The sequence below is a fragment of the Sphingomonas tagetis genome, from assembly GCF_024211275.1.
In the GTDB taxonomy this organism is placed as follows: Bacteria; Pseudomonadota; Alphaproteobacteria; order Sphingomonadales; family Sphingomonadaceae; genus Sphingomonas; species Sphingomonas tagetis.
In genome coordinates this window covers 1-115,343 of the sequence record NZ_JAMLDX010000007.1, presented here as the reverse complement: position 1 = coordinate 115,343, position 115,343 = coordinate 1, and the positions used below count along the sequence as shown (strand labels likewise).

The following is a 115,343-nucleotide window of genomic DNA, read 5'->3' as shown; positions in this document are numbered from 1 at the left end:
GTAGGCGCCCATGCCGCCGGTATTGGGGCCGGTGTCGCCGTCGCCGACGCGCTTGTGATCCTGCGCCGAGCCGAAATTCATGATCGACACGCCGTCGGTGAGGACGAACAGGCTGGCTTCCTCGCCGTCGAGAAACTCCTCGATCACCGCTTCGCCGCCGGGCTTTTCGAAGATCGCGGCGATCGCGGCCTGCGCCTCGTCCTCGGTCATCGCGACGGTGACGCCCTTGCCGGCGGCGAGGCCGTCGGCCTTGATCACCACCGGGCGGCCGAAATCGCGGGCGAGCGCGAGGCGGGCGGTTTCGAGGTCGCTGACGCGGACATAGCCGGCGGTCGGGATGTTTTCGCGCGCGCACAGATCCTTGGTGAAGCCCTTCGACCCTTCGAGCTGGGCGGCGGCCTGCGACGGGCCGAACACGGGCAGGCCGGCGGCGCGCAAGGCATCGCTGAGGCCGTCGACCAGCGGCGCTTCGGGGCCGATGACGACGAAGCCAATCGAGTGGCGTGTGCAAAACTCGATCACGGCAGCATGATCGGTCAGCGTCACGTCGTGGCATGTCGCGTACCGGGCGATTCCGGGGTTGCCGGGAATCGCGTACAGGCTATCGAGCCGGGGCGATTGCGCGAGCTTCCACGCGAGCGCATGTTCGCGGCCACCAGACCCCAACAGCAGGACGTTCATGCCAGACCCCTTCGACGACGATATGCCGCGGCTCGTAGCCGAGGCGCGGGAGGGGGACAACGCCGAGCCGCTCAGCGTCGGCGAATTATCGCTGAAGCTGAAGCGGATGGTCGAGGGCGAGTTCGGCCATGTGCGGCTGCGCGGCGAGATTTCGGGGTATAAGCGCGCGGCGTCGGGGCACGCCTATCTGTGCCTGAAGGATGCCGACGCGGTAATCGACGCGGTGATGTGGCGCGGCGCGGCGGCGCTGGTGCCGTTCGCGCCGCAGGACGGGATCGAGGTGGTCGCGACCGGCAAGCTCACCACCTATCCGGGCCGCTCCAAATACCAGATCGTGATCGAGCGGATGGAGCTGGCGGGTGAAGGCGCGCTGATGGCGCTGTTCGAAAAGCTGAAGGCGCAGCTGGCCGGGGAGGGGCTGTTCGCGTCCGAACGCAAGCAGCCGCTGCCGTTCGCGCCGCGCACGATCGGCGTGGTGACCTCGCCGACCGGGGCGGTGATCCGCGATATCCTGCACCGGCTGGCGGATCGTTTCCCGAGCCATGTGCTGGTGTGGCCGGTCAAGGTGCAGGGGCAGGGCGCGGCGGAGGAGGTCGCGGCGGCGGTGCGCGGGTTCGATGCCATGCCGGCGGAAGGCCCGGTGCGGCGGCCCGATCTGGTGATCGTCGCGCGCGGCGGCGGCTCGATCGAGGATTTGTGGGCGTTCAACGAGGAAGTGGTGGTGCGCGCGGTCGCGGCCTGCTCGATCCCGATCATCTCGGCGGTGGGGCACGAAACCGACACAAGCCTGTGTGACTTCGCCGCGGATGTGCGCGCGCCGACGCCGACCGCGGCGGCAGAGATGGCGGTGCCGGTGCGCGCCGATCTTGCCCATCATGTCGCGACGCTGGCACTGCGCACCGAACGCTACGCGCGGCGCTATCATGAGCGCGGCGGCGAGCAGCTGGCGGCGCTGGTGCGCGTGCTGCCCAAGCGCGACGCGTTGCTCGGGCCGCAGCGCCAGCGCGCGGACGATGTGGGGGCGCGGCTCGACCGTGCGCTGGAGCGGCGGGTCACGAGTGCGCGTGGCGTGCTGGATCGGGCGGCTGGTGCCCTGCGCCCGGCAGTGCTGGAGCAACGGCTGGCGCGGGCGAGCGACCGGTTGAAGGGGTTCGAGCGGCTGCTGGAATCGGTGCATCCCGAAAAGCCGCTGGCGCGCGGCTATGCCTGGGTCGAGGGGCGGGTGAACGGCAAGGTGATCGCTTCGGCCGAGGCGGCGCGGGCGGCGGGCGCGCTCAAGCTCCATTTCGGGGATGGCGAGGTCGATGCGCGGGTTGAGCGCGGCGGCGGCAAATCCTATGCTGGCGACAAGCCCGAACAGCCTGGCCTGTTCTGATCCCTTTATGAAGCGAGCGTTGCCATGCTGATGTCCTCCACCGCGCGTCCGGCCAAGCTGCACTATATGGCCAATGGCTTTCGCGTGCTGGTGTCGGGCGACCATGTCGTGTGCGCGGTGAGCGGCGAGAAGATCGCGCTCGACGCGCTGCGCTATTGGAGCGTGGCCCGGCAGGAGCCCTATGCGAGCGCCGAGCTGGCGACGAAGGCGGCGCTGACGCCGTGAGGAAACTCGGGGGGGCGAGCGTCGTGGCTGGTGCGCTGCTCGCGATCGGGGCGGGCGGCATCACGCAGCAGCCGCGTGTCGCCGCGTCTTCGCGCAGCGATTTCGCCTTTGACGGGCCGATGATTCAGGGCGCTGCCGTGCTCGGCACCGCGCCCGCGCTGACCAGCCGGATCAATTTCTCCGGCCAAAATGTGCCGGTCGCCGCGGACGGCCGCTTCCTGATCGCGTTCGACCGCGATGCTGGCCCGTCCGCCACGATCGTCGCGACGCGGGTCGATGGCAGCGAAGTGCGTAAGACGCTGACGGTGCAGAAGCGCGCTTGGCGGATCGAACGGCTCGACACGCTGCCGCGCATCGCCCAGCCGAGCGCCGAGTTCGAACGCCGCCGCCCGATCGAAATGGCGCAGATCAACGCCGCGCGCGCTGTCAATGCGGCCTCCAATGGCTGGCGCCAGCGTTTCATGTGGCCGGTGACCGGGCGCATCTCGGGGCTGTTCGGGTCGCAGCGAATCTACAACGGCGAGCCGGGCTCCTATCACGGCGGCGTCGACGTTGCGCGGCCATCGGGCACGCCGATCCTCGCGCCCGCCGACGGCGTCGTGATCCTCGCCGCCGCCTCGCCCTTCACGCTCGAGGGGCGGTTGCTGATGGTTGATCACGGTATGGGGCTGCACAGCGCGTTCCTGCACCTGTCGCGGATCGACGTGAAGGTCGGCGACGTGGTGCGGCGCGGCAAGACGATCGGCGCGATCGGCATGACCGGCCGCGCGACCGGCCCGCATCTCCATTGGGGCATGCGCTGGCGCGACGCCAAGATCGACCCGCTGCTGGTTGCGGGAACGATGCCGGCGACGGCGGACTGAAGATCAGTCGGCCCGATTGACGGGCACCCAGCGGCCGCCCTTGAAAGCGGCCATGAAGCTGCTCATCGCCTTGTCGCTACGCTGGCAATTGGGCGACGCCGAAGGGTTCGACGCGAGCTACCTGCGGGCGTTGCGGGCGATGCCGCACTTAGCCGAAACATGGGTCGCGTGGGAGCGCGCGATCGTTAAGGTCTAGACTTATTCGCGCGCTGACGCGGTAATCGACCGTGCGAGTGCAGCGATCGGGTCGAATCCGTGCTCCCGCTGCTGCCGGCATTGTGTCGTCGGAGCTGGTGCGGCTCGCTGAGGCCGACCTGCTGTTCGCGCGGCTCGGCACGCACGGCGGCGTCGAATTTGCGGAGCAACAGGCGCGCACCTGTTGCGCGCCGGACGCGTGGACGAAGCGGTGCGGCTGATCGAGCCATGGCTGGATACGCCCAGTTGCGCGCGCTATGGCCCTATGTCTCGCTTGCCTGGCGCGTGACCGGCGACCCGCGCTTCGACTGGCTCGCGGGCGATGCCGGGCTGGTCGGTGTGTTCGATCTCGATATCGCCGCACTGATCGACCCGCTGGCGGCATTTATGCGCAGCCGGCATCGCGCTCAGGCGGCGCCTGCGGGCCAGTCGGTCAGGGGCGGCACGCAGACCGCTGGGCCGCTGTTCACGCTCGAAGCGGCCGAAATCCGGCAGTTGCGCGCGGTCGTGCTGGCCGCGGTCGAGCGGCATGTCGCAGCGATGGGCGGATGCGATCCGCGTCATCCGACCCGGCAGCATATCGGCAGGCCGCTTCGCTTCGCCGGATCCTGGTCGGTGCGACTGACCGGCGCCGGCCATCACAGCAATCATATTCATCCGCAGGGCTGGATCAGCTCCGCCTTGTACGTCGCGGTGCCGTCACAGGCCGAGATGGGACCGGCGCCGAACGGCTGGCTGCAACTGGGTCAGCCGCCCCCCGATCTCGCGGGCGGACTGGAGCCATGTCGCCGGATCGAGCCCAAACCGGGGCGGCTGGTGCTGTTCCCATCCTGCATGTGGCACGGGACTCAGCCGATCGACGGCGGCGAGCGGCTGACCGTGGCGTTCGACGTCGCTGCCGTCGGGCCTTAGCGGTCGAACAGGTCGAAGCTGATCTCGCTGCGGATGCCGAGCACGATGGCGTCGGCGACGGTCGGATCGGCGGATGGGCGGCGGACATAGTGGAGGTTCGGCTGCACCGCGAGCCACGGGGTGAGCTGGGTGCGGTAGGTCGCCTCGACCGCGACTTCGGCGGGTGCGGCGCCGGTGAGCGCGCGGTACGGCTCGGCGGTGAAGGCGGCGGCAATGGCGATGCCGAACTCGTCCTCGCCGCGGCCCGGAATCCAGCCGGTGAATTTGAGGCCGGCGCTGGCGAAGAAGTCGAAACTGTTGAAGCGGCCGCTCGCGGTGCCGAAGCGCGCGAAACCGTCGATCTTGCCGTCGGGCTGGTGCGCGAGCGGCAGTTCGGCGCGGATGTAGGTGCCTGAATTGCCGCGGGCTGTGCCGCTGCCGTCGGTCAGGTCGAACGCGGCGGTGTAGCGCCAGTGGCCGAGCAGCAGCTTGCCGCCGCCGAGCGGGGCCTGCACCTCGCCGACGAGCAGCGCGCCTTCGTTTTTGCCGATGCGGATCAGCGTGCGGGCGGGGCGGGTGGGATCGTTCGGGACGCCATCGAGGATCGCGGCGCGGACGGCCCAGCCTTCGGCCGGCTCGACCTGCAACCGTGCGGCAAGCGAGGTCGAAGGGAAGATCGACGGGCCGTTCCGGCCGCTCTGCGCGAAATCGGTGCCGATGCCGTGCGGGCTGCTGACGAACAAAGCCGAGGCGTCGAGCGCGTCGAATTCGGAATTGAGGTCATAGAGGCCGACGCGCAGCGACGCCTTCTCGCCGAACTTCTGGTCGAGCCACGCTTCGTACAGCCGCACCGCCTGAACGCCGGTCTCGATATTGCTGACCGCCTGCGCGTCGCCGGCGAGATCGCTGATCGAATTGCCGTTATTGTAGAGGCCGTAGACGCCGAGGCTGGCGCCAGTCCAGCCGGTCAGCGCCTCGAGATCGGCGCCGAGCACGACGTCGAAATTGTCGAGATAGCGCGTGCCGCGTTCGAGCCCGCCCGCGACGTTGCTCATCACCTCGCTGGTGTAAGTGAGTTCGAGCGAGATCGGGCCGGCATCCTCGCCTTGCTCCTCGCCGGCATGGGTGTGGCTGTGCGGGCGGCCCTGCTCGGCGGGCTGCGGCGGGGCGCCTTCGAGCGAGGCGGTGGCGAGCGCGAGCGAGGAGAAGAACATCAGAAGTTCACCAGAAAGTTGAGCCGGATGCGATCGAGCCAGTCATTCGGCTGGTTGGTGCCCGTATAGAGCGCATCGAGCGGCTTGTAATGGTAGAGGACGAGGTCGAGCACCACGTCCTTGACCGGCACATAGGCGAGGCCGAAGCCGTGCAGCTGGTAGTTGGTGGCGATGTTGGTGTTGTCATGGCTGAACGCGGCGAACACTGCATCGACGCCGACTTCGGAATAATTATAGGCGATGCGCCAGTCGCCCTTCTGCGCGGTGCGCCCGGCGGCGAGTTCGAGGTTGAAGCCGCTGTCGGCGGAGACCGCCGCGCCGAGATTCTTGACATAATCGGCGGTGAAGGTGACCGGCCAGCGCGGGCTTGCGCCGCTCCACGCCAACGCGGCGATGCCGTTGAGCAGGTGGAAGTCGGAGCGATAGCGCCCGCCCACGATCAGGTTGCTGCGGAAGTCGCCGCTGTCCGCGCCGCCGACCGAGTCGAGCCGGTAGTGATAATAGCCGCCGGCCAGCGTGGCTTTGAGCGCAGGCGAGAGCGGCACCGCGGCGACGATCTGGCCGCCGAGCATGTCGCTGTCGCGCGCGGCCTGCGCCTCGTCGATCACGAAATAGATCGCGCGCGCGTCGAGCTTCGCGCCGCCGCCGAGATCGGCGGCGTAGACCGCGCCAAGGCCTTGCGGCACGACATCGCCGTCCCAGACCATGTCGGTGCGCTGGAAGATGTTGGGGAACTTGCCGGCATAGGCGGTCAGGCCGCCATGCGTGTAGCGCAGCCAGGCCTGATCGAGCGAGACGTTCAGGTCATCGAGAAAACTGCCCAGCGTAACGTCGGTCGAGTTGGGATCGTCGGGGTCGCCGGTGGCGAGCTGCGCGCCGACGGTGAGGCCCGGCGCGATGGTGTAGGCGGCGCGGATGCGCGCGCGCAGCACCGAGCGGCCGCGGTCGCGCGCATCGGCGGCGGAGACGTTGAGCTCCTGCCGCACGCGCAGGTCGCCACCGACGTCGAGACCGGGGATGCGGAACGGGCCGGTCGCGGCTGGAACGGCCGCGACGACCGCCACCGACGGCGCGGCGAGTGCGGCAGCGACAGCCATGGGCGGCGGCGCGACCGGCGCTGCGGCGCGTTCGGCACGGACTTGCTTCAACAGCGCGGCCTGCTCGGCGACCAGCGATTCGAGCTGCTGGATACGCTGCTGCTGCTCGGTCAGTCGGCGTTCGAGCGTGTCGAGCCGCGGATCCTGCGCCAGCGCGGGGCTGGCGGCGCTGAGCGCGGCGGCGGCGAGCAGGACGAAACGCATGGACTGACCTTTCAGGCAGTGGGACGCGCGCGCGGCTTGCGGCGCTTGAGCCACAATATGGTGCCGGCGACGATCATCGTGATCAGCCACAGCCCGATAAAGACCGACAGGATGCGGCCGACCAGACCGCCGGCCTCGCCGGTGTGGATCGGAAACAGCGCGCTCATGAACGCGCGCGACGGCTCGGCCTGCATGATCGGATATGTACCACGGACCTTGCCGCTATTGGCATCGACCAGCACGATGCTGCCGCCATAGCCGCGGCGGATCTCGTCGGGCGCGAGGACGCGGATCGTGTAGGTCGCGTCCTCGGCCTTGGGCCAGGTGACGGCGGTGAGCGTGCTGCCCGGAATCGCGGCGAGCGCGGCGGCGGAGACGGTGGCGAAACCGACCGGATCGCCGGCCGGTGGATTGGCGGGGAGCGAGACCGGCGTGGCGCCGATCAGGTTGCCGACGCCCTTTTCGAACTTCATCAGCGTACCGCTCAGCACGATGATCAGCGCGGGGATCGCGACCCACAGGCCGAGCGCGCGGTGCCAGGTGTAGAGCTTCGCCGCCGACGGCCCGCGCGTGGCGGGGCGGAGCGCCTGTTTCCACGTCCCGCGCTTCGGCCAGGCGGTGACGATGCCGAGGATCAGATTGGTGCACAAAAGGATGCCGCTGATCGCGACGAGCCAGCTGCCCCAGCTGCCCAGCAGATCATGGTGAAAGCCGACCATCCAGCCGATGAAAGTGGTGTCGCCGTCCTTGCTGACCTTGAGTTCGGTGCCGTCGCCCGCGATGCGCACGCTGCGGCCGTCACCGGCGGCGTCCTCGAGTGCGATATTGTAGCGCTCGCTGCCGCTCGCGGTGGTCCACACGGACTTGACCGCCATGCCGCTGCCCTCCGGCGCGAGCGCGTCGATGCGGCGCTCGATCGCGGCGAGGTCGGTCGGCTTGCGCGCGCCAGCGACGCTGGCGTCGGTGATTTCCCAGTGGAACACGATCAGCACGCCGCTGATTGCCTGGAGCAGCCAGAAGATGGCCGCGCCGAGGCTGAGCCAGCGATGGATGGTGAGGATCTGGCGGCGCAGCGGCCGCGGCGAGGGGGCTGAAGACACGCTCATCCTGCCGGTGTGCCCGCCCGGCAAGGACCGCAAAACATCCAGCTTGGCGCGGGATTGGGGGACCAATGGCGAAGGCAGCGGTTTCACTTCCAAATTGTACTATAGCGATGTATAAAACACAATTATCATGTTGAGGGTTCCAGCGCTACCGCGGCGACGGGTGCCGCGCCAAGCCGGCGGGTAAGCTTTGGCGCGAACCCGACGAAAAACGGCCCGGTCGTCGTCGACCGGGCCGTCAGGTATCGTGCGGCAGAGCCGCGGATGATCAGAAGTCGATCGTGGCCGAAGCCTTGAACGTGCGCGGCAGGCCCTGGACGAGATAGCCGCCCATCGAAGACGCCCAGAAGCGCTTGTTGGCGACATTGTCGACATTGAAGCGAAGCGTGATCGGTGCATCTGCCACGGCGAACACGTAGCGCGCGCCGAGGTCGAAGCGGGTCCACTCTGGCAGAATGATGCTGTTCGTGACGTTGAACGCCTGCTTGCCGGTCTGCATCACCCGGCCGGTGAGCGTCAGGCCGCCATACACATCCCATTCGACATTGGCGTTGGCCGTGTATTCGGGCACGCCGAGCGCATTGCGGCCGTCGTTCGCGCCGCCAGCCGTGCGCTGCTGCGTGGCATCGGTGATGGAGACGCCGGCGATGATGCGCAGGCCCTTGACGGGTTCACCGTCGACGCTGACCTCGATACCCTTGTTGCGCTGCAAGCCATCGAGCGTGAATACGTTGTTGACGGTCAGCGTCTGTGGCCGATCGGTCTGGAACGCCGCGATGGACGCGTTGAACCGACCGAGCGCGAGCTTGCCGCCGACCTCATATTGCACGGCCTGATAGGGCGGGAACACCTGCCCGGCGTTGAGCGCGGGGGCCAAGGCAACCGGCCCCTGAAGCAGCGCCGCGATACGATTGGCGTAGAGCGAAATCTTTTCACTCGGCCGGATCACGATGCCGACGACCGGCGAGGTCGTGCCCTTGCTGTACTCGCTGGTCTGGGCGCCCGAGTTCCGATCATATTGCCGCAGATGGATGTTCTGATATCGCAGACCGAGGGTCACCTGCACGACATCGTCGGCGAAGCCCAGCGTGTCGGACACGAAGATGCTGTCGAGGCGGGTGCGGCTGACGAGGCTCGGATCGGCGAGGTTGCCGGCCCGGAAGGCGTTAAACACCGGCAGAGCGATCTGCCGTGGATTGTAAAGGTTGTTCAAATTGGTGCCGCCGACGGTATCGGCGTCGAAGCGGCCGAACTCGAAGGAGTTCCGGTTGATGTAGCGGCTGTGCGAATAGCCGAGGTTGAGCTGGTGGGTGATGCCCGCGCCTTCGCCCTTCAGCCGCAGACCGGCCTGTGCTGCTTCGTTGTTGTCGTTGCGCGGGATATTGGAACCGGTCACGAACGCGTCGCCCGTGATCGAATTGCGCACCTGGAAGCCCTGATAGATACCGCGCTCCGCGGTGTCGCGAGCACCGGCCGAGGCATAGAACAACAGATTTTCGGTCACGTCATATTCGAACTTGAAGATGCCGAAAATGTCGCGGATCGTCTGATTGTACCAGTTCTGCCCGTAGTTGAGATCGGCGCGGGGCGGGGTCGGCAGAGTGGTTGCGGTGCCGGTAAGCTGGACCATCGGCCGCATGTGCTGCGCCTTGACGCTCTGATAGGCGAGGTCGAGGCTGACGCGCAGATTGTCGGTGCGGATATCGAAGCTGCCGCCGACCACCGCCGATTTGCGGAATTCGTCATCGACCGAAATGTCGCCCGAACGGTACGCGCCGTTGATGCGCGCGCCGAATGTGCCGTCGCCGAAACGGCGGCCGAAGTCGAACGCGCCGCCGAGATGCTGGTCCGACAGATAGTTGACGGTGAGGCGGTTGGTGTCCTTGTCCTTCGCGCGCTTCGGCGAGAGGTTGACGGTGCCGCCCAGCGCCGAGCCGCCCGGCGCTGCGCCGAACAGGAAGGCGCTCGCGCCGTTGAGGATCTGGACCTGATCGTAGAGCTCGGGCGAGACGAGCTGGCGCGGCGTGACGCCGAACAGGCCGTCGATCGCGATGTCTTCGCCAAACAGATTGAAGCCGCGGACGACGAACTGTTCGGACATGTTGCCGAAGCCGAGCGTGGTGCGCACCGAAGGATCGTTCTCGAGCACCGCGCCGAGCGTCAGCGGCTGCTGGTTGAGGATCAGCGCCTCATTGTAGCTCTTGACCGCGAACGGCGTGTCCATCGCGTCCTTGTCGCCCAGCGCACCGAGCGAGCCATTGCGGCTGACCTGGGTCTGGTTGTCGCGCTGCGCGGTGACGATGATGCTGTTCTCGTCCTCGGCGGTGTCCTGCGCGAAAGCGGGCGCGGTCGAGACAAGTGCCGCGGCGAGCGCGGTCAGGGCGGTTCCCCGGATGACGGTACGATAGGCTACCATGTTCAATCCCCCGAAATGGTGTTCGTGTTTCCTCCCGACACGGTCCGACCTTTTGGTTCAGACCTGTTATCGCATCCTGACACTGATCGTCGAAATTGGGCCGCGAAACATCCAGTTTGCAGGTTGGCAAGGGACCAATTGGGTATAAACGGGGCCAGGACGGGTAAGCAGCCGGGGCCAATCCCCGGCATGTCGTGCGGGGCGGGTAGCGCTATCCGTAATCGATGTAAATGCGTATCATTCGCAACTAACTGGTAGCGCCATGTAGTTGTGCCGCCCGCGGCGTGGCGCCGCGGGCGGAGGGGCGTCTTATTTGAGCTTGGCGCGAGGCGGGTTGCTCGCGCGCCAGGCATCGAGGCGCGCAAGCCACTTGCCGGCCGAGACCGGGCCGACCGTCTTCGAGTCGGTATGCTCGGCGACGAGCTCGCGGATGTTGACGAAATAGGCCGGGCCGTTCGGCAGGCCGAGTTCCTTGTGCTTCGCCGCCATCTTGGCTTCCTGCTCGGGCGTCGGCTTGTAACCGGTCACCGGCTTGAACAGGATCACGTCGAAATCGGCGCCATTCTCGTGGAAGAACAGCTGGATGGGCGGCAGGCCCGCGGCGGCGGCAACCTGATCGGCCTGATCGATGCGGCGGATGAATTCCTCCTGCTTGCCCGGGGCGAGCTTGAAGATCTCGAACCAGGCTTCAGGCCATTCCTCGGCGGCGGGCGCAGGCGTCGCCGGCTTGGTCTGCGCGGCGGCCGGGACGATCGCCGCGAGCGATGCGGCGAGTGTGAGTGCGATGAGTTTCATGACGTTCCTCCTTGGATAGGATGACGCTCGGCCCGTTGGGTGGAACACAAAACATCCAACTGACCCGGGGTAGAGGGGACCAGGAAGGACCCCCTTGCGCCGGTTACTTGAACTTGGCGCGGGGCGGGTTGGCGGCGCGCCAGCCATCGAGACGCCTGATCCACTGGCCGGCCGAGACCGGGCCGATCGTCCTGGAGTCGGTGTGCGAGGCGATGAACTCGCGGATATCGACGAAATAGGCCGGGCCGCTCGGGATGCCGAGCTCCTTGCGCTTGGCCGCCATCTTCGCCTCCTGCTCCGGCGTCGGCGCCGCAGCGACCGGCTTGAACAGGATCACGTCGAACTCGGCGCCATTCTCGTGAAAGAAGATCTGCACCGGCGGCAGGCCCGCGGCGGCGCGCACCTGATCGGTCTGGTCGAGGCGGCGGATGAAGTCTTCCTGCTTGCCGGGGGCGAGCTTGAAGATCTCGAACCACGCTTCGGGCCATGCCTCGGCGGCGGCCGCAGGCGCGGCGGGGCTGGTCTGCGCGCTGGCAGGAACGATGGCGGCGAACGACGCGGCGAGCGTGAGTGCGATGAGCTTCATGTTGGGCTTCTCCCTGAGACCCAATCAGCATCGGCGCATCGAGTGGATCGCAAAACATCCAACCCTGGCCCGATCGATGGGACCAGTGGCCCTAGCCCGCCGCTTCGCGCAGCGCGGCGACCGCGGTCCGCGCCTCATGTGCGTTGAGGCTGGCGAAGCCGATGCGCAGCCCCTGCTGCGCGCCCTCGCGCGTCATGAACGAGCGCGACGAGGCGAAGCGTAGCCCCATCGCCGCCGCCCGCGCCTCCATCGCGTCGAGATCGGTGTGGAAGCGCAGCCAGAAGGCGAGGCCGCCATCGGGCAGCTTGTAATCGACCAGGTCGCCGAGCGTGCGGTCGATCTCCGCGGCGAAGGTCTCGCGGCGCTTGGCATAGACCTGTCGTACCTTGCGCGCGTGGCGGCGCAGCTCGCCATTCTCGATCAGCTCGGTCGCCGCGTCCTCGGTCAGCGTGTTGCCCATGCCGTCGGTCAGCGAGACCATGTGCGCCAGCGCGTCGATTACCGGCGGCGGCGCGGCGACATAGCCGATGCGCAACGCCGGCAGCAGCAGCTTCGAGAGCGAGCCGACATAGATGACGTGCCCCGGTCCGTACCCGGCCATCGGCAGCAGCGGCTGCGATTCGAAATGGAATTCGTGGTCGTAATCGTCCTCGATGATCGCGAAGCCGAACTGGCGCGAGAGCTCGAGCAGGCGCAGGCGGCGTTCGGGGCGCAGCGCGACGGTGGTCGGGAACTGGTGGTGCGGCGTCACGAACACCGCGCGCACGGCGTTGCGGCGGCAGGCATGCTCGACCGCGTCGATATCGATGCCGTCCTCATCGAGTCCGACCGGCAGGATCTTGGCGCCGAGCGCCTTGAACGCCGCGACCGCGGGTTCGTAGGTCAATTCCTCGACGATCACCGAATCGCCCGGCTGGACCAGCGCGTGCGCCGCGAGGAAGATGCCGTTCTGGCTGCCGCGCGTGATGCAGATATTTTCCATGCTCACCGGCAGGCCGCGCTGGCTCTTGAGCATCGTCGCGACGCTTTCGCGCAAGCCCGGCGAGCCGCGCGGGTCGCGATACTGGAAGCCATTCTCGCGCGAGGCGCGGTGCGCGGCGGAGCGATAGGCGCGGGCGAGCAGGTCGGCGGGGAACAGCCGGCCGTCGGGCGCGCCCTCGTCGAGCTTGAGGCCGGGGCCGGAGGGCAGCGCCAGCGCGCGTTCGGGTGGCGTGGCGAAGCGATAGTCGATGGGCACGTTGCTCATCGTCACTTCGGCCTCGCTATGCTGCTTGCCGACCTGATCGGGCAGCGAGGTCGAGACCATCGTGCCGCGCGTGCCCGCGGAGGCGAGCCAGCCCTGTGCGATCAGGTCCTCATAGGCGAGCACCACCGTCTTGCGGTTGACGCCCAATATGTGCGCCAGCTCGCGGCTGCTGGGGAGATAGGTGCCGGACGCGAGCCGGCCGCGTTCGATGTCGCGGATCAGCGCCTGGATGATCTGCATATAGATCGGCACGTCACGCGATGGATCGATGCGATCGCCGAGACTGACCTGCCAGGGCCGAAGCATTGGACCACTCCTCTAACTGCATATTGGTGGAGGAAGGGGCCAAGCCTAACGCCCGCGATCCACGCGCGCAATGGGGCGCTGGACCATCGGCCTTTTTCGTCTTGGTGCTTGATGCCAGTCCAAGCCTCGGGGACAAGGAGGCTCAATGATGAGTGTTGGGGCGAATGAGCGGAGCTGAAGGGGCAGCAGCGTTGGCGAACGGAGCAGGCGCGAAACAGGTGCCGTTGTTCGAGCGGTTCGCGCCGGCCGACGTGCGCGCGCTGATCGAGGCGTATCCGCTGGCGTGGGTGTGCGGCGGATCGGACGACGCGATCGAGGCGAGCCTGTTGCCGCTGATCGGCGTGTATGACGAGGCGGATGAGCTGGTCGAACTGATCGGGCATCTCGCCAGGTCCAACCCGCTCTATGCCAGGCTGTCGGGCGATCCGCGCGCCTCGATCCTGTTCAAGGGGCCTGACGCCTATGTCAGCCCGGAACATGCCGGGCGGCGCGACTGGGGTCCGACCTGGAACTATGCGCAGGTCCGCATCGGCGCCGAGATCCGGTTCGACGAGGCGTTGACCGACCATTCGCTGCAAGTGCTGACCGACGCGGTCGAATCCGGCCGTGCGGCGCCATGGACGGCGAGCGAGCTGGGCGAGCGCTATACGGGGATGAAGAGCCGCATCATCGGCTTCCGCGCGCGCGTCACCAGCCTGTCGGCGAAGTTCAAACTGGGGCAGGATGAGACCCCGGAGACGTTGCACGCGATCCTCGGGGCCTTGCCCGACGATGCGATGACGGCGTGGATGCGGCGGTTCAATCCCGGAAGATAACCGGGGCCGCCATGTTTTGGGGGTGAGTATGGCGAAGAACATGGCTTTGGGATCGGGGCTGGCGGCGATCACGCTGCTGGCCGCGCCGGTCCCCGGAACCGCGCAGCAGGCGGCAGCGCCGGCGCGGGCGGACCCGTTTCCCAGCAACTATCGAACGCCGCGGCCCGACGACATGCTGCTGCGCAACGCCACGATCCTCGACGGCGCCGGCGGGCGGATCGAAGGCGGCGACGTGCTGGTGCGCGGCGGCAAGATCGTCGCGACCGGCAAGGCGCTGGCCAATCCGGGCGTGCGCGAGGTCGATGCCAAGGGGCGCTGGATCACCCCAGGGGTGATCGACGTGCACACGCATAACGGCACGTTCGTCGTGCCGCTGACCGATATCGACCGCGAGTCGAGCGACGTCGCCGAGACGAGCAGCCCCAACGGCGCCGACACCTGGATCGAGACCGCGGTCAATCCGCAGGACATGGGCTTCGACCGCGGGCTGATGAACGGCGTGACGACGATGCAGATCCTGCCGGGATCGACCCCGATCTTCGCCGGCCGCTCGGTCGTGGTGAAGCCGGTGCGCGGCGCGACGGTATGGGACATGAAGGTCACCGGCGGCGCGCAGGGCTTCAAGATGGCGTGCGGCGAGAACCCCAAGAGCTGGGGCGGCGACAAGGACAATGACGGGCCGAACAGCCGCCAGGGCGTGATCGCCTATATGCGCCAGGCGTTCCTCGACGCGCAGGCCTATGGCCGCGACCGCGCGGCGGGCAAGGCCGGTCGCGACCTCAAGAAGGAAGCGCTGCTCGGCATCATGGCGGGCGACATCCGCGTCAACCTGCACTGCTATCGCGCCAACGACATCGCGTCGGTGCTGGCGGTGGCGAAGGAGTTCGGGTTCAAGATCGGCGCGATCCATCATGCGACCGAGGCGTACAAGATCCCCGGCCTGCTGCGCGCGTCGGGCACCTGCGCGGCGGTATGGGCCGACTGGTGGGGCTTCAAGATGGAAGCGCAGGACGCGGTGCGCGCCGGTGCGCCGATGCTCGAGCGCGCGGGGGTGTGCGTGATGATGCATTCGGACTCGGCGGCCGACGGCCAGCGGCTCAACATCACCGCGGCGAAGGCGGCAGCGGCAGGACGGCGCATCGGCATCGAGACGCCGCCCGAGGTGATGATCAAATGGACCACCAGCAACCCGGCGAAACTGCTCGGGCTCGAGAGCCGAGTCGGCACGCTCAAGCCCGGCTATCAGGCGGATCTGGTGCTGTGGTCGGGCAATCCGTTCAGCATCTACACCAAGGCCGATCTGGTGCTGATCGACGGCGCGGTGGCATGGGACCGGTCGAAGCCGCCGGGCGCGCCGGTGTCGGACTTCGAACTCGGGCGGAAGGGAGCGCAGTGATGAAGACGCTCGCAATGCTGCTGGCGCTTGCCGCCGCTTCGCCGGCCGCGGCGCAGACGCTCGCCGTCACCCATGCCGAGGCGTGGACGATGGAGACGGGCGATCCGGTGAAGGACGCCACCATCCTCATCGAGAATGGCAAGATCGTGTCGGTCACGCCGGGCGGCGGCGTGCCGCAGGGCGCGACCGTGATCGACGCGCGCGGCAAGCCGGTGACGCCGGGCCTGATGAACGCAGCGACTCAGGTCGGGCTGGTCGAGGTCAATTCAGCCAGCGCCACGCGTGACGTGGGTTCGGCCGACGACCGCAATCCGGGCTTCGACCCGGCGCGTGCGCTCAACGGCAATTCGACGCTGGTCGACCTGATCCGCGCCGACGGCATCACCCGCGCGCTGGTGTATCCAGCGCAGTCGCGGCATCCGGTGTTCGCGGGCGAGCCGGTGATCGCGCGCTATCGCGATGGTGTCGATATCCTCGAATCGCGCGAAGCCGCGGTTTTTGCCGTGATCGGCGGCGGCGCGTGGGACCGGCTCGGCTCGCGCGCGCAGCAATGGACCGTGCTGCGCAAGGCGCTGACCGACGCGAAGATCGCGGTGGCCGCGCGCGACGCCGGCGAGAAGGACAAGAAGGACCGGCTCGGCCCGCCGTCGGGGCGCGGCCGCCGGGCAGGCGAGGACCTGATCCGCGGCGTGCTCGCGGGCGAAATGCCGCTGGCGATCCAGACCAACCGCGAATCCGATATCCTGCAGGCGACCCAGCTGGCGGCCGACTTCAGCATCCGTGTGGTGATCGTCGAGGGCGCCGAGGCGTGGCGCGTGGCCGACAGGCTGGCGGCGGCGAAGATCCCGGTGGTGCTCGACCCGTCGGTCAATCTGCCCGGCAGCTTCGACGAGCTTGGCGCGCGGCAGGACAATGCCGCGATCCTGACGCGCGCGGGCGTGCCGGTCGCGTTCGGCCTGGCCGGCGGCAAGATCCACCAGACCTACAATGCCGGCATGGCGCTGCGCGAGGGCGCCGGGCTCGCGGTCGCCAACGGGCTGCCGTACATCGAGGCCCTGCGTGCGGTGACGGTCAATCCGCAGACGATCTGGGGCAAGGCCGGCGGCGGCACATTGGCCGCTGGCGCCGACGCCGATCTGGTGGTGTGGGATGGCGATCCGCTTGAGCCTTCGACCAGTGCCGTTAGCGTGATCATCGAGGGGCGGCAGGCGTCGACACGATCGCGTCAGGACGTGCTCGCGGAACGCTATAGGGATGCTCGCTGATGAACGTGTTGCTGGTCGGGTGCGGACGGATGGGCGGCGCGATGGCGCGCGGCTGGAATGGTGCGCACCGCGTGCTGGTGTTCGATCCGATGGCGGCGGAACTGCCTGACGGCGCCGAGCGGGTGGACTCGCTCGACGCGGTGGAGGTTGAGGGCGAACTCGCCGTGGTGCTGGCGGTGAAGCCGCAGGTGTTTCCCTCGATCGGCGAGACCCTGCGCCCGCTGGCCGCGCAGGGTGCGCTGTTCGTGTCGATCATGGCCGGGATCACGCTGACCGGACTGGGCGATGCGCTGGGCAGCGGCCGGGTGGTGCGGACCATGCCCAACACGCCCGCCGCGATCGGCCAGGGGATCACCGCCGCGGTCGCCGGACGCGACGTGCGGATGGGCGATCTCGCCACGGTCAATGGTCTGCTCGAACCGACCGGACAGGTGGTGTGGATCGATGACGAGGCGCAGATCGACGCGGTGACGGCGGTGTCGGGCAGCGGCCCGGCCTATTTCTTCCGCTTCACCGAGGCGCTGGCCAAGGCGGGCGCGCAGGCAGGGCTGCCGCCCGCGCTTTCGATGCAGCTGGCGCGCGCGACCTTCACCGGCGCGGCGGCGCTGGCGGGCGCGGACCCGGCGGAGCTGGCCGAGCTGCGGCGGCAGGTGACCAGCCCCGGCGGCACGACCGCGGCAGGTATAGCAGAAATGGACTTGAACCATGCCATCGATGTCATTGTGCAGGCGGTGGTCGATGCTGCAGCAGCACGTTCACGCGAACTGGCCGGATAGGACAAAAACTATCGCAATCAGGCCGGCGCAGGAGAGGAAGCGATGAGCAATATTCCCGGCATGATCGGTGTTCCAGCCGATGGCGACGCGCCGCTCGATACCCACGCCTCGAAACCGGTGCATCTGGATCGCAAGACGCGCGCCAAGGCGGCGGTGGCGGGGTCGGTCGGCAATCTGATCGAATGGTATGACTTCTACGCCTATGCCTATACCGCGCTCTATTTCGCCTCGGCCTTCTTCCCGGCGGGCGACCGCACCGCGCAGCTGATCAACGTCGCGGCGATCTATGCCGCGGGCTTCCTGATCCGGCCGCTCGGCGGCTGGTTCTTCGGCCGCTATGCCGACCGCCACGGGCGGCGCGCGGCGATGATCGCGTCGGTGATCCTGATGGGCGCTGGCTCGCTGCTCGTCGGCATCCTGCCGACCTACGCGACGATCGGCGCGGCGGCGCCGGCGCTGCTGCTGGTCGCGAGATTGATGCAGGGCTTTTCGACCGGCGGGCAATATGGCGCGGCGGCGACGTACCTCAGCGAGATCGCCGAGCCGGGCAAGCGCGGCTTCTATGCCTCGTTCCAGTTCGTGACGCTGATCGGGGGGCAGCTGTTCGCGTTGCTCACCGTGTTCACGCTGCAGGCGCTGATGACCGAGGCGGAGATCCGCGAATGGGGCTGGCGCATTCCGTTCGTGCTCGGCGCGGTGTTGGCGGGCGGTTTCCTGCTGTTCCGTGACCTGATGCACGAGACCGCCGAGCCGGCGGGCAAGGGCGAGGATGCGGGGTCGTTGAAGGCGCTGTTCAAGCATCCGCGCGCGATGTTCGTGGTGATGGCGCTGAGCGCGGCGGGGGCGGTGACGCTCTACACCTTCACGACCTATATGCAGAAATATCTCGTCAACACCGCCGGCATGACCGTGACCGACGCGAGCCGGACGATGCTGGTCGTCACCTTCCTGTTCCTGATCCTGCAGCCGATCCTGGGACGGCTGTCGGACAAGATCGGGCGGCGGACGAACCTGCTGATCTTCAGCGGCGGGATGACGCTGTTCGCGGTGCCCTTGCTCGGCGCGATCGGGCGGGCGGACACGATGTTGAGCGCTGGCATGCTGGTGTTCGCCTCGCTCGCGATCATGAGCTTCTACACCTCGGTCTCCGGGCTGTTCAAAGCCGAGCTGTTCCCGGCGAGCGTGCGCGCGCTCGGCGTTGGTCTCGGGCACGCGATCGCGTCGGCGATCTTCGGCGGAACCGCGGAATGGGCGGCGCTGACGCTCAAGCAGGCGGGGCATGAGGGCGCCTTCGCCTGGTATGTTTCGGCGGTCTGCGCGGTCGCCTTCATCGTCGCGTTCCGCATGCGCGAACCGCGCGCGCACGGGCATTTGAATTGAGTAAGGAGTAGCTGGCATGAAGGCAGTATTGGCGGCGTTGAGCGTTGCGCTGGTGGGTGGCGCAGTGGCGCAGGAGGCGCCCGAGCCGCCCTATGTGATGACGCGCAGCGTGACGCTGCCGAGCACCGACACCGACTGGGACTATGTCAAGTTCCAGCCCGGCAGTCCGCGGCTGTTCATGGCGCGGCTCAAGGACGGGCTGACCGTGTTCGACGTCGATCGCGGGCGGGCGGTGGCAACGGTCGCCAATTCGGCCGGGGCAAATGGCCCGATCCTGCTGCCGCAATATAATCGCGGCTATACCGCGATGAATGACGGTTCGCTGCTGAGCTTCGACTTGCGCACGTTGAAGGTGATCGCGCGGACGAAGCTGGCGAGCGATGGCGGGCTGAACAGCGGGTCGCTCGATCCGGCGACCGGGCGGCTGCACGTCATCACCGGCTCGCGTCCGGCGGAATCGACCTGGTTCACGATCGATGCCGCGAGTGGGCGCTTGCTCGCGACCACGCGCTTCCCGTTCCGCAAGATGGACGACCCGGCCGTGGACGGGAAGGGAAACATCTATGCCCCGCTGCGCATGGACGGCATGGTCCTCAAGCTCGATTCGAGCACGCTGAAGGAACAGGCGCGCTGGGATGTCGGCTGCAACGTGTCGAAGATGAAGTGGCTGCCCGAAGGCCGGCTGCTCGGTGCCTGCACCGGCGACAAGCCGTCCGCCTTCCTGCTCGATCCGGCGACCGGCAAGGTCACCTCGCGCGTGACAATCGGCAAGGGGCTCGACGCGCTGGTGATCGACGACCAGCGCGGGCGGATCGTCGCCAGCGCCTATGAAGGCAATATGACGGTGATCGAGCGCGTCGGCGCCGACAAGCTGCGCGTCGCGGCGACGGTGCGCACGCAATTCGGCGCGCGAATGATGGACCTCGATCACCGCACCGGACGGCTCTACCTCGTCAATGCGGACTCGACCGAGTTCCCGCTGACCGACGGCAAGAGCGTGTCGCGCTATCATGCGAACAGCTTCCGTGTGGAAACCTGGCAGCCGAATTGAGGAACGCGACGTGATGATGATCCGAGCAGCGGTCGCGATTTCACTGACGGCGCTGGCCGCCCCCGCGCTGGCGCAGGGCGGGCTGCCGCTCAAGCCGGCGCGGACGCTCGACTATGAAGTGTCGAGCGGGACGTGGATGTCGCTCGCGGTCTCGCCCGACGGCAGGACGATCCTGTTCGACATGCTCGGCGAACTCTATGCGCTGCCGGCGGAGGGCGGGCGGGCGCGCCCGATCGCGCAGGGGCTGGCGTTCGACGTGCAGCCGGTCTTCTCGCCCGACGGCAAGTGGATCGCGTTCGTCAGCGACCGTTCGGGCGTCGACGACGTGTGGATCGCGCGGGCGGACGGCAAGGGCGCGCGCAAGATCAGCACCGGCGATGAGGGCACTGTGCGGACCTCGCCCGAATGGAGCGCGGACGGCAAGTCGGTCTATGTCAGCCGCCACCGCATCGCGCTCGGCCATAACGAATTGTGGCGGCACGACATTGCGGGCGGGCCGGCCGAACTGATCGTCGGCATCCGCAAGGACGCGAGCGTGCCGCGCGCGAACTGGCAGAGCACGCTCGGCGTCTCGCCCTCGCGTGACGGCAAATATCTCTATTATGCACGCCGCGTCGGCGACATGTCGTTCGACGAGCCGGTCGGCTGGACGATCGTGCGGCGCGACATCGGCACGGGTGCCGAAGAGACGATCGTCAGCAATTCGGGCGGGCGCGAGGCGGGGGTGGAGACGTTTTTCCGCCCCGCGATCTCGCCCGATGGCAAGCTGCTCGCTTATGCCACGCGGCAGATGAACCGGACGCGGCTGCGCGTGCGCGACCTGACGACAGGCGAGGATCGCGACCTGGGCGCGGCGCCGCTCGACCTGATGAATGGCGCGAGCTGGATGGACCTGATCCCGCGCTATGCCTTCACGCCGGACGGCACGGCGATCCTGATCGCGGTCGACGGCAAGGTCGAGCGGCGGCCGGTCGATGGCTCCGCGGTCACGCGCATCCCGTTCACCGCGCGATTGCAGCTGGCGGTGGGGCCGAGCACGCGGATCAGGTTCCGCGAGGAAACCGGCGTGGTGCGCGCCAAGCTGCCGCAAGGAACCACGCCGTCGCCCGACGGCAAGCAAGTCGCCTATGCCGCGCTGGGCAGTGTCTATGTCCAGCCGGTCGATGGCGGCCCGTCGCTGCGGCTGCCGGTCGCGGGCGATCCGCCGTCGCTGCCCAACTGGAGCCCGGACGGGACGCAGATCGTCTATGTGACGTGGAGCGAGGGCGCGGGCGGGGCGGTGTGGCGCATCGCGGCGGACGGCCAGTCGGCGCCGGTGAAATTGAGCGACGTTGCCGCCTTCTACACCCATCCCGCCTTCACGCCCGATGGCGCAACGGTGCTGGCGGTGCGCTCGCCCGCGGCGGCGCGGCAGCAGACGAGCTTCGAGTTCGGCACGGTGCGCCCCGCCGAATTGGTGGCGATCCCGGCGGCGGGGGGTGCGCCGCGCGTGGTGACGCGCGGGCGGTTGGGGCAGAAGCCGCATTTCGTGAACGGGCAGCCGGGCACCGCCTATCTGCTCACCGGCGACGGGCTGAGCGCGGTCGATCTCGCCAGCGGCGCGACGCGGCTCGTCGCGGCGGTGAAGGGCGCGCCCTATTATTTCACCGAAACGCTCGCCAATGCCGACGACCTGCGCATCAGCCCGGACGGCAAATGGATCGCGGCGCAGACCAGCGAGCAGCTGTTCGTGCTGCCCACACCCGCCGATCCCAAGGCCGTGGTCAACCTCGACGCGCCCGACAAGCCGGGCCGCAAGGTCACCGATATGGGCGCCGATTTCTTCAACTGGCGGGCGGATGGCAGTCTGATCTGGTCGGTCGGCAATTTCCTCCAGACCATCCCGAACGCGACCGCACCGGTGCCCAAATCGCATGTCGAGCTGGTCGCCGAGCTGCCGCGCGTGCGCCCCACGGGCAGCATCCTCCTGCGCGGCGCCCGCGCGCTGACCATGGCGGGCGGGGACAAGGTGATCGAGGATGCCGACATCCTCATCACCGGCGACCGTATCGCCGGGATCGGCGCGCGCGGCTCGCTCAAGGTGCCGGCCGGCACGCCCGAGCGCGAACTCAATGGCAAGACCGTCACGCCGGGCTTCATCGACGATCACGACCATATCGGCGGGGTTCGCCGCAACGTGATCGGTTACGAGGAATGGGGGCTGCGCGCGCGGCTGGCGTTCGGGGTGACGACCTCGTTCGACCCCTCGACGCTCGGGATCGATCAGGTCGCCTATCAGGACCTGATCGACGCGGGCCTCGTGGTCGGACCGCGGCTGCGCTCGACCGGGCCCGCGCTGTTCTCGAAGGAGCGCTTCACCTCGCTCGATCAGGTGCGTGGCGTTCTGCGGCGCTATCGCGACGCCTGGGGGCTGCGCAACATCAAGCAATATCGCGGCGAGAGCCGGACGGTGCGGCAATGGATCGCGATCGCCGCAAAGGAGCTCGGCCTTCTGCCGACGACCGAGGGCAGCCATAACGCCAAGCTGATGCTGACGCAGACGATCGACGGCTATGCCGGCAACGAGCATGCGTTGCCGATCGCGCCGTTTCAGGAGGATGTGATCGGCCTCTATCAGCGGATGCGGACGAGCTACGTCTCGACGTTGCTGGTCAACACGAGCGGGCCGGCGGCGGAAAATTACTTCATCGCCAAATATGACCCCGCGCTCGATGCCAAGGTCAAGCGCTTCTGGTCGCCCTCGGCGATCGCGCACAAGCTGGCGCATGTCGAATGGGGCTCGCTCGACGCCTCGCGCATGCCCGCGCTGGCTGCCGATGCGGCGAGGCTGGCGGCAAACGGCGCGCTGGTCGGGATGGGATCGCATGGCGACCATCCGGGCATCGGCTATCACAGCGAGATGGAGGCGCATGCCACGGGCGGCATGACGCCGCTGGCGATCCTGCACGCCGCGACTGCGGGCGCCGCGGAGACGATCGGGCGACTGGACGACATGGGCACGCTCGAGGTCGGCAAATATGCCGATCTTGTCGTGTTCGACGCCGATCCGGTGGCGGATATCCGCAACAGCAAGTCGGTGAAGCTGGTGATGCGTGGCGGGCAGCTGTTCGACGCGGATACGCTGGACGAATTGTGGCCGGTGCAACGCAAGCTGCCCGCGCCGTGGTTCGCGCAGGACAAGCCCGCGCAGTGGCTGCCGGCGAAGTAGCCACCGAAATTCGGATGGTTCTGTGGCTGGCTAGGTTCGCACCACGCCGCTCGCCACCAGCGTATCGATCTCCGCATCGCTCAACCCGCCCTCGCGCAGCACCGCGCGGCTATCCGCGCCAAGCGCGCGCGGGGCGGTGTCGGGCGCGGGCGTGACGGTGTCGAACAGCACCGGCTGCGGCAGGTTGCGGACCATGCCCGCAGGATAGCCCTGCGGCACGTCGAAGAAGCCGATCTCGGCAAGGTGAGGATCGGTGAGCAGATCATCGACGCCATTGACCTGCGAGCAGGGCACGTCGCGCGCCTCCAGCACCTCGATCCACGCCGCGGTGGTCCGCGCCGGAAGCGACTCTGCGACCAGTGCATAGAGTTCGTCGATATGCGCCTGACGCTGCGGCGGGTCGCTGAACCAGGGCTGCTCGGTCACGTCGTCGCGCCCGACCTCGTTGAGGAAGGCGCGCCACTGGCGGTCGGTATAGGGCAGCACCGCGATCCAGCCGTCCGCAGTCTGGAACGGGCGGCGGTTGGGCGAGAGTATGCGCGGATAGCCGGTCTTGCCGTCCGCCGCGAAAGTCGCGCCGGACAGATGCTCGTTGAGCAGGAACGCGGCGAGTGCCTCGAACATCGGCACCTCGACCTTGATCGCGCCCTCACGCCCTTGTCCGCGTGAAACCAGCGCGGCGAGGATGCCATAGACCGCGTGCAGCGCCGCGACCTTGTCGGCGAGGATCGTCGGGACGAAGCGCGGATCGTCGCCATTGGCGGTAGCGAGGCCGGCGACGCCGCTCGCCGCCTGGATGATGTCGTCGAACGCCGGACGGTCGCGATACGGCCCGCGCTGGCCAAAGCCGATCGCGGCGCAATGGATAATGCGCGGGTTGATCGCCGCGACCGCTTCGAAGCCGAGCCCGAGCCGTTCGGCGGCGTCGATCCGCATGTTGTGGAAGAGTACGTCGGCGGTCTCGATCAGCCTGCCCAGCGCACTACGCCCTTCGGGCCTTTTCAAGTCGATCGCGAGCATGCGCTTGTTGCGGTTGTTGTTGACGAACAGCGCCCCGCCACCCTCTCCGCGGGGAAAGGCATCGCGGGCGATATCGCCTTCCAAAGCCTCGACCTTGATCACCTCCGCGCCAAGATCCGCGAGGATCTGGCCGGCATAGGGACCGAGCACCACCGCGCCCACTTCGATCACCCGGATTCCCTGCAGCAACGGCGTCATCGCGCGACTCTCTCCCTCGCTCCTCTTGACTTCTTATTTCCATACAGAGACAAATAAGTCCACAACCAGAAATAACTCATGGAGTCGGGATGCTGTCCGATATTGCCTTCGACAAGCTTTTCATCGGCGGCGAGTGGGTCGATCCGATCGACGGCGGCGTGCGCGACAGTATCGATCCGGCGACCGGCCAGCACTGGACTCAGGTCGCCTATGGCGGCGCAAAGGACATCGACCGCGCGGTAGCGGCGGCGCGGACCGCTTTCGAGGGGCCGTGGCGCAAGATGCCGCCCTGGGAGCGCGCCGCGCTGATGCGCAAATTTGCCGATCTCTATGCGACGCAGGTCGATGCGCTCGCCCGGATCGAGAGCCAGGACAATGGGCGGGCGATCCGCGAATCGCGCGGCGATATCGGGCTGCATGCCAATTACTACCACTGGTTCGCCTCGCTTGCCGACAAATTGGGCGGGCGGACGATCCCGATGGACGACAGCGTCCATGCCTTCACCACGCGGCATCCGGTCGGCGTGGTCGGCGCGATCACGCCGTGGAACGTGCCGATGATGGCGGCGGCGTGGAAGCTCGGCCCGGCGCTCGCGGCGGGCTGCACCGTCGTGCTCAAGCCCGCCGAATCGACCCCGGCCTCGTCGCTGGCGCTGGCGAAATTGTTCGAAGAAGCAGGATTCCCCGCAGGGGTGGTCAATATCGTGCCGGGCGACGGCGCGGTCGCGGGCGCGCGGCTGGTGGCGCATCCCGACGTCGCCAAGATCAGCTTCACCGGCGAGGGATCGACCGCCAAGACGATCCTCAAGACCGGTGCAGACACGCTGACTCGCTGTACCTTCGAGCTGGGCGGCAAGGCACCGCACATCATCTTTGCCGATGCCGATCTGGAGAATGCGCTCAACGCCGCGACGGGCTCGGCCTGGGCGCTGTGCGGGCAGAGCTGTGCGCTCGGCAGCCGTGTGCTGGTCGAGCGGCCGATCTATGACAAGGTGGTCGAGGCGTTTCGCGAGCGCGCGGGCCGCGTGCGCGTCGGCATGCCGCTCGATCCCGCGACACATATGGGCCCGCAGGCGCACGCCCAGCAGCTCGACAAGACGCTATCCTATGTCGCGATCGGGCAGAATGAGGGCGCCGAACTGGTCGCCGGGGGCAAGCGCATCGACCGCGACGGGCTGTCCGGCGGCTATTTCGTCGAGCCGACCGTGTTCGCCAGCGTCAATTCGGGCATGCGGATCGCGCAGGAGGAAATCTTCGGCCCGGTCGCGGCGCTGATCCCGTTCGAGGGCGAGGAGGAGGCGATCGCGATCGCCAACTCGACGCCCTATGGCTTGGCCTCCGGGCTGTGGACCGGCGATACCGGCCGTGCGCACCGCGTCGCGGCGCGGATCGAGGCCGGCATGGTGTGGGTCAACACCTATCGCTACATCCGCTGGTCCACGCCCTATGGCGGCGTGAAGCAGAGCGGCTGGGGCCGCGAGAACGGCATCGAAGGGCTCGAGCCGTTCCTCGAGACCAAGACCACGATCATTTCCACCACGGGGAAATTCCCCGATCCGTTTGTTTGATCCAGCTTCGCTGGATGTGCGGTGCCGGTCCTCTCCCCCACCCGGCCACCCATCAAAAATACCCTGAAGTGGGAGGCCGGGTGGGCGAGAGGGCCGGCACCGCAACCGGTTCAGCTTGCTGAACCAAACAAAGGAACAAGACATGCGTTTGAACGGCAAGCTCGCCATCGTCACCGCCGCCGCATCGGGCATGGGCCGCGCGGGGGTCGAGCGTTTCGTGCGCGAGGGCGCGCGCGTCGCGGCGATCGACATCAGTGCCGAGGCGCTGGAAGGCGTGGTCGCGCAGTTCGGGGCGGACAAGGTCACCGGCATCCGCGCCGACCTGCTCGACCCTGATCAGGCCACCGGCAGCATCGATCAGGCGGTCGAATGGCTCGGCGGGGCGGACATCCTCTGGGCGCATGCCGGGATGCCGGGGCCGGCCTCGGTCGAAAATCTCGACCTCGATGCCTATCGCAAGGCGATCGACCTCAACATCACCTCTGCCGCTTTGGGCGCCGGCCGCGTTGTACGGCACATGCGCGAGCGCGGCGGCGGATCGATCATCTTCACCTCGTCGGTATCGGGGCTGGTCGGATCGATGATGAGCCCGATCTATTCCGCCGCGAAATGGGGTGTGGTCGGCCTGACCAAGAGCCTCGCGCTGGCGCTGGCCGGCGACAAGATCCGCGTCAACGTGGTGTGCCCAGGCCTTGCCGACACGCCGATGAAGGTCGGCTTCACCGGGCGCAGCGGCGATCCGGCGGAAGCGGCGGCAAACGAGGCGAAGCTGATCGCCAATGTGCCGATGGGCCGGCTCGTACAGGCGGGCGAGATCGCCGACGCGGCGCTGTGGCTGGCGTCGGACGAAGCAAGCTTCGTCACCGGCGTCGCGCTGCCGGTCGATGGCGGCTTCACGGCGCGTTGACAGTGTGCGCCGGCGGCGGGACATCAGCTTATGAACACCGTTCGCCAAGCCGCCAATGCGCTCGAGATTCTGGAATATTTCGCGCGCCGGCTGCGGCCGGCCACGCCGGCGGAAATGGCCGACGATCTGGGCTGGCCGCGGTCGAGCACGTTCAAGCTGATCGGCACGCTGGCGTCGATGGGCTATCTCTACGAGCCGCGTGCGCGGGGCGGCTATTATCCGAGCCCGCGCTGGCTGACGCTGGCCGAGGCGGTGACCCGCGCCGAGCCGTTGCCCGAGCGGTTCCACCGGCTGGCGCGCGACCTGATGGAAGCGACCGGCGAGACCGTGTCGATCGCGGCGCCGGCCGGGATTTTCGCGACCTTCCTGGAGGTCGTCGAGTCACGCCAGCCGGTGCGCTATTTCGCCAAGGTCGGCGACCGGGTGCCGATCCATGCAACCTCGGCGGGGCGCGCGCTGCTGGCGCAGATGCCGCTGGAGGAGCGCGAGCGGCTGTACCGCAAGATCGATTTCGTGCGCTATGCCGCGACCACCCCGGCGAGCCCGCAGGAAGTCGAGGCGCGGCTGGCCGAGGCCGCCGAAATGGGCTGGCACCAGAGCAATACCGAATACACGCCGGACCTGGCGGGCGTGGCGATGCCGCTACCCGGCGGGGAGCGGCGGCTGTCGGTGGTGGTGGTTGGCCCGGTGTCGCGCTGTCTGGCGCGGCGCCCCGAAATGGCGGCGATCGTCACCGAGCATTTGAAGCAGCTGAAGTAAAGCAGACACGGCGCCAGCAGATGCGCCGGGCGGGAGAGGCACAATGAGCATGGACCCACGAGCGGCGATGGCCGCGGCGCCGATGCACTGGCGGCAGATCGTCGTGGTGGCGATGTGCATCGCGCTCAACGCATTGGACGGCTTCGACGTGCTGGCGATCAGCTTCGCCGCGCCGGGCATTGCGGCCGAGTGGGGCGTCGACAAGGCGACGCTCGGTATCGTGCTGTCGATGGAGTTGCTCGGCATGGCGGCGGGATCGGTGCTGATCGGCAACGTCGCCGATCGTGTGGGCCGGCGGCCTGTGATCCTCGGCTGCCTGGCGCTGATGGCCGCGGGGATGTTCGCCGCGATCATGGCGAGCGGCGTGACGACATTGTCGGCGATCCGCTTCCTGACCGGCATCGGCATCGGCGGGATGATCTCGACCACCAGCGCGATGGTGGCGGAATATTCGAACGACAAGAGGCGCGGGCTGAACGTCGCGCTCAACATCGCGGGCTATTCGACCGGCGCGATCCTGGGCGGGCTGGTCGCCTCGGCGCTGCTCGCCTCGACCGGCGACTGGCGCTCGGTGTTCATGCTCGGCGGCGTGGCGAGCGCGGCGATGATCCCGCTGGCGGTGCTGTTCCTGCCGGAGTCGATCGAATCGTTGCTCGCGCGACGGCCTGCGGGGGCGCTGGAGGCGGTCAACCGCACGCTGACGAAGCTGGGCCGCGATGCGATCGATGCGCTGCCGCCGCTGCCGGCGGTCGTGGTGAAGCCGTCGATCGCCTCGCTCTTCTCGCGCAACTATGCCGCGATCACGATCTTGCTGACGGTGGCGTATTTCGCGCAGATCCTGTTCTTCTATTACATCCAGAAATGGGTGCCCAAGATCGTCGTCGATCTCGGCTTCGACGCGGCGCAGGCCGGGCGCGTGCTGGTATGGGCCAATGTCGGCAATTTGTCGGGCGCGGTGCTGATCGGGTTGCTGAGCCAGCGTTTCGCGGTGCGGCCCCTGGTGTGCGCATCGATGCTGATCGGCGTGGCCGCGATCGGGCTGTTCGGCCTTGCCGGCGCGGACCTGTTCCGGCTGTCGCTGACTGTCGCCATCGCCGCCTTCTTCATCAACGCGGGCGTGGTCGGGCTGTATCCGGTGCTGGCGCAGACCTATCCGGCGGCGCTGCGCGCGAGCGGCACGGGGTTCGTGATCGGCGTCGGGCGCGGCGGATCGGCGGTCGGGCCGATCGTCGCGGGCGCGCTGTTCGCGAGCGGGGCGAGCCTGCTCGCGGTGTCGCTGACGATGGGGATTGGCGGGCTGATCGCGGCGGCGATGGTGTTGCTCCTACCTTGGGCGCAGCGGCGGGCAAGCGAAGCGTAAGGAGCGTCAAGTGAAGTGTGTGATCACCCTGGCGGCCTTGCTCGCCGCCTCGACCGCGCTCGCCCAGCGTGCCGACCCGCCGAGCGAGGCGACGATCGCGGCGAACCAGCGGGCCGCCGAAACCGCGCCGTTCGCCGACACGCGCGACTTCGACTTCGCCTCGCGCGGCTACATGGGCACCCGTACGGACCCGGTGATCCGCACTGCCGACGGGCGGGTGGCGATGGACCTCAACGCTTATGATTTTCTCAAGGGCGAGGCACCGGCGACGGTCAATCCCAGCCTGTGGCGCCAGTCGCAGCTAACCGCGAGGCATGGGCTGTTCAAGGTCATGGACAGCGTGTGGCAGGTGCGCGGGTTCGACACCGCCAATATCACCTTCATTCGCGGCGCCAAGGGCTGGGTCGTCATCGACGCGCTGACCAACAGCGAGACCGCGCAGGCTGCTTACGAGCTGGTCAGCGAGAAGCTCGGGAAGCGGCCGATCGCCGCGCTGATCTACACCCATTCGCATGGCGATCATTTCGGCGGGGGCGAGGGGCTCAAGCCGTTCCTCGCCAATGGCGCGCCGGTGCTGGCGCCGGTGGGGTTCTTCAAGGCTGCGATCAGCGAGAGCGTGATCGCCGGGCCGGCGATGGCGCGGCGCGCGGGTTATCAGTTCGGCATGCCGGTGGCGAAGGGGCCGCAAGGCACGGTCGGCGTGGCGATCGGGTCCGACATCGGCCGCGGAACGCGCGGGATGCTGCGGCCGACCGCGGAGATCGCGAAGGACGGCAAGGTGATGCTGCTCGACGGGGTGAAGACCGTCTTTCACCTGACGCCGGGCACCGAAGCGCCAGCCGAGATGAACATGTATTTCCCGGATCTGGGCGTGCTCGACCTCGCCGAGAACGCCAATCCTACTCAGCACAATGTCCTGACCCCGCGCGGTGCGCTGGTGCGCGACGCCAAGGCCTGGGCCGAGGGGCTGAGCGACGCGGCATACCGCTTCAAGGGCGCCAGGGTGCTGATCACGTCGCATGGCTGGCCGCGTTTCGGGCAGGCGGAGGTCGCCGATTTCCTGGCGAAGCATCGTGACATCTACGCCTATCTGCACGACCAGAGCATCCGGATGATGAACCAGGGGCTGACCGGCGACGAGATCGCGGCGAAGATCAGGCTGCCCGCGTCACTCGAGAAGGAGTGGTACAACCGGCCCTATTATGGCTCGCTCAGCTTCAACGCACGCGCGGTCTATCAATATTATATGGGCTGGTACGACGCCAATCCGGTGCGGCTGAAGGTGCTGCCGCCCGAGGAAGGCGGCAAGCGCTATGTCGAGGCGATGGGCGGCCCGCGCCGGGTGATGGAGCTGGCCCAGCAGGCTTACGACAAGGGCGATTATGGCTGGGCGGCGGAGCTGCTCAACCGGCTGGTGTTCGCGGGCGGCGTGTCGTCGGCGCGCGAACTGCTGGCGCGCTGCTATGAGCAACTGGCGTGGCAGAGCGAGAATGCGCTGGCGCGGAATATCTATCTGACCGGCGCGCTCGAGCTCAAGCGCGGGCCATCGGTGCCGTCGCGGCCCGGCGACGGCGGCTTCTTGCCGATCCTCCCGGCGCGCGACGTGTTCGACATGCTGGCGACGCGGATCGATCCGCAAAAGGCAGGCGAGGGGCGGCTGACGATCCGCTTCGTCTTCACCGACAAGGTCGAAGCGGTGACGGTGCGCGTAGCAAATGGCGTGCTGACGCATCGTGCGAACGAAGCTGGCGATACCGCCGATGCGACGGTGACCGGCGCGCGCGGCGACATCCTCGCGGCGGTGATGAGCGGGGCGCCGCTCAAGGCGCGGATCGCCGGGGATCAGGGCGCGCTGCTGCGGCTGGCGGGATGGCTCGACCAGCCCGATCCGCGCTTTGCGATCGTCACGCCCTGACCTTTTTGTAGGCGAAGGGCATCACGCTGGGGCGCGCGGGCCAACCGGGCCGATGGCCCGTTGACGATGATCGGCCCTCCGATACGCTGATCGTGCCAAGGACAGCGAAGGAGTCTCGTGATGATCCGCAGCGCCGATCTGCCGCTGGATATGGCCCCGGTGGTCGCGTTCGAGGACCGCTATGGCGCCGGCTTCGTCGATCCATGGCACGCGCATGACCGTGCGCAGCTGTCGTTCGCGCTGTCGGGGGTGCTGACGGTCAATACCGACGACGCCAGCTTCGTGCTGCCGCCCAACCGCGCGGTGTGGATTCCGCCGCAGATGAACCACCAGACGATCTGCCGCAGCGAAGTCGTGTTTCAGGTCATCTATATCGACCCGCGCTTCGACGCCGAGGGCAAGGCGTGCCGCGTGTTCGAGGTGTCGCCGCTGCTACGCGCGCTGATCGGCGAGGTCGCGACGTTCGACTGCCATTACGAGATGGAGGGGCGCGAGGCGTCGATCGTGCGACTGCTGCTCGACGAGGTCGATCGCATGCCGTCCGTGCCGGTACATGCCGAGCTGCCCAGCGACCGCCGCCTCCGCCGGGTGTGCGAGGCGATCCTGGCCGACCCCGGCGACACGCGCGACATCGATTATTGGGCCAAGCATGCCGGCATGGCGCGGCGTACCTTCACCCGCTCGTTCCGCGAGGAGACCGGGATGGGCCTAGCGACCTGGCGGCGGCAGGTCCGAGTGATGGAGGCCGCGTCGCGCATCGCCGCGGGCGAGTCGATCACCACCGTCGCCTATGACGTCGGCTATGACAGCCCGAGCGCGTTCACCGCGATGTTCCACCGCACCTTCGGCGCCACCCCCAGCGCCTATTGCCGGCGATAGGCGCCTTTACGCGCTAGGCCCGTTCTAGACGGGGTTGTGCCTTCGCCCGAAAGTTACCCGGGTCGGGCGGTGCTACGCCGCCCTGCAGAAACCAAGAAGACGAAAACGCAGCACAGGCATGCGGGGGTGAGCCGCGTGTCGCGGACGTGCGCGTCCACCATAATGGGAGGGTAAGAAAATGAGAAACCTCGCACGCGGCGCCGCCGCGGCATCGGTCCTGGCGCTGGCATCGGCGATCGCCGCACCGGCACGGGCGCAGGACGGGCAGGGGCAGGCCGCACAGGACGAAGAGATCGTCGTCTATGGCCTGCCGATCGCCGAGGATACGCCGCAATCGGCGACCGGCCTCGCGCTGACGCTGCGCGAGACGCCGCAGTCGATCACCGTCATCGACAGCCAGCGCATCACCGAATTCGCGATGGCCAACACCGCGCAGGTGCTCGAACAGGTCGTCGGCCTCAACGTCGACCGCGGCGAGAGCGACCGCACCGTGTTCAACGCGCGCGGCTTCGACGTCACCAACGTGCAGGTCGACGGCATCGGCATCCCGCTTCTCGGCGGCATCCAATATGGCGAGACCGACAGCTATCTGTTCGAGCGCATCGAGGTCATTCGCGGCGCCAACGGCCTGACCACCGGCGTCGGCAATCCATCGGCGACGATCAACTATATCCGCAAGCGCCCGGGCAAGGAGCGCAAGCTGATGCTCGGCGCCTATGCCGGCTCCTATGATTATTGGCGAGTCGAAGCGGACGGCAATGTGCCGTTGATCGAGGATGGCGGGATCGCGCTGCGGCTGATCGGCGCGCACGAGCAGCGCAAGAGCCATTTGTTCAACTATGACCTCAAGCGCAATCTGTTCGCCGCGACGCTCGCCGCGGAGATTTCGCCGCAGCTGACCGCGACGGTCGGTTACACCTATCAGCACCACAAGACGCATGGCTCGGGCTGGGGTTCGGTTACGCATTTCTACGACGATGGCGGGCGGATCGACTATGACCGCTCGATCAACTACGCGCCCGACTGGACCTATTGGCCGGTGATGGACGAGCAGGCCTATGCCGAGCTCGCTTACTCGCCCTCGGCCAAATGGACGATCAAGGGCGTCCTCACCTACAAGCGGTTCATCGAGGATCCAACGCTCCTCTATATCTATGGCAACCCCAATCGCGTCACAGGGCTGGGGCTGGCGGGACAGGCGTCGGACTTCAAGTCCGACACCAAGCGCTATCTCGCGGACCTCTATGCCACCGGCCGCTTCGACCTGTTCGGGCGCGAGCATCAGTTGACCGTCGGCGTCTCCTGGACTCAGTCGGACTGGCTGCAGTGGCAGGCGAATGCGCTCAACAACCCGCAGATCATCCCCAATTTCCGCAACCTCGACAATGTCCACGTCCCGCAGCCGGTGTTCGGCCCGACGATCCTGCAGCTCGACCAGCGCGAGACGCAGAAGCGCGCCTATGTCGCGACCCAGCTCAATTTCGCGGACTGGCTGAAGGCGGTGGTCGGCACGAGCTATGCCGATTTCGAGACGACCGGCACCAATTACGGCAGCCGCGCCGACCGCGCCAACAAGGAGCTCAATCCCTATGTCGGCGTGCTGATCGATCCGCTGCCGAATGTGACGGTCTATGGCAGCTACACCTCGATCTTCAATCCGCAGATCGAGGTCGATTTCGACCGCGTCCGCCTGCCCGCGATCAAGGGCACCAACCTCGAGGCGGGCATCAAGAGCGAGCTGTTCGGCAAGCGGCTTTATGCGGCGGCGGCGATCTTCCGCACGCGGCAGGCCAACCTCGCGCAATTCGCCGGAACGCGCATCGTCGGCGCCGATCTGTACAACTACTATGTGCCGGTCGACACCCAGTCGGAGGGCTTCGAGATCGAGCTGGCGGGCAAGGTCACCGACCGGTGGCAGATCAGCGGCGGCTATACCGGGCTCGAGATCAAGGACGATCAGGGCAACCGCATCCGCAACTATCAGCCGCGCAAGACGCTCAAGCTGTCGACCACTTATCGCGTGCCCGAGTTCAACAATCTGGCGCTCGGCGGGCAGGTACGCTGGCAGAACGACACCTATGAGACGCTGCTGTTCCAGACCGGCCCGGGCGGCGCGCCAATCGTGTTCCGGCAAGAGGGCTTTGCGGTGTTCGATCTGATGGCCGGCATCGACATCGACGACACCTTCCGTGTGACTGCGAACCTGCGCAACATCACCGACGAGAAGTATCTCTTCTCGATGGTCTATGCCGCCTACGGCCAGGGCCTGTACGCGCCCGGCCGCAACTTCACGGTTTCGCTCAACGCCAAATTCTAGACCTGCACCCTCGCAGCACCCCCCTCAGGGCGGGCGCCGTTCGCGGCGTCCGCCCGCTTCTTGTCGTGCGGCCCGCGCGCGACGGGCTTGTGCCCCGGACAGCAGGATGAAGCCGCTCGCCCATGTTAGCCATGGCGCAAACCAAAGCGGCGAGGGGCCGAAGCGTTGAACGACGGACTACAACTCGAGCCGGGCATCCGCCGGTTCCTCGACGAGATGCGTGCCGAATGGCGTAACCACCCCCCGTTCGAGACGCTCAGCTTCCCCGAGCAGCGTCAGGTCGCCGAACAGGTGCGCGCGCGCTGGACCAGCGGCGGCCCGGTGATGGCGCGCACCACCGACCGCGTGCTCGATCCCGGCGCGGGCGAATTGCCGCTGCGCATCTATCTGCCCGAAGGCGTCGCGGAGCCGGCACCCGCTCTCGTCTATCTTCACGGCGGGGGATTCACCTTGTTCTCGATCGAGACGCATGACCGGCTGATGCGCGAATATGCCGCGCAGGGCGGGTTCGCGGTGATCGGGGTCGATTACCCGCTCGCGCCCGAGGCCAAATATCCGGTCGCGCTCGACCGGATCGAGGCGCTGATGCTGTGGCTCCACGCGAACGGCCGCGAGTTGGGCATCGATCCCGATCGCTTGGCGATGGGCGGGGATTCGGCCGGCGCCAACCTGTCCTTCGCGACCACCCTGCGGCTGCGCGAGCGCGGGCTGCATGGCATCGTGCGCGCGATCCTGTCCAACTATGGCGGCTTTTCCGCGCGGCTGTCGGACGAAGCCGAAGCGAAGTTCGGTGGGCCGGGGTCGATCATGGACCGCGCCGAGGCCGAGCAATATTATGCCAATTATCTCAACGATGCGGGCGAAGCCGATGACCCGTTCGCCTGCCCGATCAACGCCGACCTGACCGGCTTTCCGCCGGTGTTCCTGTGCATCCCCGAATGCGACATCGTCACCGAACAGTCGGTGGCGATGGACGCGCGGCTGCGCGCGGCGGGGGTGGAGACGGCGAGCAAACTTTATCGCGGCGCGATCCACAGCTTCCTCGAGGCGATGTCGGTATCGGCGCTCGCGCGTGAGGCGATCGCCGACGGCGCGGACTTCGTGGCGAGCAAGCTGGAGGCAAGATGATCGCGAGAAGCGCCGCCGTCGCGCTGCTGCTGACCGCGGGGATCGCCTCGGCACAGCCCGCGCCGCGCAAGGTTCCGGCGCACGACGTGCCCGTGCCGACGACGGTCAGTCCCGAGATGCAGAAGCAGATGTCGGATGGGGCCGACTTTGCCTTTCCCGCGGAGATGCCGACGACCAATGCCGGCTGGAACGCGATGAGCGATCCCGATCCGGTGAAGACCGCGGCGGCGACCGATGCGCTGCTCGCCAGGCTCGGCCTCACGTTGCGCGAGGAACGTATCGCCGGCGTGCGCTGCTTCGTGATCGCGCCCCGGATGAAGGCCGACCGCAAGCGGCTGCTCGTCCATATCCATGGCGGCGGCTACACCATGTTTCCGGGCAAGAGCGGGCTGCGCGAGGCGATTTACGTGGTCGCGGCGAGCGGCATAACCGCGATCTCGATCGACTATCGCATGTCGCCCGATCATCCCTTTCCCGCGCCGACCGACGACGCCTGGGCGGTGTGGCGCGCGGTGACGGCAGCCAGTCGCGGCAAGCGGATCGGGCTGTTCGGCACCTCGACCGGCGGCGCGATGGTGCTGGCGACGGTCCAGCGCGCGGTTCGTGAAAAAGCGCGTGTGCCCGATGCGATCGTCGCGGGGACGCCCTGGTCCGATCTCAGCGAAACCGGCGACAGCTATTTCACCGCGCGGCACCTCGATCCGTGGAATTATCGCGCGATCCTCGGCGCGATGGCGCGGCAATATGCCAATGGCATGGACATGAAGGACCCGCTGCTGTCGCCGGTCTATGGCTCGTTCGCGGGCTTTCCGCCGACATTGCTGCTGAGCGGGACGCGCGACATCTTCCTGTCGAACACGGTGCGAGTCGATCGCAAGTTGCGCGACGCCGGGCGGCCGAGCCAGCTGATCGTCTATGAGGGCCAGAGCCATGCGCAGTATCTCGCCGGGCCGGACCTTCCTGAAGGCCGCGAATGGATGCGCGAAATGGCGGAGTTCTGGAAGCGGACGCTGCGCTAGGTCGCGCGGATGCGGGCATTCCTGACGCCGTGGAGCAGATAGATCGCCGCGCCGCTGCCGATATAGATGATCAGGATCAGCGCCGGAATCCACTCGCCCGCCACCGCCTTGCCGACGATGTCGATCAGCACCGGCCCGGCCATCAACGCGCACGACAGCAGTGCCAGCACCGGTACCGTGCCGATCCACATGCCGCGCACCCGGATGCCGCCAAAGGGCACGCGGAACGGGCGTTCGAGCTCGGGATGCGTGGTGCGCAGCCACATCACCGCGATCGCGACCACGGTGAACACGCCGATCGTGCCGAGGCTGACCAGATCGGCGAGCAGGGTGATCGGCAGCAGCGCCGCCGCCACCGCCGACCCGCCGGCGACCAGCATCGTCGCCGCGGCGGGCGTGCGGAAGCGCGCATGGAGCTGGGCGAACGGCGCAGGCAGCAGGCCATCGCTCGAAATGGCGTGGCAGATGCGCGACTGGGCATAGGTGTTCATCAGCAGCACCGAGGCGAGTCCGCTGAGCGCGCCGACCTTGATGATCACCGCGAGCACCGGCATCCCCACTGCGCCGACCGCGACAGCGATCGGATCGGGCACGTCGAGCGCGCGGAACGGCACCAGTCCGGTCATCACCAGCGCCACCGCGCCGTAAAGCACCGTCGAAATGACCAGCGCGCCGAGGATGCCGAGCGGCACGTCGCGCTGCGGGCGCCGGGCTTCGGAGGCGGCGGTCGCGACGGCTTCGAAGCCGAGATAGGCGAAGAACAGGATCGACGCGGCGCGGAAGATGCCCTCGCTGCCGAAGCGGAAGCCGCCCTCGTTTGCCGGAATGAACGGCGTCCAGTTGGCGGCGTCGACATGGCCGGCGCCGACCGCGACGAAGCCGATCAGCACGCCCGCCTTGATCACCACCAGCAGCGCGTTGACCGCGGCCGACTGGGTGATGCCGCGGATCAGCACCGCGGTCACCGCGGCCAGCGCCGCCGCCGCGACGAGATTGATCCCGCCATCGGCGACGAAATGCACGCCGCCCGGCCCGGCCTCGGCGCGGATGAACGAGGTCGACAGCGCTGCCGGAACCTCGACCCCGAAATCGCCGAGCAGGCTGGTCAGATAGCCCGAAAAGCCGACCGCCAGCGCTGATCCGGCAAGCCCGAACTCGAACAGCAGCATCCAGCCCAGGCCCCAGGCGAACACCTCGCCCAGCACGGTATAGGCATAGGCATAGGACGCGCCCGAGGCGGGCAGCACCGAGGCGAGCTCGGCATAGCACAGGCAGATGAAGCCGCAGGCGACCGCCGCGATCGCGAACGACAAGATCACCGCCGGTCCGGCATAATTCGCCGCCGCCGCGCCGGTCATCACATACACGCCCGCACCGATGATGCAGCCGATCCCGATCATGATCAGCTGTACCGGCCCGAGCGCGCGCTTCATGCCGCCCACTTCCAGCTCGCCGCGCACCGCGTCGATCGGCTTGCGCATCAGCCAGGGGCGGGGCGTTGGGGGCATGATGGCAGGTTACGCGACTGTGGTGGCACGACCGCTTTGCCCGGGTGCGAAGCTGTCGCGTTCGGGCCGTTGCGGGAGCGTTACAAGCTGCTGAGCAGCAAGCTCGTCTCGCTGTTGAGCACACCCTCGATCTGGCGGATCTCGCGCAGCACGCGGTCGAAATCGGCGATCGTCGTGGTCAGGATTTCGGCGACCAGATCCCAGCCGCCATTGGTGGTGTGCAGCGCGACGATTTCGGGGAAGCCGCGCAGCCGCTTGGTCACCGCGGTGGTCGAGCGGCCCTCGATCTCGATCATCATGATCGCGCGTAAGGCGTCGGCGCTGGTGCGCGCGCGGATCGTGAAGCCGAGCACCGCGCCGCTTTCGAGCAGCCGGTCGAGCCGCGCCTGCGCGGTGGTGCGCGACACCTTGAGGATGTCGGCGAGCCGCGTGATCGGCATCCGCGCATCCTCGCGCAGTGCGCCGATCAGCCGGCGGTCGAGATCGTCGAGTTCCTGCATCGGCGCTATCATAACCAGCAAAGTGATCAATTCATATGCGCAACCTGTCCGATCGGGCTGGAGAAATTGTGCAGCTTGGGCCTGTCGCCTGCGAACTGCCCAACGCTAGCTTCGAGGAAATCGAGGGAGGCGCAGAATGGTTCAGTTCGTCGGAGTTTCGGAGATTCGCCGCATCGTCGAGCGCGTCGGGATCGAGCAGGTGTTGACTCGCATGACCGATTATCTCGAGGCCGATTTCCGCCGCTGGGAGCGGTTCGAGCGTGCGCCGCGGCTCGCCAGCCACAGCAAGGGCGGCGTGATCGAGCTGATGCCGACGCAGGACGACGATCTCTACACGGTCAAGTTCGTGAACGGGCATCCCTATAATTTCGAGCAGGGGCTGCAGACCGTCGTCGCGCTCGGCATCATGGCCGATGTCGCGACCGGCTATCCGGTGTTTTTATCTGAAATGACCATCCTGACCGCGCTGCGCACCGCGGCGATGTCGGCGCTAGCGGCGAAGCATCTTGCCCGGCCCGAGGCGCGGACGATGGCGATCATCGGGCTCGGCGCGCAGTCGGAATTCCAGGCGGTGGCGTTCCGCGCCGTGCTGGGGATCGATACGCTGCGGGTGTACGATGTCGACCCAGCCGCGACCGCCAAGTTCCTGCGCAACATGAGCGGGCGCGGTTGCCAGGTGATCGCGTGCGACGAACCGGGCAGTGCGGTGATGGGCGCGGACATCGTCACCACGGTGACCGCGGACAAGGCGCAGAACACGATCCTCTCCGACAATATGGTCGGCGCGGGCGTGCATCTCAACGCGGTGGGCGGCGACTGCCCCGGCAAGACCGAGTTGCAGAAGGACATATTGAGCCGCGCATCGGTGTTCGTCGAGCTGACCGAGCAGACGCGGATCGAGGGCGAGATCCAGCAGATGCCCGCCGACTTCCCGGTCACCGAACTGTGGCAGGTGATCAGCGGCGAGGCGCCGGGCCGCACGCGCCGCGACGAAATCACCTTGTTCGATTCCGTCGGCTTCGCGGTCGAGGATTTCGCGGCGCTGCGGCTGTTGCGCGATTTGAGCCTCGAGACTGGCTTCTACGAGACGCTCGACCTGATCACCTCGCCGAGCGATCCGCGGGATCTGTTCGGGATGATCGCGTCACCGGTGATGCCGGCGGCGCGGGCGGCTTAAGGCTCCACCCACATCCGCCACAGGTCGCTGACGTTGCGCGTCAGCGTGTCGAAGGCGGCGGTCTTGCCGCTCTCGGCGAACATCGTCGCGCGCAGATTCTCGAGCTCGAAAATGATGCGGCGCTTGTCATGCTCGCGCACCAGGCTCTGCAGCCAGCCGACCGCGACGTCGCGTCGGCCCGCGGTCACCGTCGTGACCTGATGCAGCGAATTGGCGGGATAGAGGATCACCGCCCCGGCAGGCAGCTTGAACGCCCGCGTGCCGGCCGGCTCGTCGATCTCGAGCTCGCCGCCCGCGTAGCTGTCGGGATCGGACAGGAAGAGCGTGAAGGCGAGGTCGATCCGCGTCTGCGGCGCCTCGCCCATCAGCGCATTGTCGACATGGCTGCCATAGCCCATGCCGATGCCATAGCGGCTGAACAGGATCGGCCGCATCGTCTTGGGCATCGCCGCCATCGCGAAGATGCGGTTGGCGGCCAGCGCCTCGCCGGCCAATGCCTGCATCGCGGCATAGTCCTTCGAGGCGCTGGAAACCTGCTTGTTCTGCTTCACCCCGGCAGCCGCCCAACCGGCGGTCTCGCGGCCGTCGATGAAGCTTTGCCGGTCCATCATGCCGGTCAGCGTTTCGAGCTGACCGGCATTCAGGATGTCGGGGATGCAGATGAACAAATGACGTCCTTTCGGCGACTGCGCCGACCCTACATGTCCGGCGCGGCGCCCTTCTTCAAGGCATGCGCCTTGCCCGAGACCGAGCCATCCGGCTTCACCATCGCCACGCTGTCCATCACGAAGAACACATTATAGCAGCCGGTGACCTGGGTCTTGCCCGCCCAGCCGATATCGACGCACAGCTTGTTGTCCTCGGCCTTCCACGTGCCGGTGACCGGCTCGTTGACCTGCGCCTGGCAGACGCCGGCATAGAGCAGCAGGCCGTCGCCCGGGATTTCCTTCTTGGGACACTTGCTGATGTCGATCTTGTCGTAGCGGATGTTGTAGCCGCCGACCTTGCCGTCCGCGCTATACTGATGCGTGTAGTGATAAGGGATCACCAGCGAATTGCCGGTGACGGCCTTCTGGATCTGCACGGTGGTGAGTGCGGGCACCGAGAGGGTCGGCCAGACCTTCTGCACGCCGGTGCCGTTCTCGCCGCCTTCGCCGGCCAGCATCAGCGACAGCGCCTTGTCGAAGCCGGCCGGGTAAACATATTCGGTCGGATCGGCGACCGTCGGGGCGGGGCCGTCGGCCATTGCCGGCGTAGCGGCGAGCGTTGTGGCGGCGGCTGCGGCGCCAGCCGCCGACCATAGCTTCATCGTAAACTTCTGCATGATTTTGCCCTCCTGAACGCCGCGCGCTGCGGCCAGCCCGATCGCGGGCGGAGAGCAAGACGTGGCGTCGCGATCATCTGCGTTTCAGGACATAAGTCGAGATGCCCGGGCCGTTGCTACCCATTCGCGATTGCAAACTACCCGTTCGCAACGCTTGTATGGCCGGGGCCGTCCTAACAAGGTCCGGCAAGCAGCAGATGAGGGCGGATGATGGGCACGATGTCGAGGTTGCGGATCGGCGTGGCGGCGCTCGGAATGGCTGCCGCACTGCCCGCTGCGGCGCAGAGCGCCGCGCCCGCTGCGCCCGGCTATACCATGCCAGCGACCGCGATGTGGGACCTGCCGGCGACGCGCGGCGAGATCTATCGCATCCTGGTGTCCTTCCCGGCGGGCGAGCCGCCCGCGGACGGATGGCCGGTGCTGTATGTGCTCGACGGCAACGCGGCGTTCGCCGGCTTCGCCGAGGCGCGGCGGGTGCAGGAGGGGACCGATATCGGCAAATCGATCGTCGTCGGCGTCGGCTATCCCACCGACAAGGCCTATGACAAGCGCCGCCTCTATGACCTGACCGGCGGCCCGACCAGCTCGCCGCCCTATGCCAGGCTCAACGCGGAGCGGAATGGCGGGTGGGACAAGTTCCTCGACTTCCTCACCGGCACGCTGCGCGACGAGATCGGCAAGCGCTACAGGATCAACCGAGACCGTCAGGCGCTGTTCGGTCATTCCCTCGGCGGACTGTTCGTGATGCACACGCTGTTCACGCGGCCGGGTGCGTTCCATGCGCTGATCGCGGCGAGCCCGTCGCCCTTCTGGCACGAGAAAGAGATGCAGAAGGAGGAGCGCGACTTCACCGCGAAGCTGGTCAGCGGCAAGATTCCCAAGGTCAGCCGCATGCTGATCGTGGCAGGGGACCGCGAGGAGGCGATCGTCGAGCGCTGGGATGGCGAGGACTTCGCCAAGCGGATCGAGCCGCTGTCGGCCTATGGCTTGCGCAGCCGATCGCAAATCTATGTCGGGGAAGGACACATGACCGTGCCCTCGCGCGCGATCACCGACACGCTGCGCTTCGCCTTTACCTGGCCATGAGGAATGCGGCGATGATCGGACGATGGGCCTGTGCAGCGGCGATCCTGCTCACCGCACCCGCAGCCGCGCAGGAGGCGCCGGCAGGGGCCACCCCGGCGGACAAGCGCCCCGGCTATACCATGCCGCAGACCGAGATGTGGGACATGACCTCGGACCGCGGCGAGGTCTATCGCATCTTCCTGTCCTATCCCTCGGTCGGCGAGGTGCCCAAGGACGGTTATCCGGTCCTTTATGTGCTCGACGGCAATGCGATGTTCGCGGGCTTTGCCGAGGCGCGGCGGATTCAGGAATATTCGGATGTCGGCAAGGCGATCGTCGTCGGTGTCGGCTATCCGACCGACAAGGCCTATGACACGCGGCGGCTCAAGGACTTCACGGTCAGGCTCGACAAGCCGGCGGGTGAGGGCCAGCGGCGGCTGGTGGCGCTCGGCACCGGCGAGCGCGACAAGTTCCTCGCATTTCTCACCGGCAAGCTGCGCGCCGAGATCGCCAGCCGCTACAAGGTCAATCCCGCGCGCCAGTCGCTGTTCGGCCATTCGCTGGGCGGGCTGTTCGCGCTGCATGCGCTCTATTCCCGGCCCGAAGCGTTCCACGCGATCGTCACGGCGAGTCCGTCCTTGTGGTGGAACGAGCAGGCGATGCTCGTCCAGGAGCGCGACTTCACCGCGCGGCTGGCAGCGGGCAAGATCGCCAGGGTGCCGCGGCTGCTGATCGTCGCCGGCGACCGTGAGGAGAGCATCGCCAACACCTGGGACAGCGAGGCGCTGGCCAAGCGGCTGGCGCCGCTGTCGGCCCATGGCGTGCGGACGCGGTCGGAAATCTATGTCGGCGAGGGGCATATGACCGTGCCTGCGCGCGCCATGACCGACACGCTGCGCTTCGTCGCGACCTGGCCGTGAGTTGAAACTCGATCCTCCCGTGCGGGGAGGATATTTACCGCGCCAGCTTGCTCCAATCCCCGTAAACCGCCTTGCCCTTGAACAGCGTCACCAGCACCTTCGCCTTGGCGATCTCGTGCGCGGGCAGCTTGAACAGGTCCTTGTCGATCACGACGAGGTCGGCATTCTTGCCGGTGACGATCGATCCGGTGAACTTGTCCATCCCGTTCACATGAGCGACGTTGAGCGTATAGGCTTCGATCGCCGTCGCGAGGCTGACGCCCTCATTGGCGAGCAGCGGCTTCGCATCGAGCTTGCCGGGCGTCGCGCGCCGGATCGCGACCTCCAGCCCATAAAGCGGATCGGCGGTATCGACCGGCCAGTCGGCGCCGTAGGCGAGCTTGCCGCCCGCGCGGACGATGCTGCCGGCGGGATAGATGTATTGCATCCGCTTCTTGCCGATCGCCTGCTCGGTCAGCTCCATATAGGGGTACCAGGACGACCATTGCGCCTGGAACTGGGCATAGGTGTTGAGCTTGCCGAAGCGCGCATGGTCGGCCGGATCGACGACATTGAGGTGCGTGACCATGTGCGCGGTCGGCTTGGCGCCATTGGCCTCGCGCGCCGCCTCGACCGCATCGAGCGAGATGCGCACGCCGCCGTCGCCGATGGCGTGGAGGAAGGCGTGCATGCCCCTGGCGTCGATCGCGGTGACCGCCTTTTTCATCATCTCGGGATCGATCTGCGGCGCGCCGCGCGACGTGTCGCCCTCGTACGGCGCCAGCATATAGGCGGTCTTTTGCGGGATCACGCCGTCGACATAGAATTTGACGGTGTGGGTGGGAATGCCGAGCGCATTGCCGCGCGCCGCCGCTTTCAGCAGGCCGGGCAACTGGTCCATGCCCCGCTCGTTCTTCCACTTGAGCGAGACCGAGACGTAGCTGCTGAGTTGCCCCGCCGCTTTCACCGCGCGATAGGCATCGACCATCCGGCTGCCACCCCGATCGTCGAAATCCACGCCGGCATCGTTCCACGCGACAATCCCGAGGCTGTTGAACAGCTGGGCCGTGTATCGCACCGCTGCCTGAATCTCCCCATCGGTCGGCGGCGGGATGAGCTGCTGAACCAGTCCCTGTGCCGACTCCTGCAGGCCGCCGATGGGCTCGCCGGTCTTGGGGTCACGGTCGATCGTGCCGTTGACCGGATCCTTCGTATCCCTGGTGATCCCGGCCAGCTCCAGCGCTTTCGAGTTCACCCAGATCGTGTGACCGCCAACCGAATCGAAGATCAGCGGGCGTGTGGTGGAAACGGAGTCTAGGATTTCCTTGCGCGGTACACCGTTGGGCGGGAACAGCGCGTCCTCCCATCCCGCGCCATAGATTGCGCCGGTGCCGGGCTTGTCCGCGACGCATTTGGCGATGATCCGCTGATAATCTTCGAGCGATTTGCCCTTGTGGAGCGAGCATCGCGTAAAGGAGAGCGCGCCGAACAGCGGATGCGCATGCGCGTCGCCGAACGCGGGAAGGACCAGCCGCCCGCGCAGATCGACGATGCGGGTCTTGGCACCCTTGAGTTTCGCGGTCGCCGCCGGGCTGCCGACCGCGACGATCTTGCCGTTCCGGATCGCCACCGATTGCGCCCAGGGCTGGCCCTTGTTCACGGTGTAGATGCGGCCATTGGTGAGGATCGTGTCGGCGGCGGCTTTGGGCTGCGCGGTCGCCGCGGCGGATGCGAGCAGGAGGACGAGAGTGGCGTAACGGGCAATGAACATGGTCCCTGGGGCGCGCGGCATGACGACTCCTGGTTCAAACAGAAAAAGCCGGGACCGCTCGCGCGGTCCCGGCCGAGGGGTGAGCTTTAGAAACGGTAGGTCAAGGTGCCGTTGACCGTGCGCGGCTCGCCGTTCGCGCACGAGCCGAAATACGAGCAGCTCGGATAATAGAGGTCGTCCATCAGGTTGACCGCGTTGAACTGAAGCGACCACTTCTTGTAGTCGAACGCCACCATCGCATCGACCAGCGTATAGCTCGGCGTGTGGACGATGAAGCCGTTGGTCGGATGCCGTGAGGTCATCTTGCCCTGATGGCGCACACCGGCGCCGACCCGCAGCGTCAGATCGTTGCCGAGTTCGACCGACTTGGTGCCGTAGATGCTGGCCAGCGTCTTCGGCACGGCGTCCTGCTGGTAGTTCTGATCCGAGACCCGCGTATCGGCATGTGACCAGGCGAGGGTGAGCGAGAAGTCCTTGGTCCGGTGGTTCGCCTGGAACTCGACGCCCTTCGATCGGACGCTGCCCGTCTGGATGCGGTTCAACGGATTCGCCGGATCGACCCGGAGCGAGTTCGCTTCCTCGACATCATAATAGGACACGCGCAGCAGGGTGGAGCGCAGCGGCTGCCACTTGATGCCGAACTCCTTCTGGTTGCCGATCAGCGGCACATAGGTGTTGCCGAACTGGTTGAGGCCCGAAATCGGCAGGAACGATTCGGAATAGCTGGCGAACGGCGCCAGCGTCGGCGTGATGTTGACGGTCAGGCCCGCGCGTTTCGACGTGTTGTTGGTCTTTTCGACGGGTCGGCCGACATCCTGCTTGCTGTAGCTGTCGCGACGGATGCCGAGCACGAGCGAGGCGATCTCACCGAAATCGATCTGATCCTGCGCATAATAGCCGGTCTGCTTCAGGATCTGCGTGACCGGGGCGGCGAACACCGGCCCCGGCGACAGACCATAGACCGGGTTGAAGATGTCGATCGTCGACTGGTTCGACGCGAACGCCTGCGACGACAGCTGTTTGAAGTGCGAATAGTCGACGCCGAGCAACACCTTGTGGCTGAGCGGCCCGGTGTCGAAATTGATCCCGAGATTGTTGTCGCTGTTGAAAACTTTGTAGCTGATATTGATCGCGAACAGGTTGCGGTTGACCCGCGATGTCGAGCCGGCGACGAACGGGTTCAGCGGGTTCCCGGTCGATGACGGGTTCAGATACACTTCCGCCTGATGCGTGTCTGCCACCGTGTAGCGGGTCGAGCTGCGGAAGGTGAGCAGGTCGGAAAATTCGTGGCTGATCAGCAACGTCGCTGCGGCATATTCCTTGTTGCCCTTGTTGATTCCCGGCTCGCCGAAGAAACGCGAGTCGGGAATCCGGTTGTTCGACTGCGCGTAAAGCGACGTGATCAGCGGATTGATGTTGTAGTTCGGCGCGTTGTTGTCGCGCTGATAGATGCCGATCGCCGTGATGTCGGTGCGGTCGCTCGGCCGCCAGGTGATTGCGCCCTGCCCGACCACGCGGTCGTTGGGCGTGTAGTCCATGCGCGAATCCGAATTGCGCACCACGCCGACGAGGCGCACAGCGACATTGTCGCTGATCGGGCCGGTGATGTCGTAAGTCCCCTCGATGCGATTGTGCGTGCCATAGCTGAAGCTCGCGCTGCCGCCGAACTCGAACTGCGGGCGCTTGGTCTGCATGTTGGTCAGGCCGCTCGCGCTGCCCGCGCCGTAGAGCACCGATGCCGGACCGACCAGCACTTCGACCTTTTCGAGCGTCGCGATCTCGGGACGCGGCATGTAGACGAAGCCGTAGTTGCGCTTGAGGCCGTCGACGAACAGCACCGACTGGAAGCCGCGGATGTTGTTGAAGTCGCCGCGCGAGTCATCCGAGGCGTTGTAGACGCCAGCAGTGTATTTCAGCGCTTCGCGGATGTTCTGCGCGCCGCGGTCCTGCATTTCCTCGAGCGTCACGATCTCGATCGCCTGCGGAATGCGCAGGATCGGCGTGTCGGTCTTGGTGGCGGTCGTGGCGCGGCTGCCGGTGACGATGATGTTGTCGTCATCCTCGCCCGCGCTGCCTTGGCCGTCCTGCGCCGCGGCGATGCCCGGCAGGGCGGCGATGCAGCAAGCCGACAGGAGCGCGAGGCGCTTCATCCGGCGGTTGGTCTCGGTCTGCTTCCTCATGTCTGAACCCCTTCCCCAAAGTTGATCCGGCCAATCGCCCGTCTTTCTGACGCGGGTCGATCCTCCCATATGCATTCAAGCCCAGTCCGTGCCGGGAGCCATGCGGTTTTCAGGGTAAGCGGGGTGGCAAAAGGGTAAATGGGCAGGGCCAGCAAGGTGTGCGGACGGGCCAGGCCGCGTTACCCGATCCCGGCGCCGGAGCGCGGCGCCGGGATTCGGGCGGGCGGTTAGAAGCGGAAGCCCAACGTCGCCTGAACCGTGCGCGGTTCCCCGTTCGCGCACGAGCCGTACCATGAGCAGCCCGGATAATAGGTCTTGTCGAGCATGTTGACCGCGTTCAGCTGAAGCGACCAGTTCCTGTATTCGAACGCGGCGAGGGCATCGACCAGCGTATAGCTCGGCGTGTTGACCAGGAAGCCGCTGAACGGCTCGAAGGACCGCGTCGGGCCGACATAGCGCGCGCCGGCGCCGATCCGTAGCCGCAGGGCGTTGCCCAGCTCGAACGCCTTGCTGCCGAACAGGCTCGCGAGATATTGGGGCGTGGCGTCGCGCTGATAATTCTGACCCGAAATCCGCACCGAAGAATAGGAGAACGAGGCTGTCAGCGACAGGTCGTCCTTCACATTGTGGTTGGCCTGGAACTCGATTCCGCGCGCCCGCACCGAGCCCGTCTGGATCGAATCGAGCGGATTGTTCGGATCGGGCTGAAGCGCGTTGGCCTCTTCCAGGTCGTACAAGGAAACGCGCAGCATGGTGGAGCGGAGCGGCTGCCACTTGATGCCGATTTCCTTCTGCTCGCCCGACAGCGGTTTGTAGGTGCTGCCGAACTGGTTGAGGCCGGAGATCGGCAGGAAGGATTCGGAATAGCTGACATAGGGCGCCAGCGTCGGGGTGACGTTGACGGTCAGGCCAGCGCGCTTCGTGGTGCGGCTCGTTTCCTCGAGCGACTGGCCAGCATCCTGTTTGGTATAACGGTCGCGCCGGATGCCGAGGACGAGCGAAGCGAACTCGCCGAAATCGACCTGATCCTGCAGGTAGAAGCCGGTCTGCTTGAGCACCTGGATATTGGGGAAGTTGTAGATCGGTGCCGGCGCGGTGCCATAGACCGGATTGTAGATATCGATCGAATCGGCGAACGCGACGAATGCCTGATTTGAATCCTGCTTGAAGTAGGAATAGTCGATGCCGGCGAGCAGCTGGTGGCGGATGCCGCCGGTGTTGAATTTGAACGCCAGGCTGTTGTCGGTGTTGAACGTGTTGTAGCTGATATTGATCGCGAACAGGTTGCGCGGCACCCGCGTGGTGCTGCCAGTGATGAACGGATTCAGTGGGCTGGATCCGTAATAGGTCGCGAGATAATATTCGGCCTGTTCGGTGTTCGCCCAAGTGTAGCGGGTGTTGCTGCGCAGGCTCAGCCAGTCGTTGAACTCGTGCGTCGCGAGCAGGCTGGCCGCGGTATATTCCTTGTCGCCCTTGTTGATGTTGGGCTCGCCGAAGAAGCGCGAGCCGGGAATGAACTTGCCGGGCGTCGCGAAGAGCGAGTTGCCCAGGGGCACGATGTTGTAGTTGGGCGGATTGCGGTCGAACTGATAGATGCCGATCGCGGTGATGTCGGTCCGGTCGGTCGGCTTCCAGGTGACCGCGCCCTGCGCGAGCTGGCGGTCGTTGGGCGTGTAATCCATGCGCGAATCGGAATCGCGCAGCACGCCGACGAATCGCACCGCCAGATCCTCGCCCAGCGGGCCGGTGACGTCGAGCACCGCTTCCTTGCGGTCGAACGTGCCGTAGCTGATGCTCGCGCTGCCGCCGAACTCGAATTGCGGGCGCTTGCTCTGCATGTTGGTGAGGCCGCCCGAGCTGCCCGCGCCGTACAGCACGGACGCCGGACCGACGAGCACTTCGACCCGCTCGAGCGTGTTGATGTCGGGGCGGGGCAGGTAAACGAAGCCATAGTTGCGCTTCAGCCCATCGACGTACAGCACCGACTCGAAGCCACGGATGGCGTTGAAGTCGCCGCGCGAGTCATCGCCCCCGGTCAAGCCGGACACGCCCGCCGTATAGAGCAACGCTTCCCGAATGGTCTGGCCGCCGCGCTCCTGAATCTCCTCGGTTGTGATGACCTCGATCGCTTGTGGCGTGCGCAGGATCGGGGTGTCGGTCTTGGTCGCGGTGATGGCGCTGGTGCCGGTGACGACGATGGTGTCGTCCGCTGGCGCGTCCTGCGCTGCCGCAATGCCAGGCATCGCGCCAAGGCTGCACGCCGATAGCAGCAGGATCCGCAATGCCCGCGTCGATCCGGTCCGATTGGTCATTTTTTCGTCCTTCCCCGTTTTGCCCCGCCGCTCCGGAAACACCGGTCGGACGGGTGGTTGTCGCGGCAACCTGACGCGGGAACGGGGGCATTTCGAAGAGGCTGTTGCGGGTAAGCGGCCAAGGATGCGGGTAACGAGGTCGCACGATGCTTGACGCCCGTGATGCAGGGCCTGGCGGTGTTGCGTTCAGGCCGCGGGCGGCGCGGCGCCGTCGCCGATCAGCCCGCGCTCGCGCAACACACGCACCGCGTCGCGGCGCTTGTGCACGCCAATCTTCTTGAACACCGACTTCAGCCGGTATTTGACGGTATCGGGCGACATGCCGATCAGCCGGGCGATTTCCTTATTCGAATAGCCGAAGCTCAAATGCTGAAGGATTTCGGATTCGGCCTCGCTGAGCAGGCCCGGCGCGGGTCCGGTCGCGGGGCGGGCCGACAGCGAGCGGGCGAGTCCCTTGAGGAACTGCGCGCGGAAGCGGTCGAGCTGCACGCCGTTGTTGAGCGTATCCTGCAGCGACGGCTCGGCGAAGCGGCGCGCATCGACGAACGGCCGCACGATCCCCTGGAACATCGCCATGCCGACCGCGTCGTCGAAACAGGCGCGCGCTTCGGCCAGGCTGTCGGTCGCCCGCAACGCATAAGCGAGCAGGATGTTGAGATCGATCAGCAGCCGACCGGCGCCGTGCTGGGCGGCCCACCGGCGCAGCCCGCGCAATTCGCCCAGCGCAGCATCATGCTCGCCGGTGAGCAGGGCGAGCTTCACGCGGCACAATGCGGCGGCAGTAATGACGGGGTGATGCAGCGGGGTCCCGTCGGCTTCGGTCTCGGTCAGGGACGCCAGACCGATTTCCTGCGCATGTGCCAGCGCCGCGTCGGGCGCCGGATCATGGTCGATGTGCAGGTCGAGCTCGCACAGCGTTGCGAGCAATTCGAGCTGGCGCAGCCGCCGCCGCCCGGCGAGCCGCCGCGCGCGCGCCGTCATCGCCAGCGCCTCGTCCATCGCGCCCTCCGCGGCGAGCGCGCGCGCCGCGGTGAGATAGCCCGCGGCATAGACGTCGACCCAGCCGTCCGATTGCTCCATATGCGGCACCGCCCAGTCGAGCAGCTCGACCGCGGCTGGCACCTGGTCCTGCTCGTAGAGCAATTCCGCCTCGAACGCTGCGCAATTGGCGGCGAGGTCGGACCGGTCGCCGAAATTGCTCTCGATATCGGCGCGCGCGCTGGCGAGGATTGCGGCGGCATCCTTGAATCGCCCCTGTGCGCGGCGGATGCGCGCTTCGAGGAAGCGCGTGAACAGCTCGCTGTAGAGCGAATCCATCGCCTGATAATGCTCGCGCGCGGCCAGCGTCGGCTCCAGCGCGCGTTCGAGCCACCCGCCCTCGAAATATTTGGCGGCGAGCGTCTCGCTGACATTGGCGAGGACGAGATGGTCGTTCGACGGCAAGGTGCGTAACAGCGCCTCGCGCGCGAGCATGTCGTCGAGCGTCACCGGCTCATTCTCGTAATCGGCGAGCACGTCGCCGACGACGCGCACCTCGGTCCATTCGTCGGCCGACAGATCGGCCTCCGCAAGTGCGGTGACGAAGCGGTCGTAATCGGCACGGGCGTTACCCATCTCGCCGCACTTGATCTCGAGATAGACCCGGGCGAGCGCCAGCCGCGGGCTGGCCGCGACCACCGTTTCGGGCAGCTTGGCGAGCCCGCGCTCGACCATCGCCTGATGTCCGTGCGGGATCAGCCGCCACCCGCCGGCGACCTCCAGGATCGTGGCGAGGAGATCGTCGTCATCGGCCTGGATCGCGTGGCTCACTGCATCGGCGGTCTCGTTGCGCTCGGCAAACCACATCGCGGCGCGATGGTGGAGCGCGCGGAACTGCGCGCTGTCGCGCCGCGCCATGCGGTCGCGCAGATGCTCGGCGAATAGCTGGTGGTAGCGATAGGCTTGGCGTTCGGTGCTGAGCGGGGTCAGGAACACGCCCTGTTCCTCGAGCTTTTCCAGAACCAGCCAGCCGTCCTGCCGGTCGCACAGCAGGTTGACCAGCTCGCCGGTCAGCCGGTCGAGCAGCGCGGTCCGCATGACGACTTCCTGCGTCTCCGGCGGCATCGTCATCAGCACCTGCTCGGACAGATAGCGCGCCAGCTCGGAGCTCGGGCCTCGGAACTGCTCGACCAGCTGGCGGTGATCGGCCCCGCGCTTCAGCGACAGCGAGGCTAGCTGGAGCGCGATCGGCCAGCCTTCGGTCCGCACCACGATGCTGCGGACATCCTCGCCGCCCAGTTGTTCGTCGCGCTTGTCACCCAGTGCGCGCGCGAGCAGCGCCTCCGCCTCGACCGAGGAGAATTTGAGATCGTCGGTGGTGAATTCGAGCAATTGCTCGGCTGCCGCGAGGATCGACTGGCCGAGCCAAGGATAGTCGCGCGACGACACGATGAAATGGCAATTGCCCGGCGCGAGCTGGATCAGCGCGCGCACGAACTCGTCGACCTCGGGACTTTCGGCGCGGTGGAAATCGTCGAGGATCAGCACCACCGGCCCGCGCTCGCGCGCCAGCCGGCTGACGATCGCCGAAACCGCGGCGCGCGGCGGCAGGTTGGCGGCGAGGCGGTCGCCATCGTCGCCTGGTGCCTCGCGCGCGTCGCCGCCATCGAGCGCCAACGCGATATACCCGGTCAGGCGGCGCAGGTCGCTGTCGTCGCGCTCCAGCGTCAGCCAGGCGATGCGCACGCCGCTATCGTCATAGCGCCGCCGCCATTGCGAGAGCAGGCTGGTCTTCCCGTAGCCGGCTGGTGCGTGGATCAGCGTCAGCCGCCGTTCGAGCGCGGCGTCGAGCCGTCCGAGCAGCAAGTCGCGCCGGATCTGGTTACCCATCCACATGGGCGGCGCGACCTTGGTATGGATCAGTTCGTCCATCTCGACCAAATCTCGTCCCCGATACCGGGTGCCGCCATTCGCGTGCGCTCACCTCATGTCCTGAGTGCAGCCTATGTTACGAAAACATGGCGCTCAAGCCGTTACCCGGAAACCCCCTCCCGTTACCCGTTCGCCGGGCTCCGGCACCCGTTTTTCGCGTTGCGGACAAGGTCTTGCCCGCCCACCCTTTGGGCATGAATTGCGACAGGGCGGGGAGTTTTCGGTTGGTACGGATAGGGGTTGATGTCGGTGGAACCAACACCGACGCCGTACTGATGGACGGGGCCGCGATCGTCGCCTGGACGAAGCAGCCGACGACCGCCGATGTCAGTTCGGGCGTCGCCGCGGCGATCCGCGCGGTGCTGTCGCAGGGCGCGCTCGCGCCGGCCGCGGTGCAGGCGGTGATGATCGGCACCACCCACTTCACCAACGCGCTGGTCGAGCGGACCAGGCTCGATCAGGTCGGCGTGCTGCGGCTGGCGAGCCCCTCGGGCGAAGCGCTGCCGCCGCTGACCGGCTGGCCCGACGAGCTCAAACACTGCATTGGCGATCACGCCTTCCTGCTGCCCGGCGGCTACGAGGTCGACGGGCGCGAGATCGCGCCGTTCGACGCCGGCAAGGTGCGCGCAGCGGTGAAGGAACTGCGCACCCGCGGCATCCGGTCGATCGCGATCAGCAGCGCGTTCGCGCCGATCAACGCGTCGATGGAGGAGCAGGCGGGGGCGATCGTCCGCGCCGACTATCCTGACGCCGTCATCACCGTCTCCAACGCGATCGGGCGGATCGGCTTCATCGAGCGCGAGAATGCCGCGATCCTCAACGCCGCGCTGACCAGCCTTGCGGCGAACGTCGTCGCTTCGTTCGAACAGGCGCTGGCGCAGATCGGCATCGCCGCGCCGCTCTATATCTCGCAGAATGACGGCACGCTGATCTCGGCGGCGCAGGCGGCGGCGTTCCCGGTGCTGACGATGGGTTCCGGGCCGACCAATTCGATGCGTGGCGCGGCCTTCCTCACCGGGGTGACCGACGCGATCGTGATGGATGTCGGCGGCACCACCACCGATATCGGCGTGCTCGCCAACGGTTTCCCGCGCGAATCCTCGATCGCGGTCGATATCGGCGGGGTCCGCACCAATTTCCGCATGCCCGATATCCTCGCGATCGGGCTTGGCGGCGGGACGCGCGTGCATCTCGATCCTTCGCTCTATGCCGCGGGCGAGCTTGCGGCAGAGGCGCTCGAAGTCGGGCCGGATTCGGTCGGCTATCGCATCGCGCAGGATGCGCTGCTGTTCGGCGGGTCGACGCTGACGTCGAGCGACGTGGCGGTCGCGGCGGGGCGCGCGGCGTTCGGCGACCGCGCCGGACTGCCCGAATTCAGCCCGGCGGTGCTCGGCACGGTGTGGAACCGCTTCCAGGCGATCCTCGAAGAAGGCGTCGACCGCATGAAGACGACGCGCGGCGACGCCACCATCCTGGCCGTCGGCGGCGGCAGTTTCCTGATCGCCGACACGCTCAAGGGCGCGGCGCAGGTGATCCGCCCGCCGCATGCCGCGGTCGCCAATGCGGTGGGCGCGGCGATCGCGCAGGTCGGCGCGCAGGCCGAGCAGATCGTCGCCTATGACCAGGTGCCGCGCGCCACCGCGATCGAGAAGATGCGCGAGGAAGTGACCGCGCGCGCGGTCGCGGCCGGCGGCGATCCGGCCAGCGTTCAAATCGTGGAAGTGGATGAAGTGTTCCTGAGTTACCTCCCGGGCCGCGCGGCGCAGTTGCGCGTGCGTGCCGTCGCCGATCTTGCCGGACTGACCGTCCAGGCGCCGCGCGAAGCGCCGAAGAAGACGCTGGTCCGGCATGCGCATTGACCGGACGGCGCTCGCCGATCTTGCCACCGGCGCGGCCTTTCTCGGCTCGGGCGGGGGCGGGGACCCCTATTACAGCCAGCTGCTCGGCGAGGCCGAGCTGGCGCGGGTCGATTCGTTCGAGGTCGTCCCGCTCGACAGCCTCGCCGACGACGCGCTGGTCGTGCCGTGCGGCTGGATCGGCGCGCCGACCGTGTCGGTCGAGAAATTGCCGAGCGGGCGCGAGGCGCTCGCCGGGTTGAGGCGGCTCGAGCAGGAGATCGGACGGCCGATCGACGCGGTGCTGCCGATCGAGATCGGCGGCGGCAACGGCCTCGCGCCTTTGGTCAGCGCGGCGCGGCTCGGCGTGCCGGTGGTCGATGCCGACGGCATGGGCCGCGCCTTCCCCGAATCGCAGATGGCGATCTTCAACATTCACGGCCTGTCGGCCTGCCCGTCGGTGCTGACCGCGGCATGCGGGTCGCTCAACGTGATCGAGACCGACGACAATCTGACTCACGAGCGCGTCGCGCGCGGGCTGTCGGTGGCGCTCGGCGGAATCGCCCACATGGTCGAATATCCGCTGAGCGGGCGTCAGGCGAAGGATCATGCGATCGGCGGCAGCGTGTCGGCGGCGATCGCGGCGGGTGCGGCGATCCGGCTGGCGCGGGCGAGCGGCGACGATCCGTTCGAGGCGCTCTATGCGGCGCTGCGCGCCTCGGGACTTTACCCCTTTGCCGGCGAGATTTTCGACGGCAAGATCGTCGATCTCGAGCGCGAGACTCGCGGCGGGTTCTCCGTCGGGCGCGTGGTGATCGAGAGCTTCGGGGGCGGCGACCGCATGGATCTCGAATTCCAGAACGAGAATCTGATTGCCCGCCGCAATGGCGAGGTGGTGGCGATGGTGCCCGACCTGATCACCGTGATGGATCGCGAGACCGCGGATTCGATCACCACCGAGCGGTTGAAATACGGCCAGCGCGTCAAGATCGTCGGCGCCGCCGCCCCGGCGATGCTGCGCGAGGCGCAGGCGCTCAAATTCGTCGGCCCCGCCGCTTTCGGCTTCGGCGACGCCTATCGCCCGATCGAGGAACTCAACGGCTGGACGCAAGCGTGAGCGGCGGACAGCCCGGCGGCGAATATGCCAATGGCCCGCTGCCCGAAAGTCTGACCGTCGCCGGCTGGCGCGTCGCGCTGATCGTCGCGAGCTTCAACATCGCGCTACCCGGGTTCCTCAACGGCGCACAGATCGGCCTCGCGCTCGGCTTCTGGAGCGCGGTGATCGTCGGCCTGCTCGCCGGCGGTATCCTCAGCGCCGGTGCGATCTTCACCGCCTGGGTCAGCGTGCGCACGCGGCTTACCACTTATCTGCTGATCCAGCGCTCGTTCGGGCTGCGCGGCGCGGCACTGGTCAACATCGTCGTCGCCATCGTGCATTATTGCTGGTTCGGGGTGAACGTGTCGTTCTTCGGCGGGGCGATCGTCGCGTTGGTGGGGCAGGGCTATGCCATCCCCGGCGATTTCACCGCCTTCGTGATCGTCGGCAGCCTGCTGATGATCGTCTCGACCATCTATGGCTTCAGGGCGCTCGACCGGCTGGCGCTGATCGCGGTGCCGCTGCTCGCCGCGATCCTTGCCGCCGTAGCGATCTTCGCACTGCACCGCTACGGCTTTGTCGCCGCGCCCTCGGCCAACCCGCCCGAGCCGATGAGCTTCGGCATCGCGCTCTCGGCGCTGATCGGCGGCAACATGCTGACGGTGGCGGCGATGCCCGATTTGTCGCGCTACATCCGCAGCGTGAAGGGTGCGACGGCGAGCATGATCCTGTCCTTCCCGATCGCGACGCCGCTGCTGCTGGTCGCCGCCGCCTTGCCCGCGCTGGCGACGGGCGAGACCGACATCATGAAGCTGGTGACGATGTTCGGCTTCGGGCTGCCGGTGCTGCTGATCCTGATCCTGTCGATCTGGACGATCAATGCCGCCAATCTCTACTCCGCCAGCCTGTCGATGCGGGCGACCTTCCCGAAAGTGCGCGAATGGATCTTCATCTGCGCGGGCGGCGCGGTCGGCGGCGCGTTCGCGGTGGCGGGGATCATCGACGCGTTCATCCCGTTCCTGATCTTCCTCGGCATCCTGATCCCGCCGATCGCAGCAATCTATGTGATCGACACCTTCATCACCTTCCGCGGCGTCGATGCGGCGCATTCGCTCGCGACGCTGCCGGCGGTGCGCTGGCCGGCGATCGTGGTGTGGCTCGGCTCGATCGCCGGTGCGCTCGGGCTGGAGCGGGCGGGGCTGACCTTCACCACCGTGCCGATGCTCGACGCGACGATCTTTGCCACCGCCGCCTATCTCGCGGTGATCAAGTTCGCGCCGGCCACAGTTGATAGTGACTCGCAACAAGAAGCGGTTTAACGCGATCCGATGTACCGTCGGGATGTGATCGATGAGCATGGATAGCGCCCCGGCCGGCACCTGGCGGCGGCGCGGCGATCAGGCGCTGCGGCTGATCACCGCGATGCCGCTCGGCTATGCCGTGGCGACGCTCTGGGCGATGGCGCTCTCGCGCATCCTGCCGATGCGGCCCGACGAGGCGACCGGCGGCGGCATGCTGGTGGCGTTCGTGCTGTGCGCGGTGATCGCGATGTGGGCCTATGCCGCGGCGAGCGGGTGGCGCGCGTTCCGGCTGGTGCTGATCGCCGGACTGATTGCGGCCGCGATCGCCTGGATCGCGGTGGCGACCGGGGGGCGGGCATGAGCGAAGCCAAGGCCCAGAGCCTGCGCCAGTCGCAATCGACGCTGCACACCTGGTCGGGGCTGCTGCTCGGCTGGCTGTTGTTCGCGGTGTTCGTGACCGGCACGATCGCCTTCTACCGCGAGGGACTCAACCGCTGGATGCGGCCCGAGACCGCGCCGATCGCCGATCCGATGCGCGTGGTCGCCGGGGCACAGCGTTACCTGCAGGACAAGGCGCCCGATGCCAAAAGCTGGTCCTTTTACGTGCCCGACCGTGACGCGCCGGGCTCGGTCGTCAACTATCGGCCGCAGCCCAAGGCGGGCGAAAGCGGGGGCGGACGGCGGCGCAATCAGACGCTGATCGGTGCCGAGGGCAAGCCCGTGGCGGCGCGCGAGACGCGCGGCGGCGAGTTCTTCTACCGCTTCCATTTCGACCTCTATTACATGCCGGTGATCTGGGCGCGCTGGCTGGTCGGCATCGCCGCGATGTTCATGCTGGTCGCGATCCTGACCGGCGTGGTGACGCACAAGAAGATCTTCCGCGATTTCTTCACGCTGCGGCGGGGCAAGGGGCAGCGTTCGTGGCTCGACGGACATAATGCGACCGCGGTGCTTGGGCTGCCGTTCCACCTGATGATCACCTATACCGGCCTAGTCACGCTGATGGTGACCCTGCTGCCCTGGGCGGCGAGCGCGGCGTTCGACAAGCATTCGGACTTCTACGACGCGCTCTATCCCGAGGCACCGGCGGTCGAGCGCGCCAACAAGCCCGCACCCTTGGTCGATCTGACGGCGCTTGTCCGCGATGCCGAGCAACGGCTGGGCGGCGCGGCGGGCCATGTCGAGGTCACCGACCCCAACGACGCCGCCTCGCGCGTCACCATCCACCTCGCGATGCGCTCGCAACTGTCCTCGCGCACGCCCAAGCTCACTTATGATGGCACCAATGGCAAACTGCTGTGGCGCTCGCCGCCGCAGGGCGGGGCGTCGGTGACCGCGGGCGCGATGATCGGCGTGCATGCCGGGCGCTTCGGCGACCATTGGGTGCGCCTGCTCTATTTCCTGTGCGGCGTCGCCGGATCGGTGATGGTCGGCAGCGGCCTCGTGATGTGGACGGTCAAGCGGCGCGAGAAATTGCCCGATCCGGACAAACCGCATTTCGGCTTCAGGCTGGTCGAGCGGCTCAACGTCGCCGCGGTCGGCGGGCTGCCGCTCGGCATCGCGGCGATGTTCTGGGCCAACCGCCTGCTGCCCGTCGGGATGGCGGGTCGCGCGGAGTGGGAGATCCATTGCCTGTTCCTGGCATGGGGCGCTTCGGCGATCCTCGCCACCCTAGCGCCGCCGCGCGCCAACTGGGTGGCGCTGACGAGCCTCAGCGGCGTGCTGCTGGCGGCACTGCCCTTCTACAACCTCGTGGCGACCGGCAACGGCTTCTTCGCCGCTCTGGCGCGGGGTGACGGGCTGATCGCGGGCGTCGATGCGGCGCTGCTGGTGTTCGGCATCGCCTTCCTCGCCATCGCGCGGCGCGTGGCGCGGCACAAGCCAGCCGGCCGCCGCGTGCGCCGGCGCGACCGCGCGATTCCCGCGGCGGCGATGGCGCCGGCGGAATGATCGCGCTCGAGCTCCTCCTTGCGACGCTGGCGTTCGCACTGTTCGGCTTCGCCACGCACGAGCATCACCGCAAGCGGCTGGGCAGGCCGCTCGAACCGGCGCGGGCGCGGCGCCTGCGGGTCGCGGCATGGGTAGCGCTCGCCGCCGCCTTCCCACCCGCCATTGTCTCGCACGGATGGGTTTTTGGCCCGATCGAATGGGCGGGCAGCGTCATGTTGGGCGCAGGGATCATATTCCTGGCGCTCAATTTCCTGCCGGACCGTAAAGCTCAGTAACGAGGAGAGTTGTCGTCATGAAAAAGCTGATCATCGCCGCGCTTGCGCTGACCGCCGCTGGCGCCGCGCAGGCGCATGAAGTGTGGATCGAGCGCGGCGCCAACGGCAAGGCGCAGATCTGGCTGGGCGAGCCCGAGCGCCCGCTGCATGTCGGCGGCGATCCCGCCTTCCCCAACCTCAAGGCGCCAAAGCTGGTCCCGGCCTCGACCGCGGCGCAGACGCGCGGTGCGGGCTTCATCGAAGTCGATGTCCCGGCCGGCGACGTGCGCGCATGGGACGACAATGTGTTCAAGCCGTGGACCGAAGACGGCAAGACCGCCGGCGCGGCCTATTACGCCCGCTCGGGCCGCAGCGAGACCAAGGCGCTGCTGCCGTTCGAAATCGTGCCCGTGACGGCGAATGGCAATCGCTTCACGCTGACCCGCGACGGCAAGCCGGTCGCCGGCACCGAAGTGACGGTGGTGTCGCCGCAGCGCTGGATGCTGGTGCAGAAGACCGACGCCAGCGGCCAGTTCGACGTGCCGGTGCGCGAGGCGGGCCGCTACATCCTCAAGGCCGAGGCGAAGGACGAAGGCGACTTCACCACGGGCGGCGGCAAGGTCGCGATCCTGAGCCGCGTGACGACGACCTCGTTCGTGCACAAGTGATCCGGAATAGCCCCTCCCCCTTCAGGGGAGGGGCTGGAAGTTACGTCAGGCCAAAGCTTCGAACCTGAAATTGCTGAACCGCGCCTCGCCTTCGCCCGCCGAGTAAAGCCCGGGGCGAAGCATCAGGAAGCCGCCGCGGACATTGTGGTGGTAGCCCGACACTTCCATCCCGCGGTCGAACCTGACCCATGTTTTCCCGCCGTCGCTCGACGTGTCGTAGGTGACGATGTGGCGGTTGTTCATCACACGCATCCGCAGCTTGCGCCCATGCGGGTTGGCCGGGCGTCCGCGCTCGATGCCGTATTGATGCGTGACGAAACGCTTCTCGTCGAAGCCGAGCCCGCAATAGAGCTTCTCGTCATAAAACAGGATCAGCCCGGCGACGCCGCCCGGCGCGATCTCGATATCGCATTCGAAACGGTATGCCGGGTCGCCCGCGATCAGCAGCAGCGGGGAAGAGCTCGATGGCGCCACCCCGCGCGCCTTGAGCACCAGCGATCCCTTCTCGATCCGCGCGCGCGTCCGCTCGTCGGGAGCGGGCTTGAAGAAATTCCACTTGGTGCCGAGCGCGAGCGCCGTGAAATCGTCCGACAGCTTCATGCCGTGCGGCCCGACCTTCTCGCCGTCCTTGGGCTTGGCGATCGGCTGCGACAGGTCGCCGCCCTTCATCCGGAACCAGCCGTCCGCGGTCCATTCGACCGGATCGAGCAGCGCCTGCCGCCCCAGCGTCCAGAACCCGTTCTCGAAGCCGTGATAGACTGCCCACCAGCCGCCATCCGGCCCCTCGACCAGCGTCGCATGCCCGCGCGACCACCATTTCTCGTCGGCCGAGCGCGTGCGCACCAGCGGGTTGGCCGGGCAATTCTCCCACGGCCCATGAATCGACTTCGACCGCGCGGCGATGACCATATGCCCGGTCGGTGGCCCCGCGGTGCCGCCGACCGCGGTGATCATGTAGAACCAGCCATTGTGCCGCGTGATCTTCGGCCCCTCCGGCGCGAAGCCCTCGACGATCCAGTCGCTCGGATAGCGCCACGGGTCATAGACATGCTCGGGCTCGCCGATGCGGCTCAGACCGTCGTCGGACAGCCGCACGCGGTCTCCGCCCGACAGGAACAGCCAGCGGCTGCCATCCTCGCCCACGGCATGGCCGGGATCGATATGGTTGGGCAGCTTCAAGTCGATCGGATCGGACCACGGCCCCTCGATCTTGTCCGCCCAGATCACCCAACTGGTGTTCGGGCCCTTGGTCGGAATGTAGAGATAATAGCGGCCCTTGTGCTTGCACAGTTCGGGCGCCCACACCGACCCGATATTCTTCGTCAGCGCCGCGCCGACCGGGCGCCAGTTGATCAGGTCGCGCGAGTGCCAGATGACCAGCCCGGGATAGGACTCGAAGGTCGAGAAGGTCATGTAATAGTCCTTCCCGTCCTTCAGGATCGTCGGATCGGGATGGTCGCCCGCCATCAGCGGGTTGAGGAAGCGCCCGTCGCCGAGATCGGCAATGCGCTGATTGTCGAAGCCGCGCTTCCAGTCAGGAGCCGGCTTGGCGCGCGTCTGCGCCGCGAGCGGCAGCGCCGCCGTGCCACCGCTGGCAATCGCTGCGCCCATCAATCCGCGCCGGGACAACTGCATTCGCAACTCCTTTAGAGGAACAGGCCCTTGGCCCAGTTCAGATAGAGGTCCGGCCATGCCGCCACGGGTTTCCCGATCGTGAAGCGCAGCCCGAAGCCGTGGCCGCCCTCGTTGAACAGGTGAGTCTCGACCGGGACGCCCTTCGCCTTCAACGCCGCGCGCAGCAGCAGTGCGTTCTCGACCGGTACGGTCTTGTCGTCCTCGGCATGCGCCAGGAACACTGGCGGCGCATCGGCGGGGACGTTGAGGTGCGGCGAATGCGCGTCCTCCAGCGATCGCGGCGCGTCCTTGCCGATCAGCAGCTCGCGCGAGCCGGCATGGGCGTGCGGCGCGGACATGCTGATCACCGGGTAGATCGGCGCCGCGGCGATCGGGCGCGCGGAGAGCCGGTCGGCGGCGTCGATGCCCCTATAGGTCGGCGTCGCGAAGCGGGTGAGCAGATCGGCACAGAGATGTCCGCCCGCCGAGAAGCCCATCGTCGCGACCCGCGCGGGATCGATACCGTAATCCTTCGCGCGATGCCGGATCAGCCGCATCGCGCGCTGCGCATCGGACAGCGCGACATTCGGCCCTGCCGCCCAGCCGTCGCCGGGCAGGCGATAGAACAGTACGAACACGGTGATGCCGCGCGCCGCCAGCAACCGGCCGAGTTCATAGCCTTCCTTGTCGACCACCACCCAGCGATAGCCGCCGCCCGGCGTGATCATCACCGCCGCGCCATTGGGCCTGGCCGGACGAAACACCACGAGGCGCGGGCGGGTGATGCCCAGCACCGCGCGGTCGTTGAGCTTCGCCGGATCGGTGCTGCGCTCGTTGACGGTTTCGGTCGGCGGCGTGCGCGGCATGCCCGGCGCGCCGCCGGGCCACAGGTCGATCGACTCGACCGGACCAGGAAGCGCCGCCGGCCCGGATTTGAGGGCTGGCGGGGCAGTTTGGCCGCGGGTCGCGACAGGGAGGAGGAGACTGCTCCCCGCGGCTGTCAGAAAGGCGCGGCGGCCAAGGCCCGCAGGCCCGCCCGCCGCGTTCATGTCATCGCTCACATCTTCACTCGGGCACCGAACAGGATCGTGCGGCCGAAATGGTTGTTCTCGTAAGCGCGCTGCGCGGCGGCATCGACATAGCGCGTGCGATAGGTGTCGAGCAGGTTGGACCCCTCCACCGACAGCTCGATCCAGTCGGTCAGCTTGTAGCGCACCGAGGCATCGACGTTGGTATAGCTCTGATAGCCTTCGAACACGTTGTTGTTGCCGCTGCCATTGTCGTTGAACGGTCCGCGATAGGCCCATGACGCACGCGCGCTGAACTTGCCGTCGTCATAATAAATCGTGGCGTTGTATGCCCGCTTCGACAGGTTGAGCAGCGTCGAGGTGTAGTTGGCCGGAACGCCCACGAGCGAGCAGGCCGACGTCGGCGTGGCGCGCGTGCAGGCGTTCACCGCGGGGCCGGTCAGGCGGTAGGTCGCGGTCGAATCGACGAAGGTCGCATTGGCCTGCATGCCGAAATTGCTGAGCAGCCCCGGCAGGAAGCTGAACGGCATCTGCAGCGAGATTTCCGCGCCCTTCAGGTTGGCGCCCGCGCCGTTGACGAAGCCGGTGATCGTCCAGATCGGCTGGCCCAGCAGCGCCGGATTGACGCTCGCCGGATCCGACGGGTTGAGCACCGATGGCGGAAGCCCGGTTTCGAGGAAGGTGCCGGTGCGCGTCGCGCTGATCGCGAAGCTTTCGATATCCTTCTTGAACAGCGCGATCGAAAGTACCGATTCGGGGCGGAAATACCATTCCACCGCGACGTCGTACGCGGTCGCGCGCGTCGGATTGAGCTGCGGATTGCCGAAGCTGATCGTCTGCGCGAAGCCCGAGGCCGAGCCGCCCGGGGTGAGCTGGCCGAGGCCCGGCCGCGTCATCACCTTGGCCACCGCGCCGCGGATGATGATGTCGCGCGAGGGATAGAGCGCGAGGTTGGCGGCGGGCAGCCAGTCGTCATAGCTGCGCTCGACCGTGATCTGCTGGCCGTTGTTGATGCCATAGGAGGACTGGTCGGTGCGGACGTAGCGAATGCCCGCGTTGAGCGCATAATCGAGGCCGAGCAGGCTGCCCTTGGCGTCGAACTGAAGATAGGCGCCCTTGGTGGTTTCCTGCACGCCGCGCATGTTGCCGGTGTCTGCCACCAGCGGGCGGTTGTAGAGCCGCGTGAACTCGAGCGCGGCGGGGAAGGCGGGGATGACCCATTGCGTGGTCGTGCCGGCGGGCTGGCCGGCATTGGGCAACGTGACCAACTCGGACAGTGCCGCGGTGCCGCGGAAGCCATAGACCGCGGTCGGCCCGAACACGCTCGACGCGGTGCAGGTGATCGTGCCGAGCACCACGTCGGCGCCCGCTGCCGGGCAGACGGTGGTGTTGCGGCTGGCGGCGGTGAGGTCGAAATTATAGCGGCGCCACACCGCGCCGGCCTTGAGCGTGAACCCCTCGGCCACGTCCCATTCGGTGCGCAGCTGCGCGGTCTTGAACCGGTTGGTGTTGTTCGACGGCGCGTCGCGCAGCTCGGCGAGCTGGAAGTTGGTCGGATCGGTGACGCTGGTGCCATAGGTCAGCACCGGATGGTCCATGTCGCTATAGTCGTATTTATAGCCCTGCGCGTCGCGGTCGTCGTACATCAGCGTGGTTTCGACCGGCACGTCGGCGTTCGACTTCGACATGCCGCCCAGCACCGTGAAGCGGAAGGTGTCGCCGATTTCCTGGTCCCAGGTGCCGCCGAACTGGTAGAATTCGGTCTGCGACTTGCGCAGATAATGCTCGGTCCGGACATAGACGTCGTTGAGCGTCGCCGAGACCATGTTGCCGTTCGCGTCATAGACCGGACCGACCACGTCGATCGGCCGTTCGAGCGTGCGCAGCAGCACTTCGAGCCACTTCTCCTCGCGGTTCTCGCGGAAGCGCGAATAAAGGCCGTCAATCGAGATCTTGGTCGAATCGGTCGGCGCGAACTGGATCGAGCCGGTCAGCCCGATCCGCTCGCGGTCGTGCCGGACGATGCCGTAGCGCGGGATGCGCGGGTGGAAGGCGAGCGCGGCGCGGTCGCATATCGTGCTCGGGCGATAGAAGCCGCCCGAATTGGCGACCGCGGTGCCACCGGTCGCGGCGTTGACCGAATAATAGCAGGGGTTGCCGTCGACCGAGTCGAAATAGGCCTGCGCCCAGCGCACGGTGTTGTTCCCGACCTCGAGCGTATCGGTCTTCGAATAGGCGGCGGAGGCGGCGACGCCGAACGTGCCGGCCTCGTTGCGCCAGCCGATCAGCCCGGCGACGCGCGGCCCGACATTCTGCGACAGGTCGTTATACGACCCTTGCGCCGACAGCACGGCGGTCAGCCCGGCCTTGCCCGACAGCGGGTTGCCGGTGTTGAGATCGACGACCGCGCCGAGGGATCCCTCGTCGAGGCTCGCTTCCGCCGTCTTGTGCACGACCAGGCTCGAGAACAGCTCGGACGCGAACACGTTGAAGTCGAACGCGCGCTCGCGGTTGTTCGACGCGCCGTCCGAGGTTGTGGCGATCGTCTCGAGCCCGTTGACGCGGACGCGGGTGAATTGCGCGCCGAGCCCGCGCACGGTGATCGCACGGCCTTCGCCGCCGTCGCGCTGGATCGCGATGCCGGGGATGCGCTGGAGCGATTCGGCGAGATTCTGGTCGGGGAATTTGGCGATGTCCTCGGCGACGATGGCATCGACGGCGGCGACCGACTGCTTCTTCACGCTGAGCGCGGCATCGAGCGAGGCGCGGAAGCCGGAGACGACGATCTCCTCGCCTTCTTCGGCCGGCGCTTCTGCGGGCGCGTCCTGCGCCTGCGCGGTGGCGGCCCAGCTCGTGGCGATGACTGCAAGCGATGCTGCGCCAAGGAACCGGGCGGCGCGGTTGCGAAGAATGACCCGCATGTAACTTCCCCTCTGTACGGCGTCCTATGACACCGGTGGCTATATCGTGCCCATCGCCAGCCGGAGACGGGCAAAATCAGGTCGAGGAGGGATGCCGAAGCCGCGATTCGCGGCCCGAACAGTGCATTCCTCCCCTTTGCGCCGCGTCTTCGCGGTCCAACCCCGGTCATTTTGCGCTTGAGAAACCGGTGTCATAAGCACATTGTTCGCTTCGGCCGCGCATGTCAAGAAGGCGATCGAGCGCGCAACTGCGGGAGAGGATGAGGATGCAACCGTTACTGCTGCTGCTCGGCATGTTGCTGCTCGGCGGGGCTGCGCCGCCCGCGCCGGCGGTGCTGCTGTTCAGCCACACCACCGGTTTCCGCCATGCCTCGATCGAGCCCGCAGTGGCCGCGATCGGTGCGGCGGCGAAGGCGCGCGGCTATGCCGTGACCGCCAGCGCGGACCCGGCGCTGTTCGACGATGCCGCCCGGCTCAAGGGCTTCAAGGCGATCATACTGGTCAGCACCACCACCCGGCGCGACGATCCGGCCAGCGAGTGGCTGACCGGCCCCCGGCGCGACTCGCTGCAGGCGTTCGTGCGTGGCGGCGGCGGGGTGGTCGGCATCCATGGCGCCGCCGATTCGCATTATGGCTGGGACTGGTATGGCCGCATGATCGGCGCGCGCTTCGCCCGGCATCCCAAGGGTACGCCGGCGGGCATGCTGACTCGCGCCGACCTCGATCACCCCGCGATCCGTGCCTTGCCCGCCACCTTTCAGCACAGCGACGAATGGTATTGGTTCGACGATCTCGATCCGCGGCTGCGGCCGCTGCTGCTGCTCGATCCGCAATCGGTCGGCGAGAAAGGGGTGAATCCCCGCCCGCTCGCCTGGGCGCACGGCTTCGAGGGCGGTCGGGTCTTCTACACCGCGCTCGGCCACACCGCCGAAGCCTGGGCCGATCCGCGCGTGATCGGCCATGTCATGGGCGGCATCGACTGGGCAACCGGCCGCGGCGCGCGGGCGATGGCGGTGATCGACGAGGCCGCCAAACAGCGCGACGAACCGACCCCGCACGGCAAGATCGGCATGAGCACCGCCTGGCGCATCACCGACGGCGTGCCGGGCCGGATGATGGAGTATCGCAAGCGCGCGCTGCATCCCGGCTCGGCGATCGGCGTGCATCCGATCGACCATGACGAAGTCTATGCCGTCGTCTCGGGCGAGGGCGAGGTGGTCTCGGACGGGGTCACGGCCAAGCTCAAGCCCGGCATGACCGCCTATCTCTACACCGGCGCGCAGGTCGGCATTCGCCAGACCGGCAGCGCGCCGCTGGTCCTCATCATCAGCTATCCGCTCGAAAAGGTCCCCCAGCCATGATCTCTCGCCGCCATTTCCTCGTCGGGACCGCCGCGCTCACGCTCCCCGCACCGGTCTTCGCGCAGACCGCACCGCGCGCGCAGATCCTCGAGACGATGAAGCGCGCGACTCGCTTCATGGTCGAGAAGATCGCCTATCGCGGCGGCTATCTCTGGTCGTACCTGCCCGACCGTTCGCGCGTCTGGGGCGAGATCGAAGCGTACAAGTCGATGATCTGGGTGCAGCCGCCGGGCACGGCGACGATGGGGCATCTCTATCTCGACGCGTACCACGCGACCGGCGACGACTATTATTATCAGGCCGCCGCCAAGGCCGCCGAAGGGCTGATCGCAGGCCAGCTCCCCACGGGCGGCTGGGGCTATTTCGTCGATTTCGCCGGCCCCGCCTCGACCCGGCGCTGGTACGAGACGATCGGCAAGAACGCCTGGCGGATGGAGGAATTCCAGCACAATTGGGGCAACGCCACCTTCGATGATCAGGGCACCGGCGAGGCGATCCGGCTGCTGATCCGCATCTATGCCGAAAAGCGCGAGAAGCGCTTCAAGGCGGGATTGGACAAGGCGATCGAGTTCCTCTTCGCGAGCCAGCTGCCCAATGGCGGCTGGCCGCAGCGCTGGCCGCGGGTGAAGAATGGCGGGCTGCACGGGCGACCCGACTATACCGGCCTCATCACCTTCAACGACGGGGTGATCCACGACAATATCGACGTGCTGCTCACCTATCATCAGGCGATCGGCGACCAGCGCATCCTGCCCGCGATCGAACGCGCGATGGACATCTACCTCAGGACTCAGCAGCCCGCACCGCAAGCCGGCTGGGGGCTGCAGCACACGATGGACTTGAAACCGGCCGGCGCGCGCACTTACGAGCCCGCCGCTCTCGTCACGCACACCACCGCGTCGAACATCGAACAGCTGCTCAACTTCTACCGGCTGACCGGCAACGCCAAATATCTCGCGCCGGTCCCGGCCGCGCTCGACTGGCTGGAAAGCGTGCGGCTGCCCGCGAGCCTGCAGGTCGGCGGGCGGCAATTCCCGACCTTTGTCGAGATCGGCACCAACAAGCCGCTGTTCGTCCACCGCCGCGGCTCGAACGTCGTCAACGGCGCCTATTATGCCGACTACGATCCCGCCAACACGATCGGCCATTACAACGCCCGCCGCTCGATCGACACGGCAAAACTTCGGCGCGACTATGAGGCGCTCAAGGCGATGCTGGGCGGGGTGGCGTCGAAGGACTCGCCGCTGCTCAAAGGGCGCCAGCCGCTGCCGAAATATGTCCTCGCGGCGGTCGAGGCGGGATCGGACAAGAATGTCGTCGCCGGCAAGGATGCGCACGCGCTGGTCGCGACGCTCAACGCCGAGGGCTGGTGGCCGACCCGGCTCAACGCGACCAGCCATCCCTATGCCGGGCCGGGGCCGAAGACGGTCGCGCCGGGCGATTTCCGCTCGACCGATGTCGGCGACCGCACCGACACGTCGCCGTTCGAGGTCAAGGACGGGCCGGTCGGCATCTCGACAGGCACATTCATCGATCATATGATCACACTAATGAACGCGCTGCGGCGCGCTTTTTAATCACGGCAGGAGGTGGCATGCCCGGGCGGGTCGTTTGCGTATCGATGCTGGCACTGTTGGCCAGCGTTCTTCCAGCCCAGGCTGCCGCTTCTGATCCATGGTATGTCCGCGAGGACTTCAAGCCAGTCCGCCGCATCGCGATCCAGATTGCCAACGATCTCGACCAGCACCGCCGCGCGACGCCGGTGACGATTACGCCAGCGCAGATTCCCGAGCTGGCCGGGATGCACGAACTGACCGTGACCCTGGTCGATCCCAAGGGCACGCCGCGCCCGGTGCCGACCAAGGAACAGCTCGCGGTGATGGGACCGCACGGCATCCGGCAGGAGGCCAATGGCCGCCAGCTCGACCTGCAGATGGACGATCTCGACAAGGACGGGGTGTGGGACGAGCTGTTCTTCCAGACCGATCTCAAGCCGCGTGAGACCCGGACGCTTTATCTCTATCTCGGCTTCCATCAGCGCGGCTGGAACCCGCATGGTGCGGCGGCGGTAATTGGCAGCTATGCGCGGCACATGGTGCCCTTCTGGGAATCGGGCAATGTCGGGTGGAAATTGTGGTTTCCCGACAGCGCCGACGTCTATGGCAAGCGCAAGAACATCCTCGTCGCGCCGCAGATCCTGACGCAGAACATGGACGGCTATGCCGTGTCCTATGTCGATCCGGCCTATGGCTCGGACATCATGTCGGTCGACGACAGTTTCGGCGGCGGCGGGATCGGGCTGTTCGAGACGCCGGGCAGCGATCATGTGTCGCGGCCGCGTTTTTCCCCGAATGCCGATGCCGTCGAACGCTGGAACACCAACCAGCTCAGGGACACGCGCTATGCGTTCGAGGTGATCGTCAACGGCCCGCTGCGCTCGATGGTGCGGATCAAGACGATGAACTGGAACAGCGGCAAGGGCCGCTATGCGCTCGAGCAGATCTATACCGCCTATGCCGGGCACAATTACGCGACCGCCAAGGTGAAGTTCGACCAGTGGCAGCCGCGCGGGAAAGGCGTCGAATTTGCCGCCGGTATCCGCAAGAAGGAAGGCGAGACGCTGGGGCTGCGGCAGGGCGGCGTGGTGGTGACCACCGCGCCCGAGGCGATCCGCAATCCCGACGACACCGATTCGACTCAGAACGCATTGCGCGTCGCCTATGCCGGCGCGGCTTTGGTGGTGAAGGACAGCTATCGCGCGCGCCATGTGTCGGTCGCGCAGCAGCAGGGGAATGAGCTGTTCCGTTTTCCGGCGCGTGCCGATGGACGGTACGAATATCTGATCGCCGCCGGGTGGAGCGAGGGCGAAGTGCTCAAGACCGCCGCCGGGTTCCGCGATTATGTGGTGGGCGTGGCGAAGGAATATAACTCGCCGGCGCGGCTGGCGGGCTATGCGGTGGAGGCGCGCGACTAGCGCGCCTCAAGTCCCCGGCTGAATATAGGGCACTCGTGCAAACAGCTCGCGCTGCCACTTCCGCGGATCGTTCACCACCCGGCTGCGCGCATCGAACATCATCGTCTGGCGCAGCGGCAGCGTGTGCCTCGGCCAAGCCGGCAAGCCTGCGCCATTCGGATCGCCCTTCGCCGCCAGATTGACGAACGCGCGCATCATCGTTGCCGATGCCGCCTGCGCCGCCGGGCCGGTGCCGGACACCGTGCCCTCCGCCCCGATCGTGCCGAACACCAGCGGGATATCATGCGTGTGCGCCGCGCCGCGCGCTGGCTCGACCGGCGAGGCGAAGTCGAGCTGATAGACCCAGGCGGGCACAGCCGCCTTCGCTCGCTCCTCCGCCTCGATCACCTGCCCGCGCCAACTGCGTCCTGCGGTGGTCGCGGCGTAGAACACTTCCTCGGGCGTCCACGCCGGATAGTGCCGGCGATATTCGGCGACGACCCATTCGGGATGCGCGTCGATGCGCAGGCGCGGGGCGATGCGCTCGGCAAGGTTCGACCAGTCGAGCGTGCGCACGACCTCGGATTTGGGATCGTCGAACGCGCGGGTTTCGTCGCGCGTGTTGCCAAGGATCAGCGGGATCGCATTGCCGAGCGGATTGGCGTCGGGCCAGAAGGGGTGGCGGGTCAGCCACTTCATGTCGAGCACCGGCCCCATATAGACTCCGCCGCCCAGAATCGGGTCTTCGGCCTTCAGCCCGTCGATCAGCTTTTCGACCGGCATGTCGACGAGGTCGCCGGGTTTCGCCTTGAGCCGGTCGAGCAGCGCCTGCGCTCGGCGGGTGGCATTGATCGGTCCGCTCGCGGTGACCTGCTGGCCGCTCATCGTGGCCGCGCGGTGGAACAGGCCCTTCGCCGCCGGCATCCCCATCAGCGTCGCGATTTTGGCGCCTCCGCCGGACTGGCCGAACAGCATCACGCGCCTGGGATCGCCGCCGAACCCCGCGATATTGTCGCGGATCCATTGGAGCGCGAGGATCAGGTCGAGCTGGCCATTATTGCCGCTGTCGGGAAAGCGCGGGTCGAGCCGGGCGAGGTAGAGATAGCCGAGCGCATTCAACCGGTGGTTGACCGTGACGACCACCACCTCGCCTTTCTCCGCCAGCGTTGCCCCGAACACCTGCGGCTCGATCACCGTGCCGTTCGAATAGGCGCCGCCATGGAAATAGACCATCACCGGACGGCGTGCGGCGGGGTTGGCGTCCGGCGTCCAGACGTTGAGGAACAGGCAATCCTCGCGCTGGTCGGCGATGCGGCTCGATTGCGGGCAGCTCGGGCCGAGCCGCGTGGCGGGCAAGGTGTCTCGCACGGGTGCAGGTGCAGCGGCCGGACGGAATCGAGCGCGTGTTGTGTCGTTGCCGTAGCGGATGCCGAGAAACGCCGCGACCGCGCCGTCGCGCTTGCCCTGCCAGCGGCCGGTCTTGCCAGTGGCCAGTGGATCGACTTGAGCGAACGCTTGGCCGGGAAGGGCGGTCAACGCCGCACCGGCCCCCAGCAGCGTCCGCCGGGCGATCACCTGCGCACGTCCAGTCCGCCTTCGAGGAAGGCGTCGATATCGGCCTGGCGGAACAGGCTCGCGTCGCCGGGCAGCGAGTGTTTGAGGCAGGTCAGCGCGAGGCCCGAGGCGACGGTTGCTTCAAGGTCCTGCCCCGACAGCACGCCGTGCAGGGTGCCGGCGGCAAAGGCGTCGCCGCCGCCGATGCGGTCGATGATCCCGGCGACCACGACTTCCTCGGTCTGGTAACCGCGCTCGCGCGTGTCGACGCGCGCGGCAATGCGGTGGCGGTCGGCGTCGTCGACATGGCGCGCGGTCGAGGCGATGCGCTTCAGGTTCGGGAAGGCGGCGAACGCGGCTTCGGCAGCCTCGCGGCGGCGGTCGGCGCCGTCGCCCGAGAAGGACTTGCCGAGCAGCAGCGAGACGTCGCGGTGGTTGCCGAACATCGTGTCGACGAGGCCTACGAGTTCAGTGAGTATGGCGCGCGGATCGCTGTCCCACGCTTCCCACAGCCGCGCGCGGTAATTGCCGTCGAAGCTGACCGCGACGCCCATCTCCTTCGCGGCGCGGGCGGCGCGCAGCGCGGCTTCGGCAGTCGCCGGGCCGAGCGCAGGCGTGATCCCCGACAAATGCAGCATCGCCGCGCCGTCGAGCAATGTCCGCCAGTCGAACGCGTCGGCAGGCGCTTCGGCAAAGGCCGAGGCGGCACGGTCGTAGACGATGTCCGACGCGCGCAGCCCGGCGCCCTGCGTCAGGAAATACAGCCCCATCCGCCCGTCGCGATACTGCACGCCCGAGGCATCGCAGCCCTGCGACCGCACGAACTGCACCGCCGCGCGGCCAAGCGCATTGTCGGGCACCGCGCTGACCATCGCCACGGCGTGCCCCAGATTGGCAAGCCCGATCCCGACATTGGCCTCCGCGCCCCCGACCACCACATCGAGCCGCGGCGTCTGCAACAGCAGCTCCCGCCCCGGCGCGGTCAGGCGGAGCAGCAATTCCCCGAAACAGACGATGCGGCCGGCCATCTTCTTCTCCCTGTCTCCGGCGTCAGCGCGCGAGCCAGCCGCCATCTACCGCGAGGATATGGCCTTGGACATAGTCCGAGGCGCGTGAGGCGAGGAACACCGCAGCGCCGCCAAGGTCCGACGGCTCGCCCCAGCGCCCCGCCGGGATACGCTCGAGGATCTGGCGGTTGCGGCTCTCGTCGGCCTGCAAGGCTTCGGTGTTGTTGGTGGCGATATAGCCCGGCGCGATCGCGTTGACCGTGATGCCCTTCGATGCCCACTCATTCGCCAGCAGCTTGGTAAGCCCGCCGACGCCCGATTTGGACGCGGTATAACTCGGCACGCGGATGCCGCCCTGAAAGGTCAGCATCGAGGCGATGTTGATGATCTTGCCGCCGCCATTGGGGATCATGTGCTTCGCCGCCGCCTGGCACAGGAAGAACACCGACTTCAAATTGGTGTCGATCACCGCGTCCCAGTCTTCCTCGGTGAAGTCGACCGCGTCATTGCGCCGGATGATCCCGGCATTGTTGACGAGGATGTGCAGCCCGCCGAGCTTTTCCACAGTCTCGTCCACAATTCTTTGCACAGGCTCGATCGTCGACAGATCGGCGCTGACGATCTCCGCCCGGCGGCCGAGCGCGCGCACCTTCTCGACCGTCTCGGTCGCGGCCGAGCGGCCGACCGCGGCGATGTCCGCGCCCGCCTCCGCCAGCGCCAGCGCGATGCCCTGGCCGATGCCGGTATTGGCGCCGGTGACGATCGCGACCTTGTCCGTCAGATCGAACATCGCGCTCACGCCAGCTGGCAGATGTCGAGGACGTTCATGTCGGTATAGTCCTGGTTCTCGCCCGCCATCGCCCAGATGAAGGCATAGGCCTTGGTCCCCGCGCCCATGTGGATCGACCAGGGCGGCGAGATCACCGCCTCTTCGTTCTGCATCACGATGTGGCGGGTCGCCTCGCCCTCGCCCATGAAATGCATCACGCGGTCGCTGTCGAGATTGTCGAGCTCGAAGTAGAAATAGATTTCGCTGCGGCGCTCATGGATATGCGGCGGCATGGTGTTCCAGACCGAGCCCGGCTTGAGCACGGTCAGCCCCATCACCAGCTGCGCGCTGTCGCACACGCCGGGAATGACCAGCTGGAAGATCGTGCGCTCGTTCGATTCAGCAAGTGAGCCGCGCTCGAGCGCATTGGCGTCGGCGATACCGAGCTTGCGCGTGGTGAAGCCCTTATGCGCCGGGCACGACGCGATGTAGAAGCGCGCGCCGGCGCCGGCGAACTCAACGTCGCTCGCGCCCATCGTGACGTAGAGGCAGTCCTTGTTGCCCAGCGTGAACGCCTCGCCATCGACGGTCACGGTGCCGTCGACGCTGCCGACATTGACCACCGCCATCTCGCGGCGCTCCAAAAACGGATGCCCCTTGGCCGAAGCCGGCTCCTCCTGCGCGGGCAGCCTGACCGGCGCGCCGCCAACCGCGACCCCGCCGATCACGAAGCGGTCGGCGTGGGTATAGTTCAACACCACCTCACCCTCGCGGAACAGTCCCTGGATCAGATAGCGGTCGCGCAGTTCCTCGTTGGAAACGCACTCCATCATGTCGGGATGCGTGGCGTAATAAGTGCGGTCGAACATGGGGCCTCGATCCTCTCGTCGATTTAAGCGTTGTGTCCCGGTAACCGGTGTCAGATCACTTTTCAACCGAGCTTGCGCGCTTTGGACTCATTCAGCTGGCGCCGCGACCGAGGCGCGGCGGACCAGCGTCGAGACGAACAGCGACTCACCGGCATCGTCGGCATCCTCCTCGTCGATCAGCTTCAATGCCGCCGCGCGCGCCATCGTCGCAATCGGCCAGCGCACCGTGGTCAGCGGCGGCCAGATCTGCGAGGCGATCGAGGTGTCGTCGAAGCCGACGATCGACAGGTCGCGCGGAATGTCGAGCCCGCGCTGCCGCGCCGTGTGCAGCACGCCGGCCGCCATCGTGTCGTTGGATGAGAACACCGCGGTCGGCCGCGGCGACAGGTCGAGCAGGCGTTCGGCCGCGCGCATCCCCGATTCGAACGTATAGTCGCCCTGCGCGGTCAGCGTGCGCTGCACCGGGATGCCGGCATCGTGCAGCGCCGCCTCATAGCCCTGCTGCCGCTCGAACGCCGAGCGGAAGCCGTGCGGCCCGAGCACCAGCCCGATGCGGCGATGCCCCGCCTCGATCAGATGCGTCACCGCGCCGCGCACCGCCTCGCGGTCGTTCGACGCGACCATATGTTCGGCATCGTCGAACGCCGCCGAGCCCATGCGGACGTAGCGCGCGCCATATTCGGCGCACAGTGCAGCGAGCGAATCATTCTCCGAGATCGGCGGCAGCAGCATCACCCCGAACGGGCGCTGGCGCTCGACGAAGCGGCGGATGTCGTCGAGCATCGTCGGCGAGCCGCGGTCGACCGGATGCACGATCAGCTCGAACTCGGTGTCACGCAGCACCTCGAGCAGGCCTTGCTGGACGTTGAGCACGGTGTGCGGATTGGGGTTGTCGTGGATCAGCCCGATCAGGAAATTGCGCCGCAGCGCCAGCGCGCGCGCCTGCGGATTGGGGACATAGCCGATCTCGGCGATGACCTTCTCGACCCGCTCGCGCGTCTCTTCGTTGAGCAAGGGCGAGTGGTTGATGACGCGGCTCACCGTCTTCTTTGACACGCCCGCCAGCCGCGCCACGTCGTTGATCGTCGCCTGTCCGCTCTTCTTCATCGGCACCTGCATAGCGCGGCCCCCGTATCTCGCCAATGTCCCGTCACGCATCGAGACGGCTTGTCACTGACACCGGTTTCCTTTACGCCTCGCGATCCAGAACACAAGCGAGGGGTGGATGAACAGACAGGACGCGATCGCCGAAGCCTTCGTCGCCGCGCGCCGCAGCGCGAGCGGCTTGCCCGACTATCCGGGCACGCTGCCGGACTCGCTCGCCGACGCCTATGCCATTCAGGATCGCGCACTGGCGCTGACCGGCGGCGAGGTCGCGGGATGGAAGCTGGGCAAGATCAATCCGCCGCTCGACGGGAAGCTCGGGGTCAACCGGCTCGCCGGGCCGATCTTTGCCGACAGCGTGCATGACGGGATAGGCAAATCGCCCGCCATGCCGGTGTTCGCCGACGGCTTCGCCGCGGCCGAAGCGGAATTTCTGCTGCGCATCGGCCGGGCGCCTGATCCCGCCAAGTCCAGCTATACGATGGACGAGGCCGCCGGGCTGATCGACGCCGTGCATGTCGGCATCGAGATTGCCAGTTCGCCCTTTCCCGGGATCAACGTGCTCGGCCCGCTCGTCACCATTTCCGACTTCGGCAACAATCACGGGCTGGTGATCGGCGAGGCAATCACCGGCTGGCGCGACCTCGACTTTCTTGACTGGCCGGTCGCGCTGTTGATCGACGGCGTGCAGGCCGGCGGCGCGATCGCACGCGACATGCTGGATGGTCCGATCGGCGCTGCCCGCTTCCTGTTTGAGACGATGGCCGCGCGCGGCATCGCACTGCGTGCCGGGCAATGGATTTCCTCGGGGGCGGTAACCGGTGTACACGAAGTGCCCGTGGGCGCGTCGGTGACCGCGACGTTCAACGGCATGCAGGTGAGCTGCTCGATCGAAGCAGCCCAGCCGAAATAGGCTGGCCTCGGTAAAGGAGAGAGTGAATGGACGCGAGCCAGGCTGAGGGCATCCGCACGGCGGCCGCCGCCAAGGCAGGACGCTATCGCTGGGGGATCGTGGCGCTGCTGTTCGCGGCGACGGTGATCAACTATATCGATCGCCAGATGATCGGCGTGCTCAAGCCGACGCTGATGGCGGACCTCGACTGGTCCGAGCGCGACTTTGCGGGCGTGATCATCTGGTTCCAGGTTGCCTATGCGATCGGCTATATCGGCTTCGGCAAGTTCGTCGACATGGTCGGCGCGCGGCTCGGCTATGCCGTTGCCTTCGTCATCTGGCAGCTCGCGCATATCGCGCATGGCGGCGCCTATTCGATGACTCAGTTCGCGATGGCGCGCTTTGGCCTCGGCATCGGCGAATCCGGCAACTTCCCGGCGGGCATCAAGGCGGTGACCGAGTGGTTCCCGGCCAAGGAGCGCGCCTTCGCGATCGGCGTGTTCAATGCCGGCGCGAATATCGGCGCGGTGATCACGCCTTTGGTGGTGCCGCTGATGGTGGTCGCCTGGGGCTGGCGCATGGCGTTCGTGATCACCGGCGTGGTCAGCTTCGTGTGGCTGATCGCGTGGTGGACGATGTACAAGAGCCCGCGCCAGCACCCCAAGGTGACGCAGGGCGAGCTTGCGTGGATCGAGCAGGACCCGGCCGATCCGGTTCAGCCGATCGGCTATGCCACGGTGCTGAGCCGCAAGGAGACCTGGGCCTATGCGCTCGGCAAGTTCTTCATCGACCCGATCTGGTGGTTCTTCCTGTTCTGGCTGCCGGGCTATCTGTTCAAGCAGTACGACCTCAACCTGCTGACCTTCGGCATTCCGCTGGCGGCGATCTATCTGATCTCGGATGCCGGCAGCATCTTTGGCGGGTGGATGTCGTCGCGGCTGATGAAGGCGGGCAAGTCCGCCAATTATGCGCGCAAGCTGACGATGTTCGTGTGCGCCTGCTTCGTGCTGCCAGTGGTGTTCGCCGAATCGATCACCAGCGTGTGGCTGGCGGTGCTGGTGATCGGCATCGCGACCGCGGGGCACCAGGCCTTCTCGGCCAATCTCTACGCGCTGCCGTCGGACCTGTTTCCGCGCGGCGCGGTGGGGTCGGTGGTCGGCATCGGCGGCACGGTCGGCGCGGTCGGCGGCATCCTGATGGCCTTTTACGCCGGCGAGATTCTCGACCGGCTGGGGGTCTATTGGCCACTGTTCTGGGTCGCGGGCAGCGCCTATTTCATCGCGCTGCTGGTGGTTCATCTGCTCTCGCCGCGACTCGAACCGGTGCGGGTGGACGCCGTTTGACCCAAAATCGGACGATTGCGTGCGCCGCAGTCCAGCTTTCCGTAGGGTAAAGCAATCGTGTGATTGCGCCCACTGCCGGAACGCGGCATTCACTGTCCTATGACGGCAACACTCAAGCTGGACTCGTTTCTTCCTTACCGCCTTTCGGTGGCGTCGAATCGCGTCTCCAGCACGATTGCGGCTGCCTATCATGCGCAGTTCGGGCTGCGCATTCCCGAATGGCGGCTGACCTGCGTGCTCGCCGAATTCGGTGCGATGAGCCAGCAGGCGATCTGCGGCCGGACGCACATGGACAAGGTGACGGTCAGTCGTGCGGCGATTTCGCTCTACGACCGCGGGCTGGTGACGCGCACGCCCAATCCCGACGACCAGCGCTCGCATTTGCTCGACCTCAGCGCCGACGGCTGGACGCTCTACCGCCAGATCGCCCCGCAGGCGCTGGAGTTCGAGCGCCGCATCTTCGCAAGCTTGTCGGCCGACGAGCAGGCGCTGCTGCGCAAGATGCTCGAACGCGTCGAGACCGCCGCCGCCAATATCGCGCGCACCGGCTGACTGCGAAAGCTTGAACCTTCCTTCGGCTTGCTCGTTACGCTAGCGAGCGGGTGCGCATGCGCGCGATCCCTTTGGGAGGACAGGGCAATTTCGGGTTTGCGGCCGTTGATGTTGCTGCTGGCAAGCGGTGCGCTCCTTCCGGCGAGCGCGCTGGCGCAGATCGGCAGCACGCCCAAGCCGGGGCAGGGCGCGCCGGCCGACGATCCCAAGCCGCAACCGCCCGCTGCGGCGGCGCCGGAAAAGCCGATCGTGTCGGACGAAGAGTTCGAAAAGTCGTTGCCGCCGCTCAGCGACGACGTCAACGCGCCGCTCGAACAGATCGCGCCGGCCGATCCCGCGACCGCGCCGGGCGGCAGCGTGGCGGTCGAGCCGATCGAGGATGCCGCCGATCTCGACAGCGCGGGCAAGGAGGCGGAGATCGCCGCGCCGCTGCCGCCGATCGCCGAATTCGACACCACGCCCGTCGCCGAGACGGCTCAGGTCAATGACGAGGCTGCGGTCGAGATCCGCTACGTCACGCGCGTCACCGGGCTCGACGAACTCGGCCTGACCGACCAGTTCGAGAATTTGTCGGCGCTGGAGGATGGCGACGGCCGCGCCGCCAATGCCGCGATCATCGGTGCGCGCGCGCGCGAGGACGAGAAGCTGGCGGTGCGGCTGATGCGCTCGCTCGGCTATTATGACGCCACTGCCGTCGCGACGGTCGAGCAGACGCCAGATAAGCAGGTGGGGGCCGGCGAACGTCGAGTGACCGCGACCATCGCCGCGACGCCGGGACCGCTCTATCGGCTCGGCACGATCAAGCTCGACGCCGGCCCGACCGTGCCGCCGACGCTGATCGCCGACAATTTCGCGCTCAAGGTCGGCGAGGCGATCGATGCGGTGCGCGTGCAGGCGGCCGAAGCCCGGATCAGCCTGGTGCTGCCGCAGACCGGCTATCCCTTTGCCGAGGTCGGCCAGCGCGACATATTGCTCGACGAGGAGACTCACACCGGCGACTATGTGCTGCCGATCACCACCGGCGCGCGGTCGAGCTTCGGCGGCATCCGCACCGAGGGCGATGCGGTGTTCGACACCAGGCATATCGGCATCCTCACCCGCTTCGGCCGCGACGATCTCTATGACAGCCGCAAGGTCGACGATTTGCGCGACGCGCTGATTGCGACCAGCCTGTTCTCGACCGTGTCGGTCGAGCCGGTGAAGACCGGGCAGGCGGGGCCGGACGGCACCGAATATGTCGATCTGCTGGTCCGCCAGACCAAGGGTCCGCCGCGCACGCTGGCGGCCGAGGCGGGCTACAGCACCGGCCAGGGCTTCCGCGCCGAGGTCAGCTGGACTCACCGCAACCTGTTCCCGCCAGAAGGCGCGCTGATCCTCACCGGCGTCGCCGGCACGCAGGAGCAGGGCGCGTCGGCGACCTTCCGCCGCTCGAACGCGGGCAAGCGCGACCGCACCCTCCAGATCTTCGCCTCGGCGCTGCGCTCGGACGTCGAGGCGTTCACCAGCCTCACCGGCACGCTCGGCGCGCGCATCTCCTATGATTCGACCCCGATCTGGCAGAAGCCGCTGACCTACAGCTTCGGCATCGAGCTGGTAGGCACGCGCGAGGACCGCTACGATTTCGCCCGCGGCGCGCGCGAGCGCGGCAATTATTTCATCGGCGCGCTGCCCTTGTTCGCCGGGTGGGACAAGTCCGACGATCTGCTCAACCCGACGCGCGGCTTCCGCGTAAAGGCCAATCTCAGCCCCGAAACCTCGGTGCGCGGCGCGGTGCGTCCCTATGCCCGCGCGATGGCCGAGGGCACCGCTTATTATCCGGTGAGCGACAGCATCGTCATTGCCGGGCGCGCGCGCTTCGGCACGATCCAGGGCATCGGCCGCGACCTGCTCGCGCCGTCGCGGCGCTATTATGCCGGCGGCGGCGGATCGGTGCGCGGCTTCGGCTATCAGGAGCTCGGGCCGCGCTCACCCGACGGCAAGCCGGTCGGCGGGCGCAGCTTCAACGAGTTCGCGATCGAGGCGCGCTATCGCTTCGGCAATTTCGGGATCGTACCGTTCATCGATGCCGGGCAGGTCTATGAAAGCAAGATCCCGCAGATGACCGATATGCGCTTCGGCGTCGGCGTCGGCGGGCGGATGTACACCAATTTCGGCCCGCTCCGGCTCGACATCGCCACGCCGATCGCGCGCAAGCCGGGCGAGTCCAAGGTCGCGCTGTACATCTCGATCGGGCAGGCCTTCTGATGGCCGAGGAACCAGCCGCTGACATCGTCATCGTCCGCCGCCCGGCCTGGCAGCGCGCCGCGAAGTGGGTGGTTGTGGCGCTCACCGGCCTCGCCGCGCTGCTGCTGCTCGCGGTCCTCGGCCTCAACACCAGCCCGGGCAAGCGCTTCGTCGTCGACCAGATCGGCAAGTTCAGCACCGCCACCGGGCTCAACGTCAAGGTCGGGCGGATCGAAGGCTCGGTCTTCGGCGCGATGGTCCTCCGCGATGTCCGCATCAGCGACCCCAAGGGCGTCTTCGCCACCTCCCCGCAAATCGCGATCGACTGGCGGCCCTTCGCGTACTTCAGCAATCATATCGACATCCGCTCGATGACCAGCCCGCTGTTGCGCGTGACCCGGCTCCCCGCGCTCGATCCGAGCGACCCCAACGCACCTTTCCTCCCCGATCTCGACATCGATATCGGGCGGCTGACCATCGACCGCATCGTGCTGGAGCCGCCGGTCGCGGGGCGGCGCTACGTCGCGACGCTGACCGGCGAGGCCGATATCGCCGACCGCCGCGCGCGGGTGATCGTCAACGGGCGCACGCTCGGCAGTGCGGGCGGCGACCGGCTGGCGCTGGTGCTCGACGCGGTGCCCGACGCGAACAAGCTCGACCTGCACGCCGATCTCGCCGCACCCGCCAACGGCCTCGTCGCAGGCATGGCAGGCCTGAAACAGCCGCTGGCGGTGCGCCTCGGCGGTCGCGGCAGCTGGGACAATTGGCGCGGCCGCGCGCTCGGCACGCTCGGCGGTGGCGAGCTGGCGAATCTCGGCATCACCGCGCGCAAGGGCAGTTTCCAGATTCGCGGCGTCACCCAGCCCGGCCTGATCCTCAAGGGGCCGGTCGAGCGGCTGGCCTCGCCCAATTTGCAGGTCGCGCTCGACGCCACGCTCGACCGGCGCCGTGCCGACACCCGCCTGCGCCTCAAGTCGAACGCGCTCGCGCTCACCACCACCGGCGTGATCGACCTCGGCAAGTCCGCCTTCGACCAGTTCCGGGTCGAGGCGATGCTGCTCACCCCCGGCGCGATCGCGCCCAATCTCAACGGGCGCTCGGTGATCGGCGCCGTCGCGCTCAACGGCCCGTTCGCCACCCCGACGGTTGACTACAAGCTCCAGGCCGCGTCGATCGGCTTTGGCGAGACCCGGCTTGAGCGCGTCTATGCCGAGGGACTGGCGACCATCAATACCGACCGCATCCTCGTCCCGATCAAGGCCAGGGCGGCGCGCATCTCAGGCCTCAACGCGGCGGCGGGCGGCCTGCTCACCAACGTGACGCTGAGCGGCGATCTCGCCATCACCGGGCCGCAGATCCTGTCGGAAAATCTCCGCATCCGTTCCGACCGCATCGACGCCACCGCGATCCTCGCCGCCAATGTCAGCACCGGGCGCTACACCGGCGCGCTCAAGGGCCGCGTCAACGACTATACGATCGACGGCATCGGCATCGTCGATCTGACCACCGACGCCGATCTCTACGCGGCCCCGGGCGGCGGCTGGGGGATCAAGGGCCGCATCGTCGGGCGCAGCACGCGATTGTTCAACAGCGGCGTGCGCGATTTCCTCGGCGGCAACGCGATCCTGCGCGTCAATGTCGGGCTCGATCCGAGCGGAATCATCAACTTCAGCAACCTCAAGCTCGCCGCGCCGCAGTTCAAGATCTTGCGCGGCTCGGGCCGCTACGATCCGGCTGGCGCGCTGCTGCTCAACGCCGATGGCTATTCCAACCGCTATGGCCCGGTGTTCGCGCGGGTCACCGGCAGCCTGACCTCGCCGCTGGTCAACCTGCGCGTGCCGCGGCCCGGACTCGGCGTCGGTCTCGCCGATCTCAATGCGCGCATCCGCGGGCAGAACGGCAGCTATGCCGTGACCGCGAGCGGCGGCACCAGCTACGGCCCGTTCACCGCCGATGTGCTGGTGCGCACCGGGCGGCAGCTCAGCGTCGATGTGCGCAAGGCGCGCTTCGCCGGCACCGACATCACCGGACGCCTCGTGCAGACGGCGGCGGGGCCGTTCGCCGGTGACCTGCGCTTCGCCGGATCGGGCCTCAACGGCACGGTCGATCTGTCGGCGGCGGGCAAATACCAGCAGGCCGTGGTGCGCGCGACCGCGAGCAACGCGCAGATCCCCGGCGACCGCGAGATCACGATCGGCCGCGCGGTGATCAACGCCACCGCGATTCTCTATGACGACGCGCCCGCGATCACCGGCGACGCGCAAATCGCCAATCTGCGCAGCGGCGACTTTGTGCTCGCCCGCGCCCGCGCGAAGATTGACTATCGCGGCGGGCGCGGCAGCGCGCTGGCCTTTGCCGAGGGCTCGTCGGGCGTGCCGTTCCGCGTCGCCGCCAATGCCCGCTTCACGCCCGATCTGTGGCTGGTGGCGCTGGCGGGCCGCTCGAACGGGATCGATTTCAAGACCGCACAGCCCGCGCGCATTCAGGTCGCCAAGGGCAGCTACCGGCTCCAGCCGACGCGGATCGATTTCAGCCAGGGCACTGCGCGGCTCGCGGGCGTGTGGGGCGACGGCCTCACGATGCAACTGCGGCTCGACAAGCTCGACCTCGCCGTCGCCAATGCGCTCTCGCCCGGGCTCGGCCTCGGCGGCACCGCGACCGGCGCGCTCGATTTCCGCCAGCCGAGCGGCGAGAGCTTCCCGCGCGCCATCGCCCGCCTCAACATCGCCGGCTTCACCCGGTCGAGCCTTGCCGGGGTCTCGACGCCGGTCGATATCGCCTTTGTCGGCCGGCTGCTGCCCGATGGCGGCGACGCGCGTGCGCTGATCAAGCGCGGGCCGACCACGATCGGGCGGATGGTCGCGACGCTCCAGCCGCTCGGCCCGAATGCGGGCAGCTGGACCACCCGGCTGCTCGCCGCGCCGCTCGCCGGCGGCGTCCGCTACAACGGCCCCTCGGCGGTGCTGTTCTCGCTCGCCGGCTTTGCCGACCAGACGGTGAGCGGACCGGTCGCGATAGCGGCGGACTTCTCCGGCCAGGTGCGCTCGCCGCGCATCGCCGGCATCCTGCGCGGCAGCAACATGGTCTATGAGAATGAGACCTGGGGAACGCGACTGTCGCAGATGAAGGTCGAGGGGCGGTTCGACAACACGACGCTCGACATCACCGAGCTCGAAGCGGTCGCCGGCAATGGCCGGCTGAGCGCCGCCGGGACGATCGGCCTCGCCGCCGACGAGGGCTTCCCGATCGACATCACCGCCCGCTTCCGCAACGCGCGGCTCGCGCGCAGCGAGTCGCTGGGCGCGACCGCGACCGGGCAGCTGCGCATCACCAACGGGCTCAACGGCGGGCTGATCGAGGGGCGTATCATCATCCCCGAGGCGCGCTACCAGATCATCCGTCAGGGCGCCGCCGAAGTGCCCGAGCTGACCGGCGTCTATCGCAAGAGCGAACTCACCGCCGACGGCAAGCGGCCCGTGCGCCGTCCGCGCGGGGGGGTGTTCAAGCTCAACGTCAGCATCGTCGCCGACAACCGGCTGTTCGTGACCGGCATGGGGCTCGAATCCGAATGGAGCGCGCGGATGCAGCTCGGCGGCACCTCGGCAGCGCCGGTCGTGACCGGCGAGGCGCGCGTGGTGCGCGGCACCTACAGCTTCGCCAGCCGCCGCTTCGAGCTGACCCGCGGCATCGTCAGCTTCGAGGGTGGGCCGCTCGCCAATCCGGTGATCAACATCGCGGCGAGCACGACCGCGGAAGGTGTGACGGCCAACATCAACATCGGCGGCACCGGCCTGGCGCCGCGCATCGCGTTCAGCTCGACGCCGAACCTGCCGCAGGACGAAGTGCTCTCGCGGCTGCTGTTCGGCAGCTCGGTCACCAACCTCTCGGCGACCGAGGCGATCCAGCTCGCTTCGGCGCTGAACGGGCTGCGCGCCTCGGGCGGCGGGCTCAATCCGCTCGGGCAATTGCGCTCGGCGGCGGGGATCGACCGGCTGCGCATCCTGGGCGAAGACGACACCACCGGGCGCGGCATGGCGCTCGCGGCGGGCAAATATCTGACCGACGACATCTATGTCGAGATCATCACCGACGCGCGCGGCTTCACCGCGGTCCAGCTCGAGATCGCCCTGACCCGCGCGCTCAGCCTGCTCTCGCAGACCGGCTCGTTCGGCGGATCGAGCGTCGGCATCAAATATTCGAAGGATTATTAGGGGACGCGGCAGCCTCACGCCTTCACCATCACCCCCGCCTTGTGCCGGGGTTCACCGCGCGGCAGGCGAAGCAGTACCGGCTCCAGCCGCATCGCCGGTGGAACCGTGGACCCCGGCACAAGGCCGGGGTGACAGGAGCGGGGAAGGCGGCAAACCATTTTCCTACAAGACGCCGGCTCGCTATGCCGAACCCATGCCGCAACCCGCCGTCCGTCCCGCTCATTGGCCGCGCATGACAGCTGTCAACCGCGCCCACAACACACGGGCTTTCTGTCAACTTTGTCAACTTACAGAACGCCCGCGTTCACAAATCCAAGCCGCTATGCTTGCACACAACTTACACTCATGTAAGTATCCGCTCGGGAGAGGCGAATGAGCGAGCATTTCGACGTCGTGGTGGTGGGCGCCGGGATTTCCGGCATCGGCGCGGGCTATTTCCTTGGACGCGACTGCCCCGACCGCAGCTATGTGATTCTCGAAGGCCGCGAGCGGATCGGCGGCACCTGGGACCTGTTCCGCTATCCCGGCATCCGCTCGGACAGCGACATGTACACGCTCGGCTACAGCTTCCGCCCATGGACGCAGGCCAAGGCGATCGCCGACGGGCCGTCGATCCTGCGCTATCTCGACGAAACCGCGCGCGATCATGGCATCGACCGGCATATCCGCCACCAGCACCGCGTCACCGCGGCGAGCTGGTCGACCGCGGAAGCGCGCTGGACCGTCAGCGTCGAGCGCGGGCCGGATCGCGAGCGCGTCGAGTTCACCTGCAACTTCCTCTTCATGTGCTCGGGCTATTACAATTACGCCGCCGGCTATCTCCCCGACTTCGCCGGGCGCGAATCCTTCAAGGGCCAGATCGTCCACCCGCAATTCTGGCCCGAGGCGCTCGACTATGCCGGCAAGCGCGTGGTGGTGATCGGCTCGGGCGCGACAGCGGTGACCCTGGTGCCGGAGATGGCCAGGACAGCGGCGCAGGTGACGATGCTCCAGCGCTCGCCGACCTATATCGTCGCGCGCCCGTCCGAGGATGGGATCGCCAACTGGCTGCGCGCGGAGCTTCCCGGCGGGCTCGCCTATCGCCTGACGCGGATCAAGAATGTCGCGCTGGGTCAGTTCTTCTACCGGCTCGCGCGCAAGAAGCCCGAGCAGACCAAAAAGCGGCTGGTCGAAATGGTCCGTGGCGAGCTGGGGCCGGATTACGACGTCGCGACCCATTTCACGCCGAGTTACAATCCGTGGGACCAGCGCATCTGCCTCGTCCCCGACGCCGACCTGTTCGCCTCGATCCGTGATGGCAGCGCGGCGGTGGCGACCGGCCATATCGAGCGCTTCGAGGAAGACGGCATCCGCCTCAAATCGGGCGAGCTGCTGCCCGCCGACATCATCGTCACCGCCACGGGACTCGACATGCAGCTGATGAGCGGCATCCCGTTCACCGTCGACGGCGAGAGCGTCGATCCGGCGAAATCGCTCGGCTACAAGGCGATGATGTATTCGGACATTCCGAACCTCGCCTCGTCCTTCGGCTACACCAACGCCAGCTGGACGCTGAAGTCCGACCTCACCGCCGCCTATGTCGCGCGGCTGCTCAACACGATGAAGAAGCGCGGCATGCGCCAGGCGACACCCCGCATCGGCGGCGATGTGCAGCCCGAGCCGTTCCTCAGCTTCACCTCGGGCTATGTCCAGCGCGGCCTCGACAAATTCCCCAAACAGGGGAACCGCAAGCCGTGGCGCGTCCACCAGAATTACGCGCTCGACCTGCTCGCGCTCAAGTTCGGCGGGGTTGATGAAGGAATGGAATTCTCCAACCCGGCACCGCGAAAGGCGGCGGCCTAGGCGGTGAAGATCGTGCCCTTGCGCACTTCCAGCGGCCACGGAATCAGCGCCGCACCTGTGCACGGCCCGCCGACACAGGCGCCATCATCGATGCGGAACAGCGCGCCATGCCAGCTGCATTGGATCAAGGCGCCGTCATCGGTGAGATACTGGTCGAGCCGTTGCGCCAATGGCGGTCCCATATGCGGGCAGCGATCGACATATCCCGCGACCCCGTCGCCGCGCCGCACTGCGAAGCCGTGGAACCGCCCCGCCTTCATCTCCAGCACGAAGTTGCGCGCCGCGCCGTCAGCGATTTGCTCCAGCGGGCCGAGCCTGACGCCCGGCGGGGTGGCGGTGAGGCGCTCGCTCAAGCGTCGACCTTGATCACCCCGCGCCGGATCTGGTCGAGCTCGATGCTCTCGAACAGCGCCTGGAAGTTGCCGTTGCCGAAACCCTCATTGCCCTTGCGCTGGATGATCTCGAAGAAGATCGGGCCGAACATGTTCTCGGTGAAGATCTGCAGCAGAATGCCCTCGCCGGTCTCGACGCTGCCGTCGATCAGGATGCGGTTCTTGCGCAGCCGCTCGAGGTCCTCGCCATGGCCGGGAACACGCTTGTCGACCAGCTCGTAATAGGTCTCGATCGTGTCCTGAAGCTTGACCCCGCGAGCCCGCAGCCGCTCGACCGTGTCGTAGATATCCGGCGTGGTCAGCGCGAGATGCTGGATGCCCTCGCCCTTATATTCGCGAATGAACTCCTCGATCTGGCTCTTGTCGTCCTGGCTCTCGTTCAAGGGGATGCGGATCGCATGGTCCGGCGCGATCATCGCCTGGCTGAACAGCCCGGTCGCCTGGCCCTTGATGTCGAAATATTTCTGCTCCTCGAAATTGAAAAGCGTCTTGTAGAACTCGCTCCAAACCCGCATCTGCCCGCGCCGGACATTGTGGGTGAGGTGGTCGAGCAGGTCGAGCCCGACATTGTTCTTCGCCTCGGCCTCCTGCCAGCCGGGGATCTCCGCCCAGTCGGCATAGAGGTCGATGCCGTCCTGAATGAAATAGAGATACGACCCGCCGATCCCCTCGATCACCGTGTCGTCCTCGATCGTGCGCTTGGCGCCGTTGTCGAGCGCCCAGATCATCGCCGCTTCCGGATCGGCGACGCGGAACGCCATCGCGCTGGCCGACGCGCCATGCTCGCCCCGGAACGCCGCAACGCGTCCGTCGGCGTCGCGGTTGAGCATCAGGTTGATGCGGCCCTGCTTGTAGCGCGTGATGTTCTTGGTGCGGTGGCGGTGCGACGGCACGAAGCCGAGCTGCTCGAACTGCGCGGCCATTGCCTCGGGATCGGGCGAGGTGAATTCGACGAACTCAAAGCCGTTGAGGCCCAGCGGGTTGGCAGGATCGGTCATGATGGTCGCTCCGGAAACGGGCCAACAATCTACGGCAGCATCGATTTAGTGTCAAATGATACTAATTAAGTCAGCCCTTGTCGGTTGCCAACGCACGGCGCAGGATCGAGCTTCACCGGGAGGGGGAACCGGATGCACGCTCGCCATTGGACCTTGATCCTGCCGTTCCTTGCCGCGGGTACTGCGCATGCGCATGCGCATGCGCATGCGCAGACGCAGGTCGAAGTGCGTCAGCCCAGCGAGGCGTTCACCACGAAGTTTCAGAATGGCGAGGTGCGCGCCGCGCTGCCGCTGATCGAGCCCGATGCCAAGGCGTGCATCGCCGAGGCGGGGGGCGACAAGGCGACGATCGACTCGCTCGACAAATGCGTGCTGCTGCTCGCATATTACGGCGTCGCGCTGGCCGAGAATGGCCGCTCGGTCGAGGCGGTGCCGATCGCCAAACGCGCGACCGAGGTCGCCGCGACCTTCGGGGTCGAGAGCGAGATGTCGCTGGTCGCCAACTTCATGTATGGGCTGGTGCTCGAGCGGCAGGGCCAGCACAGCACCGCGGAAGAGCCGTTCCGCATCGCGCTGGCGGGGGCGGAAAAGCTGCTGGCGGGCGACCCGTCGCTCGCCGCCTATGTCGCACGGCGCGTCAACAACCTCGTCATGCTCGCCCGCTATGCCGAGGCGTTGCCGCTGGCCGAGCGCGCGGTCGTGATCGGCGGCGACACCGCCGACGGCAACTTCTTCCGGCTGATGCAGGGCAATGCGCTGATGCGGCTCGGCCGGCTGGCGGAGGCGGAGAAGACCTTCCGAATCGGGATCGAGCGGCTGACCGTGCTGATGGGGCCGGCGACGCCGCAGACGCTGGGCCTGCGCGAGGCGCTGGCGCTGTGCGTCGAGGAGCAGAACCGGCCCGAAGAAGCGGTGACGATCTGGCGCGACACGCTGCGCATCCGCCGCGCCGCCGGCGACACGCCCGATGTCGGCGACAGCCTGACCGGCCTCGGCGTCGCGCTGATGCGGATGGGCCAGTATCGCGAGGCGGAGGGCGTGCTGCGCGAGGCGCTGACGCTGCGGCTGCGCTTCTATGGCGAGAGCAGCAACTTCACCGGCCTTGCCTACTCCAATGTCGGGCTGGCGCTGATGGAGCTCGGCAATCTCGACGAATCCGCGCTGATGTTCCAGCGCGCGTTGGCGGTGCTGAGCGCGGCGGGCGGCGCCAATCCCGAGGAACTGGCGATCCTGATGAACAACATGGCGACCGTGCTGTCGCGCGCCGGGGCCTATGAGGAAGCGGTCAGCCTGTTACGGCAGGTGCTGGTGATCACCGAGGGCCAGTTCGGCGCCGGGCATATGCGCACGGTGATGGCGCGCAACAATCTCGCCGCGTCGCTCGGGCGCTTGAAGCAGCGCAAGGAGGCGATCGCACTGCTGCAGACCAATTACGATGCGGCGAAGGTGCTGGGCGGGCAGGGCGCGCAGTTCCGGGCGCTGTCGGCGGTCAGCCTTGCCGCGTTGCTCGCCGAGGAAGGCGATCGCGCGCAGGCGCGGACCTGGTATGCGCGCGCCGAGGCCGAGGGCCGCACCTCGTTCCGCCCCGATCACCAGCAGCGCATCAATATCGGCTGGGGCTATGGCAATTTCCTGCTGGGCGATCCGGCCGGACTGCCGCTCGCGCGCACGCTGCTGCGCGAGGCCGGGCGGCAGGTGTTGTCGCGTGCCGCGGCGGGGACCGGGTTCGACGCGCAGGCGCAGACCGAACTCGGCGCGTTCACGATCGTCTTCCGCGATCAGGTGCAGGCGGCCTGGGGGTTGAGCAAGCGTTGAGCGCATATCCCCCGTCAGGGGGATGAGGCGTTGGCCGGCATCGGCTAAACCCCTGAATCGGCGACGTGTCTGATCCTGACCGTCGATTCAAGCTGAACCGAATGACAGAAATGGGGGGTCTGAAGTCAGTACCGGATTCTCCATGACCTCCCTGAAACCCGTCAATCTCTACCGCCGCACGCTCGGCTGGTTCCTCGCCGCGTCGCTGTGTCTCGGCGTCGCGCTGCCTTCGACCGCCCGCGCCGCAGCGATGCCCCAAGCGGCGGTCGCGCAGGCTGCGAAGCCTGAAACCGGAATCGAGCGCGCGATGAAGGCGGTCGTCGCGATCAGTCCGCAGGACGAGGCGGCGCGAAAGCAGAATGGCGATACCGAGAGCGCGGGCGGATCGGGCTTCGTGATCGACGCTTCCGGCCTGATCCTGACCAACGCGCATGTCGTCGCCAAGCTCGACAAGGTCGAGGTGACCTTCGCCAACGGCAAACGCTATGCCGGCACGGTGATCGGGCGCGACGGCCGTACCGACCTCGCCATCGTCAAGATCAAGCCCGACGGCCCGCTCCCGGTGCTCAAATTCGCCGCCAGCTCGAAACTGCCGCTCGGAACCAAGGTTTATGCGCTCGGCAATCCGCTCGGGAACCGGTTTTCGGTCACTTCGGGTATCGTGAGCGGATATGACCGCGCCTATGACGTTGCGTGGCCTGTCAATTTCATCCAGCATGACGCCGCATTGAATCCCGGCAACAGTGGCGGGCCGCTGATCACCGAGGAGGGGGACGTGATCGGCATCAACACGGCGACACCGCCGGAAACCATCTTCGACATCGGCATCGGCCTGGCGATCCCCGCCGAGCTGGCGGCGAAGATCGCGCCCAAGCTGGTCGCGGACGGCAAGGTGGTGCGCGGGCGGTTGGGTGTGACTGCAAGCAGCGCCGATGCCGGCATGGCCGAGGCGCTCGGCGCGCCGGGCAAGACCGGGCTGATCGTCGATGCCGTGACCGGCGGCGGTGCGGCGGAGAAGGCCGGTGTGAAGATCGGCGACCTGCTGCTGTCGGTCGAGGGCCGCAAGCTCGAAGTGGTGCGCGACCTGTCGATGGCGCTGATCGACACGCGGCCCGGCGACAAGGTCGGCGTCAAGGTGATGCGCGGCGGCAAGCCGATCGACCTCGCGGTCGCGCTGGAGCCGGACGAGGATACCGCGGGCGAGCGCGGCAAGGTGGCGGCGCTGTCGATGTCCGATGGTCTGGGCAGCGACGGCAGCTTCAAGCTGGGGTTCGAATTCAAGGCTGGCGCGAGCGCCGGCAGGATTTTGGTGGGCAAGGTAGAGGAGGCTTCGATCGGCCAGATGTACGGTCTGTATGAAGGGGATGAACTGCTCGCCATCGACGGCGTGGCGGTGACCGATCCGGCGGCGGCAATGGCTGCGATCACCGGGTCGAAGCGTAGCGTATCGGTGCTGCGCATCCAGCGCGCCGGACAGGGTACGCTCCACATCGCGCTGCCGCTGAGCGCCGAGGCCGCCAAGGCCCGCCGCCCGGGCGTGCCGCGCCGCTTTCCGCGGGGGCCGTTGTAATGAGCGCATTGAAACTGGACGCCGAGGCCGCGCAGGGCATCGCCGATACCTTCGCCGGATGCCGTGCGCTGATCCTCGAGGACGAGATCGGCGCGGAGATGAAGCAGGCGCTCGAGAATGCCGGATGCGAGACGGTCGATCTGTTCGAGACTGGCGACGCCGCGCTCGCGGCGCTGACCGCCGAAGCCTATGACGTCGTCGTGCTCGACCGCATCAATCCGGGCGTCGAGGGGCTCGAAGTGCTCGACCGCGTGCGCCGCCGCCCCAATGGCATGAAGACCGATCCCGACGTGCCCGCGCTCGTCTATTCGCTGCTCGGCGGCGAGGATCAGCGCATCCACGGCCTGATCGCGCGCGGCGCGGACGATTATGTCCCCAAGCCCGCGACGAGCGAGGAACTGGTTGCGCGCGTCGCTGCGCAGCTGCGCCGCCGCAAGCCGACGATGCGCAGCAAGGGTTGGACCTGCGCGCCGCTCGAAGTCGATGCCGATACCAAGGACGTGCGCTGCAAAGGCCGGCTGCTTCAGCTGACCAGCCGCGAGGCGGACATATTGGTCGAGCTCTACAAGGAACGCGGCAATCCCCTGTCGCAGTCGATGCTGTGGGACCGGTGCTGGATCGGCAAGGGCTGGAGCCACTTCCCCGAGGAGTTCGCCAATACGGTGGATCAGGCGATCAAGCGGCTGCGCAAGTCGCTCAAGCGGCAATGCCCGGACATTCCGGACGATTTCCATCCGCTTGTCACCAACATCTGGGCGCAGGGTTTCGCGCTGCGCAACCTCGCCGGGCTGGAGGGTGGGCGCTGACGCCCTAGAGTGATGTCCCTTGTCCCGTTCGCCCTGAGCCTGTCGAAGGGCCGTTCTTCTCCAGCGATGCGCGGGAGACACGATGCTTCGACAAGCTCAGCACGAACGGTCATTGCGTGATACCGTAAGACGATGCTCCGCTGGCTCCCCCTTCGCACGACCCTCGTGATCGGCGCGCTCGCTGCGGTGGCGCTGGCGGGGCTGACGCTCGGCCTGTTGCAGATGGTGTCGATGAACGCGCGCGAGCTGGCGCAGGTACGGTCGGAGGCGGATGCGGCGGTCTTGTCGAGCAAGATCGCCAGCCTGGCCGCCGGCATGTCCGCCGAGGAGCGCGAGGCCGAGATACTGACGCTGGTCGCTGCACGGGCGCAGGAGGCCACCGACGGTGGGCGCTGCGACAGCGGCGAACGCGCGCGGGCACTGTTTCTCTATCGCGCGAAAGACGGTGCGGTGACCGGTACGCCGCAACTCGCCTGGCCCGGTGGATCGGGCGAGGTGCGCTTCAAGGTCGCCGCCGGCACCGCCTGCCAGCGCGCCGCGGCCACCGCGATCGGCGTGATCGAGGATGCGGGCGGGGCGGGGCAGTTCTTGAGCGCGCGCATCTACTCGCCCGATCCCCGGCTGGTAATGCGCGCCTGGCTGATCGCGGGCGGCGTCGCGCTGGCGTTCGTCCTGCTCGCCGGGTTGCTCGCCTGGGCGCTGATGCGTGGGTGGCGGTCGCGGCTCGACAAGTTCAACGCGCTGCTCGACCGCGCCGACCGCAGCGGCTTTTCGGAGCGGGCCGAGGCCGATGACGGCCAGCCCGAATTCCGCTTGCTCGCGCAGCATCTCAACGCGCTGCTGGCGCGGTCGGAGGACATGATCGGCGGGCTGCGCCGGCTGCACCGCCATGTCGCGCACGATCTGCGCGGGCCAGTGATGGTCGCGCGGCGCCATCTCGAGGCGCTGGAAGGCAAGACGCCGGGCGAACCGCTGATCGCCGATACCGACGCCAAGCTGGCGACGATCGACAAGAGATGCCGCATGCTGCTCGGCATCATCGACGCCGAAGTGTCGCGCGGCGCCGGCGTCGATACGGTCGATCCGGCGGAACGCGTGCGGCGGCTGATCGACGATATGTTCGTCTATCTCGGCGACGACAAGGATCTGGAATTCCACCTCGACGCGCAGCCGGCGCGGGTGCGCGTCGCAGGTGACCTGTTCGACCGTATGGTCGAGAATATCCTGGGCAATGCCGTCAAGTTCGCCACGCCCGAAACCACCATCCGCTGCACCGTCGCCAGCGACGGCGCCACGGTGCGCATCGCGGTCGAGAATGACGGACCGGGAATCGACCCGAGCCGAATCGAGCGGATCTTCGAGCCGGGCTATTCGACCGGCGGGACCGACAGCCACGGGCTCGGCCTCGCGTTCGTCAAGACGGTGGCGTTGCGCGCGGGCGGTGATGTTCGCGCTTTCAACGTCGCAAACGGATTTCGGATTGAGATTTCGCTGCCGTGCGTCAAGGAAGGCGCCGGGGAATGAGGGGACATATTCAGCATGAAGCGTAAACTGCACTCGATGTTGGCGAGTGTCGCGGCGGCGGCGATGGTGGCATCGACGATTGCGCCGATCACGGCGGCCGCGCAGACCGTGCCATATGATGCCGAGCGCGGCGTCTATTCCTACGCCAAGGACCTGCGCGCGGTCGCGCCGACCGTGGTCAAGGTCATCGTGCTCGGCCAGAAGCAGCAGGAGCAGGCCCAGCAGCAGGCGCCGCAGCAACAGCAGCCGCCCGAGGACGATCCCTTTCGTGGCCAGTCTGCCGTCCCTGGCGTACAGCCCCGCCAGCCCGGCCAGCCCGCCCCGACGCCGATCGGCTCGGGCTCGGGCGTCATCATCGACGCCGCCAAGGGCGAGATCCTCACCAACAACCATGTCGTCGAAAAGGGGCAGGCGTTTCAGGTCCAGCTCTATGACGGCCGCGTGGTCGATGCGACGCTGATCGGTCGCGATCCGCAGACCGACATCGCGCTCATCAAGATCAGCGCCACCGGCCTGCAGGCGATGGCGATCGGCGACAGCGCCAAGATCCAGGTCGGGGATCTCGCCTTCGCGATCGGCTATCCGTTCGGCTTCGACCAGACGCTGACGATGGGGGTGATCTCGGGCTTGGGCCGCACCGGCATCGGCGACGGGTTTCAGGACTTCATCCAGACCGACGCGGCGGTAAACAGCGGCAATTCGGGCGGCGCGCTGATCGACAGCCGCGGCCGGCTGATCGGTATCAACACCGCGATCTGGTCGAAATCGGGTGACAATGCCGGCATCGCCTTCGCGATCCCAGTCAACATGGCGATCGCGATCGCCGACCAGCTGCGCCGCACCGGCTCGGTCAAGCGCGGCCGCATCGGCGTGACCGTCGGCCCGGTCAGTCGCGAGGCGGCGGGCAGCGGCTCGACGCGCGGCGCGCTGGTCGCCGAAGTGCAGCCGGACAGCCCCGCCGCCAAGGCCGGACTCAGGGCGGGCGACATCATCACCGAGATCGACGGCCGCCAGATCGAGGGGCCGGGCAATCTGACCGCGATCTTCGGCACGCTGGAGCCGGGCCGGTCGGTCGCGCTCGGCTACCGCCGCGCCGGTCAGACTGCGCGCACCACGGTCACCGTTGAGGCGCCGCGCCCGGTCGTCGTGTCACGGCCGCCGGCCGGCGGCGGCGCCGGCCTCGCCGCGCTGGGCGCGACGTTCCGCGACGTCACCCCCGCCGACAAATATCCGGCGCAGTTCCGCGGCGCGGTGGTCGTCAGCATCCAGCCCAATTCGGCGGCGGCGCGTTCGGGCCTGGCGGTCGGCGACGTGATCGTCGGCGTGAACGGCGAGCAGGTGCAGAGCGCGGCGCAGCTCGCGCGTGCCTTCCAGAATATCGCCGGCGGCGCGGTCCTGTTCGTCGCGCGCGGCAACAGCCTGACACAGCTTCGCCTCGAGCGCTGAACCATTTTGCCGCGCATCCCCCATGCGGGGGATGCGCGGTCCCGAGGCGCGTGCGAAGGACAGTTGCGCAGCGTTCCCGTGGGGGGAAATGCGCCGTATCGGGGCCGGCAGCCGCAGTTGCCGGCCCTACTCGTTTTGGTTGAACTTGCGCGCCCCAAGTGATTGCAAAGTCGCGCGATATTTCGCCGCAATGCAGCAACAGAAATGCGACGAATCGGCTGGAAAAGGCGACTGAAACTGTTAGTGTCGCCGCGGCGGGGGCCACCTTACAGAAGAACCTGCCTGATCGAGGGATCAGTTATGCACGGCCTGCTTGGGAGCAGGGCCTGAGTTGAGGAGACGTGGTAATGGTTAAGCTGAACAAGAAGATGGCGATGGCGCTCGTTGCGGCGAGCATGATCGCCGCGCCGTCGATCGCGCAGGACAAGAAGGGCACCAACCTGGGCGACAAGGACGTGCCCGCGACGGAAAGCTCGAAGGCGGTCGACACGCTGGCGCTGGGCTATCGCCTCGCCGACTATGCGCGCACCAACAAGGACGCGCGCGCGATGATCGTCGCGGCCAAGATGGTCGATTCGATCACCGTCAAGGAAGGCACCGACAAGGGCAAGATCGAAGGCACCGGCAAGGGCACCGGCTCGGCCAAGGGCGCAACCGCGGCCGACCTGTTCGCTGAAGCCAAGTCGCTCGCCAATGGTGACGCCGACATCCTGGCGGCGGTCGAGGCGGCGCAAGCCGAGACCTCGAAGGGCGTCGTCGGCGGCGCGATCCGCACCGTGCAGTACGTCCCGGGCCAGACCACCTGGACCGTGCGCTTCGCCGCGCGTGGCGGTGAGCCGCTCGTCGTCGGCGCGCGCCGCGACTCGGCGACCCCGGTCGATCTCAAGATCTATGACGAGAACGGCAACCTGGTCTGCCAGGACATGTCGCACAACGTCACGCTCTATTGCCGCGTGAACCCGATCTGGACCGGCCCGTTCTCGGTCCAGGCGATCAACCACGGCGACAGCGGCACCGGCATCGCGCTGGTGACCAACTAAGTCCCAAGCATCGTCCGCCCCGGGTGCGCAGGCATCCGGGGCGGCGGTTCTTCTGGCATGGCGCCTCGTTTTTTGGGCGCGCCGAATGGGGATCTGCCAATGAAACCCCGAATTTTCTCGAAGCTGACTCTGCCGCTGATCGCTGCGGTACTGACGGTGGCTTCCGCGAGTGCCCAGGACAAGAAGGGCACCAATCTTTCCGACAGCGCCGCCATTTCGGCAGCTCCGACGCCCGCCGAACAGCTCGTGCTGGGCTATCGTCTTGCGGATTATGCCCGCACGCTCAGGGATGCTCGCGCGATGATCGTCGCCGCCAGGATGGTCGATTCGATCACGGTCAAGGAAGGCACGGATCGGGGCAAGCTCGAGGGCGCCGGCAAGGGCGGCGGCGAAGCCAGACCGATATCTGCCGCCGGCCTGTTCGCCGAAGCGAAGCAGTTCGCGAATGGCGATACAGACATTCTTGCCGAGATCGAAAAAGCGCAGGCCGAGTCGTCGCGCTCGGCGATGCGCGGTGCGATCCGCACGGTTCAATTTGTCCCGGCGCAGACGACTTGGACCGTCAATCTCGCGTGGCGCGGCGGCGAACCAATGGTTATCGGCATGCGCCGCGACACGGCGACGCCGGTGGATCTCAAGATTTATGACGAGAACGGCAATTTGGTGTGTCAGGACATGTCGCACAACGTGACGCTGTATTGCCGGGTCAATCCCATCTGGAGCGGCGCTTTCTCGATCCAGGGAATCAATCATGGTGACGTGGGCACCGGCATAGCGATGGTCACCAATTGAGCGCGCGCCGGGCACGGGGAGGACGAAAATGAACCTGACTGTGAAACGCCTGCTGGCACTGCCGCTTTTTGCGGCGATGCTGACCGCGCAGACCACGCCGCCAAAGCCCGCACCCGCGCCCGCCGCCGACATCCAGATCGAGCCCGTGCCCTCGCCCGAGGTGCTGCGCTCCGAAGCCTTTGTCGCCGCGCAATATGCGCTGATTTCCGGCGCCGCCGCGGCGGTGGACCGCGTGACCGCGCGCTTCGCCTCGGGCGGCGGACCGCTTGCGGTGCTCGAGCAGGAGCGCGACAAGAAGCTCGCCGAACTCGAAGCCGTCGACCGCCAGTTTAGCGCGCTGATCGAACGCGGCAGCTCGGTGCCGGAAGAGGAACGCCGCGCGCTGACCCAGCGCCGCGCCGCGATCCGCGACGAGGTGACCGCGATCGAGACCAAGATCGGCAAGGACTTCCCGCAATATTTCGACCTGACGCGCCCCAAGGCGCTCGACATCGCGCAGGTGCAAAAGCTGCTCAATCCCGACGAGGCGATGGTGATGATCCTCGTCTCGGATGACGCCAGCTACACCTGGGCGATCACGCGCGAAAAGGCGACCTGGTCGCGCTCCGAGGCGATGAAGGAAAGCGCGCTGGCCGAGAAGGTCGCGGCGCTGCGCGCGAGCATGGAAGTCGACGGCGCGCGCGGTTCCGCCCGCCAACCGCCGCCCGCGGCGGCGGCCGCAGCCGCCGCGCCGGCGGGCAAGGTGTTCGACCGCAAGCTCGCGCATGAAATCTACAAGGAGCTGATCGCGCCGGTCGAGCCGGTGCTTCAGGGCAAGCAGGTGGTGCTGACCAACGTCACCGGCGCGCTGACCTCGCTGCCGCTGGCGCTGCTCGTCACCGCGCCGCCGCAGGGTTCGGACAATGATCCGAGCGCGGTCGCCACCAGCCCTTGGCTGATCGACAAATATGCGCTCGCCGAGCTGCCGTCGGTCTCGTCGCTGCGCGCGCTGCGCTGCCTGCTGATCGCCAATCCGGCGGAGGCGCACCCGGGTTGCGACGTCAAGGCCGCGGCGACCAGCTATGCGCAGGCGCGCACCGGCAGCTACGCGCTCGCCGCTTACGGCGCGCCGACCTTGCTCGGCCAGTACACCGCCGCCACCGGCCGTTCGGTGACGCCTGACCTTGCCGGCCAGATGTACAAGGGCAAGCTCGCCGATACCGAGAAATTGCGCGCACTCGCCTATCTGCCGCAGGCCAAGGCCGAGCTCGAGAGCCTCGGCAAGACCTTTGGCGGTAAGGCCGAGGTGGTGCTGGGCGACGCCGCGACCGAGACTGCGGTCAAGGCCAGCAAGTCGATCCCTGGCGCGCGTTTCGTGGTGTTCTCGACCCATGGCCTGCTCGCGACCGAGGTCGGCGACAATGCCGAACCGGGCCTCGTCTTCACCCCGCCCAAGACCGCGACCGCGCAGGACGACGGCCTGCTCACCGCGTCCGAGGTGGCGGAGCTCAAGATGACCGCCGACCTCGTCGCGCTGTCGGCGTGCAACACCGCGGCGTCGAGCGGCAAGTCCGGTGCAGAGGGCCTGTCGGGCCTCGCTCGCGCCTTCTTCTTCGCCGGCGCGCGTTCGTTGCTGGTGAGCCACTGGGCGGTCAGCGACGCGGCCACCTCGCTGCTGATGCAGCAGACCTTCGACAACATCCAGAATGGCGACATCGCCGGCCGCGCGCGTGCGCTGCAATCCGCGATGAAGACGGTGCGCAACGAGGGCACCGGCCAGTTCGTCAGCCCCAAATATTGGGCGGCGTTCACGCTGGTCGGCGAACCGGGCAAGTGAGGTGGCGGCGCGGCGCTGCATCGCGGCCGCGCTGATCGCCGCCGCGATGCTGGCCGCCGCACCCTCACCCCTCGGCGCCGCACAGATCGCCGTGCCCGCCGACGATGCCGTGCAGGCCGAGGCGGCGGCGCGGCTGGCGCTCGCAGCGGCAAAGCCCGGCACGCAGGACCATGCGGCGGCGCAACTCGTGCTGGGGTCGATCCTGCAGGCACGTGGGCGTCATGCCGAGGCCGAACCGCTGCTGCGCGCCGCGCTTGCCACCGCGTTGCGAATCGAGGGACCCGAGGGACCGGGCGTTGCAATCATTTCAGCGCGCCTTGCGGTCACGCTCGCCGCCTATCAACGGGTCGATGAAGCCGAGCGCATGCTTGCCCGCGCGGTGGCGATCCTGTCCGCCGTGTCCGACGCGCCGCCCGAAATGCTGGCGGGGGTACTCGTCGAATATGGGCTTGTGCTTACCATGCTCGACCGCGGTGCCGAGGCCGAACCGGTACTGCGCCGCGCGCTTGCGCTGTCGGACGGTGGCGCGGCAGAGGGAAGCCCGATGCTCGCCGTTGCGGTGATGAGTCTGGGCATGGGGATGATGGGACGCGGCCGTCCTGCCGAAGCCGAAGCCATGCTCCGCCGCGCGGTCGCGCTGACCGAGCGGCATTTCGGCCCGAGCCATTTCGAGACGCGCAAGGCGCTGCTCGCGCTCGGCATGACATTGCGCGAGCTGGGGCGCCTCGCGGAGGCGGAGCAGGTGTTGCGCCGCGCGGTCTATGCCCATGCCCAGACCGGTATTTGGGACAATGTCGAGGCGATCACCACCGCGATGGCGGTGGGCGACGTGGTCGAGCGGCGCGATCCGGCGGCGGCGAGGATCTTTTATGCGCGTGCGGCGCTCGGAGTGCGGCGGCGGCTGGAAACCTATCGCGATTATGGCGCGGCGGCGCAGGCTGAGCTCGCGATGTTCGCGCCCGTGTTCCACAGCCAGGTGCGGACCGCCTGGGCGGCGCAGCGATGACCGGGCCGTCAGATTCTGTCGCTCGCGCATGGCGGCGGCGTGGAGCAGATTGCGCCGCGACGTCCAGACCTGCAGGATTGCCTTTAACCCGATGAGATCGCTGACCGCCCTTGTTCTTGCCCTCGCTGCGCTGCCGGTGGCCGCGGCGCCGGTGCTACCGGAAGCGGTGTCCGCCGACACCGCTGCATCGGATGCCACGATCGAGCGCGCCGAACTGGTGCGCGACGTGATCGCCCGCGCGCGCGCCGACAAGGACGTGTCGATGATGCTGGTCGCCGCCAACATGCTGCGTCAGGGCGATTTCGTGCTGGTGCCCGCCGAGAATGCGCCGCTCGTGATCGGCCGCGCGCGCGCTGGCGAGGAGCTACCGGTCACCGAGCCCGCCGCGCTGCTGCGCGAAGCCCAAGGCTGGGCGGCGGGCGACCCGGACAAGCTCGCTGCCGTCGAGGCGGCGCAGGCCGAGGCGAGCAAGGGCATCATCCCCGCCGCGATCGTCTATACGCACGATCTGCCCGCCGACCGAACGCTGACGATGCGTGCGCGCGCCGAGGGTGGCCGACTGGCGCTGGTGCGGGTGCGCGGCGATGGCGATTCGGCGCTCGAACTTTCGGTGACAGACGCGCAGGGGCGGATCGCTTGCAGCGACCGGCCGCCGTCGGGCACCCCGGCGGTCGCGCGGCGCGACCTGTCGTGCCGCTGGACGCCGAACCGAACCGAAGAGTATCGTATCACCTTGAAAAACAAGGGCCGCGTGTGGACTCGCGCGATCCTGGTGTCGAATTGAGCGGGAGGAAATAGGGTGTTCAAGCGGCTTGCACTGGCGTGTCTGGCGATCGCTCTGACTGGCGCGGCGATGCCGCCCGAACCCGCGCCGGTTCAGGCCAAGGCCGAGGCGAAGGGCCGCATCCGCGCGGTCATCATCGGCGTCGTCAACTACAAGGACGGCATCGCGACGCCGATGATCGGCGCGTTCAACGACTCCGTCCTGATCGCCGAGACGCTGATGCGCGAGGGCGCGAAGGCCGAGGATGTGACGCTGCTGCTCGACCCGCCCACGCCCGAGTTGATGGCCGCGCGTGGCAACCCGCGCATGCGCCAGACCAAGGTCGTGCCCGACGGCGTGGGCACCCGCGCCAACATCCTCGCCGCGTTGAAGCGCATCGTCGATACCACGCGGCCCGGCGACGAAGTGCTGTTGAGCTTCTCGGGCCACGGCATGCAGCAGAATGAGGCGGTGGCCGGCTCCGAGCCCGACGGCCTCGACGAAGTGTTCCTGCCCTATGACACGGGCGCGGCGAACGGCAGCGAGAAGATCCAGAATGCGGTGACCGACGACGAGATCGGCGCGGTGATCGACGCGATTCGCGCCAAGGGCGGCAACGTCACCTATCTCGCCGATTTCTGCCACTCGGGCGATTCCAACCGCGACGCCGGCGGCAAGGACAATGGCGCGCCGACCGCACAGAAGCTCGGCATGCCGCCGCTCAAGCGCAAGTTCGCTACGGTCAGCGACGGCAATTTCGTGCGCGACCTCGCGGTCGAGACTGCCAAGGGCAAGGCGGGGTGGGGCGCCTATGTCGGGCTGCTCGCGGTGCCGTCGAAGGAACAGGCCAAGCAGTATCAGGCGCCGCGCTATGCCGATCCGCTCGAACAGGCGGCGCATGGCCTGTTGACGGTCTATACCATGGCCAACTGGAACAACCCGCGCGTCTATTCCTATCGCGACCTCGCCAACCGCATCACCGCGGGCATCGACGGCCACAAGGCGCCGCGCCCCGAGTTCGACGGCGATCTCGACCGTCCCGTGATGGGCGGCTTGATGAAGACCGCCGCGGCATCGTCGAGCGGTGGCAGCTGGGCGGTTTACAAGGCCGCGCGCGTGTTCGGCGAAGGCGTCAAGACCACCGATCCGGTAAAGCTCGACAGACTCGAAATGGGCGCCGGCCAGCTGCAGGGCGTGGTCGAGGGCACCGTCGTCGGCCTGGCGCTGTCATCCCCTGCCGGCGACAAGACGATCCTCTACGGCCGTGTCGACAAGGCCGACGCCTACAAGGCCGTCCTCGTGCCCACCGCCTATGGCGACATCCCGGCCGAAGCGTGGAACGACGTGCGCGACATCGACGGCAAGCCGCTGTCGCGCGAGGTGCGGCTGGTCGCGACGATCGAACAGCAGCCGGTGCAGCTCGACTACCGCATCGCACTTCCCGCGGCGCCCGCCAGCCCGACCCCGGCGCAGGCCGCCGCGCTCGCTGCGCTTCAGGCGATCAAGCCCGCCGATATCGGCGCGACCTTCGTTCAGCCGGGGCAAGCGGCAGACCTGATCCTCGCTTTCGACAAGGACAAGCTCACGTTGCGCCAGCCCCCCGCGCAGGTCACCGCTGCTTTCGGCGACATCGATCTCGCGCCGATCATGGCGGCAGGCGGCGACACCGCGATCCGCACGCGCTTCATGGTTGGTGGCGCGTTGGTCAAGGCGACGCGCTTCAGCCGGCTCCAGCGCGTGCTGGCCAGCCCGGCGATGGAGACCGGCGGCCCCGGCAACGATCCCGGCAAGGACGTGAAGGTCGAATTCTATGTCGCGCGGCCCAAGTCGCTCGCCGCGGGCGCGGCTTGCCCCGACACCAGCGCCGCCTTCTACGCGGTCGATCCGGGGGCCAAGCGCGTCGGCGGCGATGGCAGCGAGGCGGGGAGCTTCAGCTTCCAGCGCTGCGACTGGCTGTTCATCCAGGTGACGAACACCGGCAAGGACGATGTCTATGTCAACCCGCTGATCTTCTCGCCCGACGGCGGCATCCTGCTGTTCGACGGGCAGGACCGGCGCGCGGGGATCAAGGCCGACAATCCCACGCGGCTGCGCGCCGGCGAGAGCGGCGTGCTGCAATATAATCTCAGCGATGCGCAGGACGGGGCGCAGCTACGCGACGACTTCGTGCTGCTGGTCAGCGACGTCAGCGACGGCGTGCCGTTGAGCTATGCGCGGCTGGTGCAATGCCCGGTCGTGCCGGGACCGGAGGACGGCCCCGCCTGCGCCACACCCGGCGCCGGGCCGACACTGGCGGGCACGCGGATGCGCAACAACGGCGCGGCGGGCACGGCGGTCGAGGATCTGATCGACGCGGCTTTGGTCGGTTCGACCACACGCAGCGGCCCGGTCAAGAAGCCAACCAGCGTCAGCGCGCTTCGCTTCAGCTGGCAGACCGGCCAGCGGTGATGCGCCAGCGGGCGAGGCGTTCGACCGCCTCGTCCAGCATCGCCACCGGCTTGCAATGGCACAGCCGCACGATCCCGTCGGGGCAGGCGCCGCCCTCCCACAGTGCCGAGAGCGGGATCGACGCGACGCCCGCCTCGCGCACCGCGCGCTCGCTGAATTCGCGGTCGGTCAGCTCGAAACCCGATACCGTCAGCTCGATACACGCGAACCATGTCGCCGCGTTTTCGAGCACCGCGAAGCCCTCGCCGCGCAGCCGCTCGATCAGCCGCGCACGCGACGCCGACCAATCGGCATGCTGCGCCGCGATGATGGCGGGATGATTCAGCGCTTCGGCCACCGCATATTGCAGCATCGGCGGGGTGGTGAACGTCAAAAACTGGTGCGCCCGTGCCAGCACCGCCGCCAGCTCGGGCGCGGCGCACATCCAGCCGACCTTCCATCCGGTGACGCCGAAAATCTTGCCGGCCGAGCCGATCTTGACCGCACGGTCCGCCATGCCGGGCAGGTCGAGCAGCGAGCGGTGGCGCACGCCATCGAAGCGCACCGCTTCCCACACCTCGTCGCAGAACGCGATCAGGTCATGCTCGATGCACAGCCCGGCAAGCATCGACAGATCGGCTGCGCTCGCGACGCTGCCGGTCGGGTTGAGCGGATCGTTGACGATCATCGCGCGCGTATGCGGCGTGATGACGGCGGCGATCTCGTCACGGACATAGCGCCAATAAGGCGGCCGCAGCGGCACGAACACCGGCACCCCGCCAGCGCGCCGCACCAGCGGGGCATAGGCGTCATAGGCCGGCGCGAACAGCAGCACCTCGTCGCCCGGATTGACGATTCCGAACACCGCCGCCGCGATCGCCTCGGTCGCCCCTGACGTCACGATCACCTGCTCGCGTGTCAGCGCCAGCCCCTGCGTCCGCGCGTAGAAGCTCGCCACGGCATCGCGCAGCTCGGGCACGCCGGCCATCGGCGGATATTGGTTCGAGCGCTCGCGCGTGGCGCGCGCCACGGCCTCGGCGAGCGCTTGCGGTGGCGCGCCATCAGGAAAGCCCTGACCGAGATTGATCGCGCCGGTCTCGCGCGCGAGGCCGGACATATGTTCGAAAATCGTGACCGGCATGCCGGCATAGACGGGGTTCAACTGGCGCATCGTCCGCAGGTTAGCGGTCACCCGCCGGCGTGTCAGGCGAACTCTTCGGTGTCGATCTCGACCAGCGTCGCGGGCGGGTAGCGGTGGCCGGCGATCTTCTCCGGCGCGAAGATGTCGTCGAGGGTCGCGACCACGATGTCGGGCAGTGGCGCCACCGGCGTCGCGATATTCTCCGCGAGATGGTCGGGCGAGGTCGTTCCCGGGATCGTCACCACATGCGGCCCGCGCGTCATCAGCCATTGCAGGCAGAGCTGCGCGGGGGTGAGGTCCAGCGCCTCGGCGGTGTCGCGCAACTGCGCCAGCAGTTCGAGGTTGCGCGGGAAATTGCCCGGCTGGAAGCGCGGCATGAACCGGCGGATATCGCCCTCGGCCAGCGACGACACCGACGGCACGCCGCCCGCAAGGAAGCCGCGGGCGACTGGCGAGAACGCCACCAGCGCCGCGCCCAGTTCGCGCGTCGCGTCGAGCACGCCCAGCTCGACATTGCGCGACCACAAGGAATATTCGTTCTGTACTGCCGCGATCGGATGCACCGCATGCGCCCGGCGCAGCGTCGCGGCCGAGACTTCGCTGAGCCCGATGCTCAGCACCTTGCCCGCCTCGACCATCCGCGCGAGCTCGCCGACCGATTCCTCGACCGGCACCGACTTGTCCCAGCGGTGGAGGTAATAAAGGTCGATGCGATCGGTCTTGAGCCGCATCAGGCTCGCGTCGATCTGTGCGCGCAGCGTTTCCGGCTGCCCGTCGATCACGCGCTTGCCCTCGACGATGCCCATGCCGCATTTCGACGCGAGGAAATATTCGTCGCGGCGGTGACCGATCGCCTCGCCGATCAGCGTCTCGTTGCGTCCGCCGCCATAGAGCGTCGCGGTGTCGAGATGGTCGTATCCGAGATCGAGCGCTTCGTTCAGCACGCGTGCGCCCTGCTTGGGCGAGGGCGGCACGCCATAGGCATGGCTCAACACCATGCAGCCGAGCCCCGTGGGGTGAACCTCCGACGATCCCAGGCGACGCGTCATTCCGCTGCTTCCTCCGGCCAATAGAGCCGCATCGGATTGGCGACGAGCAGCTTGTGCCGCAAGTCTTCCGTCACCGCGATCTGTGGAATCACGTCGACCAGCGCGCCATCGTCGGGAATCCGCGTCTCCATATTGGGGTGGGGCCAGTCGGTGCCCCATAGCACGCGGTCGGGATAGGCTTCGACCAGCGGGCGCACCGACCGGACGAAATCGGCATAGGGCTCGCCCGCCGGATCGAGCCGGTCGGGGCAGGTGACCTTAGTCCAGATATCGTCGCGGTTGTCGAGCAGCGCGCGGAATGCGGTAATGTCCGCGCCGTCCGGCCCCTGCGTGACGTCTGGGCGGCCCATATGGTCGATTACGATGGACACCGGGATAGCGGAGAGGAACGAGCGCATTTCCTCCAAAATGTCCGCCTCGAAATAGACGACGACATGCCAGCCGAGCCGCGCGATGCGATGCGCCACGTCGAGAAACTTGTCTTTGGGCGCGTCATCGACGAGCCGTTTCAAAAAGTTGAAACGCACGCCGCGAATGCCGCCCGCATGCAGCGCGTCGAGCTCGGCGTCGCTGATCGCCGGATCGACCACGGCCACCCCGCGGCAAGTGCCGTTCGACACCGCGATGCCGTTCAGTGTCGCGCGATTGTCGGTGCCATGGCAGCTTGCCTGAACGATCACGTTGCGGCTGAAGCCCAATTTCTCGCGCAGCGCGAACAGCGCCTCGGGGCCGGCATCCTGCGGCAGATATTTGGCCTTGGCGCTGAACGGGAACGCGGCCATCGGCCCGAAGACATGGCAATGCGCATCGACGGCGCCCGGCGGCGGGGTGTAGCGCGGGGTGGACGGCCCGAGAGTCCAGCTGCGGATGCGCCCGTCTGCATCGGTGCTCATGCGAAAACCTCTCCGTCCATCAATTTGCGCGCGGTACGCAACATGCCGGCCTCGACCGGCTGGCCATCGTCGTCGAGCGTTACCACGCATTCGGTGACCCCGGTGGGATGCTCGACCCCCAGCGTCAGATTGCGTCCCTGCGGCACGCGCGCCACGGCGGCGGCGGGCGAACCCGGAATCAGGCACGCAGTGGCGACGCTGACCGCGCCGAGCACGCCGATCGAGGCATGGACGCGGTGCGGGATCAGTGATCGCACCGCGATCGCGCCGCCGTCTCTCGGCGCGGCGACCAGCATCATCTTGGGCACCGATTTTTCGGTGACGTCGCCAAGGTTCATCAGCGGTCCCGCCTTGAGCCGGATCGCTTCGACCTTGGCCTTCATCGCGGCGTCGGCGTCGAGCGTGTCGCGGTCCTCATAGCCGGTGATGCCCATGTCGGCGGCGGCGATGACGACGCACGGCATGCCATTGTCGATCATCGTGCATTCGACGCCATCGATCGTATCGACCCCGTTGCCGGTCGGCAGCAGCGCGCCGCACGACGATCCGGCGGTGTCGCGGAACGCCAGCGGGATCGGCGCGGCGGTGCCGGGCACGCCGCTGATCGCCGCATCGCCGGCATAGGCCACCTGGCTGCCGGGCGTCTGTACCGTTGCGACTGCGACCTGCCCGGTATTCTCCATGAAGATCGCGACGCGGGTCTCGTCGTCCCGCGCTTCGATCAGCCCGCGCTCGATCGCGAACGGGCCGATGCCCGCGAGGATATTGCCGCAATTCTGCGCGTCGGTGACGATCGCCTGATCGACGAACACCTGCAGGAACAGATAGTCGACATCGACACCCTCACGCGCCGACTTGCTCACCACCGCGACCTTGCTGGTCAGCGGATCGGCGCCGCCCATGCCATCGATCTGTCGCGGATCGGGCGAACCCATCACGCGCAGCAGCAAGGCGTCGCGTTCGGCGGTGTCGGCGGGCAGGTCGTCCTTGAGGAAATAGCCGCCCTTGGACGAGCCGCCACGCATCCACATGCATTTGATGCCGTCAGACATATTTGAGGCCCATCTCCTCGAGCCGCGGCCGCATATTGTAGATATCGAGGCCAAGCTCGCCCGCGGCCAGCCGCTGCCGCTTGGCTTCCTCCGCCGCCTCGCGAGCCTGCGCTTTCTCCAGCACCGACGCGGCGTCGGCACGCTTGACCACGCACACCCCGTCATCGTCGGCGACGATCACGTCACCTGCCTCGATCGCCGCGCCGGCACAGACGATCGGCACGTTGACCGACCCCAGCGTGTTCTTGACCGTGCCCTGCGCGAACACCGCTTTCGACCACACCGGAAAGCCCATCTGCGTGAGATCGCGCACGTCGCGCACGCCGGCGTCGATCACCAGCCCGCGGCAGCCACGCGCCATCGCGCTGGTCGCCAGCAGGTCGCCGAAATAGCCGTCGAAACAAGGACTTGTCGGCGCGAGGACGAGGATGTCGCCTTCCTCCAGCTGCTCGATCGCGACATGCACCATCCAGTTGTCGCCGGGTGGAGAGGAGATGGTGACGGCGCTGCCGGCGATGCGTGCGCCGGGGTAGATCGGGCGCATCTGGTGGCCGAGCAGGCCGATACGGCCCTGCGCCTCGTGCACCGTGGCGACGCCGGCGGCAGCCAAACCGTTGATAACGCTTAAGTTTGGGCGCTCGATATTCTGCACGACGACGGCCATCGGGTCCTCCGGATTCTGGGCGTTGGGTCCCCGTCCCGCGTGCGTGGGACGGAAGCCAATCCAACTTGCGCATGTGCGATAAGATTTTGCTATATTACCGTCATGATCAAGCCGTTCGATCTCAACCTCCGCCACCTGCGCGCGCTGGGCGACGTGATCGCGCAGCGCAGCCTGAACCGTGCCGCCGATGCCGCGGGGCTGTCGCAGCCTGCCTTGACGCAGGGGCTGGGCAAGCTGGAGCGGCAGCTCGGCGTGTCGCTGTTCGATCGGCATTCGGACGGCGTCACGCCGACCGCCGCGGGCGATGCGCTGGCCGAACGCGCGGACCGGGCGTTCAACGCGCTGGCCGCAGCGTCGCGGCGAACCGGCCGGGGCGGCGCTCGCGGCTTCGCGCGGCCCGAGCGACTGATGACCGCGACGCAGATAGAGGCCTTCCTGCACTTTGCCGATGCGCAGGGTTTTGCCGGCGCGGCCGCCGCGAGCGGCTTGTCGCAGCCTGCGATCCACCGCGCGGTGCGCGAACTGGAGCAAATTTGCGCCACGCCGCTGGCCGAGCGGCGGGGACGCGGGATGATGCTGACGCCGGCTGGCCGCTCGCTCGCGCGCGGGGTCCGGCTGGCCGCTGGCGAGATCGCGGCCGGCATCGCGGAAGCGCGCGGCGACGAAGGCGAGGCCGGGCGGATCGCGGTCGGCGCGATGCCGCTCAGCCGCGCGCTGTTGCTGCCGCGCGCGCTCGCGTTGTTTCTCGGCGAAGCGCCGCGCGCGGTGGTCGACGTGGTCGAAGGCTCATGGCGCGAACTCGTCGATCCGCTGCTCGACGGGGTGATCGACCTGATGGTCGGCGCGCTGCGCGAGGAAGCGCCACAGGGCGTGGAGCAGGTGCCGCTGTTCAGCGACCAGCTCGCCATCTTCGCGCGGCGCGGGCACCCGCTCGCCGGGCAGGCGCCGAACCTGGCTAAACTCGCCTCGCAGGCGTGGGTGGTGGGGCCGCACGGCACGCCGCTGCGCGCGCATTGGGAGGCGATGTTCGGCCAGGGATCCGCGCCGTCGGTGCCGGTCGAGTGCGGGTCGGTAATGGTGATCCGCGGATTGCTCGCGCAGAGCGACCTGCTGACGTTGCTCTCGCCCGATCAGGTCGCGCTCGAGGTCGAGGCCGGCATGCTCGTGCGGATTGGCCCCGACCTGCCCGACACGGTGCGCACGATCGGGATCAGCACGCGCAGCGGCTGGCGGCCGACTGCGAGCCAGGCGCGCTTCATCGACCTGCTGCACCGCGCCACGTTGGAAACCAGACTTCAGGAAAATCGATAAGTTGAAATCCAATTGGATTGGCCTGATTGCGGGTGACGCCGCTATCCGGCCAAAATCATGCAGCAACAACGCAGACAACACCGATCTTGTGATGCAGCGCGCATCGGCGTCGCGTTTGCGGTGGGCACTGACGACGCGCGATACGGCCGAGGCTGTAAATGACCGCGACGATCACCTTTGTCGGCTTTGGCGAGGGGGGGCAGGCATTCGCGCGGCCCGGCGCGCACGCCTATGACCGGAAGACGATGATCGCCGCCGATCGGCCCGGCAAGCTGGCCGACTATGACGCGGCGGGCGTCGAGGGGCATGAGACCGCGCGCGAGGCGCTGACCGGGGCGGGCGTAATCCTCTCGCTCGTAACGGCAGATCAGGCGGTGCCTGCGGCGCGCGACTATGCGCCGCTGCTGGACGCGGGGGCATTATGGCTCGACATGAACAGCGTCGCGCCGGGGACCAAGCGTGAGGCCGCCGCTGCGATCGAGGTGGCGGGCGGACGTTATGTCGATGTCGGGGTGATGGCGCCGGTGCATCCGGCGAAGCTGGGCGTACCGCTGCTGGTCGCCGGACCGCACGCCAATGCGGCGGCAGCAATGCTGCGCGATTACGGCTTCACCAAGGTCCGCGTCGCCGGGCCGAACATCGGCGATGCCTCGGCGATCAAGATGATCCGCTCGGTGATGGTCAAGGGAATCGAGGCGCTGACCGCCGAATGCGTGCTGGCGGCGGAACGCGCCGGCGTGCGCGATGCCGTGCTCGCTTCGCTCGACGCGAGCTGGAAGGAACAGGGCTGGACTGCGCGCGCCGACTATAATCTCGACCGCATGCTGGCGCACGGCACCCGCCGCGCCGCCGAGATGGAAGAGGTCGCGAAGACGCTCGAAGAACTGGGCATCGAGCCGGCGATGACGCACGGCACGATCGCACGGCAACGCGAAATCGGTGCGATGGGCGCGGTGCCGCCCGAAGGATTGGCGGCGAAGCTCGCCATCATCGAAAACACACGAGAGGAACAGGCCGCGTGATCATCGACTGTCATGGCCATTATACGGTGCTGCCCAAGGGCCACGATGCCTGGCGCGAGGAACAGAAGGCGGCGTTCAAGGCCGGCACCACGCCGCCGCCTTACCCCGAGATCAGTGACGACGAGATTCGCGAGACGATCGAGGCGAACCAGCTGCGCTTGATCAAGGAGCGCGGCGCGGACCTGACGATCTTCTCGCCGCGCGCCTCGGCGATGGCGCCGCATGTCGGCGACGAGGCGGTCGCGAAGGAATGGGCGATCCGCTGCAACGATCTGATCGCGCGCGTTGTTGGCCTGTTCCCCGAGACCTTCGTCGGCGTGTGCATGCTGCCGCAATCGCCCAAGGCCGACATGTCGAACTCGATCGCGGAGCTCGAGCGCTGTGTAACCGAGCTGGGCTTCATCGGCTGCAACCTCAACCCCGATCCGGGCGGCGGGCATTTCACCCATCCGCCGCTGACCGACCGTTACTGGTATCCTTTCTACGAGAAGATGGTCGAGCTGGACGTGCCGGCGATGATCCACGTCTCGGGCAGCTGCAATCCTGCGATGCACGCGACTGGCGGCTATTATATCGCGGCCGACACGGTGGCGTTCATGCAGCTGCTGGAGGGCGACCTGTTCGCCGATTTCCCGACGCTCAAATTCATCATCCCGCATGGCGGCGGCGCGGTGCCCTATCATTGGGGGCGCTATCGCGGCCTTGCCGACATGCTCAAGAAGCCGGCGCTCGACACGCATCTGATGAACAACATCTTCTTCGACACCTGCGTCTATCACCAGCCGGGCATCGACCTGCTGGCCGATGTGATCGAGAACAAGAATATTCTGTTCGGCAGCGAGATGGTCGGTGCGGTGCGCGGGATCGACCCGACCACCGGGCAGTATTTCGATGACACCAAGCGCTATGTCGACGCGCTGGACATCAGCGATGCCGAGCGTTCCGCGATCTTTGAAGGCAATGCGCGGCGGGTGTTCCCGCGGCTCGACGCCAGGCTGAAGGCGCGCGGGCTGTGACCGCGCCGCGCGATATCCACGAATATCTCGCCGAGATGGAGGATATCCCCGGCACGCGCGTATTCACCGCCGCGCGGGCGCGCCAGGGCTATCATCTCAACCAGTTCGCGATGAGCCTGATGAAGCCCGAGAATCGTGAGCGGTGGAAGGCGGATGAAGCCGCATATCTCGAACATTGGCAGCTGACGCCGGAGCAGAAGGCCGCGGTGCTGGCGCGCGATTACAACGCGCTGCTCGATCTGGGTGGGAACATCTATTTCCTGTCCAAGGTGTTCTCGACCGACGGCCTCAGCTTCCTTCAGGCGGTGAGCACGATGACCGGCGTCTCGGTCGAGGATTATTCGGCGATGATGAACGCCGGCGGCCGCTCGCCCGTGGGGCAACGTTCCAAGAAGGAGGCGCGCTGATGGCCCGCATTACCGCCGGGGTCGCATCGAGCCACGTCCCGTTGCTCGGCGTCGCGCATGATTTCGGGAAGGACCGCGACGATTATTTCAGCCCGATCTTCGCCGGCTACGACTGGACGCGGCAATGGGAGAAGGCGGAGAAGCCGGATGTGGTCGTGCTGGTCTATAACGACCATGCCTCGGCGTTCGACATGAAGATCATCCCGACCTTCGCGATCGGCTGCGGCGAACGTTACAAGCCGGCCGACGAAGGCTGGGGGCCGCGCAAGGTGCCAGATGTGATCGGGCATCCCGACCTTGCCTGGCATATCGCGCAGAGCCTGATCCTCGACGAGTTCGACATGACCATCATCAACGAGATGGACGTCGATCACGGGCTGACCGTGCCGCTGTCGATGATGTTCGGCGACGTGCCCGAATGGCCGTGCAAGGTGATCCCGCTGGCGGTCAACGTCGTCACCTATCCGCCGCCCTCGGGCAATCGCTGCTGGGCCTTGGGCGAGGCGATCGCGCGCGCGGTGGCGAGCTTCCCCGAGGATCTGAACGTGCAGGTTTGGGGAACCGGGGGCATGAGCCACCAGTTGCAGGGGCCGCGCGCGGGGCTGATCAATGCCGAGTGGGACAATGACTTTCTCGACGGGCTGATCGGCGACACCGACCGGCTGCGCCATATCCCGCATATCGAATATCTTCGCGAGACCGGCAGCGAAGGCATCGAGATGGTGATGTGGCTGATCATGCGCGGCGCGCTGGGCAAGCGCACTGCCGCGCTGCACCGGCATTATCATGTACCGTGCAGCAACACCGCGATCGGCCACATGGTGCTGCGTCCCGACAATGGCGAGGGGCTGGACATGACGGGCAGCGGCCACGCGCTCGCCGCCGAATGAATTTCCGAGACTGGAGACTGACATGAAGATCGCACTCGCGGGCGCCGGCGCATTCGGCGAAAAGCATCTCGATGGCCTCAAGAATATCGACGGCGTCGAGGTGATTTCGGTCGTCGGGCGGCGGCTGGAGCCGACGCAGGCGGTGGCCGACAAATATGGCATCGCGCACGCCACCACCGAGCTGGCCGAGGCGCTGGAGCAGCCGGGCCTCGACGCGGTGATCCTGTGCACGCCGACCCAGATGCACGCCGCCCAGGCGATGCAATGCATGGATGCCGGCAAGCATGTGCAGGTCGAGATCCCGCTCGCCGACAGCCTGGCCGATGCCGAGGCGGTGCTGGCCAAGAGCCAGGAAACCGGCCTTACCTGCATGGTCGGGCACACGCGGCGGTTCAACCCGAGCCACCAGTACATCCACGACAAGATCGTGGCGGGCGAGCTGAACATCCAGCAGATGGACGTCCAGACCTATTTCTTCCGCCGCAAGAACATGAACGCCAAGGGCGAGGCGCGGTCGTGGACCGATCATCTGCTGTGGCATCATGCCGCGCATACCGTGGACCTGTTCGCCTGGCAGGCCGGGCCGATCGTCGCGGCGAACGCCATCGAGGGGCCGCATCATCCCGAACTCGGCATCGCGATGGACATGTCGATCCAGCTCAAGGCGCAGAGCGGGGCGATCTGCACGCTCTCGCTCAGCTTCAACAATGACGGGCCGCTCGGCACCTTCTTCCGCTATATCGGCGACAACGGCACCTGGATCGCGCGCTACGACGATCTGGTGACCGGCAAGGAAGAGCCGATCGATCTGTCGGGCGTGGCGGTGTCGAGCAACGGCATCGAATTGCAGGACCGCGAGTTCATCGCAGCGATCCGCGAAGGCCGCGAGCCCAATTCGAGCGTGGCGCAGGTGCTGCCCTGCTACCGCGTGCTCGACGCGCTCGAGAAGCAGCTGGAAGCGGCAAGGTGAAGACTCAAGTCGCGATCATCGGGGCGGGACCATCGGGGCTGCTGCTCGGTCATCTGCTCAAACAGGCGGGCGTCGAGTGCGTCGTCGTCGAACGGCAATCGCGCGACTATGTGCTGGGGCGGATCCGCGCGGGCGTGCTGGAGACGGTGACCACCGGGTTGATGACCAAGCTCGGCATCGACAGCCGAATGAATGCCGAGGGGCTGATCGAGCAGGGCTTCAACCTCGCCACCAACGACCGGCTGATCCGCATCGACATCACTGCGCTGACCGGCAAGCATGTCACGGTCTATGGCCAGACTGAGCTGACTCGCGACCTGATGGACGCGGCGCCCGAGCGCGGGCTGGAGATCGTGTTCGAGGCGAAGGACGTTGCGATTCACGGCGTCGAAGGCGATGCGCCCTGCCTGACCTTCGTGAAGGACGGGGTGGAACAGCGGCTGGACTGCGCGTTCGTGGCGGGCTGTGACGGCTTTCACGGGCCGTCGCGCAAGGCGATCCCGGCCTCGGCGGTGCGCGAATATAGCCAGGAATATCCGTTCGGCTGGCTCGGCATCCTGGCCGATGTGCCGCCGTGCCATGACGAGCTGATCTATGCCAATACCGATCGCGGGTTCGCGCTGGCGTCGATGCGCTCTAAGACGCGCAGCCGCTATTATATTCAGGTGCCGCTGACCGACCGGATCGAGGACTGGAGCGAGGACCGGCTGTGGGACGAGCTCGCGGTGCGCTTCGATCCGATCAGCAGCCACGGCGTGACGCGGGGCAAGGCGCTGGAGATGTCGATCGCGCCGCTGCGCTCCTACGTGTTCGAGACGATGCGGCACGAGCGGCTGTTCCTCGCCGGGGACAGCGCGCATATCGTGCCGCCGACCGGGGCCAAGGGGCTGAATCTGGCGGCTTCGGACGTGGCCTATCTGTCAGATGCGCTGATCGCGTTCTTCACCGGCGGCGACGAGGACGGGCTGGCCGGTTACGAGGCCAGGGCGCTGGCGCGGATCTGGAAGGCCGAGCGGTTCAGCTGGCAGCTGACCAAGCTGATGCACCGCTTCCCTGAGGACGGTGCGTTCGAGCATCGCATGCAGGCCGCCGAGCTGGACTATGTCGCGAGCTCGACCGCGATGCAGACCGCGATCGCGGAGAATTATGTAGGGCTGCCGCTGTAGCCACGATCCCGTATTGAGCCCATCGCGCTTCCCAGAGAACGAACGCAGGTCCAAACGGATGGACTAGAGGCGGTTTTGGGCGCGCAAGTGTCTCGATCGCGTGCTGTTGAGCGCGAGATCAGCCCGACACTGGTCAGAGCCACGCGATTTCCGCCATGCGAACCCTACGGATTGCTCGGCTTAAGATCGACAGGGCCACTCGACTGAGCCTTTTGTTCAGTTTGGGTCTCTGCGCGGTCAGTTGCCGATTGCTCGTTACGCAGAGCAGATCGGAAATACCAATTTTTCATCTGCTGACGGTCAAGGTTGGCGACGAGCGGCCCTGTGAAGCTCGCGGATTTTGCTTTCAGCAGCCGCTCCCTCTTGTCGGCGCTTGCCGACGCCTGGAGAGCGTCAAACTGCGAAACTTTGTTGGCCGCCTTCTGCGCTTCTGTCCGCTTCCAGCCTGCCTCCGCGCGTGCCTTAGCGGCAGCCTCCCCTTCTTTTGCGATGGCCTTGCGCAATGATGCGGCTTCCTGGACGAGCTGCGATATCTCTCGCCGATACTGATCCGACATAATTGTCCCGCTGTACCACGTGACGGCTCACCCTCAATCGGAGAGGCGGCCATTCGGTATCGATCACACGGCGCATGGCGGCGCGTGAAACGCCGACGTGCTGACTGACATCGCGCCCAGCAGCCAAACCCCGGGATGTGCGCAGTTGCCTGACTTTGTGAGCACGAGGGGGGGCACCTTTAGGTTTAGAACTGCTGGTTTGCCGCACTTCGGGCGAAAGTCTGTTTAACCGATTCCAAAATAGCTTTGTCTCGTGGCAGGGCAACATATGAGTTGGGCGGTGCCAACGACGCTTGGGGTGGCGGAAAGCCAGTATGCGTTTCCCCCAATACGGAAATCGTCGCCTGAGTAATAGCGACAGGCCTTTCGGGTGCGCTGGGCTTGAATCTGATCCGCATTCTTCCCCCTGGCGTGGAGTTGATCCATATTGGTGAACTGCCGGCCTTGGGGATCCAGTACCCATAAATTTGAACCGGCGCTCGCGCGATGGAGGCGAACGATGTCTACTGACGATGCGGCCTATTATCGAAAACGTGCAAGCCAAGAGCGCGAAAAAGCTGCCACGTGCGAGGACAACGCCATTGCTCTAGCCCATCTGCAACTGGCCGACGAGTATGACCAGCGCGCGCAGATCGAGTCCTCAACACCGCCTGACTTTTGCGATTGATGCCAAAGTCGCCCGAAGAGAGGGCTGCTGAAGCCGGCAATCACTGGTCCAACCCTCTGCCACCCGCAAAGGTGACATCACCGATCCGGCCCGGGAGCCAAGGCGTCGGGCGAATGTCCATGGCGGCGCCGGTGGCGAGCAATGAGAGCCTTACCTAGGGATCAGAATTTTCCGCGTCGTTCCGCCGGAAGCGGCGCTCTGGCGCGAATGCCGTTTGATTTGGCACTCTAGGCCTGTCCAAGTGCTGTCGAAACGTGAGCCAGCGGCATTCGGCGCATCAGGAACGGAGTAAGGATCTTCGGCTACGTCACGATCCACTTAAACTTGTAACGCCCAACCTTTCAGTGCCCGAATGGTGGGCAAGCCTGTACTCGGCACCTGTCTTGCCAGTAACAGGCCGCCTATCTATCTCTTACATCGGCAAATATCCAACCTTTCGCCCGAAAAATGGGCGTCCTCGAATCGGAGTTTGGAATTCGCGAAACGCACATTGTCGATCGTCGCCGTGGACGCATGAATGCGGACGCCGCGCCCTTGCGTAGTCCGCAGGGAGTACCGGGCGCGTCAGCATTCCTAAATATGTGAAGTGGCCGCGCGGCTATCGCCGCACGGCGGCCTCGAGCTCGGCGAGGCGCTCAGAACAGACCTCATGCACGGCGCTGCCAAGCTCCTCGACGCGGGCACCGAGCCAGATCAACTCTTCCTCGCTGATGCGGTAATGCTTGGAGTAACGCGCCTTCACATAGGCGTCCTTGAGCTTCTCGAACATCGCCCGCTCCCGGCGGGTGGCCGCTGGCCAGATGCCGTGCAACCGGTGGTCGAGCCGCTCGGCCTGCGTGCGCAGAAATGCGAGATTGTGGACATGAGGCGTTTATGCCGAGCGCGCAACTATGCCGAGCGGGCGCAGGATCACGCGGTTTTCGTGGGGCTTTGAGGTAGTCGGCTCGGCATAGTTTTACGGTCCTGCCATGGGCCGTTGGCGGCGTCACGTC

At 67.2% G+C, this 115,343-nt stretch carries 93 protein-coding genes and 2 pseudogenes (1 of these 95 running past the window's edge); 61 read left to right on the top strand and 34 right to left on the bottom strand.

Features of this window, described 5'->3' with window-relative positions; translation table 11 throughout:
* Nucleotides 1–681, bottom strand: the 5' portion of a protein-coding gene (purD, locus tag M9978_RS10905) for a phosphoribosylamine--glycine ligase (protein ID WP_254293072.1). Its footprint begins 588 nt before the window's first position; the window shows 681 of its 1,269 coding nt (coding positions 1–681); it begins with the start codon at nucleotides 679–681; its stop codon lies beyond the left edge, outside the window.
* Here purD and xseA point away from each other — a divergent pair.
* From xseA to M9978_RS10880, 6 genes are all read left to right on the top strand, one after another.
* The gene (xseA, locus tag M9978_RS10900; protein WP_254293071.1) at nucleotides 680–2,056 is read left to right on the top strand and encodes an exodeoxyribonuclease VII large subunit; all 1,377 of its coding nucleotides are present in this window, start codon (nucleotides 680–682) and stop codon (nucleotides 2,054–2,056) included. The two genes, purD and xseA, sit on opposite strands and share 2 nt — an antisense overlap.
* Before the next feature lie 24 nt (nucleotides 2,057–2,080).
* Nucleotides 2,081–2,281, top strand: a complete 201-nt coding sequence (locus M9978_RS10895; protein WP_254293070.1) for a DUF2093 domain-containing protein — start codon at nucleotides 2,081–2,083, stop codon at nucleotides 2,279–2,281.
* Nucleotides 2,278–3,144, top strand: coding sequence for a M23 family metallopeptidase (locus M9978_RS10890; protein WP_436977182.1), 867 nt, complete (start codon nucleotides 2,278–2,280; stop codon nucleotides 3,142–3,144). The genes M9978_RS10895 and M9978_RS10890 overlap by 4 nt, the downstream gene beginning before the upstream one ends.
* A gap of 52 nt (nucleotides 3,145–3,196) precedes the next feature.
* Nucleotides 3,197–3,340, top strand: coding sequence for a hypothetical protein (locus tag M9978_RS10885; RefSeq protein ID WP_254293069.1), 144 nt, complete (start codon nucleotides 3,197–3,199; stop codon nucleotides 3,338–3,340).
* A 97-nt stretch (nucleotides 3,341–3,437) separates the two neighbouring features.
* On the top strand, nucleotides 3,438–3,560 hold the full coding sequence (locus M9978_RS23095) for a hypothetical protein (RefSeq protein ID WP_302053931.1): 123 nt from the start codon (nucleotides 3,438–3,440) through the stop codon (nucleotides 3,558–3,560).
* A 7-nt stretch (nucleotides 3,561–3,567) separates the two neighbouring features.
* Nucleotides 3,568–4,251 (top strand): putative 2OG-Fe(II) oxygenase, encoded by a 684-nt coding sequence (locus M9978_RS10880; RefSeq protein WP_254293068.1) that lies wholly within the window; start codon nucleotides 3,568–3,570, stop codon nucleotides 4,249–4,251.
* Here M9978_RS10880 and M9978_RS10875 read toward each other — a convergent pair.
* The 7 genes from M9978_RS10875 to pdxR form a co-directional block, all read right to left on the bottom strand.
* Nucleotides 4,248–5,444, bottom strand: a complete 1,197-nt coding sequence (locus M9978_RS10875) for a carbohydrate porin (RefSeq protein WP_254293067.1) — start codon at nucleotides 5,442–5,444, stop codon at nucleotides 4,248–4,250. The two genes, M9978_RS10880 and M9978_RS10875, sit on opposite strands and share 4 nt — an antisense overlap.
* On the bottom strand, nucleotides 5,444–6,745 hold the full coding sequence (locus tag M9978_RS10870; protein WP_254293066.1) for a putative porin: 1,302 nt from the start codon (nucleotides 6,743–6,745) through the stop codon (nucleotides 5,444–5,446). The genes M9978_RS10875 and M9978_RS10870 overlap by 1 nt, the downstream gene beginning before the upstream one ends.
* 11 nt (nucleotides 6,746–6,756) lie before the next feature.
* Nucleotides 6,757–7,851 carry a PepSY-associated TM helix domain-containing protein gene (locus M9978_RS10865; RefSeq protein ID WP_254293065.1) on the bottom strand — a complete coding sequence of 365 codons (1,095 nt, stop codon included), beginning with the start codon at nucleotides 7,849–7,851 and terminating at the stop codon, nucleotides 6,757–6,759.
* A gap of 265 nt (nucleotides 7,852–8,116) precedes the next feature.
* Complete coding sequence (locus M9978_RS10860) at nucleotides 8,117–10,264, bottom strand: TonB-dependent receptor (RefSeq protein WP_254293064.1); 2,148 nt, start codon at nucleotides 10,262–10,264, stop codon at nucleotides 8,117–8,119.
* Nucleotides 10,265–10,573: 309 nt separating this feature from the next.
* Nucleotides 10,574–11,059 carry a hypothetical protein gene (locus M9978_RS10855; RefSeq protein WP_254293063.1) on the bottom strand — a complete coding sequence of 162 codons (486 nt, stop codon included), beginning with the start codon at nucleotides 11,057–11,059 and terminating at the stop codon, nucleotides 10,574–10,576.
* Nucleotides 11,060–11,162: 103 nt separating this feature from the next.
* Complete coding sequence (locus tag M9978_RS10850; protein WP_254293062.1) at nucleotides 11,163–11,645, bottom strand: hypothetical protein; 483 nt, start codon at nucleotides 11,643–11,645, stop codon at nucleotides 11,163–11,165.
* Between the two features lie 91 nt (nucleotides 11,646–11,736).
* Entirely contained in the window at nucleotides 11,737–13,197 is a 1,461-nt protein-coding gene (gene pdxR, locus M9978_RS10845; RefSeq protein WP_254293061.1) for a MocR-like pyridoxine biosynthesis transcription factor PdxR, read from the bottom strand.
* A 191-nt stretch (nucleotides 13,198–13,388) separates the two neighbouring features.
* On the opposite strand from pdxR, the gene M9978_RS10840 reads away from it, so the two are divergent.
* Genes M9978_RS10840 through M9978_RS10810 form a run of 7 tightly spaced genes read left to right on the top strand, consistent with a single transcriptional unit; the run spans nucleotide 13,389 to nucleotide 23,088 of the window.
* A complete protein-coding gene (locus M9978_RS10840) occupies nucleotides 13,389–14,012 on the top strand; it encodes an FMN-binding negative transcriptional regulator (RefSeq protein WP_254293060.1) in 624 nt (207 codons plus the stop codon).
* A gap of 28 nt (nucleotides 14,013–14,040) precedes the next feature.
* Nucleotides 14,041–15,408, top strand: coding sequence for an amidohydrolase family protein (locus tag M9978_RS10835; protein WP_254293059.1), 1,368 nt, complete (start codon nucleotides 14,041–14,043; stop codon nucleotides 15,406–15,408).
* Nucleotides 15,408–16,673 carry an amidohydrolase family protein gene (locus M9978_RS10830; RefSeq protein WP_254293058.1) on the top strand — a complete coding sequence of 422 codons (1,266 nt, stop codon included), beginning with the start codon at nucleotides 15,408–15,410 and terminating at the stop codon, nucleotides 16,671–16,673. Before M9978_RS10835 ends, M9978_RS10830 begins: the two co-directional genes overlap by 1 nt.
* Nucleotides 16,673–17,449 (top strand): pyrroline-5-carboxylate reductase, encoded by a 777-nt coding sequence (gene proC, locus M9978_RS10825; protein WP_254293057.1) that lies wholly within the window; start codon nucleotides 16,673–16,675, stop codon nucleotides 17,447–17,449. The genes M9978_RS10830 and proC overlap by 1 nt, the downstream gene beginning before the upstream one ends.
* A gap of 42 nt (nucleotides 17,450–17,491) precedes the next feature.
* Entirely contained in the window at nucleotides 17,492–18,829 is a 1,338-nt protein-coding gene (locus M9978_RS10820; RefSeq protein ID WP_254293056.1) for an MFS transporter, read from the top strand.
* A 16-nt stretch (nucleotides 18,830–18,845) separates the two neighbouring features.
* Nucleotides 18,846–19,880, top strand: a complete 1,035-nt coding sequence (locus tag M9978_RS10815) for a YncE family protein (protein ID WP_254293055.1) — start codon at nucleotides 18,846–18,848, stop codon at nucleotides 19,878–19,880.
* Nucleotides 19,881–19,893: 13 nt separating this feature from the next.
* On the top strand, nucleotides 19,894–23,088 hold the full coding sequence (locus M9978_RS10810) for an amidohydrolase family protein (RefSeq protein WP_254293054.1): 3,195 nt from the start codon (nucleotides 19,894–19,896) through the stop codon (nucleotides 23,086–23,088).
* 30 nt (nucleotides 23,089–23,118) lie between these two features.
* On the opposite strand, the gene M9978_RS10805 is transcribed toward M9978_RS10810, so the two are convergent.
* Nucleotides 23,119–24,306 carry a CaiB/BaiF CoA transferase family protein gene (locus M9978_RS10805; protein WP_254293053.1) on the bottom strand — a complete coding sequence of 396 codons (1,188 nt, stop codon included), beginning with the start codon at nucleotides 24,304–24,306 and terminating at the stop codon, nucleotides 23,119–23,121.
* Nucleotides 24,307–24,395: 89 nt separating this feature from the next.
* Here M9978_RS10805 and M9978_RS10800 point away from each other — a divergent pair, with 89 nt between their 5' ends.
* From M9978_RS10800 to M9978_RS10760, 9 genes are all read left to right on the top strand, one after another.
* Nucleotides 24,396–25,874, top strand: a complete 1,479-nt coding sequence (locus M9978_RS10800) for an aldehyde dehydrogenase (RefSeq protein ID WP_254293052.1) — start codon at nucleotides 24,396–24,398, stop codon at nucleotides 25,872–25,874.
* Nucleotides 25,875–26,016: 142 nt separating this feature from the next.
* Complete coding sequence (locus M9978_RS10795; protein ID WP_254293051.1) at nucleotides 26,017–26,781, top strand: SDR family NAD(P)-dependent oxidoreductase; 765 nt, start codon at nucleotides 26,017–26,019, stop codon at nucleotides 26,779–26,781.
* A 30-nt stretch (nucleotides 26,782–26,811) separates the two neighbouring features.
* Nucleotides 26,812–27,540, top strand: a complete 729-nt coding sequence (locus M9978_RS10790; RefSeq protein WP_254293050.1) for an IclR family transcriptional regulator — start codon at nucleotides 26,812–26,814, stop codon at nucleotides 27,538–27,540.
* Between the two features lie 43 nt (nucleotides 27,541–27,583).
* Nucleotides 27,584–28,900, top strand: a complete 1,317-nt coding sequence (locus M9978_RS10785; RefSeq protein ID WP_254293049.1) for an MFS transporter — start codon at nucleotides 27,584–27,586, stop codon at nucleotides 28,898–28,900.
* A gap of 10 nt (nucleotides 28,901–28,910) precedes the next feature.
* Nucleotides 28,911–30,815, top strand: a complete 1,905-nt coding sequence (locus tag M9978_RS10780; RefSeq protein ID WP_254293048.1) for an alkyl/aryl-sulfatase — start codon at nucleotides 28,911–28,913, stop codon at nucleotides 30,813–30,815.
* 120 nt (nucleotides 30,816–30,935) lie between these two features.
* Nucleotides 30,936–31,694 (top strand): AraC family transcriptional regulator, encoded by a 759-nt coding sequence (locus tag M9978_RS10775; protein ID WP_254293047.1) that lies wholly within the window; start codon nucleotides 30,936–30,938, stop codon nucleotides 31,692–31,694.
* A gap of 178 nt (nucleotides 31,695–31,872) precedes the next feature.
* A complete protein-coding gene (locus tag M9978_RS10770) occupies nucleotides 31,873–34,011 on the top strand; it encodes a TonB-dependent siderophore receptor (RefSeq protein WP_254293046.1) in 2,139 nt (712 codons plus the stop codon).
* A 165-nt stretch (nucleotides 34,012–34,176) separates the two neighbouring features.
* Nucleotides 34,177–35,139, top strand: a complete 963-nt coding sequence (locus tag M9978_RS10765) for an alpha/beta hydrolase fold domain-containing protein (RefSeq protein WP_254293045.1) — start codon at nucleotides 34,177–34,179, stop codon at nucleotides 35,137–35,139.
* Entirely contained in the window at nucleotides 35,136–36,158 is a 1,023-nt protein-coding gene (locus M9978_RS10760) for an alpha/beta hydrolase (protein WP_254293044.1), read from the top strand. The genes M9978_RS10765 and M9978_RS10760 overlap by 4 nt, the downstream gene beginning before the upstream one ends.
* Here the strand turns inward: M9978_RS10760 and M9978_RS10755 are convergent.
* A complete protein-coding gene (locus M9978_RS10755) occupies nucleotides 36,155–37,666 on the bottom strand; it encodes an APC family permease (RefSeq protein ID WP_254293043.1) in 1,512 nt (503 codons plus the stop codon). The two genes, M9978_RS10760 and M9978_RS10755, sit on opposite strands and share 4 nt — an antisense overlap.
* 80 nt (nucleotides 37,667–37,746) lie before the next feature.
* Complete coding sequence (locus M9978_RS10750; RefSeq protein ID WP_254293042.1) at nucleotides 37,747–38,166, bottom strand: Lrp/AsnC family transcriptional regulator; 420 nt, start codon at nucleotides 38,164–38,166, stop codon at nucleotides 37,747–37,749.
* 136 nt (nucleotides 38,167–38,302) lie between these two features.
* Here M9978_RS10750 and ocd point away from each other — a divergent pair, with 136 nt between their 5' ends.
* Nucleotides 38,303–39,343 carry an ornithine cyclodeaminase gene (gene ocd, locus M9978_RS10745; RefSeq protein ID WP_254293041.1) on the top strand — a complete coding sequence of 347 codons (1,041 nt, stop codon included), beginning with the start codon at nucleotides 38,303–38,305 and terminating at the stop codon, nucleotides 39,341–39,343.
* Here ocd and M9978_RS10740 read toward each other — a convergent pair.
* Together M9978_RS10740 and M9978_RS10735 are read right to left on the bottom strand one after the other, a co-directional pair.
* Complete coding sequence (locus tag M9978_RS10740) at nucleotides 39,340–40,011, bottom strand: Fe2+-dependent dioxygenase (RefSeq protein ID WP_254293040.1); 672 nt, start codon at nucleotides 40,009–40,011, stop codon at nucleotides 39,340–39,342. The two genes, ocd and M9978_RS10740, sit on opposite strands and share 4 nt — an antisense overlap.
* Nucleotides 40,012–40,040: 29 nt before the next feature.
* Entirely contained in the window at nucleotides 40,041–40,667 is a 627-nt protein-coding gene (locus tag M9978_RS10735) for a hypothetical protein (RefSeq protein WP_254293039.1), read from the bottom strand.
* Nucleotides 40,668–40,877: 210 nt separating this feature from the next.
* Here M9978_RS10735 and M9978_RS10730 point away from each other — a divergent pair, with 210 nt between their 5' ends.
* On the top strand, nucleotides 40,878–41,753 hold the full coding sequence (locus M9978_RS10730; RefSeq protein WP_254293038.1) for an alpha/beta hydrolase: 876 nt from the start codon (nucleotides 40,878–40,880) through the stop codon (nucleotides 41,751–41,753).
* Between the two features lie 11 nt (nucleotides 41,754–41,764).
* Entirely contained in the window at nucleotides 41,765–42,652 is an 888-nt protein-coding gene (locus M9978_RS10725) for an alpha/beta hydrolase (RefSeq protein WP_254293037.1), read from the top strand.
* Nucleotides 42,653–42,686: 34 nt separating this feature from the next.
* Here M9978_RS10725 and M9978_RS10720 read toward each other — a convergent pair whose 3' ends face one another.
* From M9978_RS10720 to M9978_RS10705, 4 genes are all read right to left on the bottom strand, one after another.
* Entirely contained in the window at nucleotides 42,687–44,423 is a 1,737-nt protein-coding gene (locus M9978_RS10720; protein WP_254293036.1) for an amidohydrolase, read from the bottom strand.
* 65 nt (nucleotides 44,424–44,488) lie between these two features.
* On the bottom strand, nucleotides 44,489–46,582 hold the full coding sequence (locus tag M9978_RS10715; RefSeq protein WP_254293035.1) for a TonB-dependent siderophore receptor: 2,094 nt from the start codon (nucleotides 46,580–46,582) through the stop codon (nucleotides 44,489–44,491).
* A gap of 227 nt (nucleotides 46,583–46,809) precedes the next feature.
* The gene (locus tag M9978_RS10710) at nucleotides 46,810–48,894 is read right to left on the bottom strand and encodes a TonB-dependent siderophore receptor (protein ID WP_254293034.1); all 2,085 of its coding nucleotides are present in this window, start codon (nucleotides 48,892–48,894) and stop codon (nucleotides 46,810–46,812) included.
* 186 nt (nucleotides 48,895–49,080) lie between these two features.
* Nucleotides 49,081–51,804 carry a helix-turn-helix transcriptional regulator gene (locus M9978_RS10705; protein ID WP_254293033.1) on the bottom strand — a complete coding sequence of 908 codons (2,724 nt, stop codon included), beginning with the start codon at nucleotides 51,802–51,804 and terminating at the stop codon, nucleotides 49,081–49,083.
* Nucleotides 51,805–51,998: 194 nt separating this feature from the next.
* On the opposite strand from M9978_RS10705, the gene M9978_RS10700 reads away from it, so the two are divergent.
* Genes M9978_RS10700 through M9978_RS10670 form a run of 7 tightly spaced genes read left to right on the top strand, consistent with a single transcriptional unit; the run spans nucleotide 51,999 to nucleotide 58,908 of the window.
* The gene (locus tag M9978_RS10700) at nucleotides 51,999–53,663 is read left to right on the top strand and encodes a hydantoinase/oxoprolinase N-terminal domain-containing protein (RefSeq protein ID WP_302053930.1); all 1,665 of its coding nucleotides are present in this window, start codon (nucleotides 51,999–52,001) and stop codon (nucleotides 53,661–53,663) included.
* Nucleotides 53,653–54,756, top strand: coding sequence for an S-methyl thiohydantoin desulfurase family protein (locus M9978_RS10695; protein WP_254293031.1), 1,104 nt, complete (start codon nucleotides 53,653–53,655; stop codon nucleotides 54,754–54,756). Before M9978_RS10700 ends, M9978_RS10695 begins: the two co-directional genes overlap by 11 nt.
* The gene (locus M9978_RS10690) at nucleotides 54,753–56,054 is read left to right on the top strand and encodes a purine-cytosine permease family protein (RefSeq protein WP_254293030.1); all 1,302 of its coding nucleotides are present in this window, start codon (nucleotides 54,753–54,755) and stop codon (nucleotides 56,052–56,054) included. Before M9978_RS10695 ends, M9978_RS10690 begins: the two co-directional genes overlap by 4 nt.
* 31 nt (nucleotides 56,055–56,085) lie before the next feature.
* Nucleotides 56,086–56,397 (top strand): hypothetical protein, encoded by a 312-nt coding sequence (locus M9978_RS10685; RefSeq protein WP_254293029.1) that lies wholly within the window; start codon nucleotides 56,086–56,088, stop codon nucleotides 56,395–56,397.
* Complete coding sequence (locus M9978_RS10680) at nucleotides 56,394–57,986, top strand: PepSY-associated TM helix domain-containing protein (protein WP_254293028.1); 1,593 nt, start codon at nucleotides 56,394–56,396, stop codon at nucleotides 57,984–57,986. The genes M9978_RS10685 and M9978_RS10680 overlap by 4 nt, the downstream gene beginning before the upstream one ends.
* A complete protein-coding gene (locus tag M9978_RS10675) occupies nucleotides 57,983–58,261 on the top strand; it encodes a DUF3325 family protein (protein ID WP_254293027.1) in 279 nt (92 codons plus the stop codon). Before M9978_RS10680 ends, M9978_RS10675 begins: the two co-directional genes overlap by 4 nt.
* A 17-nt stretch (nucleotides 58,262–58,278) precedes the next feature.
* A complete protein-coding gene (locus M9978_RS10670) occupies nucleotides 58,279–58,908 on the top strand; it encodes a DUF4198 domain-containing protein (RefSeq protein ID WP_254293026.1) in 630 nt (209 codons plus the stop codon).
* Nucleotides 58,909–58,953: 45 nt separating this feature from the next.
* On the opposite strand, the gene M9978_RS10665 is transcribed toward M9978_RS10670, so the two are convergent.
* The 3 genes from M9978_RS10665 to M9978_RS10655 are packed head-to-tail and all read right to left on the bottom strand — an operon-like array spanning nucleotide 58,954 to nucleotide 64,471.
* Nucleotides 58,954–60,543 (bottom strand): family 43 glycosylhydrolase, encoded by a 1,590-nt coding sequence (locus M9978_RS10665; protein WP_254293025.1) that lies wholly within the window; start codon nucleotides 60,541–60,543, stop codon nucleotides 58,954–58,956.
* 11 nt (nucleotides 60,544–60,554) lie between these two features.
* Nucleotides 60,555–61,571, bottom strand: a complete 1,017-nt coding sequence (locus M9978_RS10660; RefSeq protein WP_302053939.1) for an alpha/beta hydrolase — start codon at nucleotides 61,569–61,571, stop codon at nucleotides 60,555–60,557.
* 8 nt (nucleotides 61,572–61,579) lie between these two features.
* On the bottom strand, nucleotides 61,580–64,471 hold the full coding sequence (locus M9978_RS10655) for a TonB-dependent receptor (protein WP_254293023.1): 2,892 nt from the start codon (nucleotides 64,469–64,471) through the stop codon (nucleotides 61,580–61,582).
* 221 nt (nucleotides 64,472–64,692) lie between these two features.
* Here M9978_RS10655 and M9978_RS10650 point away from each other — a divergent pair.
* From M9978_RS10650 to M9978_RS10635, 4 genes and pseudogenes are all read left to right on the top strand, one after another.
* A pseudogene (locus tag M9978_RS10650) lies at nucleotides 64,693–65,445 on the top strand (ThuA domain-containing protein); the annotation flags it as partial.
* Entirely contained in the window at nucleotides 65,437–65,832 is a 396-nt protein-coding gene (locus M9978_RS10645; protein WP_254293235.1) for a cupin domain-containing protein, read from the top strand. The pseudogene M9978_RS10650 and the gene M9978_RS10645, both read left to right, overlap by 9 nt.
* Nucleotides 65,829–67,409, top strand: a complete 1,581-nt coding sequence (locus M9978_RS10640; protein ID WP_254293022.1) for a pectate lyase — start codon at nucleotides 65,829–65,831, stop codon at nucleotides 67,407–67,409. Before M9978_RS10645 ends, M9978_RS10640 begins: the two co-directional genes overlap by 4 nt.
* A 17-nt stretch (nucleotides 67,410–67,426) precedes the next feature.
* The gene (locus tag M9978_RS10635) at nucleotides 67,427–68,806 is read left to right on the top strand and encodes a DUF4861 family protein (RefSeq protein ID WP_254293021.1); all 1,380 of its coding nucleotides are present in this window, start codon (nucleotides 67,427–67,429) and stop codon (nucleotides 68,804–68,806) included.
* A 6-nt stretch (nucleotides 68,807–68,812) separates the two neighbouring features.
* Here the strand turns inward: M9978_RS10635 and M9978_RS10630 are convergent, their stop codons facing one another.
* From M9978_RS10630 to M9978_RS10610, 5 genes are all read right to left on the bottom strand, one after another.
* Nucleotides 68,813–70,360 carry a carboxylesterase/lipase family protein gene (locus M9978_RS10630; protein WP_254293020.1) on the bottom strand — a complete coding sequence of 516 codons (1,548 nt, stop codon included), beginning with the start codon at nucleotides 70,358–70,360 and terminating at the stop codon, nucleotides 68,813–68,815.
* Nucleotides 70,357–71,367, bottom strand: coding sequence for a sugar kinase (locus tag M9978_RS10625; protein WP_254293019.1), 1,011 nt, complete (start codon nucleotides 71,365–71,367; stop codon nucleotides 70,357–70,359). The genes M9978_RS10630 and M9978_RS10625 overlap by 4 nt, the downstream gene beginning before the upstream one ends.
* A 22-nt stretch (nucleotides 71,368–71,389) precedes the next feature.
* On the bottom strand, nucleotides 71,390–72,145 hold the full coding sequence (gene kduD / locus M9978_RS10620) for a 2-dehydro-3-deoxy-D-gluconate 5-dehydrogenase KduD (RefSeq protein WP_367305074.1): 756 nt from the start codon (nucleotides 72,143–72,145) through the stop codon (nucleotides 71,390–71,392).
* A complete protein-coding gene (gene kduI, locus M9978_RS10615; protein WP_254293017.1) occupies nucleotides 72,142–72,984 on the bottom strand; it encodes a 5-dehydro-4-deoxy-D-glucuronate isomerase in 843 nt (280 codons plus the stop codon). The genes kduD and kduI overlap by 4 nt, the downstream gene beginning before the upstream one ends.
* An 87-nt stretch (nucleotides 72,985–73,071) precedes the next feature.
* Nucleotides 73,072–74,091 carry a LacI family DNA-binding transcriptional regulator gene (locus M9978_RS10610; protein ID WP_254293016.1) on the bottom strand — a complete coding sequence of 340 codons (1,020 nt, stop codon included), beginning with the start codon at nucleotides 74,089–74,091 and terminating at the stop codon, nucleotides 73,072–73,074.
* A 118-nt stretch (nucleotides 74,092–74,209) separates the two neighbouring features.
* Here M9978_RS10610 and M9978_RS10605 point away from each other — a divergent pair, with 118 nt between their 5' ends.
* The 6 genes from M9978_RS10605 to M9978_RS10580 all read left to right on the top strand — a co-directional run bounded on the left by M9978_RS10605 (nucleotide 74,210) and on the right by M9978_RS10580 (nucleotide 85,151).
* Nucleotides 74,210–75,001, top strand: a complete 792-nt coding sequence (locus M9978_RS10605; protein ID WP_254293015.1) for a 2-keto-4-pentenoate hydratase — start codon at nucleotides 74,210–74,212, stop codon at nucleotides 74,999–75,001.
* Between the two features lie 26 nt (nucleotides 75,002–75,027).
* A complete protein-coding gene (locus M9978_RS10600; RefSeq protein WP_254293014.1) occupies nucleotides 75,028–76,323 on the top strand; it encodes an MFS transporter in 1,296 nt (431 codons plus the stop codon).
* Between the two features lie 99 nt (nucleotides 76,324–76,422).
* Nucleotides 76,423–76,875, top strand: coding sequence for a MarR family winged helix-turn-helix transcriptional regulator (locus M9978_RS10595; protein WP_254293013.1), 453 nt, complete (start codon nucleotides 76,423–76,425; stop codon nucleotides 76,873–76,875).
* A gap of 108 nt (nucleotides 76,876–76,983) precedes the next feature.
* Nucleotides 76,984–79,119: an autotransporter assembly complex protein TamA gene (locus M9978_RS10590; protein ID WP_254293012.1), complete on the top strand. Its 2,136-nt coding sequence runs from the start codon at nucleotides 76,984–76,986 to the stop codon at nucleotides 79,117–79,119.
* On the top strand, nucleotides 79,119–83,309 hold the full coding sequence (locus tag M9978_RS10585; protein WP_254293011.1) for a translocation/assembly module TamB domain-containing protein: 4,191 nt from the start codon (nucleotides 79,119–79,121) through the stop codon (nucleotides 83,307–83,309). The genes M9978_RS10590 and M9978_RS10585 overlap by 1 nt, the downstream gene beginning before the upstream one ends.
* 372 nt (nucleotides 83,310–83,681) lie before the next feature.
* Nucleotides 83,682–85,151 carry a flavin-containing monooxygenase gene (locus tag M9978_RS10580; RefSeq protein ID WP_254293010.1) on the top strand — a complete coding sequence of 490 codons (1,470 nt, stop codon included), beginning with the start codon at nucleotides 83,682–83,684 and terminating at the stop codon, nucleotides 85,149–85,151.
* Here the strand turns inward: M9978_RS10580 and M9978_RS10575 are convergent.
* Nucleotides 85,148–85,504 carry a Rieske (2Fe-2S) protein gene (locus tag M9978_RS10575; RefSeq protein WP_254293009.1) on the bottom strand — a complete coding sequence of 119 codons (357 nt, stop codon included), beginning with the start codon at nucleotides 85,502–85,504 and terminating at the stop codon, nucleotides 85,148–85,150. The two genes, M9978_RS10580 and M9978_RS10575, sit on opposite strands and share 4 nt — an antisense overlap.
* A complete protein-coding gene (gene hppD, locus M9978_RS10570) occupies nucleotides 85,501–86,541 on the bottom strand; it encodes a 4-hydroxyphenylpyruvate dioxygenase (protein ID WP_254293008.1) in 1,041 nt (346 codons plus the stop codon). Before hppD ends, M9978_RS10575 begins: the two co-directional genes overlap by 4 nt.
* A 132-nt stretch (nucleotides 86,542–86,673) precedes the next feature.
* Here hppD and M9978_RS10565 point away from each other — a divergent pair, with 132 nt between their 5' ends.
* From M9978_RS10565 to M9978_RS10515, 11 genes are all read left to right on the top strand, one after another.
* A complete protein-coding gene (locus tag M9978_RS10565) occupies nucleotides 86,674–88,356 on the top strand; it encodes a tetratricopeptide repeat protein (protein ID WP_254293007.1) in 1,683 nt (560 codons plus the stop codon).
* 142 nt (nucleotides 88,357–88,498) lie between these two features.
* Entirely contained in the window at nucleotides 88,499–89,926 is a 1,428-nt protein-coding gene (locus M9978_RS10560) for a S1C family serine protease (RefSeq protein WP_254293006.1), read from the top strand.
* The gene (locus tag M9978_RS10555; protein WP_254293005.1) at nucleotides 89,926–90,732 is read left to right on the top strand and encodes a response regulator transcription factor; all 807 of its coding nucleotides are present in this window, start codon (nucleotides 89,926–89,928) and stop codon (nucleotides 90,730–90,732) included. The genes M9978_RS10560 and M9978_RS10555 overlap by 1 nt, the downstream gene beginning before the upstream one ends.
* 132 nt (nucleotides 90,733–90,864) lie before the next feature.
* Nucleotides 90,865–92,256, top strand: coding sequence for a sensor histidine kinase (locus M9978_RS10550; protein WP_254293004.1), 1,392 nt, complete (start codon nucleotides 90,865–90,867; stop codon nucleotides 92,254–92,256).
* A 15-nt stretch (nucleotides 92,257–92,271) separates the two neighbouring features.
* A complete protein-coding gene (locus tag M9978_RS10545) occupies nucleotides 92,272–93,702 on the top strand; it encodes a trypsin-like peptidase domain-containing protein (RefSeq protein WP_254293003.1) in 1,431 nt (476 codons plus the stop codon).
* 347 nt (nucleotides 93,703–94,049) lie between these two features.
* Nucleotides 94,050–94,742, top strand: a complete 693-nt coding sequence (locus M9978_RS10540) for a hypothetical protein (protein ID WP_254293002.1) — start codon at nucleotides 94,050–94,052, stop codon at nucleotides 94,740–94,742.
* Nucleotides 94,743–94,799: 57 nt separating this feature from the next.
* Nucleotides 94,800–95,534 (top strand): hypothetical protein, encoded by a 735-nt coding sequence (locus tag M9978_RS10535; protein WP_254293001.1) that lies wholly within the window; start codon nucleotides 94,800–94,802, stop codon nucleotides 95,532–95,534.
* 28 nt (nucleotides 95,535–95,562) lie between these two features.
* Nucleotides 95,563–97,350 carry a CHAT domain-containing protein gene (locus tag M9978_RS10530; RefSeq protein ID WP_254293000.1) on the top strand — a complete coding sequence of 596 codons (1,788 nt, stop codon included), beginning with the start codon at nucleotides 95,563–95,565 and terminating at the stop codon, nucleotides 97,348–97,350.
* Nucleotide 97,351: 1 nt separating this feature from the next.
* Entirely contained in the window at nucleotides 97,352–98,356 is a 1,005-nt protein-coding gene (locus tag M9978_RS10525; protein WP_254292999.1) for a tetratricopeptide repeat protein, read from the top strand.
* Between the two features lie 91 nt (nucleotides 98,357–98,447).
* On the top strand, nucleotides 98,448–99,140 hold the full coding sequence (locus M9978_RS10520; protein WP_254292998.1) for a hypothetical protein: 693 nt from the start codon (nucleotides 98,448–98,450) through the stop codon (nucleotides 99,138–99,140).
* A 15-nt stretch (nucleotides 99,141–99,155) separates the two neighbouring features.
* The gene (locus M9978_RS10515; RefSeq protein WP_254292997.1) at nucleotides 99,156–101,567 is read left to right on the top strand and encodes a caspase family protein; all 2,412 of its coding nucleotides are present in this window, start codon (nucleotides 99,156–99,158) and stop codon (nucleotides 101,565–101,567) included.
* Here the strand turns inward: M9978_RS10515 and M9978_RS10510 are convergent.
* Genes M9978_RS10510 through ligK form a run of 5 tightly spaced genes read right to left on the bottom strand, consistent with a single transcriptional unit; the run spans nucleotide 101,542 to nucleotide 106,345 of the window.
* The gene (locus M9978_RS10510) at nucleotides 101,542–102,717 is read right to left on the bottom strand and encodes an aminotransferase (protein WP_254293233.1); all 1,176 of its coding nucleotides are present in this window, start codon (nucleotides 102,715–102,717) and stop codon (nucleotides 101,542–101,544) included. The genes M9978_RS10515 and M9978_RS10510 overlap by 26 nt on opposite strands.
* Nucleotides 102,718–102,749: 32 nt before the next feature.
* Nucleotides 102,750–103,736 (bottom strand): aldo/keto reductase, encoded by a 987-nt coding sequence (locus M9978_RS10505; RefSeq protein ID WP_254292996.1) that lies wholly within the window; start codon nucleotides 103,734–103,736, stop codon nucleotides 102,750–102,752.
* The gene (locus tag M9978_RS10500) at nucleotides 103,733–104,629 is read right to left on the bottom strand and encodes an amidohydrolase family protein (RefSeq protein WP_254292995.1); all 897 of its coding nucleotides are present in this window, start codon (nucleotides 104,627–104,629) and stop codon (nucleotides 103,733–103,735) included. The genes M9978_RS10505 and M9978_RS10500 overlap by 4 nt, the downstream gene beginning before the upstream one ends.
* Nucleotides 104,626–105,681 carry a 4-oxalomesaconate tautomerase gene (locus M9978_RS10495; protein ID WP_254292994.1) on the bottom strand — a complete coding sequence of 352 codons (1,056 nt, stop codon included), beginning with the start codon at nucleotides 105,679–105,681 and terminating at the stop codon, nucleotides 104,626–104,628. Before M9978_RS10495 ends, M9978_RS10500 begins: the two co-directional genes overlap by 4 nt.
* A complete protein-coding gene (ligK, locus tag M9978_RS10490; RefSeq protein ID WP_254292993.1) occupies nucleotides 105,674–106,345 on the bottom strand; it encodes a 4-carboxy-4-hydroxy-2-oxoadipate aldolase/oxaloacetate decarboxylase in 672 nt (223 codons plus the stop codon). The genes M9978_RS10495 and ligK overlap by 8 nt, the downstream gene beginning before the upstream one ends.
* A gap of 102 nt (nucleotides 106,346–106,447) precedes the next feature.
* Here ligK and M9978_RS10485 point away from each other — a divergent pair, with 102 nt between their 5' ends.
* From M9978_RS10485 to pobA, 7 genes are all read left to right on the top strand, one after another.
* A complete protein-coding gene (locus tag M9978_RS10485; protein WP_254292992.1) occupies nucleotides 106,448–107,656 on the top strand; it encodes a LysR family transcriptional regulator in 1,209 nt (402 codons plus the stop codon).
* 158 nt (nucleotides 107,657–107,814) lie between these two features.
* Complete coding sequence (locus tag M9978_RS10480) at nucleotides 107,815–108,678, top strand: NAD(P)-dependent oxidoreductase (protein WP_254292991.1); 864 nt, start codon at nucleotides 107,815–107,817, stop codon at nucleotides 108,676–108,678.
* On the top strand, nucleotides 108,675–109,694 hold the full coding sequence (locus M9978_RS10475; protein ID WP_254292990.1) for an amidohydrolase family protein: 1,020 nt from the start codon (nucleotides 108,675–108,677) through the stop codon (nucleotides 109,692–109,694). The genes M9978_RS10480 and M9978_RS10475 overlap by 4 nt, the downstream gene beginning before the upstream one ends.
* Nucleotides 109,691–110,101 (top strand): protocatechuate 4,5-dioxygenase subunit alpha, encoded by a 411-nt coding sequence (gene ligA, locus M9978_RS10470; RefSeq protein ID WP_367305072.1) that lies wholly within the window; start codon nucleotides 109,691–109,693, stop codon nucleotides 110,099–110,101. The genes M9978_RS10475 and ligA overlap by 4 nt, the downstream gene beginning before the upstream one ends.
* Entirely contained in the window at nucleotides 110,101–110,991 is an 891-nt protein-coding gene (locus M9978_RS10465; protein WP_254292989.1) for a class III extradiol dioxygenase subunit beta, read from the top strand. Before ligA ends, M9978_RS10465 begins: the two co-directional genes overlap by 1 nt.
* A gap of 22 nt (nucleotides 110,992–111,013) precedes the next feature.
* On the top strand, nucleotides 111,014–111,961 hold the full coding sequence (locus M9978_RS10460; RefSeq protein WP_254292988.1) for a Gfo/Idh/MocA family oxidoreductase: 948 nt from the start codon (nucleotides 111,014–111,016) through the stop codon (nucleotides 111,959–111,961).
* A complete protein-coding gene (gene pobA / locus M9978_RS10455) occupies nucleotides 111,958–113,127 on the top strand; it encodes a 4-hydroxybenzoate 3-monooxygenase (protein WP_254292987.1) in 1,170 nt (389 codons plus the stop codon). Before M9978_RS10460 ends, pobA begins: the two co-directional genes overlap by 4 nt.
* 164 nt (nucleotides 113,128–113,291) lie before the next feature.
* Here pobA and M9978_RS10450 read toward each other — a convergent pair whose 3' ends face one another.
* Nucleotides 113,292–113,684, bottom strand: a complete 393-nt coding sequence (locus M9978_RS10450) for a hypothetical protein (protein ID WP_254292986.1) — start codon at nucleotides 113,682–113,684, stop codon at nucleotides 113,292–113,294.
* Nucleotides 113,685–114,183: 499 nt separating this feature from the next.
* Between M9978_RS10450 and M9978_RS10445 the strand changes: the two genes are divergently transcribed.
* A complete protein-coding gene (locus tag M9978_RS10445; RefSeq protein WP_254292985.1) occupies nucleotides 114,184–114,351 on the top strand; it encodes a hypothetical protein in 168 nt (55 codons plus the stop codon).
* Nucleotides 114,352–114,949: 598 nt separating this feature from the next.
* On the opposite strand, the pseudogene M9978_RS10440 reads toward M9978_RS10445, so the two are convergent.
* Nucleotides 114,950–115,222, bottom strand: a pseudogene (locus M9978_RS10440) (HEPN domain-containing protein); the annotation flags it as partial.
* Between the last annotated feature and the right edge of the window lie 121 nt (nucleotides 115,223–115,343).

Bases quoted from the DNA above. Each gene is read 5' to 3' on its own strand.
- xseA (WP_254293071.1), top strand. From the start codon at position 680: ATGCCAGACCCCTTCGACGACGATATGCCGCGGCTCGTAGCCGAGGCG.
- M9978_RS10895 (WP_254293070.1), top strand. From the start codon at position 2,081: ATGCTGATGTCCTCCACCGCGCGTCCGGCCAAGCTGCACTATATGGCC.
- M9978_RS10885 (WP_254293069.1), top strand. From the start codon at position 3,197: ATGAAGCTGCTCATCGCCTTGTCGCTACGCTGGCAATTGGGCGACGCC.
- M9978_RS10880 (WP_254293068.1), top strand. From the start codon at position 3,568: ATGGCTGGATACGCCCAGTTGCGCGCGCTATGGCCCTATGTCTCGCTT.
- M9978_RS10875 (WP_254293067.1), bottom strand. From the start codon at position 5,444: ATGTTCTTCTCCTCGCTCGCGCTCGCCACCGCCTCGCTCGAAGGCGCC.
- M9978_RS10870 (WP_254293066.1), bottom strand. From the start codon at position 6,745: ATGCGTTTCGTCCTGCTCGCCGCCGCCGCGCTCAGCGCCGCCAGCCCC.
- M9978_RS10865 (WP_254293065.1), bottom strand. From the start codon at position 7,851: ATGAGCGTGTCTTCAGCCCCCTCGCCGCGGCCGCTGCGCCGCCAGATC.
- M9978_RS10860 (WP_254293064.1), bottom strand. From the start codon at position 10,264: ATGGTAGCCTATCGTACCGTCATCCGGGGAACCGCCCTGACCGCGCTC.
- M9978_RS10855 (WP_254293063.1), bottom strand. From the start codon at position 11,059: ATGAAACTCATCGCACTCACACTCGCCGCATCGCTCGCGGCGATCGTC.
- M9978_RS10850 (WP_254293062.1), bottom strand. From the start codon at position 11,645: ATGAAGCTCATCGCACTCACGCTCGCCGCGTCGTTCGCCGCCATCGTT.
- pdxR (WP_254293061.1), bottom strand. From the start codon at position 13,197: ATGCTTCGGCCCTGGCAGGTCAGTCTCGGCGATCGCATCGATCCATCG.
- M9978_RS10835 (WP_254293059.1), top strand. From the start codon at position 14,041: ATGGCGAAGAACATGGCTTTGGGATCGGGGCTGGCGGCGATCACGCTG.
- M9978_RS10830 (WP_254293058.1), top strand. From the start codon at position 15,408: ATGAAGACGCTCGCAATGCTGCTGGCGCTTGCCGCCGCTTCGCCGGCC.
- proC (WP_254293057.1), top strand. From the start codon at position 16,673: ATGAACGTGTTGCTGGTCGGGTGCGGACGGATGGGCGGCGCGATGGCG.
- M9978_RS10820 (WP_254293056.1), top strand. From the start codon at position 17,492: ATGAGCAATATTCCCGGCATGATCGGTGTTCCAGCCGATGGCGACGCG.
- M9978_RS10815 (WP_254293055.1), top strand. From the start codon at position 18,846: ATGAAGGCAGTATTGGCGGCGTTGAGCGTTGCGCTGGTGGGTGGCGCA.
- M9978_RS10810 (WP_254293054.1), top strand. From the start codon at position 19,894: ATGATGATCCGAGCAGCGGTCGCGATTTCACTGACGGCGCTGGCCGCC.
- M9978_RS10805 (WP_254293053.1), bottom strand. From the start codon at position 24,306: ATGACGCCGTTGCTGCAGGGAATCCGGGTGATCGAAGTGGGCGCGGTG.
- M9978_RS10800 (WP_254293052.1), top strand. From the start codon at position 24,396: ATGCTGTCCGATATTGCCTTCGACAAGCTTTTCATCGGCGGCGAGTGG.
- M9978_RS10795 (WP_254293051.1), top strand. From the start codon at position 26,017: ATGCGTTTGAACGGCAAGCTCGCCATCGTCACCGCCGCCGCATCGGGC.
- M9978_RS10790 (WP_254293050.1), top strand. From the start codon at position 26,812: ATGAACACCGTTCGCCAAGCCGCCAATGCGCTCGAGATTCTGGAATAT.
- M9978_RS10785 (WP_254293049.1), top strand. From the start codon at position 27,584: ATGAGCATGGACCCACGAGCGGCGATGGCCGCGGCGCCGATGCACTGG.
- M9978_RS10775 (WP_254293047.1), top strand. From the start codon at position 30,936: ATGATCCGCAGCGCCGATCTGCCGCTGGATATGGCCCCGGTGGTCGCG.
- M9978_RS10770 (WP_254293046.1), top strand. From the start codon at position 31,873: ATGAGAAACCTCGCACGCGGCGCCGCCGCGGCATCGGTCCTGGCGCTG.
- M9978_RS10760 (WP_254293044.1), top strand. From the start codon at position 35,136: ATGATCGCGAGAAGCGCCGCCGTCGCGCTGCTGCTGACCGCGGGGATC.
- M9978_RS10755 (WP_254293043.1), bottom strand. From the start codon at position 37,666: ATGCCCCCAACGCCCCGCCCCTGGCTGATGCGCAAGCCGATCGACGCG.
- M9978_RS10750 (WP_254293042.1), bottom strand. From the start codon at position 38,166: ATGCAGGAACTCGACGATCTCGACCGCCGGCTGATCGGCGCACTGCGC.
- ocd (WP_254293041.1), top strand. From the start codon at position 38,303: ATGGTTCAGTTCGTCGGAGTTTCGGAGATTCGCCGCATCGTCGAGCGC.
- M9978_RS10735 (WP_254293039.1), bottom strand. From the start codon at position 40,667: ATGCAGAAGTTTACGATGAAGCTATGGTCGGCGGCTGGCGCCGCAGCC.
- M9978_RS10730 (WP_254293038.1), top strand. From the start codon at position 40,878: ATGGGCACGATGTCGAGGTTGCGGATCGGCGTGGCGGCGCTCGGAATG.
- M9978_RS10725 (WP_254293037.1), top strand. From the start codon at position 41,765: ATGATCGGACGATGGGCCTGTGCAGCGGCGATCCTGCTCACCGCACCC.
- M9978_RS10720 (WP_254293036.1), bottom strand. From the start codon at position 44,423: ATGCCGCGCGCCCCAGGGACCATGTTCATTGCCCGTTACGCCACTCTC.
- M9978_RS10715 (WP_254293035.1), bottom strand. From the start codon at position 46,582: ATGAGGAAGCAGACCGAGACCAACCGCCGGATGAAGCGCCTCGCGCTC.
- M9978_RS10710 (WP_254293034.1), bottom strand. From the start codon at position 48,894: ATGACCAATCGGACCGGATCGACGCGGGCATTGCGGATCCTGCTGCTA.
- M9978_RS10705 (WP_254293033.1), bottom strand. From the start codon at position 51,804: ATGGACGAACTGATCCATACCAAGGTCGCGCCGCCCATGTGGATGGGT.
- M9978_RS10700 (WP_302053930.1), top strand. From the start codon at position 51,999: ATGAATTGCGACAGGGCGGGGAGTTTTCGGTTGGTACGGATAGGGGTT.
- M9978_RS10695 (WP_254293031.1), top strand. From the start codon at position 53,653: ATGCGCATTGACCGGACGGCGCTCGCCGATCTTGCCACCGGCGCGGCC.
- M9978_RS10685 (WP_254293029.1), top strand. From the start codon at position 56,086: ATGAGCATGGATAGCGCCCCGGCCGGCACCTGGCGGCGGCGCGGCGAT.
- M9978_RS10680 (WP_254293028.1), top strand. From the start codon at position 56,394: ATGAGCGAAGCCAAGGCCCAGAGCCTGCGCCAGTCGCAATCGACGCTG.
- M9978_RS10675 (WP_254293027.1), top strand. From the start codon at position 57,983: ATGATCGCGCTCGAGCTCCTCCTTGCGACGCTGGCGTTCGCACTGTTC.
- M9978_RS10670 (WP_254293026.1), top strand. From the start codon at position 58,279: ATGAAAAAGCTGATCATCGCCGCGCTTGCGCTGACCGCCGCTGGCGCC.
- M9978_RS10665 (WP_254293025.1), bottom strand. From the start codon at position 60,543: ATGCAGTTGTCCCGGCGCGGATTGATGGGCGCAGCGATTGCCAGCGGT.
- M9978_RS10660 (WP_302053939.1), bottom strand. From the start codon at position 61,571: ATGAACGCGGCGGGCGGGCCTGCGGGCCTTGGCCGCCGCGCCTTTCTG.
- M9978_RS10655 (WP_254293023.1), bottom strand. From the start codon at position 64,471: ATGCGGGTCATTCTTCGCAACCGCGCCGCCCGGTTCCTTGGCGCAGCA.
- M9978_RS10645 (WP_254293235.1), top strand. From the start codon at position 65,437: ATGGGCGGCATCGACTGGGCAACCGGCCGCGGCGCGCGGGCGATGGCG.
- M9978_RS10640 (WP_254293022.1), top strand. From the start codon at position 65,829: ATGATCTCTCGCCGCCATTTCCTCGTCGGGACCGCCGCGCTCACGCTC.
- M9978_RS10635 (WP_254293021.1), top strand. From the start codon at position 67,427: ATGCCCGGGCGGGTCGTTTGCGTATCGATGCTGGCACTGTTGGCCAGC.
- M9978_RS10625 (WP_254293019.1), bottom strand. From the start codon at position 71,367: ATGGCCGGCCGCATCGTCTGTTTCGGGGAATTGCTGCTCCGCCTGACC.
- kduI (WP_254293017.1), bottom strand. From the start codon at position 72,984: ATGTTCGACCGCACTTATTACGCCACGCATCCCGACATGATGGAGTGC.
- M9978_RS10610 (WP_254293016.1), bottom strand. From the start codon at position 74,091: ATGAAGAAGAGCGGACAGGCGACGATCAACGACGTGGCGCGGCTGGCG.
- M9978_RS10605 (WP_254293015.1), top strand. From the start codon at position 74,210: ATGAACAGACAGGACGCGATCGCCGAAGCCTTCGTCGCCGCGCGCCGC.
- M9978_RS10600 (WP_254293014.1), top strand. From the start codon at position 75,028: ATGGACGCGAGCCAGGCTGAGGGCATCCGCACGGCGGCCGCCGCCAAG.
- M9978_RS10595 (WP_254293013.1), top strand. From the start codon at position 76,423: ATGACGGCAACACTCAAGCTGGACTCGTTTCTTCCTTACCGCCTTTCG.
- M9978_RS10590 (WP_254293012.1), top strand. From the start codon at position 76,984: ATGTTGCTGCTGGCAAGCGGTGCGCTCCTTCCGGCGAGCGCGCTGGCG.
- M9978_RS10585 (WP_254293011.1), top strand. From the start codon at position 79,119: ATGGCCGAGGAACCAGCCGCTGACATCGTCATCGTCCGCCGCCCGGCC.
- M9978_RS10580 (WP_254293010.1), top strand. From the start codon at position 83,682: ATGAGCGAGCATTTCGACGTCGTGGTGGTGGGCGCCGGGATTTCCGGC.
- hppD (WP_254293008.1), bottom strand. From the start codon at position 86,541: ATGACCGATCCTGCCAACCCGCTGGGCCTCAACGGCTTTGAGTTCGTC.
- M9978_RS10565 (WP_254293007.1), top strand. From the start codon at position 86,674: ATGCACGCTCGCCATTGGACCTTGATCCTGCCGTTCCTTGCCGCGGGT.
- M9978_RS10560 (WP_254293006.1), top strand. From the start codon at position 88,499: ATGACCTCCCTGAAACCCGTCAATCTCTACCGCCGCACGCTCGGCTGG.
- M9978_RS10555 (WP_254293005.1), top strand. From the start codon at position 89,926: ATGAGCGCATTGAAACTGGACGCCGAGGCCGCGCAGGGCATCGCCGAT.
- M9978_RS10550 (WP_254293004.1), top strand. From the start codon at position 90,865: ATGCTCCGCTGGCTCCCCCTTCGCACGACCCTCGTGATCGGCGCGCTC.
- M9978_RS10545 (WP_254293003.1), top strand. From the start codon at position 92,272: ATGAAGCGTAAACTGCACTCGATGTTGGCGAGTGTCGCGGCGGCGGCG.
- M9978_RS10540 (WP_254293002.1), top strand. From the start codon at position 94,050: ATGGTTAAGCTGAACAAGAAGATGGCGATGGCGCTCGTTGCGGCGAGC.
- M9978_RS10535 (WP_254293001.1), top strand. From the start codon at position 94,800: ATGGCGCCTCGTTTTTTGGGCGCGCCGAATGGGGATCTGCCAATGAAA.
- M9978_RS10530 (WP_254293000.1), top strand. From the start codon at position 95,563: ATGAACCTGACTGTGAAACGCCTGCTGGCACTGCCGCTTTTTGCGGCG.
- M9978_RS10520 (WP_254292998.1), top strand. From the start codon at position 98,448: ATGAGATCGCTGACCGCCCTTGTTCTTGCCCTCGCTGCGCTGCCGGTG.
- M9978_RS10510 (WP_254293233.1), bottom strand. From the start codon at position 102,717: ATGCGCCAGTTGAACCCCGTCTATGCCGGCATGCCGGTCACGATTTTC.
- M9978_RS10505 (WP_254292996.1), bottom strand. From the start codon at position 103,736: ATGACGCGTCGCCTGGGATCGTCGGAGGTTCACCCCACGGGGCTCGGC.
- M9978_RS10500 (WP_254292995.1), bottom strand. From the start codon at position 104,629: ATGAGCACCGATGCAGACGGGCGCATCCGCAGCTGGACTCTCGGGCCG.
- M9978_RS10495 (WP_254292994.1), bottom strand. From the start codon at position 105,681: ATGTCTGACGGCATCAAATGCATGTGGATGCGTGGCGGCTCGTCCAAG.
- ligK (WP_254292993.1), bottom strand. From the start codon at position 106,345: ATGGCCGTCGTCGTGCAGAATATCGAGCGCCCAAACTTAAGCGTTATC.
- M9978_RS10485 (WP_254292992.1), top strand. From the start codon at position 106,448: ATGATCAAGCCGTTCGATCTCAACCTCCGCCACCTGCGCGCGCTGGGC.
- M9978_RS10480 (WP_254292991.1), top strand. From the start codon at position 107,815: ATGACCGCGACGATCACCTTTGTCGGCTTTGGCGAGGGGGGGCAGGCA.
- M9978_RS10465 (WP_254292989.1), top strand. From the start codon at position 110,101: ATGGCCCGCATTACCGCCGGGGTCGCATCGAGCCACGTCCCGTTGCTC.
- M9978_RS10460 (WP_254292988.1), top strand. From the start codon at position 111,014: ATGAAGATCGCACTCGCGGGCGCCGGCGCATTCGGCGAAAAGCATCTC.
- M9978_RS10450 (WP_254292986.1), bottom strand. From the start codon at position 113,684: ATGTCGGATCAGTATCGGCGAGAGATATCGCAGCTCGTCCAGGAAGCC.
- M9978_RS10445 (WP_254292985.1), top strand. From the start codon at position 114,184: ATGTCTACTGACGATGCGGCCTATTATCGAAAACGTGCAAGCCAAGAG.